The following is a 112,439-nucleotide window of genomic DNA, read 5'->3' as shown; positions in this document are numbered from 1 at the left end:
CGTCGAAGGGCGAGCGTTGCTTCTTTGCCTGGGACTTGCAGGCGCAATTGCCGGAACCGCAACCACCGGCTTGGGACATGAGCGTGTCGGACATGGTGGTTCCTCGTTCAGGCGGCCGCCGGTTGCTGGCCTGCTTGTTGGGCGACGGGTTCGAGACCGAAATCTTCAGGGAAATGGTTGAGTGCGGAGATCACGGGGTAGGGCGTCATGCCGCCCATCGCGCACAGCGAGCCGGACACCATCGTGTCGCACAGGTCGCGCAGCAGCGTAACCTGCTTTTCGGACGTGTCGCCCTTGCGGATCTTCGCGATCACCTCGACGCCGCGCGTCGAGCCGATGCGGCACGGCGTGCACTTGCCGCACGATTCGAGCGTGCAGAACTCCATCGCGTACTGCGCGAGTTCGGCGAGATTCGACGTGTCGTCGTGCACGACCAGGCCGCCGTGGCCCACGACCGCGCCAACGGCCGCATACGCTTCATAGTCCATGGGAATGTCCCACTGGCTTTCGGGCAGATAGGTGCCGAGCGGGCCGCCCACCTGCACCGCGCGTGCCGGACGGCCGCTGGCGGTGCCCCCGCCGTAGTCGACCATCAGTTCGCGCAGCGTCACGCCGAACGCAAGCTCCACGAGCCCGCCGCGCGCGATATTGCCCGCGAGCTGAAACGGCAGCGTGCCGCGCGAGCGGCCCATGCCGAAGTCCTTGTAGAACGCCGCGCCCTTCGCGAAGATGATCGGCACCGTGGCGAGCGTGATGACGTTGTTGATGACCGTGGGCTTGCCGTACCGGCCGGCGAGCGCCGGCAGCGGCGGCTTGGCGCGCACGATGCCGCGCTTGCCCTCGAGCGACTCGAGCAGCGCCGTTTCCTCGCCGCATACGTAGGCGCCCGCACCCTTGGCCACGAACAGTTCGAAGCGCTTGCCGCTGCCGAGCACGTCGTCGCCGAGCCAGCCGGCAGCACGTGCGCGGCGAATGGCTTCTTCGAGCGCTTCGATCGAATGCGGATACTCGCTGCGCACGTAGATATGGCCCACGGTCGCGCCCACCGCGATGCCCGCGATCGTCATGCCCTCGATCAGCACGTACGGATCGCTTTCCATGACGAGGCGGTCCGAGAACGTGCCCGAATCACCTTCGTCTGCGTTGCAGACGATGTACTTCTGGTCGGCATGCGCGTTCGCAACCGTGCGCCACTTGATGCCGGCCGGGAACGCCGCGCCGCCGCGGCCGCGCAGGCCCGACTCGAGCAGCGCTTCGCAGATATCGGCGCCGGTCATCTTCAACGCATTGCGCAATCCTTCGAGGCCGCCGTGGGCGACGTAGTCGTCGGTGGAAAGCGGGTCGGTGATGCCGATGCGCACGAACGTGAGGCGCTGCTGCTTGCGCAGATACGGAATTTGCTCGACGAGGCCGACGCTGCGTGCGTGCTGGCCGCCTTGCAGGAAGCCGGCGTCGAAGAGTGCGCCGACTTCATCGGGTTCGACGTTCGCATAGCCTACGCGGCCATCGGGCGTTTCGATTTCGACGAGCGGTTCGAGATAAAGCAGGCCGCGCGAGCCGTTGCGCACGAGTTCGATGCTCGCGCCGCGCGCGGCGGCTTCGCGTTCGATGGCCTCGGCGATGGCATCCGCGCCGAGCGCAAGCGCCGAGGAGTCACGGGGAACGTAGACGCGAGTCATGCGGCCTCCTCGGTGCGCACGGTCGCGAGCGCGGCTGCGTAGAGCTTGTCGAACTTCTGCGGGGTCACTTTTGCGTGCAGCGTGCCGTTAATCATCATGGTGGGCGAGAGCGCGCATTGCCCGAGGCAATAGACGGATTCGAGCGCGACCGGGCCTTCATGCGCGTGCGCGTGTTCGGCGTCGTGGCCGTGCTGTCGGAACCGGCAGCCGGTATGCGACTCGACGTGCTGCGCGAGCGCCTCGCTGCCCATGCTGCGGCAGGCCTCGGCGCGGCACAGCTGAACCGTGACCGGCGCGGGCGGCGCAGTGCGGAAGTGGTGATAGTAGGTGATCACGCCGTGGACCTCGGCGCGCGAGAGATTCAGCGCCTTCGAGAGCGGCACGACCGTGGACGGCGGCACGAAGCCGACTTCGTCCTGGATCGCATGCAGGATCGCAAGCAGCGTGCGGCCTGGTTGTGCGTGACGCAGGACGAGATCGTCCGGCGCGCTAACAGCTGTCTCTTCCATCATGGGGCTTCTCCTGGGCATATATGCACTTGTTATTCATAAAGTGTGCATCTATGCTGCGGTTGTCTTGTTGTCTGACCGAACAATAGGCCCGTGGAAAGGCAGACGCAATAGGAAGGAAAATTTCATAATGATCAAGGTCGAGTGCCATGCGCAGCTAGTCGTGCGCGACGCGGACGGCCGCGAGGCAAGCCTGACGGACGTTGTACCGTTGCTTGCGCTCGTCGCCGAGGAAGGAAGCATTGCGCAGGCCGCGCAGCGTAAGGGTTTGTCCTATCGCCATGCGTGGGGCGTTTTGCGTGAAGTCGAGGAGCGCCTGGGGGGCGCGTTGATCGCGAAAGCGCGTGGCCGCGGCTCCGTTCTCTCCGAATTGGGCGAGGCTGTGCTGCGCTCCCAGCGCCTGTGCGGGGAGCGGCTGCAGGGCAACCTCGAGGCGCTGGCCAGTGAAGTGGCGAGCGACCTGAACCGCTGGCTCGCGCCCGACGCTCAGGATCTGCGCATCCATGCTTCGCACGGCTACGCGGTGGCGGCGCTCGTGACGGCGCTCGTCGCCGACCAGGTGCCCGTGGAGATCAAGTACCGCGACAGCGTCGATGCGATCACGGCGCTCGCGCGCGGCGAATGCGATCTTGCCGGCTTTCATCTACCGCGCGGCGATTTTCGGGCCGCCTGCGCCAACGCCTACCGGAGCTGGCTCGACCCGCAGCGGCACGTGCTCATCCATCTCACGCAGCGCAAGCAGGGACTCTTCGTCGGGCGCGGCAACCCAAAGCAGATCACAGGTCTCGCCGACCTCGCGCGCGGCGATATCCGTTTCGTGAACCGGCCACCGGGCTCGGGCACGCGCATGCTGATCGATCTGCTGCTCACGCGCATCGGCGTCGATCCTGAGCGCGTGAACGGTTATGCGTCGTCGGAACTCACGCATTCGGCGATCGCGGCATTTGTGGCGAGCGGAATGGCCGACGTGGGCTTCGGGGTTGCGCCGGCGGCGCACCATTTCGGGCTCGATTTCATTGAAATTGCCGACGAAGACTACTATTTCGCGTGTGATCGCGGCCACCTCGCGCACGAGCCGCTGGCGACCGTGCTCGGTTTGCTGCGCGGTGCGGGGTTCCGCGCATCCGTTGCGCAACTGGAGGGATACGATCCGGCGTCGTGCGGCGACGTGTTGGAACTCGAAGCCGCATGGGGCGGGCCGCTCGAGGGCGAGGCGCGGCCGTTGTAACAGAAGGCAATGGAATGGTCGGACTATGCTGCAGACTGAGGCGCTTTTTGTGATACTTTCAGTTTGTATTCGCTCTCACGTTTCAGATGCGCGCCCGTCGCGCCGATCGACCATGAAATTTGTCCTCAAAGTTGGTGCCGCGGCCGCAACGGCGGCAGTGTTGTTTGCTACGTTCAACGTTGCCTTTGCGCAGAATTCGCCGGGCGTGCCTGGCGGTATTCTGAGCGATCAGTTCAAGTTTAACGAGCATCCCCAGATGCAGTTCGCCGCTTCGGCGCCGTCGGCCAAGTATCAGCATGGCAAGCCGACTGCCGCACGCAAGCGTGGCGATCTGGGTGATCAGAACGGCTGTAATCTGCAGTGCCCGCAGGACAATTGATGATCACGGGGCGCACGCGAAAGTTGCGCCGCTTGTGGAGCAAAGAAAAACTCGCGAGGCCTGAACGGGCCGTCGCGAGTTTTTTTCTGTGCGACTGGCTAGAGTGAGGACTGCAGCAAGCAAAAAGCCCCGACAGCCTTGCGGCGCCGGGGCTCGAGTCCGTTCGTCGTGGACGAAAGGAAAAATCTGGTGGAGCCGGCGGGAATCGAACCCGCGTCCAGAAGCAGTCCATAACCAGTTCTACATGCGTAGTTCTGTCGTTTGATTTAACCGGAGCGACGCGGACGAACACGCTGCGCTACGGCGATTCACTGAATTTTCGACCTTGGCGTCGTGACGCCACCAAGGCTTAACTGACGTAAATGACCTCTGGCGGTATTGCTACCGGTCTTGCGACGCTAGCCCGTCAGTGAGCCAGGCAGAGGACGGCGGCCCTTAGGCTGCCAGTGCGAACGTATCGTCGTTTGCAGTTACGTTTTTCCCATTGATTAACGAGGTGACGGGTCCTCGGCATGCCCTGATTACTTCATAACCCCTGTCGAAACCAAGTCGGCCCCAGAGGACGGAACAATTATCCCATAGTTCGCCATATGAGGCGAACCGTGCCCGGTTCAAGGGCGCGCGGGGCTCTTCGCGATCAAAAGCCGCTGTAACACCGCCTCAGGCCGCCTTGCCGATGTGCTGAAGCAGGGCGAACAGTGCCGCCGTGGTGTCCGCGACATATTGCGCGTCCCACTGCGAGGGCGGTACGTCGTTGCCGCAGTAGCCGTAGGCGGCGGCGATCGTCGCCATGCCCGCCGCGGCGCCCGCCTGCACGTCGCGCAGATCGTCGCCGACATAGACCACGCGCTGCGGCGCAATGCCGAGCGCCTCGGCCGCGTGCAGCAATGGCGCCGGATGCGGCTTGGAATAGGGCGTCGTATCGCCGCTCACCACGCAGCTAGCGCGCGTGTCCAGATGCATCAGTTTCACGAGCGGCTCGGTGAGACGGGCGACCTTGTTGGTCACGATGCCCCAGCGCACGCCGCGTGCGTCGAGGTCGTCGAGCACCGCATCGATACCGGCGAAGAGCGCCGTCTCGATGCGCAGATTCGCCTCGTAGTTGGCGAGAAACTCCTCGCGCATGGCGGCGAACTCGCGATCGTCGGGGCCGATCCCGAACGCGCCGCCAATCAGGCCGCGTGCGCCCGCCGAAGCGAGCGGACGCAGCTTCTCGAGCGGCGTGGGCACGAGACCGCGCGCGTGGCGCATCTGGTTGACGGCGGCGGCGAGGTCCGGGGCCGTATCGGCGAGCGTGCCGTCGAAGTCGAACAGCACGGCGTCGCAGGCGGCAAGCGCTGCGGCGCTCTCCGCGGCAGGTTGGGCGTTCGTGGGTGAATTCATGTCTGGAAGCGATGGCGCGGCGCGCCGGTGTGCAGGGAATGCCGCCGGAGCAGGGTGATCCGGCGGCGCCGCTCGCGCAAGAGCCGTCAGGCGCCGCGCCGGCAAGCGATCATGTAATTGACGCTGGAGTCGTTCGACAGCGCGAAGTGCCGCGTGAGCGGGTTATACGTGATGCCCTTGATCTCGGCGACGTGCATGCCGGCGTCACGCACGAACGCGGCAAGCTCCGAGGGGCGGATGAAGCGCGCGTAGTCGTGCGTGCCCTTGGGCAGCATCTGCGCGATGTATTCCGCGCCGATCACGGCGAGAAGATACGACTTCACGTTGCGATTGAGCGTCGAAAAGAACACCCAGCCGCCAGGCTTCACTAGCGTCGCGCAGGCCTTCACGACTTCGGCGGGCTGCGGCACGTGTTCGAGCATTTCCATGCAGGTCACGACGTCGAATGACGCCGGTTCGCGCGCGGCGATCGCTTCGGCTGCGATCAGCTCGTAGTCCACCGTCACGCCGCTCTCGAGGCTATGCAGGTCGGCCACGCCGAGCGCCTCGCGCGACAGGTCGATGCCTTTTACGGTTGCGCCGAGTCCCGCCATCGATTCGGAAAGGATGCCGCCGCCGCAGCCGATGTCGAGCACGCGCCTGGAAGGCAGATGCGCATGGCTGTCTATCCAGGCGAGGCGAATGGGGTTGAGTTCGTGCAGCGGCTTGAATTCGGCGTTCGGGTCCCACCAGCGATGAGCGAGATCGCTGAATTTCTGCAGCTCGTGGGGATCGGCATTCGTCATGTCGTGGCAGCCTGAAGCGCGGTACGGGTCGGAAAGAATAAGCCCAGAGTATACAGGCGGGTGCACAGGGCAGCAAAATGCCGCGCCGTGCCGTCAGGCTTTCCGGAACGATGACGCCGCGCGCAGACAGGCGAAATGAAAGAAGGATAAAGCGCGGGATAAAAAAAGCCCCGCCGAAGCGGGGCTTTTGAGACTTGCGGTCGAGCGCTCGCGATTACTGCTTTTGCGTGCCGACGACTTCGACTTCCACGCGACGGTCCGGTGCGAGGCAGGCGATGAGAGCCTTGCGGTTCTTCTGGTTGCAGCCCGTCGTAACCGGGTTGCGCTTGCCCTTGCCTTCCGTGTAGATACGCTCTGCCGGAACGCCCTTGCTGACGAGGTACGACTTGACGGCTTGCGCACGGCGCAGCGACAGACGGTCGTTGTAGGCGACCGAGCCGATACGGTCGGTGTAGCCCGTCGCGACGACGACTTCGAGGTTCAGAGCCTGGATCTTGCTTGCCAGGTCGTCCAGCTTTTCCTTACCAGCCGGCTTCAGGATGGCCTTGTCGAAGTCGAACAGGGCGTCAGCCTGGTACGTGATCTTCTGGCTGGTGATGGCCGGCGGCGGCGGAGCGACCGGCGGCTGCGGTGCCTGGGCGACCAGGGCGCCATCGCACTTGGCGTTGGCGGTGGCCGGCGTCCAGAATGCATCGCGCCAGCAAAGCTCGTTCGTGCCGTTCATCCACACGTATTCGCCGGTACCATTCACCCAGTTGTCATTGACGGCTTGTCGCGACGCCGGCACCGATTGTGCCTGAGCGGATGCAGCCACAACTGCGGTAGCTGCAATGAACGCGAGCTTTGAAAGTTTATTCATATTTCTCCTCTCGAAATTGAGATTACCGCAGGTTTACTGCGAGCCATATGACGAAGACAAGTCATACATTGCTCGAAGTATAACATTGGCAAGTTGTGGGGAACGCTTTGCGTTGTGTAGACTTCGAGCAGTGTCTAACTTTGTGCGTTGGCATTTTGCCATATCGTTCCCCTCCGACGATAAAAAAAATCCGCCCCTTTCACTGCTGCTGGTCGAACGTGGTACGCCCGCAACAAAAAAGTTCCCTTAATTTTACCTGGTATTGCGCCTGGGTAGCGGGAGCGTCACACATTGTCATCCAAATCAGTGGCGATGCATCTGATTCCGGTTCGCACTGCGGCGTTTGCGCCACGCTCAAGGCGCTTTTGAGCCCTTCGGCTTCACTCCTCTAATAGGTATACGCAGGCGGCGGGCGAGGGTGTCGTGCATGGTAGAATCGCGTGATGCGCTGCGTCCGCGGCGTCCATGCGACAGCTGGGCGTCCCGCGGTGACTGCGGCGACCTCCGCTCTACAAGTTGGGGCGAGGCGCTAGTACACCGCGTGCCCAAATAAGACATCGATAATGGATCAATTCGCCAAAGAGACTCTGCCAATCTCCCTCGAGGAGGAAATGCGCCGCTCGTATCTCGATTACGCGATGAGCGTGATCGTCGGGCGAGCACTTCCGGATGTTCGTGACGGCCTGAAGCCTGTCCACCGGCGCGTGCTCTATGCAATGCACGAGCTGAATAACGACTGGAACCGCGCTTACAAGAAGTCGGCGCGTATCGTCGGCGACGTAATCGGTAAGTACCACCCCCACGGCGACACGGCTGTCTACGACACGATCGTGCGGATGGCGCAGAACTTCTCCCTGCGCTACATGCTGGTCGACGGCCAGGGTAACTTCGGCTCCATCGACGGCGACAACGCCGCCGCCATGCGATACACCGAAATCCGCATGGCGAAGATCGGCCACGAGCTGCTGGCCGACATCGACAAGGAAACGGTCGACTTCGGGCCGAACTACGACGGCAGCGAGAGCGAACCGCAGATCCTGCCGGCGCGCATCCCGAACCTGCTCATCAACGGTTCGTCGGGTATCGCGGTCGGCATGGCCACGAACATTCCGCCGCACAATCTCAACGAAGTCGTCGACGCTTGCCAGCATCTGCTGAAGACCCCGCAGGCAACGATCGACGAGCTGATCGAGATCATTCCCGCACCCGATTTCCCAACCGCCGGCATTATTTATGGCGTCGCCGGCGTGCGCGACGGCTATCGCACCGGCCGCGGCCGCGTCGTGATGCGCGCGGCTACGCACTTCGAGGAAATTGATCGCGGTCAACGCATGGCGATCATCGTCGACGAACTGCCGTATCAGGTGAACAAGCGTTCGCTGCTCGAACGCATTGCCGAGCTCGTCAACGAGAAGAAGCTCGAAGGCATCTCCGATATTCGCGACGAATCGGACAAGAGCGGCATGCGTGTCGTGATCGAGCTCAAGCGCGGCGAAGTGCCCGAGGTCATCCTCAACAATCTGTACAAGGCGACGCAGCTGCAGGACACGTTCGGCATGAACATGGTCGCGCTGGTGGACAACCAGCCGAAGCTGCTGAACCTGAAGGAAATGCTCGAGCATTTCCTCTCGCATCGCCGCGAAGTGCTCACGCGTCGCACGGTGTACGAGCTGCGCAAGGCGCGCGAACGCGGCCACGTGCTCGAAGGTCTCGCCGTTGCGCTCGCGAACATCGATGATTTCATCGAGCTCATCAAGGCCGCGCCCACGCCGCCCATCGCGAAGCAGGAGTTGATGAATCGCTCGTGGGATTCGTCGCTCGTGCGCGAGATGCTCACGCGCGCGGAGCAGGACAATGCGGCGGCAGGCGGGCGCGAAGCCTACCGTCCGGAAGGGCTGAACCCGCAATATGGTATGCAGGCCGACGGCCTCTACCGTCTGTCCGACACGCAGGCGCAGGAAATCCTGCAAATGCGCCTCCAGCGCCTGACCGGCCTGGAGCAGGACAAGATCATCGGCGAGTACCGTGAAGTGATGGCGCAGATCGCCGACCTGCTCGACATCCTTGCGCGCCCTGAGCGCGTAACTGTCATGATCTCCGACGAACTCACCTCGATCAAGAGCGAATTCGGCGACGCCCGCCGCTCGAAGATCGAGATGAACGCCACGGAGCTCAACACCGAAGACCTGATCACGCCGCAGGACATGGTCGTGACCATGTCGCACGCCGGCTATGTGAAATCGCAGCCGTTGTCGGAATATCGCGCCCAGAAGCGCGGAGGTCGCGGCAAGCAGGCGACTTCGATGAAGGACGACGACTGGATCGACACGCTCTTCATCGCCAACACGCACGATCACATCCTGTGCTTCTCGAATCGCGGTCGCGTGTACTGGGTGAAGGTGTATGAAGTGCCGCAGGGTTCGCGCAACTCGCGCGGCCGTCCGATCGTCAACATGTTCCCGCTGCAGGACGGCGAGAAGATCACGGTCGTGCTGCCGGTCAAGGAATTCTCGGCCGACAAGTTCGTTTTCATGGCCACGGCGCTGGGCACGGTAAAGAAGACGCCGCTCGAAGCCTTTAGCCGCCCGTTGCGCAAGGGTATTATTGCGGTCGGTCTCGACGACGGCGACTATCTGATCGGCGCCGCGATCACCGACGGCGAGCACGACGTCATGCTGTTCTCCGACGCCGGCAAAGCGGTGCGCTTCGACGAGAACGACGTGCGCCCGATGGGCCGCGAAGCGCGCGGCGTGCGCGGCATGCAGCTCGAAGACAATCAGCAGGTCATCGCGCTCCTCGTGGCGGGCGACGAGCAGCAGTCGGTGCTCACCGCGACCGAGAACGGTTATGGCAAGCGCACCCCGATCACGGAGTACACGCGCCACGGCCGCGGCACGAAGGGCATGATCGCGATCCAGACGTCGGAGCGCAACGGCAAGGTGGTTGCGGCCACACTCGTCGACTCCGAAGCGCAGATCATGCTGATCACCACCACGGGCGTTTTGATTCGCACCCGCGTGTCGGAAATTCGCGAAATGGGCCGTGCAACGCAAGGTGTTACACTCATCAGCCTTGACGAAGGTACGAAGCTTTCCGGACTGCAGCAGGTCGCCGAAGCGGACGCAGAAGTGGACGCCGAAGGTGAGGGCGAACCGGGCGAAGGCGAAGAGTGATGCGTCATCCTGGCCCGCACAAGCGTGTTCAATCGATGCGCTTACGCGGACTTTAAGGTGGGTTTCAGCGAACCTTGTTAGTGTCAGCGAAATGAATGGTGTGCCGGGCGGACCGGTGAGCGGGCGCAGAACGCAATGCGGCGCCCCGCAGTCCGCGCGGCAGCGCAAATCGATTAATTTCTCAAAGGGAGTAATGATGCAAAAACGATTCAAGCAGGTGATGTTGCTGGCCGCTCTCGTGCCGACGTTTGCCATGGCTCAGGCGCTCCAGAACCAGGCGCCCGCCCCCCAGGCACCGGCAGCGGCTGCAGCACCCGTCGATCCGGCCAAGCAAGCCGCGATCAAGGACCTGCTCGACGCGATCGACGCACAGAAGCTCGTCGGCGCAATCGGCAACAGCGCCCAGATGCAAGCCAAGCAGCTCGTCCCGGCCATCCTGTCGGACGCGCTCTCGGAAAACAAGACGATGACGGACAAGCAGAAGCAAGCTGCCGTGCCGTCGCTGCAAAAGAACGCCGTGCCGAAGCTGGTTGACTCGGCGGGCCAGGTCTTCGCGACCGACTCGTTCAAGACGGACGCCATGCAAGCTCAGTACGACGCCTACGCGAAGTATTACAGCACGCAGGAAATCAAGGACCTGACGACGTTCTACCGCAGCCCGACCGGCCGCAAGTTCATTCAGGTTCAAGACCAGGTTGGCCGCGACGTCGTGAACAGCCTGATGCAGAAGTACATGCCGCAGTCGATCAAGGCAACGCGCGACCAGGCCGACAAGGAAGTCGCTTCGGTCAAGGTCGGCAAGTAAGCCTGGCAAATGAGCCCGGCACTTAAGCCCTTCAGGTCCGCAGCCATGATGCACGGTCGCGGGGCCGGATCGGCCGCATAGACCGGGAAGCCCACTGCCGCGCGGTGCGTGGCGGGTTCCCGGCGACAATGCGATAATGGTCGTTTGCGCGATGAGCGCAAGCGGCCATTTTCTTTTTTCTGGCGTGTTTTCCGGCGGTTTTTGCCACAGCGCCTGCCTCGGGGATCTCTTTACGATGCGCGTCTACAACTTCTCAGCCGGGCCGGCAGCGTTGCCAGAGGAAGTCCTGCGTCAGGCCGCTGACGAAATGCTCGACTGGCACGGCAGCGGCATGGGCGTGATGGAAATGAGCCATCGCGGCCCGGAATTCATGCAGATCCACGCCGAGGCGCTGCTCGATCTGCGTGAGTTGATGCAGGTCCCCGCAAGTCACCAGATTCTGTTCCTGCAGGGCGGCGGCATCGGCGAAAACGCGATCGTGCCGCTCAACCTGTTCGGTTCGAAGCCGCGCGCCGATTTCGTCGTGACCGGCTCCTGGTCGCAGAAGTCGCAGAAGGAAGCGCTCAAGTACGGCGAAGCGCATATCGCCGCCACGGGCCGCACCGAGGCCGGCTTCACGCATTCACCGCCGAAGAGCGAGTGGAAGCTCTCCAGCGACCCGGCCTACGTGCACCTGTGCACGAACGAGACGATCGACGGCGTCGAGACCTTCGAGATTCCCGACCTGGGCGACATTCCGCTCGTGGCCGACGCCTCGTCGCACATCCTCTCGCGCCCGATGGACATCGCCAAATACGGCGTGCTTTACGGCGGCGCGCAGAAGAACATCGGCATGGCGGGCGTGACGGTCGTGATCGTGCGCGAGGACCTGCTCGACCGCTCGATGCCGATCTGTCCTTCGGCGTTCGAATGGAAGACCGTGGCCGCGAACAACTCGATGTTCAACACGCCGCCGACCTACGCGATCTATATCGCCGGGCTCGTGTTCAAGTGGTTGAAGCGTCAGGGCGGTCTCGAAGTCATCGAGGCGCGCAATGTGGAAAAAGCGAAGCTGCTCTACGACACGATCGACGCGAGCAGCTTCTATATCAACAAGGTGGAGCGCCGCGCGCGCTCGCGGATGAACGTGCCGTTCTTCCTCGCCGACGAAACACGTAACGCAGATTTCCTCGCCGGCGCCAAAGAGCGCGGGCTGTTGCAGCTGAAGGGCCACAAGTCCGTCGGCGGCATGCGGGCATCGATTTACAACGCGGTGCCGCTCGAAGCAGTGAATGCGCTGGTCGAGTACATGAAGGAATTCGAGGCGAAGCACGCGTAAGCGCTCCTCGCTCACGGGCGAAGCGGCGCCGCGCGCATCCTTTCAGATTGCCGGTTTCACGCATGGACGACGAACTCAACTCCCAACTCAAGCCGCTGCGCGAACGCATCGATGCGATCGACGCGCAGCTCATCGCGCTCCTGAACCAGCGCGCCTCGGTCGCGCTCGAAGTAGGCGAGGTCAAGAAGCATTTCAACGCGCCGGTGTTTCGCCCGGAGCGCGAGCAACAGGTGATCGAGCGCCTGCAGAACATGAGCGACGGCCCGCTCGGCAACGATCACATCAGCGCGATCTGGCGCGAGATCATGGCCGCGAGCCGTTCGCTCGAAAAGACGATTTCGGCCGCGTTCCTCGGCCCGGTCGGCACCTATAGCGAACAGGCGATGTACCAGTACTTCGGTCAGTCGATCGAAGGCCTGCCGTGCCCGTCGATCGATGAGGTGTTCCGCTCGGTCGAGGCGGGCGCCGCCGAGTTCGGCGTCGTGCCGGTCGAGAACTCGACCGAGGGCGCCGTTTCGCGCACGCTCGACCTGTTCCTCGAAACGCAGCTCGTCATCGGCGGCGAAATCGCGTTGCCGATTCAGCACAATCTGATGACGCAAAGCGGCAACCTGCAAGGCGTTACGCGCGTGTGCGCGCATCCGCAGGCGCTTGCACAGTGTCAGCACTGGCTGACGGCGAACGCGCCGCAGCTCGAGCGTCAGAGCGTGTCGAGCAACGCGGAAGCCGCGCGCCTCGCCGCCGCCGACCCGACGGTCGCCGCGATTGCGGGCGATCGCGCCGCCACGCACTACGGTCTCCTGATCGCAAACGCGCTGATCCAGGACGACCCGCACAACCGCACGCGCTTCGTCATGATCGGCAAGCAGCCGGCGGGCGCGACGGGGCGCGACCAGACCTCGATGATCGTGTCGGTGAAGAACGAGCCGGGCGCGGTGTACAAGCTGCTCGAGCCGCTCGCGCGCCACAGCGTGTCGATGACGCGATTCGAGTCGCGGCCGGCGCGCCTTGGCAGCACGTGGGAGTACTACTTCTACATCGACTTCGAAGGTCATCGTGACGAACCCGCCGTGGCCGCCGCGCTCGACGAACTCAGCAAGAAAGCCGCGTATCTGAAGATCCTTGGTTCGTATCCGCGCGCACGCTAAGGCGTGGAAGGTGCGGGCGGCCCGCCGCCAATCGCCGCCCGCCGCATGAGAATGCCGGGCGGCGCGCCTTTCCGATCCGTCCGGTAGAGACCGTTGTACGCCCGGCGCCTTGAGCCCTGGAGAGACGCATGACCACGCAATTCGGCCCCTCGTATGTGCGCGCCATCGCGCCTTACATCGCTGGCAAACCGATTTCCGAAGTCGCGCGCGAGTTTGGACTCGACGAAGCGCGCATCGTGAAGCTCGCGTCGAACGAGAATCCGCTCGGTATGCCCGAATCGGCGCAGCGCGCGATCGTGCAGGCCGCGAGCGAACTGGGCCGCTATCCCGATTCGAACGCGTTCGAGCTGAAGGCTGCGCTGGCCGCGCGCTACGACGTGCCGCCCGAGTGGATCACGCTCGGCAACGGCAGCAACGACATTCTCGAAATGGCCGCGCATGCGTTCGTCGAGCGCGGTCAGGCGATCGTTTATTCGCAGTACTCGTTCGCGGTCTACGCACTCGCGACGCAGGGCCTCGGCGCGCGCCATATCGTGACGCCGGCCGTGCACTACGGCCACGATCTCGACGCGATGCTGGCGGCGATCGACGAAGACACGCGTCTCGTGTTCGTGGCGAACCCGAACAACCCGACCGGCACGTTCGTCGACGGCGCGACGCTCGAGGCGTTCATCGCGAAGGTGCCCGCGCATGTCGCGGTCGTGCTCGACGAGGCGTACACGGAGTACCTCGCGGCTGAGAAGCGCTATGACTCGATCGCGTGGGTGCGCCGCTATCCGAACCTGCTCGTTTCGCGCACGTTCTCGAAAGCCTACGGACTCGCCGGCCTGCGTATCGGCTTCGCGATCGCCCAGCCGCAACTGACCGATCTGCTCAACCGTCTGCGCCAGCCGTTCAACGTCAACACGCTCGCGCAGGCCGCTGCGATTGCCGCGCTCGGCGACACGCCGTTCCTCGAGCGCAGCGCGGCGCTCAATGCCGAGGGCTATCGCACGCTTACCACGGCGTTCGAGCGCCTCGGCCTCGAATACGTGCCTTCGGACGGCAATTTCGTGCTGGTGCGCGTGGCGAAGGACGCAACGGACGACGGCGCCGGCGAGCGCGTGAATCTCGCGCTGCTCAAGCAAGCCGTGATCGTGCGTCCGGTGGGCAACTATGGCCTGCCGCAATGGCTGCGTGTGACGATCGGCTTGCCCGAGGAGAACGCGGCATTCGTCGCGGCCCTCGAGCGAGCGCTTGGCGCGCAATGAGCGCGCAACCCTTACTTTTTTCGGTGACGTCGTGAGTGCGTTTTCGTTTAACAAACTGGTGATTTTCGGCGTGGGCCTGATCGGCGGGTCGCTCGCGCGCGCGTTGCGCGAGCGAGGCTCGCACGGCGGCGAAGGCGCGCAGGTGATCGGTGTGGGCCGCAGTGCAAAGTCGGTATCGCGCGCGCTCGAACTGGGCGTGATCGATGCCGCCGCGACGCTCGACGACGAAGCGGCGCTCGCCGCCGCGCTCGATGGCGCCGACATCGTGCTGATCGCCGCTCCCGTTGCGCAAACCCAGGCCCTGCTCGAGCGCATGGCGCCGCACCTGGGGCAAGCAACCATCGTCACCGACGCCGGCAGCACCAAGAGCGACGTGATCGCCGCGGCCCGTGCCGCGCTCGGCGCGCGCATCGCCCAGTTCGTGCCGGGGCATCCCATCGCCGGGCGCGAATCGAGCGGCGTCGACGCCGCGTTGCCCGATCTCTACGTCGGCCGCAACGTCGTGCTGTGCCCGCTCGCGGAAAACGCGCCGGCATCGGTCGAGCGCATCGCCGCGATGTGGCGCGCCACGGGCGCATTGATCGGCGAGATGCCGGCCGCGCAGCACGATCGCGTGTTCGCTTCGGTGAGTCACTTGCCGCATGTGTTGTCGTTTGCGCTCGTCGACCAGATTCTCGCTTCGCCCGACGCCCAGTTGAAATTTTCGTTCGCGGCAGGCGGTTTCCGCGACTTCACGCGCATTGCCGCGTCGAGCCCCGAAATGTGGCGCGACGTGTGCCTCGCGAACCGCGCCGCGCTGCTCGCCGAACTCGACGGCTACACTGAAGTGCTGGCGAAGCTGCGCGCGGCCATCGACGCCGGCGACGGCGCAGCGCTCGAAACCGTGTTCGCGCGTTCGCGCGCCGCGCGCGAGGCGTGGCAGGAGCGCGGCGGCAAGGGCGCGGCGGCGGCCATCGATACAGCACCAGGCAAATAAGCAAGCAGGACCCAGCCCGACGGCGCGAGCGCCGCAACCCAGGCAACCTCAGGTAACACCAGGCATTCTCAGGACACGCTCATGGAACACCTCGATCTCGGACCGTTCACCCGTGCGTCCGGCACGATCCGTCTGCCCGGCTCGAAGAGCATCTCGAACCGCGTGCTGCTGCTCGCCGCGCTGGCCGAGGGCGAAACGACCATCACGAACCTGCTCGACTCCGACGACACGCGCGTGATGCTCGACGCACTGGAAAAGCTCGGCGTGAAGCTCAAACGAGAGGACGACACCTGCGTCGTGCAGGGCACGCGCGGCGCGTTCCAGGCGGTGCGCGCGGATCTCTTCCTCGGCAACGCAGGCACGGCGGTGCGTCCGCTCACGGCCGCGCTCGCGGTGAACGGCGGCGACTACCGCATTCACGGCGTACCGCGCATGCACGAGCGACCCATCGGCGACCTCGTGGACGGCCTGCGCCAGATCGGCGCGAAGATCGATTACGAAGAAAACGAAGGCTATCCGCCGCTGCGCATCCGCCCCGCGCCGGTTTCGGTCGAGGCGCCCATCCGCGTGCGCGGCGATGTGTCGAGCCAGTTCCTCACGGCGCTTCTGATGACGCTGCCGCTCGTGCGCGCCAAGGACGGCGTGACGATCGTCGAAGTGGACGGCGAACTGATCTCCAAGCCCTACATCGAAATCACGATCAAGCTGATGGAGCGCTTCGGCGTGAAGGTCGAGCGCCACGGCTGGCACCGCTTCGAGATCCCGGCGGGCGTGCGCTACCAGTCGCCGGGCAAGATCATGGTCGAGGGCGATGCATCGAGCGCGTCGTACTTTCTCGCCGCGGGCGCGATCGGCGGCGGCCCGCTGCGTGTGGAAGGCGTGGGACGATCGAGTATCCAGGGCGACGTTGCGTTCGCCGCGGCGCTCATGCGCATGGGCGCGAACGTCACGGTCGCCGATGACTGGATCGAGGTGCGCGGGATCGGCAACGATCACGGCAAGCTCGACCCCATCGACATGGACTTCAACCTGATTCCCGACGCAGCGATGACGATCGCCGTGGCGGCGCTCTTCGCCGACGGCGCAACTACGCTACGCAACATCGCGAGCTGGCGCGTGAAGGAAACCGACCGCATCGCCGCGATGGCCACGGAACTGCGCAAGGTGGGCGCGAACGTGGAAGAGGGCCCCGATTACCTGATCGTGCGTCCGCCCGAGCAACTCACGCCGAACGCCGCGATCGACACCTACGACGATCACCGCATGGCGATGTGCTTCTCGCTCGTGAGCCTCGGCGGCGTGCCGGTGCGCATCAACGACCCGAAGTGCGTCGGCAAGACGTTCCCCGATTACTTCGAGCGCTTCCTGGCGCTCGCGCAACCTTGATTCAAATGAAGCCGAGTACCTTTGCCGCATGAAATCGACCCGTCCCTTTTATCCGACGCCCGTCATCACGATCGACGGCCCGACTGCTTCCGGCAAGGGCACGGTGGCCGCGCTGGTCGCCGCGCAGCTCGGCTTTCACCTGCTCGACAGTGGCGCGCTGTACCGCCTGGCGGCGCTCGCGAGCATGCGCTACGCGATTGCGGCCGACGACGCCGAGAACCTTGCGAAGCTGATCGACGATCTCCATATCACGTTCCGCGAGGGGCTTGCGCAGCTCGATGGCGTTGACGTTTCGAACGAAATCCGTGCCGAGGAAGTGGGCAACCGCGCCTCGATGATCGCTGCGCATCCGGCCGTGCGCACCGCGCTCGTGGCGCGCCAGCGGGCGTTTCGCAAGCTTCCCGGGCTCGTTGCGGATGGCCGCGACATGGGCACCGTGATCTTCCCGGACGCCGTTCTGAAGGTGTTTTTAACGGCCAGCGTGGAGGCCCGTGCGGCCCGCCGGCATAAGCAATTGATCCAAAAAGGTTTTTCTGCTAATATGGATGACTTGCTTCGGGATTTGCGTGGACGCGACGCGCGCGACAGTAACCGCGCGGCCGCACCGCTCAAGCCTGCAGCAGATGCGCAGCTTCTCGATACTTCGGCGCTCTCCGTCGACCAGGCGGTCGAACAGGTGGTGCAGTGGTATCAGGAGTCTAGCCAACTGCGGCCCGTACGGTAATCCGCGAACGGGGCAAAGCGCAGTAAAGAAAGCAGTAAGCAGTAAGCAGTACGAGTAGGTGCCCTGGAAAGCAACAGGGCGTGTGTTAAACCCTTTAACCCCGTATGGCTTTTGCATCTGCGCCGCGAGCATCGTGTTCCGGCCTCAACGCCCGGCAGTCAAGACCGACTGGCGAGGTAGCGAAAACCATGCAAATCCAGATTTTTATGTCCGACCTGCAAACCTCCACCCCGAATACCGAATCTTTCGCGGCTCTGTTCGAAGAGTCGCTGACCCGCCAGGACATGCGCGCCGGCGAAGTGATTTCCGCCGAAGTCGTGCGCGTCGACCACAACTTCGTGGTCGTCAATGCTGGTCTCAAGTCCGAAGCCTATATTCCGCTCGAAGAATTCCTGAACGACGCGGGTGAAGTGGAAGTGCAGGCGGGTGATTTCGTTTCCGTCGCGATCGACGCGCTGGAAAACGGCTACGGCGACACCATCCTGTCGCGCGACAAGGCGAAGCGTCTCGCTTCGTGGCTGTCGCTGGAAAAGGCTCTCGACAACAACGAACTCGTGACCGGCACGATCACGGGCAAGGTCAAGGGCGGCATGACCGTCATGGTCAACGGCATCCGCGCGTTCCTGCCGGGTTCGCTCGTCGACACGCGTCCGGTCAAGGACACGACGCCGTACGAAGGCAAGACCCTCGAATTCCGCGTCATCAAGCTCGACCGCAAGCGTAACAACGTCGTGCTGTCGCGCCGCGCAGTGATCGAAGCCACGCAAGGCGAAGAGCGCGCAAAGCTGCTCGAAACGCTCAAGGAAGGCGCGATCGTCAACGGCGTGGTCAAGAACATCACCGACTACGGCGCGTTCGTGGACCTCGGCGGCATCGACGGCCTGCTGCACATCACCGACATCGCATGGCGTCGCGTGCGTCACCCGAGCGAAGTTCTCTCGGTTGGCCAGGAAGTCACCGCGAAGATCCTCAAGTTCGACCAGGAAAAGAACCGCGTTTCGCTCGGTATCAAGCAACTGGGCGACGATCCGTGGGAAGGCATCTCGCGCCGTTACCCGTCGGGCACGCGTCTGTTCGGCAAGGTCACGAACATCACCGACTACGGTGCGTTCGTCGAAGTCGAATCGGGCATCGAAGGCCTGGTTCACGTGTCGGAAATGGACTGGACCAACAAGAACGTTGCTCCGTCGAAGGTTGTCCAGCTGGGCGACGAAGTCGAAGTCATGGTCCTCGAGATCGACGAAGACCGCCGCCGCATCTCGCTCGGCATGAAGCAGTGCAAGCCGAATCCGTGGGATGACTTCAGCCGCAACTTCAAGAAGGGCGACAAGCTCCAGGGCGCGATCAAGTCGATCACCGACTTCGGCGTGTTCATCGGTCTGCCTGGCGGCATCGACGGTCTGGTTCACCTTTCGGACCTGTCGTGGTCGGAAGCTGGCGAAGAAGCCGTTCGCAAGTACAAGAAGGGCGACGAAGTCGAAGCCGTGGTTCTGGGCATCGACGTCGAGAAGGAACGCATTTCGCTCGGCATCAAGCAGCTCGAAGGCGACCCGTTCAGCAACTTCGTTGCTGTCAACGACAAGGGTTCGATCGTCGACGGCGTGGTCAAGTCGGTTGACGCCAAGGGCGCAGTCGTGACGCTGAACGCCGACGTCGAAGGCTACCTGCGTGCTTCGGAAATCGCGCAAGACCGCGTGGAAGATGCTCGCAACGTGCTGAAAGAAGGCGACAAGGTCAACGCGATGATCATCAACATCGATCGCAAGTCGCGTGGCATCAACCTGTCGATCAAGGCGAAGGACTCGGCTGAAACGCAGGAAGCCCTGCGCACCATGTCGGCTGATTCGGGTCAGGCTGCCACCGGCACGACCAACCTCGGCGCGCTGCTCAAGGCCAAGCTCGACGGCCAGAACCAGTAAGCCTCAAACGGGGGCAAGCTGAAGTATGACCAAATCTGAATTGGTCGCGCAGCTGGCTACGCGATTTCCGCAACTTGTTCTCAAGGACGCGGATTTCGCGGTCAAGACGATGCTCGATGCGATGTCCGAGGCGCTTGCCAAGGGCCATCGCATCGAAATTCGTGGCTTTGGCAGCTTCGGCCTGAATCGTCGGCCGTCGCGCGTCGGTCGCAATCCGAAGTCGGGTGAAAAGGTGCTGGTGCCTGAGAAGTTCGTGCCGCACTTCAAGCCGGGCAAGGAACTGCGCGAGCGCGTCGACCGTAATTCGGGCGAGCCGCTGAAGGCGGACGAGCCGGACGACGACCTGTAAGCGTTGGATCGTTTTCGATCGGGCGGTTGCGGTCGTCGGCGGTCAATGCCAGATGGCCAGAATGCATGGACCGGTAAAAAGCGCTGGGGTGAACAACCCCGGCGCTTTTTTTTCGTCTGCGCCTTTTCGACGCGGTTAGTTCCGGCAAGCCAGGTTGCCTGGCTCAGTGCTCGCTCACACGTGTCGGCCCGCGAGCCGTTCAATTACAATACGGGACACTTCGGCGCGGCTTGTGCTGCGGCGCAGCATGTCCGCCGTGCCGGCGCCTTTCTCAACTGCCAAGAGAATCCTTCAATGAGATTGATCGCCTGGGTGATCCGTGTGCTGGTGTTCGTACTGCTGCTCGTCCTTGCGCTCGCCAACACGCAAACCGCGACGCTGAACTTTCTGGCCGGATATTCGTGGCAGGCCCCGCTGATCCTGATCGGCCTCGCGTTTTTTGTCGTGGGGCTGCTGGCGGGGCTGCTTTCCGCGCTGCCCGGCGTGTTCCGGCTGCGCATGGAAAACGGCCGCCTCAAGCGCGACTTGCGGGTGGCGCGTGAAACGCCCACGCCGAGCGTCGAGCCGCCGCTGCCGCCGCTTATCTGATTTGTATTGCCGTGCCGCGCGCCTGAGCGCGTGCGGCTGATTTTCCGCTCATACCATCGCTCGCATGGATCTCGATTTTTGGTGGCTCCTCGTCATTCCCGTGGCTTTCGCGCTCGGCTGGATGGCGTCGCGCTACGACCTGAAGGCACTGCTTTCCGAAAGCGCCAACCTGCCGCGCTCGTATTTTCGCGGCCTGAATTTTCTGCTCAACGAGCAGCCGGACAAGGCCATCGACGCGTTCATCGAGGTCGCCAAGCTCGACCCCGAAACCGTCGAGCTGCACTTCGCGCTCGGCAATCTGTTTCGCCGCCGCGGCGAGACCGACCGCGCGATCCGCGTGCATCAGAATCTGCTTTCGCGTTCCGACCTGCCCGTGAACGAGCGCGACCACGCGCTCTATGAACTCGGCCAGGATTTTCTGAAGGCCGGCATGCTCGACCGCGCAGAAGAGACCTTCGGCAAGCTCAAGTCGGGCGACTTCGCGCTCGGCGCTCAGCGTGCACTGCTCGCGATCTACGAGATCGAGAAGGACTGGAACCGCTGCATCGACACGGCACGTCATCTCGAAACGATGGGCGCGGCGTCGCTCGACCTCGAGATCGCCCAGTTCCACTGCGAACTCGCGCAGGAAGCGCTCCAGCAGAAAAAGCCCGACGAAGCGCGCCGTCAACTGGCGCTCGCGCTCAAGGCCAATTCGCAGAACGTGCGCGCGACGATCCTCGCAGGCGACGTCGATGCGGCAAGCGGCGATTGCGAGACTGCGCTTGGCCACTGGCGCGATGTCGAAGCGCAAAACCCCGCTTATCTGCCGCTCGTCGCCGAAAAGGTCATGAAGGCCTACGAGACCCTCGGCCGCGCCGAAGAGGGCGCACAATTGCTCACGACGTGGGTCGACGCGTATCCGTCGAACGATCTGCTCGACGTCGCCTACAAGTATGTCGCCGCGCTGCGCGGCCCCGATGCGGCGCACGCGCTCGCCCGCACGCAGATGCAGAAGTCGCCGAACCTCGCCGGCATGGCGCGCCTGCTCGAAGCGCAGCAGGCCACGGCCGAAGAGCCGCGCCGCAGCGAACTCGAGCTGATGCGCAAGCTGCTCCAGCAGCGCACCAAGAACCTGCCTCGCTACACCTGCCAGAACTGCGGATTCCGGGCGCGCCTGTTCTACTGGCAGTGTCCGGGCTGCAGCGGCTGGGAAACCTATGCGCCGCGCCGTGTCGAGCCGGTTCCCGCGTCGAGCTGAGCCTTAAGGGCGCGCGTGCCCAGCCCGGCACCAGCCGGCCGCGCCCACAATCATTCCAACATCCGCATCTGTCACCGGAGCGCCTATGAAGATCACCATTGTCGGTACCGGCTACGTCGGCCTCGTCACCGGTGCGTGTCTTGCCGAAATCGGCCACGACGTGTTTTGCCTCGATGTCGATCCGCGCAAGATCGATATCCTGAATGGCGGCGGCGTCCCGATTCACGAGCCGGGCCTGCTCGAACTCATCGCGCGCAACCGCGCGGCCGGGCGCATTACCTTTTCCACCGACATCGCGGCGAGCGTCGAGCACGGCGAGGTGCAGTTCATCGCCGTGGGCACGCCGCCCGACGAAGACGGCTCGGCCGATCTCCAGTACGTACTCGAGGCGGCGCGCAGCATCGGCCGTCACATGAACGGCTTCAAGGTGGTCGTCGACAAGTCGACGGTGCCGGTCGGCACGGCGCAGCGCGTGCACGGCGTGCTGGCCGAAGAACTGGCGAAGCGCGGCCTCTCGCATAGCGTGGATCACCGCTTCTCGGTCGTCTCGAACCCCGAGTTTCTGAAAGAGGGCGCGGCGGTGGACGACTTCATGCGTCCGGACCGCATCATCATCGGTCTCGACGAGGACGAGAACGGCACCGTGGCGCGCGAGAAGATGAAGCGCCTCTACGCGCCGTTCAACCGCAATCACGAACGCACGATCTACATGGACGTGCGCTCCGCCGAATTCACGAAGTACGCGGCCAACGCCATGCTCGCGACGCGCATCTCGTTCATGAACGAGATGGCGAATCTCGCCGACCGCGTGGGCGCCGACATCGAGTCGGTGCGCCGCGGCATCGGCTCCGATCCGCGCATCGGCTATCACTTCCTCTATGCCGGCTGCGGCTATGGCGGCTCGTGCTTCCCGAAGGACGTGCAGGCGCTGATCCGCACGGCCGCCGAGTCGGGCCAGAACCTGCGCGTGCTCGAAGCCGTCGAGGAGGTCAATCACGGCCAGAAGGAAGTGCTCGTGAAGAAGATCGCCAGCGTGTGCGGCGACGACCTCACCGGCAAGCACTTCGCCGTGTGGGGCCTCGCGTTCAAGCCGAACACCGACGACATGCGCGAAGCGCCGAGCCGCCGTCTGATCGCCGACCTGCTCTCGCGCGGGGCCACGGTGGCGGCGTGGGACCCGGTCGCAGCCGAAGAGGCGCAGCGCGTGTTCGCGCTCGATCTCGCACACGCGCCTGAGCAGCACGCGCGCCTGACGTTCGCATCGAGCCAGGACGACGCGCTCACGGGTGCCGACGCGCTCGTGATCGTCACCGAATGGACCGCCTTCAAGGCGCCCGATTTCGCGCATTTGAAGAAGGTGCTCAAGGCACCGCGTATCTTCGACGGACGCAACCTCTACGAGCCCGACGCCATGGCCGAGCTCGGCATTGACTATCATTCGATTGGGCGGCCCCATGTCAATCTCGCAAACTCCGCAGCCTGAAGCCGCGCCCGTCGCCGCGCTTGCTGCTGCCATCGCGCCGGAAGTGCGCGTCGTGCCGCGCGAGAAGCTCGCGACCTCGCGCGTGCTGGTGGTGGGCGACGTCATGCTCGACCGCTACTGGTTCGGCGACGTCAACCGCATCTCGCCGGAAGCGCCGGTGCCGGTCGTGCATGTGCAGCGCAAGGAAGACCGTTTGGGTGGCGCCGCGAACGTCGCGCGCAACGCGGCGGCGCTCGGCGCTCACGCGGGCCTCCTGTGCGTGGTGGGCCATGACGAACCCGGCGAGCGTATCGTCGAGCTGCTCGACGAAAGCAACGTGAACGCGTATCTCGAGCGCGATCCCGCGTTGCCGACCACCATCAAGCTGCGCGTGCTGTCGCGCCAGCAACAGTTGTTGCGCGTGGACTTCGAAAACACGCCCGCGCACGAGATCCTGCTCGCCGGCCTCGCGCGTTTCGACGCGCTGCTGCCCACGCACGACGTGATTCTGCTCTCCGACTACGCGAAGGGTGGGCTCACGCATGTCACGCAGATGATCGCGAAGGCGCGCGCCGCGGGCAAGGCGGTGCTCGTCGATCCGAAGGGCGACGACTGGGAGCGCTATCGCGGCGCGAGCCTCATCACGCCGAACCGCGCGGAGCTGCGCGAAGTGGTGGGCACGTGGAAGACCGAGGAGGACCTGCACGCGCGCGTGACGAAGCTGCGCCACGAACTGCAGTTCGATGCGCTCCTGCTCACGCGCTCGGAAGAGGGTATGACGCTCTTTTCCGATGACGGCGCGCTGCACGCGGCGGCCGATGCGCGCGAAGTGTATGATGTCTCGGGCGCCGGCGACACGGTGATCGCGACCGTCGCGGTCATGCTGGGCGCGGGATTGCCGCTCGTCGAAGGCGTCGCGCTCGCGAATCGCGCGGCCGGCATCGTGGTCGGCAAGCTCGGCACGGCCACCGTCGACTACGACGAACTCTTTCAATAATGTTGCGCATGCGAGCGTGCAGCGCTCGCACCCCGGCCGGAATTTCCGCAGCGTTTTTTCGGCGGGCCATCAACCTCGCGTGAACCTCGTCACCGCAGACCTATCATGACCCTCATCGTCACCGGCGCGGCCGGCTTCATCGGCAGCAACATCGTCAAGGCGCTGAACGAACGCGGCGAAGACCGCATCATCGCCGTCGACAATCTCACCCGCGCGGACAAGTTCAGGAATCTCGTCGATTGCGAGATCGACGACTACATCGACAAGACCGAGTTCGTCGAGCGCTTTGCGCGCGGCGATTTCGGCGACGTGCGCGCGGTGTTCCACGAAGGCGCCTGTTCGGACACGATGGAAACCGACGGCCGCTACATGATGGACAACAACTTCCGCTATAGCCGCGCCGTGCTCGACACGTGCCTCGCGCAGCGCGTGCAGTTTCTGTATGCGTCGTCGGCGGCGATTTACGGCGGCTCGACGCGCTTCGTCGAAGAGCGCGAAGTGGAAGCGCCGCTGAACGTGTACGGCTATTCGAAGTTCCTGTTCGACCAGGTGATCCGCCGCGTGCTGCCCACGGCGCAAAGCCAGATTGCGGGCTTTCGCTACTTCAACGTGTACGGTGCGCGCGAAACGCACAAGGCGCGCATGGCGTCGGTTGCGTTCCACAACTTCAACCAGTTCCGCGCCGAAGGCCGCGTGAAGCTGTTCGGCGAATACAACGGCTATGCGCCGGGCGAGCAGACGCGCGACTTCGTCTCGGTCGAGGACGTGGTGAAGGTGAACCTGTTCTTCTTCGATCATCCGGAGAAGACGGGCATCTTCAATCTGGGCAGCGGCCGTGCCCAGCCGTTCAACGACATCGCCACGACCGTGGTGAACACGCTGCGTGCGATGGAAGGCAAGCCCGCGCTCTCGCTCGCGGAGCAGGTCAAGGAAGGGCTGATCGAGTACATCCCGTTCCCGGATGCGCTGCGCGGCAAGTATCAGTGCTTCACGCAGGCGGACCAGTCGAAGCTGCGCGCAGCGGGCTACGACGCGCCGTTCCTGACGGTGCAGGAAGGCGTGGATCGTTACGTACGTTGGCTTTCTGGCCAGGTGTAACGCGAAGCCCTGACTTCATAAACTGGACTCTCCTCGCCGGCGATGGTCGCCGGCGTTTTGTGGGAGATCCAGCATGTTCCGAAAAGTCCTTGCGGCGGCCGCGCTTCTGGCCGTATTCAGCCACGCCTTTGCGGCCGTGGACGTCAACACCGCCAACGAAGACGCGCTTCGCGGCATCAAGGGGGTGGGGCCCGCGCGCGCCAAGGCCATTCTCGACGAGCGCAGCGCGCACGGCCCGTACAAGGATGCCAGTGACCTCGGCAAGCGCGTGAAGGGCATGGGCGGCCATACCGTCGAACGTTTGCAGGCCGAAGGATTGGCGATCGGTCCCGCGAATGCCCATGCAGCACAGGCGAAGGTTGCGCAGGCAACGCCCGCGAAGGCGGGCGCACCTCAGGCTGCCGTGGCGGTCAAGAAGTAGCAGGCCGCTCGCGCTCGTGTGTTACCCCGCGCGTCGTGCTGCGCCGTCGCGGGGCGCAGTTTCCTTCAGGTGTCGCTCAGGTGAAGTCGACCCGCGACGTTGACCCGCGGCCCGGGCCGCGGGCTTTTTGCAGCCCATGATGGTCGAGTCGCCAGCCGGCGTCCATACCGGCGTCATGGGTCCCCTGCGGTCGCTGCCCGCGTGGTTTAGAATCGACGGGTCACGTCATCGCGCCTCACTGCCATCCCCATGCCCTACAAGACCATTGAAGACACGATCGGCAATACCCCGCTCGTGCAGCTCGTCCGCCTGCCGGACGACGAAATCCGCGCCCGCAACAACGTCTTGCTGGCCAAGCTCGAAGGCAACAACCCGGCTGGGTCCGTGAAGGACCGCCCGGCGCTCTCGATGATCCGTAAAGCCGAAGAGCGCGGCCGCATCAAGCCCGGCGACACACTCATCGAAGCGACGAGCGGCAACACGGGCATCGCGCTCGCCATGGCGGCGGCGATCCGCGGCTACAAGATGGTGCTCATCATGCCGGAGGACCTCTCGGTCGAGCGCCGTCAGAGCATGGCGGCTTACGGCGCCGAAATCATGCTCACGCCGGTCAAGGGCGGCATGGAATATGCGCGCGACCTCGCCGAGCAAATGCAGCGCGACGGCAAGGGGATTATCCTCGACCAGTTCGGCAATCCCGACAATCCGCTTGCGCACTACGAGGCCACCGGCCCGGAAATCTGGCGCGATACCGAAGGGCGCATCACGCACTTCGTTTCGTCGATGGGCACGACCGGCACGATCATGGGCACGTCCCAGTTCCTGAAAGAAAAGAATCAGGCGATCGAGATCGTCGGCGCGCAGCCGGAAGAGGGCTCGCGCATTCCGGGCATTCGCAAGTGGCCCGAAGCGTATATGCCGAAGATTTTCGACCGCAGCCGCGTGGATCGCGTGGAGAGCGTGAGCCAGGCCGCCGCCGAGAACATGGCGCGCCGTCTGGCCTCGGTCGAAGGTATCTTCGCGGGGATCTCGTCGGGCGGCGCATGTGAGGTGGCGATGCGTCTTGCGCGCCAGCTCGAGAACGCGACGATCGTGTTCATCGTCTGCGATCGTGGCGACCGCTATCTCTCGACGGGTGTGTTTCCCGCCTGATTGAAGCGTGGACGCAAAAAAAACGGCCTTCGATGTTTCCGAAGGCCGTTTTGCTTTGTATCGCTGAAGTTACTCTTGCTGTTCGGGTGGCGTCGCACCCGTGCCGTTCGGGGCGCTGTTCATCCCGTTGCCATTGCCACCGTTGTTGCCGCCGTTGCCGCCATTTCCACCGTTTCCGTTCGCCGGGCCCACCCCCACGCCTGGCTGCGTCGCCAGCATCTGCGCTTTCACGCGCATGCCCAGCTGATACACCGCGAGCGCATAGAAGAAGCTGCGGTTATAGCGCGTCAGCACATAAAAGTTCTTGAGCCCGAGCTTGTACTCGGTGCCGCGGCCAGGCGAGGGCAGGTCGATCACCGTGACAGGCGTGCCCGCCTCGGCGGCGATATCCACGTCCGGCTGGTCGAGCACGAGGCCCGAGCGCAGCAACTGGCTCAGCGGCCAGCGCGGTTCGGGCTTGCCGTCGGCGGCGGCCTGGGCGATGCCGAGGCTGCCCGCATCGGTGGCGATATTCCACACCACGGGCCGCCCCGATTCCCAGCCGTTCTGCCGCAGATAGTTCGCCACGCTGCCGATCGCGTCGGCCGTGCTCCCGCGCAGATCGATGTGATTGTTGCCCTCGTAGTCCACCGCGTACTGCACGATGCTGCTCGGCAGGAACTGCGGAATGCCGATCGCGCCCGTGTACGAGCCGAGCACCGACGACGGATCGATCTGCGCGTCGCGCGTCCACACGAGGTAGTCCTCGAGATTCTTGCGGAACGTCGCCATGCGCTCGGCGCGGTTCGGCGTGTCCGGATAATCGAAGGCGAGCGTGGTGAGCGCATCGAGCACGCGGAAGTTGCCCATGTAGCGGCCGTAGATCGTCTCCACGCCGATGATGCCGACGATCACCTCGGGCGGCACGCCAAACTCCTCCGACGCGCGCTGCAGCGTGGCCTGGTTCGCGCGCCAGAAGCGTACCCCCGCATTGATGCGTACCGGGTCGAGGAAGCGCGCCTGATATGCGCGCCAGTTCTTCACGCCCGGAACGGGCGAGGGCGTCACGAGCTTCACCGCCGTCGCCGAATAGTTCGCGCTCGCGAACAGCGCATGCAGTGCGGTGGGATCGAAGTCGTAGCGCGCCACCATGTCGTTGATGAAGCCGTCGACGTCCGGATTGTTCGCGTAGCGCTGCGGGACGATTTCCTCTTCGAACGTCTGGCCCTGCGTCGGCGTTTGCGGTTGCGCCTGCGCGAGCGTGAGCGGCGTCTGTCGCGATTTCGGCGCGGCAGTTTGCGCGCGCGCCGCGCCGGTGCACAACGACGCCGCGACGCAAAGCGCGAGTGCGAAGGTCGTGCGACGTGGGCGGCTGGAGGCGGACAGAGCGGTCTTGAGGGTCATGAGAGAGCGGAGGGAGAGCGGTCCAGGAAGAACCCGGGCAGTATAACCGAGCGCCTTCGGGGAATCGGGCCGTTGCGCGCCGGCGTGGCGCGTGAGCACCAGGTCGCTGTGGTAACGTGGTGTCTGTTCGCGCGCCAGCCGGCGTGCCGCCAGACTAAAGACAGAAGGAGACCCGCGGCCGCGCGCATGCGCGAAGCCCGCGGCGAGTGCGACTCATGACGACCGGTTTCTTCTCTCACCCCGATTTTCTGCTGCACGAGATGGGCGAATGGCATCCTGAATGCCCCGCGCGTCTGCAGGCTATCGAAGACCAACTGATCGCGAGCCGCATCGACGCGCTGATCGAGCGCGACGAATCGGCGCCGCTCGCGACCGAGGCGGACCTCCTGCGCGTGCATACCCAGGCGCATATCGACTTCATCCGCAACACGGCGCCTAGCGAAGGCTACGCGAGCATCGACCCGGACACGCTGATGAATCCGCACACGTGGCAGGCGGCGCTGCGTGCGGCGGGCGCGGCGATCGCGGCCACCGACGCGGTCCTCGCCGGGCGCTACGAGAACGCATTCTGCAGCGTGCGCCCGCCCGGCCATCACGCGGAGCCTGCGCGCGCGATGGGCTTTTGCTTCTTCAACAACATCGCGATCGCGGCGCGCCATGCACTCGAAGTCCACGGCCTCCAGCGCGTGGCGATCGTCGATTTCGACGTGCATCACGGCAACGGCACCGAGGCCGCGTTCGCGGGCGACTCGCGCGTGCTGATGTGCAGCTTCTTTCAGCATCCGTTCTATCCGTACTCGGGGGCCGAGAATCCGGCGCCGAACATGGTCAACCTGCCGATCGCGGCGCGCACGAAAGGCATGGAAGTGCGCGAGGCCATCGACATCATGTGGCTGCCGCGGCTGCACGAGTTCAAACCGGAGATGGTGTTCGTCTCGGCGGGCTTCGACGCGCATCGCGAAGACGATCTCGGCAACATGGGCCTCGTGGAGGACGACTTCGCCTGGATCACGGACCAGATTCGCGACATCGCGGGCCGCTATGCGAAGGGGCGCATCGTGAGCAGCCTCGAAGGCGGCTATAACCTCTCGGCGCTCGGCCGCAGCGTGGTGGCGCATCTGCGCGCGCTGGCGGATATCTAGGCGGCCGGCGCGGCCCAGAGCGCGGACCCGCATCGCACACATTCGAACGAAGGAGACACGCATCGTGAGTGCCATTCCCTCTTCATCGCAAGCGCTGGTCGAAATTACACGCGATGCGTATGGCGTGTCGGGCGTCGTGCGCCTCACGCTGAACCGTCCGGATGCGTTCAACGCGCTTTCCGAGGCGCTCATCGATGCGTTGCAGGGCGAACTCGCCGCGCTGGCGCAATCCGACGCGCGCGTGGTCGTCATCGCAGCCGCAGGGCGCGCGTTCTGCGCGGGCCACGATCTCAGGGAAATGCGCGCGGCGCCCTCGCACGAGTACTACACGAAGTTGTTCGAGCGCTGCTCGAAGATGATGCTCGCCATTCAAAAGATGCCGCAGCCCGTCATCGCGCGCGTCCAGGGCGTGGCGACGGCGGCGGGCTGCCAGCTCGTCGCGATGTGCGATCTGGCGGTGGCGGCGGACTCGGCGCGCTTTGCGGTGTCGGGCATCAATCTCGGGCTCTTTTGCTCGACGCCCGCTGTGCCGCTCTCGCGCAATGTCTCGCGCAAGGCGGCCTTCGAGATGCTGATGACGGGCGAATTCATCGATGCGGAGAAGGCGTTGCGCGAAGGCCTCGTGAATCGCGTGGTGCCCGTCGACCAACTCGACGCCGCCGTGACCGCACTGGCCGCGAGCATCTGCGCGAAGCCGCGCGAGGCCGTCGCGGCAGGCAAGGGGCTCTTCTACCGGCAGCTCGAAATGGGCATCGACGCCGCGTATCAGCTGGCCGGGCAGACCATGGCCTGCAACATGATGACCGACCCAGCGCTCGACGGCGTGCAGGCGTTCATCGAGAAACGCAGCGCGAAGTAACGCGCCTGACCGCTCAGGAGTGCTGGTCGATCCAGTCGATCAGCGCGCCGATCACGCGCTCTCGATCGAGGTCGTTGAGCGTTTCATGGTAGCTGCCTTCATATAGCGTGAGCGTGCGATCGGGCGATCCCACGTTCGCGCCGAACGCGCGGCTGCCCTCGGGCTCGGTGAGCTTGTCCTCGGTGCCATGCCAGATCAGCACGGGTAGCCGCAGTTGCGCGCGTCCCGTCTCGATGCGCTTCATCGCTTCCAGCAATTGCGCCCCCGTGCGGGCGGGAATCGCGCCGTGATGCACGAGCGGATCGGCGCGATTGGCTTCGACCACGTCGCGCACGCGCGCGAGCAGCGCCGCGTCGATTTTCATGGCCGGAAAGGTCGGCCAGACTGCGCTGATTACGCGGCTCGCGGCGATTTTCCATGCGGGCACGTCGCGGCCCGGCGCGAGCGCCGCGCTCGAGAGCAGCAGGCCCGCGAGCGGCACGCGAGTTTGCGGCAGGCGCTCGATGGCGTAGAGCGCGGCAATCGCGCCGCCCATGCTGTGTCCCATCAGGAAGAGCGGTGTGCCCTGTGCAGCGCATTGCGCGCTCGCGTGGGCGAGGAGCGCCTCGGCGTCGTTGAGATAGTCGTCGAAGTGCGAGATCCAGGTGCGGCGGCCACGGGCATGCCCGTGGCCGCGCAGATCGATTGCGTAGACATCGATGCCCGCAGCGGTCAGCCGCGTGGCGAGCGCCGCATAGCGGCCCGCGTGTTCCGCGAGACCATGAATCAGCGCGATGGCCGCGCGCGGCGGCGCGCTCGCGCGCCAGACGTAGAGCGGCAACTCGACGCCGTCACGCGTACGCAGCGTCGCTTGCGCGGCGGGTTCGGCGGCTTGCGCCATGGCGATGTTCTGACTGGTCTCCATCTCGCTCCCTGTTTGGGCAATGCGTGGCGGTTCACGGTAGTTCGTTTTCGGCATCAATCTGTCGGCAGCAGTGTAGCGGCCGCGCGGGCGGCCACGCGCTGCCAGAAGCCTCTAATGCAAATGAGTTATGAAATTATCGAAATTGATTATTAAAAGGAATTTTGCGTGCCAGGGTAAAATGCGGGGCTAAATCCAGTCCATCAAACGGCGGCTGTCTGCCGGCGCGACGCGTTTTCCGCTACTGAAAAGGAGCGGCCTGCGCGAGCGGCGCGCGGCACACCCGCCGTTTTGCTTTTTTTCCATGATCGAAATTCGAAACGTGTCCCAGCGCTTCGCCGGCCCACAAGGCTGGATCGAGGCGCTGCACAACGTCAATCTGACGATTCCGCCGGGCGAAGTGTTCGGCATCATCGGGCGCAGCGGCGCAGGCAAGAGCACGCTGGTGCGCACCATCAACCTGCTCACGCGGCCCACCGAAGGCGACATCGTCGTCAACGCTCGCACGCTCACGTCGCTCTCTTCGGCCCAGCTGCGCGAAGCGCGCCGCGAGATCGGCATGATTTTCCAGCACTTCAACCTGCTGTCGTCGCGCACCGTGTTCGACAACGTCGCGCTGCCGCTCGAACTGGCCGGCGTGAAGCGCGCCGAGATCGAAGCGACGGTGCTGCCGCTGCTCGAACTCGTCGGCCTGACCGCGCAGAAAGACCGCTATCCCTCGCAGATCAGCGGCGGCCAGAAGCAGCGCGTGGGCATTGCGCGCGCGCTCGCGAGCAAGCCGAAGGTGCTGCTTTCGGACGAGGCGACCTCGGCGCTCGACCCCGAAACCACGCGCGCGATTCTCGACCTGCTGCGCAAGATCAATCGCGAACTGAACCTGACCATCGTGATGATCACGCACCAGATGGAAGTGATCAAACAGGTCTGCGACCGCGTGGCCGTGCTCGACGCGGGCCGCGTGGTGGAAAGCGGTCCCGTGATCGACGTGTTCCTGCAGCCGCGCCACGAAGTCACGCGCGCGCTGCTCGGCGACGTGATCGCCCAGGAATTGCCGCCCGCGCTCAAGGCGCGCGTGGCCGAGCATCTCGCCAAGGGCAGCGGCCACTTGCTGCGCCTCGCGTTCAAGGGCACGGGCGTCGATCAGCCGGTTCTCTCGGAGACGATTCGCCGCTTCGAACTCGATTTCAACATCCTGCACGGCCAGATCGACGAGATCCAGGGGCAGGCGTTCGGCTCGCTCGCGGTGCTCGCGGGCGGCGATCCGGTGAAGGTGGCGCAGGCCATGGCGTGGCTGCGCGAACAAGGCGTCGTGGTGGAGGAACTGTCCCATGTGGAGTGAAATGTTCGACATGTTCGTCCAGTCGTTCTGGGAGACGCTCGTCATGGTGGGCATCTCGGGACTCGTGGGCGCGGCCATCGGCCTGCCGCTCGGCGTGCTGCTCTATCTCACCGACCGCAACGGCGTGCTGCAGAACATCGCCGCGAATCGCGTGATGGGGGTGATCGTCAATGCCGTGCGTTCCACGCCGTTCATCATCCTGCTCGTTGCCGTGATTCCGTTCACGCGCCTCGTGGTCGGCTCGTCGATCGGCACGGCGGCCGCCGTCGTGCCGCTCACCATCGCCGCTGCGCCGTTTATCGCGCGGCTCGTCGAAACGGCGCTGCGCGAAGTCGATCGCGGCCTGATCGAAGCGGCCCAGGCCATGGGCGCGAGCACGAGCCAGATCGTCTTCAAGGTGCTGCTGCCCGAGTCGCTGCCAGGCGTCGTGGCGGGGCTCACCATCACGTTCATCTCGCTCGTCGGCTATTCGGCGATGGCCGGCGCGATCGGCGGCGGTGGTCTTGGCGACCTCGGCATCCGCTACGGCTATCAGCGCTTCGAACCCGAAGTCATGTTGATCGTGGTCGTGATCCTGATCGTGTTCGTGCAGCTCGTGCAGTCGTTCGGCGACTGGCTCGTGCGGCGCCTGAGCCACAAATAGGCCTTAAAACAAGCGGTTTTTCGATCAACATAACTACACAAGACAAAGGTTGGATATGCAACGTCGTTTCATGATCCGGCTCGCGGCGGCGCTTGGCGCGGCTTCGCTCATCGCACCGCTTGCTGCGCACGCGGACGAAACCATCAAGGTGGGCGTGACGGGCGGCCCGCACGAGCAGGTGATGGAAGTCGTGAAGAGCGTGGCCGCGAAGAGCGGCCTGAACATCAAGATCATCGAGTTCTCCGACTACGTGCAGCCGAACGCGGCGCTCGCGGGCGGCGATCTCGACGCCAACAGCTACCAGCACGCGCCGTATCTCGACGCGCAGGTGAAGGATCGCGGCTACAAGCTGATCAAGATCGCCGACACCGTTACGTTCCCGATGGGCATCTACTCGAAGAAGATCAAATCGCTCTCCGAACTGAAGCCGGGCGCGCGCATCGCGGTGCCGAATGATCCGACGAATGGCGGCCGTGCGTTGCTGCTGCTGCAGAGCCAGGGTCTCATCAAGTTGCGCGCCGACGCAGGTTTGAAGGCGACGCCGCTCGACATCGTGGAAAACCCCAGGAAGCTGAAAATCGTCGAGCTCGACGCCGCACAGATTCCGCGTTCGCTCGACGACGTGGACGCCGCCGCGATCAACACGAACTTCGCCATGCAAGCGGGCCTGAAGCCGAAACAGGACGCGATCGCAATCGAAGACCCGAAGGGGCCGTACGTGAATATCCTCGCGATCCGCGAGGCCGACCGCAACAAGCCCTGGGTGGCGAAGCTGGTCGCCGCGTACCACTCGCCGGAAGTGAAGCGCTACGTCGAAACGACGTTCGGCGGGGCAGTTATCACCTCCTGGTAGGACCCCCTGGGCCGTGAAATTAGAGATATTTTTCGGCGCCCGGGCTTGATGCCCGGGTTTTTTCCACCGTAAAATCGCACGATCGTTCGCTACTGATGACCGGGGTGCGGCAGCGGTGGTTCGGGAAAATTGCTGGTGGCAGATCGGCCCGACAGGGCTATCGCTATAATGTCCGCCAGGTTGACGTATTCGTAACTTCGGAGCATGTGAATGAAAGTCCTTGTGCCAGTCAAACGCGTAGTCGATTACAACGTGAAGGTTCGTGTGAAGTCGGATGGCACGGGCGTCGACATCGCGAACGTGAAGATGTCGATGAACCCGTTCGACGAAATCGCCGTGGAAGAAGCGGTGCGTCTGAAGGAAGCGGGCGTGGCGACCGAAGTCATCGCCGTTTCGGCGGGCGTGACGCAAGCGCAGGAAACGCTGCGCACGGCGCTGGCCATCGGCGCGGATCGCGCGATCCTCATCGAGTCGAACGAAGACCTCCAGCCGCTGGCTGTGGCCAAGCTACTGAAGGCGCTGGTCGACAAGGAACAGCCGCAACTGGTCATCCTCGGCAAGCAGGCCATCGACGACGATTCGAACCAGACCGGCCAGATGCTCGCCGCGCTGGCGAACCTGCCGCAGGCTACGTTTGCCTCGAAGGTGGTCGTGGCCGACGGCAAGGCGACCGTGTCGCGCGAAGTGGACGGTGGCGCGGAAACGCTGTCGCTCAAGCTGCCCGCAGTCGTTACGACGGATCTGCGCCTGAACGAGCCGCGCTACGTCACGCTGCCGAACATCATGAAGGCGAAGAAGAAGCCGCTGGAAACCGTCAAGCCCGAAGACCTCGGCGTCGACGTCACGCCGCGTCTGAAGACGCTGAAGGTTGCCGAGCCGCCCAAGCGCAGCGCAGGCGTGAAGGTGCCGGACGTGAAGACGCTGGTCGAGAAGCTGAAGACGGAAGCCAAGGTGCTGTAAGGAGCGAGACGAAAATGACGAATCTGGTTATTGCTGAACACGACAATCACTCGATCAAGGCCGCGACGCTGAACACGGTCGCCGCAGCGCAGAAAATTGGCGGCGACGTGCACGTGCTGGTCGCGGGCCACAATGCGCAAGCCGCAGCGGATGCCGCCGCGAAGATCGCAGGCGTTGCGAAGGTGCTGCTGGCCGACGCGCCGCAACTCGAACAGGGTCTCGCCGAGAACGTCGAAGCGACGGTCCTCGCGCTTGTGCAAAATGCGGCGAAGAACTACACGCACATCCTGGCGCCGGCAACGGCAGCGGGCAAGAACGTCACGCCGCGTATCGCCGCGAAGCTCGACGTCGCGCAAATCAGCGACATCACCGCTGTGGATGCGCCGGACACGTTCGAGCGCCCGATCTACGCGGGCAATGCCATCGCGACGGTGCAATCGGTCGACCCGATCAAGGTCATCACCGTGCGTACGACGGCATTCGATGCAGTTGCAGCCGTTGGCGGCAGCGCAGCAGTCGAGAAGCTCGACGCGGCAGCGGACAGCGGCCTCACCCAGTTCGTCGGCCGTGAAGTGACGAAGCTCGACCGTCCGGAACTCACGAGCGCAAAGATCATCGTCTCGGGCGGCCGGGGTCTGGGCAGCGGCGAGAACTACACGAAGGTGCTGGAGCCGCTCGCGGACAAGCTCAACGCCGCACTTGGCGCCTCGCGCGCAGCCGTCGACGCGGGCTATGTGCCGAACGACTATCAGGTCGGACAGACCGGCAAGATCGTCGCGCCGCAACTGTACGTGGCGGTCGGCATCTCGGGTGCGATCCAGCACCTTGCCGGCATGAAGGACTCGAAGGTCATCGTCGCGATCAACAAGGACGAAGAAGCACCGATCTTCAGCGTGGCCGATTACGGCCTCGTGGGCGACCTGTTCACGGTCGTGCCGGAACTCGTGAAGGAACTCGGCTGAATCCGGCCGGTGTATCGAGCGACGAGCGCCGCGTATCATGATTGAACGCGTGGCGTGAGACGAAGCAACAAAGGGGCGCTGCGGCGCCCCTTTGTCATTTGAGGAACCGCATACCGACAGGAGGAGACTGAAATGTACCAGGCGCCCACGAGCGACATGCTGTTCGTCATGAAGGAACTGGCCGGCCTCGAAGAAATCGCCAGCTTACCGGGCGGCGAAGACGCCACGCCCGAAACGGTCGAAGCGGTGCTGCACGAAGCCGCGAAGCTGTGCGGCGAAGTGCTCGAGCCGCTGAACGCCGAAGGCGACCGCAATCCGAGCCGCTGGGAAAACGGCAACGTGCACGCCACGCCCGGTTTCAAGGCGGCATTCCGCCAATACGTGGAAGGCGGCTGGCAAGGCGTGCAGCATCCTCAGGAATACGAAGGACAAGGTTTACCGAAGCTCGTCGGCACGCCGTGTGTGGAAATGCTCAACGCGGCGAACCTTTCGTTCGCGTTGTGTCCGCTGCTCACCGACGGCGCCATCGAAGCGCTCCTCACCGCCGGCAGCGAAGCGCAAAAGCAGCGCTTCGTGCCGAAGCTCATCTCCGGCGACTGGACCGGCACGATGAACCTCACTGAGCCGCAGGCGGGCTCCGATCTCGCCGCCGTGCGCACGCGCGCCGAGCCGCAAGGCGACGGCACGTACAAGGTGTTCGGCACGAAGATCTTCATCACGTGGGGCGAGCACGACATGGCGGAGAACATCGTCCATCTCGTGCTCGCGCGCACGCCCACGGCGCCCGAAGGCGTGAAGGGCATTTCGCTCTTCATCGTGCCGAAGTTCCTCGTCAACGAAGATGGCACGCTCGGCGCGCGCAACGATGTGCACTGCGTATCGATCGAACACAAGCTCGGCATCAAGGCGAGCCCGACCGCCGTGCTGCAGTTCGGCGACCATGGCGGCGCGATCGGCCAGTTGATCGGCGAAGAGAATCGCGGCCTCGAATACATGTTCATCATGATGAACGCCGCGCGTTTTGCGGTGGGCATGCAGGGCGTGGCCGTCTCCGATCGCGCGTACCAGAAGGCGCTCGCCTATGCGAAGGAGCGCGTGCAGAGCCGCCCGGTGGACGGTTCCGCGAAAGCCGCGGTGAGCATCATCCATCACCCCGACGTGCGCCGCATGCTCGCCACGATGCGTGCGCTCACCGAAGCCGCGCGTGCGCTCGCTTACGTGGCGGCCGGCGAGAGCGACCGCGCGCATGGCGACCCCGACGAGGCGGCCCGTGCGCGGCATCAGGCGCGCTACGAGTATCTCGTGCCGATCGTGAAGGGCTGGAGCACCGAACTGGCGCTCGAAGTGACGAGCCTCGGCGTGCAGGTGCATGGCGGCATGGGCTTCATCGAGGAGACAGGCGCGGCGCAGTTCTACCGTGACGCACGCATTCTGCCGATCTACGAGGGCACGACGGCGATCCAGGCGAACGATCTCATCGGACGCAAGACGCTGCGCGACGGCGGCGCGGCGGCAAAGGCGCTGCTTGCCGATATCGCGCAGACCGTCGACGCGCTGGCCGCACAACGAGGCGCGGCGTTCGAGTCGATGCGCAAGCATCTCGCGGCGGGTAAGGAGGCGCTGGCATCGGCCGTGGACTTCGTGCTCGCGAAGACGAAAAGCGATCCGAACGCGGTATTCGCGGGCAGCGTGCCGTATCTGAAGCTGGCGGGCATCGTGCTGGGCGGCTGGCAGATGGCGCGCGCCATGCTCGCCTCGCAGCGTCTCATGCAGGAGGACCCGAAGTTTCATGGCGCGAAGATCGCCACGGCGCAGTTCTACGCGCAACACGTCTTGCCGCAGGCGGTGGCGCTCGAAGCGGCGATCGTCAGCGCCAACGGCAGCGAGGGCGTGCTGGCGCTAGCGGAGGATCAGTTCTGACGCAGCCGCGCGCTACTCACAGCGAGAAATGAAACACGGCGCCCTGGCGGCGCCGTGTTCATTCACGCTGCGTGGCTGGCTTCAGGCATACGCCGGACGATGCGAGCCTTGCGTGTCGCCGAGATAGCGGTGCACCGAAAGATCGTCGGCGCGGATGGCGGGTTGCTTGCCCGAGATCAGGTCGGCGAGCAATTGGCCCGAACCGCACGACATCGTCCAGCCGAGCGTGCCGTGACCCGTGTTCAGGAACAGGTTCGAGATCGGCGTGCGGCCGACAACCGGCGTGCCGTCCGGCGTCATCGGGCGCAGGCCGGTCCAGAAGGTGGTCTTCGTCGTGTCGCCGCCGCCCGGGAACAAGTCGTTGACGCACATTTCGAGCGTTTCACGGCGCGCCTGCTTGAGCGTCTTGTCGAAGCCGACGATCTCGGCCATGCCGCCCACACGGATGCGGTCGTCAAAACGCGTGATCGCGATCTTGTAGGTTTCGTCGAGCACGGTCGAAACCGGCGCGGCACTCGCATTCACGATCGGCGCCGTGATCGAATAGCCCTTGAGCGGATAAACCGGAATCTTCACGAGGCCCGCGAGCATCTTCGTCGAGAAGGAGCCGAGCGCGACCACGAACGAATCGGCGCGCACCAGCTCGCTGCCGCATTGCACGCCCGCGATACGGTCGCCCTGCATGGCGAGGCCGTCGATCGGCGTGTTGTAGCGGAATTTCACACCCAGTTGTTCGGCCATGGCGGCGAGGCGCGTGGTGAACATCTGGCAGTCGCCGGTTTCGTCGCCGGGCAGACGCAGGCCGCCGGTGAGCTTGCCCGACACCGCGGCGAGCGCCGGTTCTGCGCGGCCGAGTTCGGCTGCGGTGAGCAGTTCGTACGGAACGTTCGCGTCCTTGAGCACGGCGATGTCCTTCGCTGCGCCTTCGAACTGCTGCTGCGTGCGGAACACCTGGAGCGTGCCGCCCGTGCGGCCTTCATACTCAATGCCCGTGTCGGCGCGCAACGCCTGCAGGCAGTCGCGGCTGTATTCCGCGAGACGCACCATGCGGCCTTTGTTGAGCGCGTAGCGTTCAGCCGTGCAGTTCTGCAGCATCTGCCACATCCACTGCAGCTGGAACTTCGTGCCGTCCAGACGAATGGCGAGCGGCGCGTGCTTCTCGAACATCCACTTGATCGCCTTGAGCGGCACGCCCGGCGCGGCCCACGGTGCGGCGTAGCCCGGCGAGATCTGTCCGGCATTGGCAAAACTGGTTTCGAGCGCGGGACCGGCCTCGCGGTCGATCACCGTGACTTCGTGGCCCGCGCGGGCGAGATACCAGGCGCTGGCCACACCGACCACACCACTGCCCAACACGACGACTCGCATAGCTGCTCCATATAGTTTCGTTGAGCTACGCCGCGTTGCCGGGCCCTTGGAAGCCGTGTTTTGGCACCGATAGGGAAGAAGGCATGAAAATCCGGGTGTAGCCAGTATTTGTAGCTATGCTATTGTTGTATGTCCAGGTTTTGTTATCGTATTTTTCAGATTTTCGGGAAGAAATCATGAGAACGCAGCGCCAACCGGTCCGCGCGCTCGACCGGCTCGATCACCGCATCCTGAAGCTGCTCCAGGAGGACGGCCGCATGGCGATGAAGGACCTCGCGGAGCAGGTCGGGCTCTCGGTCACACCGTGCATCGAGCGCGTCAAGCGCATGGAGCGCGACGGCGTGATCACGGGTTACTTCGCGCGTGTGAATCCCTCGGTGCTGGGTGCGGCGCTGCTCGTGTTCGTGGAGATCACGCTCGATCACAAGAGCGGCAACATGTTCGACCAGTTCCGCCGCGAGGTGCAGAAGATTCCCGAAGTGCTCGAATGCCATCTCGTCTCGGGCGACTTCGACTATCTCATCAAGGCGCGCATCGGCGAGATGGCCGACTACCGCAAGCTGCTCGGCGACATCCTGCTGCAACTGCCGGGCGCCGTGCAGTCGAAGAGCTACGTGGTGATGGAAGAGATCAAGGAGACGCTGACCATCGCCGTGGGGGAATGAACGGGTAACAGCGGGCTGAAGGCGGCCCCTTTTTTAGGACTCGACAACGCGGATCGATACTGTATATTTATACAGTATCGATCCGCGCTTTCATGTCCATTTTCTCTACCCGTGACTGATTCCCATCACCCCGATCCCGACGCCTGGTATCCCGTTGCACCGCCCACGGCGCGCAAGGGGCGCGGGGCGGTCACGAACCTGCAAGGGCGCTACGAAGTCGACCAGCGCGAAGCGTTCGACGACGGCTGGCAGCCCACGGGTGTCGGCGGGGAGCGCGATGGTGATGGCGATGAAACCGGCGAGCCCAGGCTGCGCACCGAAGTCTTCGAAGAGCGCGCGAAGAGCATCCTCACACGCAACCAGTCGCCGGACATTCCATTCAACGTCTCGCTCAATCCGTATCGCGGCTGCGAGCACGGCTGTATCTATTGCTTTGCGCGGCCTACGCACAGTTATCTCGGCCTCTCGCCGGGGCTCGATTTCGAGAGCCGAATCTACGCCAAGGTCAATGCGGCGGAGTTGCTCGCGCGGGAAATCGCCAAGCCGTCGTACGAGCCCGAGCCGATTGCGCTGGGCGTGAATACCGACGCCTGGCAACCGGTAGAGCGCGACCTGCGCATCACACGCCGCGTGGTCGAAGTGCTGGCGGAACGGCAGCATCCGTTCGCGGCCATCACGAAATCCTCGCTGATCGAACGCGATCTCGACCTGCTCGCGCCGATGGCCGCGCGCCAGCAGTTCATGGCGGCAATCACGATCACCACACTCGACGCCGATATCGCCCGCTCGCTCGAACCGCGTGCGGCGACACCCGCGCGGCGGCTGCGTACCATCCGCACGCTCGCCGAAGCCGGTGTGCCGGTCGGCGTGAGCATCGCACCCGTGATTCCGTTCGTGACCGAGCCCGACATGGAGCGCGTGCTCGAAGCCTGCGCCGAGGCCGGTGCGACAAGCGCGAGTTACATCGTGCTGCGTTTGCCGTGGGAGGTCGCGCCGCTGTTCCAGGACTGGCTGGCGGCGCACTTCCCGCAGCGCGCCGAGCGCGTGATGAGCCGCGTGCGCGACATGCGCGGCGGCAAAGACTACGAATCGGCGTTTTCGCAGCGCATGAAGGGAACGGGGCTGTGGGCCGACCTGCTCAAGCAGCGCTTTCATCATGCCGTGCGGCGCCTCGGGCTCAACGAGCGGCGCCACGGCATTCTGGACATGTCGGCGTTCGTGCAGTCGAAGACCGTGCGCGAGAAGCCTCAGCTCGACCTGTTTTGAGCCGTTACTGCGCGATTTACTGCGAGAGCGCCTTCGCGGCCTCGACTTGCGACTCGAAGTACGTTTGAAACGAGAGTGCGAGTCCCGTCATCAGCAGGAACGCGCCAATCAGCAGCGAGAAGATCACGACGAAAATCACCGTCCAGCCCGAGCGGCTCGTGCGGCCTTTCTCCACGAACGCGGCGTTGAACTGCGCGTCCCATTTGGCGTCGGGGCGTAGCCCGTAGACGATTGCCGCCAGAAACGCCGAGAGGACCGACACCGCGCCGATCACGGCGAGCACCCAGCCAGGAATCGAGGCGCGCTCGGTGGCGACGAGCAGCATCACGCCCGGAATGCCGAGGAGCGTGCCCAACAAATGCGCCCAGCCCCACACGTCGCGCGGGCCATACAGGTAGAAGCGGTGGGCGCCGAGACTGCCAAACAGGAAGGCGAGGGCGGCGGTGAGCGTCTTGGAGCGAAAGCGTGCGAGGTTCTTGTCGTTGGGCATGGGCTCGGGCAAAACGTGGGCGTCGGCCGCCATGAGCGCATTACGTCGAACGCGCACGGGCCGCCGGGCATTGTATGCCGCACGACGCGCTTGCAGCACAAGCGCACGCTTATGCCTGGCACCATGGTCTGCCCGCGTCACGGTTTCGTGTAGGTCACGCGATAAATCGCGCCCGCATAGTCGTCGCTGACGAGGAGCGATCCGTCGGGCAGCGGCAGCACGTCGGCGGGGCGGCCCCATTGGGTCTCGTCTGAATTGAGCCAGCCCTGCGCGAACACTTCCTGGCGTGCGTTCGTGCCGTCCGGGTTGGCGATCACGCGCAACACGCGATAGCCGACCTTCTTGCTGCGGTTCCACGAGCCGTGCTCGGCGATGAAAATGCTGTTCTTATAGTCGGCCGGGAACATCGAACCGGTATAGAAGCGCATGCCAAGCGACGCCACGTGCGCGCCGAGCTTGAGGACCGGGGGCGTGAAGCTGCTGCACGGATGGCCTGCGCCGAACTCGGGGTCGGCGACATTGCCGCCGTGGCAATAGGGAAAGCCGAAGTCCTCGCCCACGTGCGCGAGGCGGTTGAGCTTGTCGTCGGGGATGTCGTCGCCGAGCATGTCCCGGCCGTTGTCGGTGAACCAGAGCTCATGCGTCTGCGGATGCCACGCGAAGCCGACCGTGTTGCGCACGCCGCGGGCGATGGTCTCGTAGTGCGAGCCGTCGGGCTCCATGCGCCCGATCATCGCGAAATGCACGCGCTGCGGGTCGCTGGCCGGCAGACAGACGTTGCACGGCGCGCCTTGCGGCACGTAGAGCTTGCCGTCGGGGCCGAAGGCGATGAACTTCCAGCCGTGGTGGCGCTCGGCGGGCAGCGAATCCGTGACGACGACGGCTTTGGGCGGATCGTCGAGATGACGGTCGATGTCGTCGAGCCGCACGATCGACGACACCGCTGAAACGTACAATGCGCCGTTGCGCCAGGCCACGCCCACCGGCATCGTCAGTCCCGAGGCCACGATATGGCGCTTGATGGCTTTGCCGTCCTTGAGTTCGAGCGCGTAGACGTCGCCGTCCGTACTCCCCACATACAGAAGGGTGCCGTTGCCTGACTGCGTCATTTCGCGCGCACCGGGCAAGTCGGCGGACAGCACCTCGATGTGGAAGCCCGGCGGCAGCTTGATGCGCTCGATGGGAAGCGCCGCTTGAGCGAACGGCGCCGCGAGCAGGGCGGCGGCAAAGGCGAGACACGCCGCTGCAAAGCGTCGGGCCGACTCGCGAGACACCGGAAAAAAGGAGCTGCCACCCACGCCGCCGCCACAAATGCGAGGCAGCCCTTGCACGAGTCGTCTGAAAGTCGCCACAATTCGCTCCAGGGCCCGCCCATCGTGGGCATGAGCCGCAGTTTGACCGCTTTGTTGACCGCTTTGTCTCGCCGCTTTCCGCGCGCCGGCGTGCAATTTCCCGTTAAGTGTTTGTTATGCCTCCGGTTTCGGGCTATAATCGCATGTTTCAGTAGTCCCGAACCCCCGGTTTTCAAGGATTTTCGTATGGTCATCATCCGTCTGGCACGCGGCGGCTCGAAGAAGCGCCCGTTCTACAACATCGTCGCAACCGACTCGCGCAACCGTCGCGACGGCCGTTTCATCGAGCGCGTGGGCTTCTACAACCCGGTCGCTACCAAGGGTGAAACGCTGCGTATCGCTCAAGATCGCGTGACGTACTGGAAGGAAAACGGCGCGCAAATGTCGCCGGCCGTCGAGCGCCTCGTGAAGGAAGCGCAAAAGACCGCCGCCGCTGCGCCGGCTGCTTAAGTCTTTAAGCGTCTTTTCAGTCTGTTGTCCGTGTTTCACCTGTGTACGCGCTGCATGATCCGCGTATGCAATATCAAGCTGGTCGCAAGGGGTGCCGATGTCCGCGCATGACGCCAAATCTGCCGTAGAGGCGAACGACGCGTCGGAAAGCGGGGCGCCCGAAGTTGCAGCCAGCGGCGCCGGCAAGGCTGCCGCCCGCGGCGCGCCGTCCTTTGGTGCGTTCGTGCGCAAGCCTGCGCGCGAGAGCGCCGCGAAAGCTGTGCCCGCAACCGGGACAGCCGGTGGCCTGCGCGCCGAAACCGAGGCGAGTTGGCCTGCCGACGCCGTTGAAGTCGGCGCCGTGATCGACGCCTACGGTCTCAAGGGCTGGCTGAAGATCGCGCCGCACGCGCAGGATAGCCAGGCGCTGCTTTCCGCTAAACGCTGGTGGCTCCTCAAGGGCCGCGAGGGTCAGGCGCATCGCGAGCGTCATTGCGCGGTGCGCGTGAGCGCCAAGGTTCATGGTGACAGCGTCGTTGGCCAGCTTTCGGGCGTGGCCGACCGCGATGCCGCGCTGCTGTTGCGCGGCGCGCGCGTGTACGTGAGCCGGGCCGAATTCCCGGCGCCCGCAGCCGATGAATATTACTGGGTCGACCTGATCGGCCTCGATGTCGCCAATGAGGCGGGCGTCGAGCTCGGCAAGGTTGCCGACCTGATCGACAATGGCGCGCAATCGGTGTTGCGTGTCACGTATGCGTCCACGGACAAGGATGGCAAGCCGGCCACCGGCGAGCGCCTGATCCCGTTTGTAGGCGTGTTCGTGAAGACGGTGGACCTGGCGGCGAAGCGTATCGTCGTCGACTGGGAAGCCGACTACTAAGCAGCGGCAACGCTGTGGCAACCCCGCCGCGCGCCTTGATTCAATTTCGCTGAACGGAGAGAGCGATGCAGTTCGATGTCGTCACGCTCTTTCCCGAGATGTTCCGCGCGCTGACCGACTGGGGCATTACCAGCCGGGCGGCGAAGCAGCAGCGTTACACGTTGCGCACGTGGAATCCGCGTGATTTCACGACCGACAACTACCGTACGATCGACGATCGCCCCTACGGCGGCGGGCCCGGCATGGTCATGCTGGCCAGGCCGCTCGAAGCGGCGATCGACGCGGCAAAGGCCGCGCAGGCGCAAGCCGGCGTGAGCGCCCCGCGCGTGCTGCTGATGTCGCCGCAAGGCAAACCGCTCACGCACGAACGCGTCATGCAGTTCGCGCAGGAGCCGGGTCTCGTGATGTTGTGCGGCCGCTATGAAGCGATCGACCAGCGTCTCGTCGACCGCTGCGTGGACGAAGAAGTGAGCCTCGGCGACTTCGTGCTCTCGGGGGGTGAATTGCCCGCGATGGCCTTGATGGACGCCGTGGTGCGCAACCTGCCGGGCGTGCTGGGCGATGCGCTTTCGGCGGTGCAGGACAGCTTCGTCGACGGTTTGCTCGACTGTCCGCATTACACGCGCCCCGAGGAATACGACGGTGTGCGCGTGCCCGATGTGCTGCTTGGCGGCCATCATGCGGAAATCGAGCAATGGCGTCGCCGCGAGGCGTTGCGCAACACGTGGAATAAGCGGCCCGATCTGATCGCGCGGGCCAGAAAGAACAAGATGTTGAGCCGGGCCGACGAGGCGTGGCTCGCTAGTCTCGCGAAGGGCTCGAACGAAGCGTAAGGCTTCGGGCGTGCGCGACAAGGGGCGCAAAAGGCGGTGCCGCTTCATGCGTGAACGGCGCCAGTTGTGAATCCATCCTCTATCGGGGCCGTAGTGCAGCAACCCTGCACAGGTACGAACGCCGACAAGATGGCATACGGAGTCAATCCATGAATCTGATTGAAAAACTCGAGCAGGAAGAAATCCAGCGCGTGCTGGGCGAGAAGACCATCCCCGAATTCGCCCCCGGCGATACGGTGATCGTCAACGTGAACGTGGTTGAAGGTAACCGCAAGCGCGTTCAGGCATACGAAGGCGTCGTGATCGCGAAGCGTAACCGCGGCCTGAACTCGTCGTTCATCGTGCGCAAGATCTCGTCGGGCGAAGGCGTCGAGCGTACGTTCCAGACGTACTCGCCGCTGCTGGCCAGCATCGTGGTGAAACGTCGCGGCGACGTGCGTCGCGCGAAGCTGTACTACCTGCGCAACCTGTCGGGTAAGAAGGCACGTATCAAGGAAAAGCTGGTGTCGAAAGACCGCGCAGCTGCTCCGGCCGAACAGGCGTAAAAGCTGTAAGAAAGAAGCACCCTCCGGGGTGCTTTTTTCTTTTTGGCCGCAAAATAATCTCGTGTACGTGTAATCCGGGACGCCCGTTGATCCGCCCAGTATTTGAACCCGAAAGCCTGCCGATCGAATCGACGGGCGCGAGCCTTCCGCAGGTCGCCGCGGAACGCCTGACCGCCGCCGGCTTGCGCACGCGCTTCGAGCAGCGCCTGCCGTGGGACCCCGAACCCCAGGAAGCCCGTCTGTTCGAGATGCGCGATCCGCGCGAGGCCGCCGTGCTCATGCCCATTGCCATGCGCCCGGGCGGCCTGACCGTGCTGCTCACCCAGCGCGCCGACAACCTCAGCAATCACGCGGGCCAGGTGAGCTTTCCCGGCGGCAGCCGCGAACCTTCCGACCCCACCCCCATCGCCGCCGCGCTGCGCGAGGCGCACGAGGAGGTGAACCTCGACCCCGCGCGCGTCGAGGTGCTCGGCGCATTGCCCGACTACCTCACCGGCACCGGCTTCAGGGTCACGCCCGTGGTCGGTCTCGTGCACGAGCCGTTCAGTCTCGCGGCGGACTCGCTCGAAGTGGCAAGCATCTTCGAAGTGCCGCTCAGCTTTCTCATGAACCCGGTGCATCACCAGGTGCGCGTGCTCCGCTGGGAAGGCGGCGAGCGGCGCTTTTATGCGATGCCGTATCCGGACCGCAATTCGCCGGACCTCGACGTGCCCGAACCCGTCGTCGCTTCCGGTGTCGGCTCCTCGCACTTCATCTGGGGGGCGACGGCCGGTATGCTGCGCAACTTCTACCGCTTCCTGCTCGCGTAACACGTCTGGCGGCGCGTGCAAGCGTCGCTGCGCACTGTTGCGAGTTTGCCGCCCGAATTGCCGGCGATGGTCAGGCACATCTGGCCCTGTGATATCGTTGCAACACTTTCATAAAACCCCTTTCGCAACCCGATCTGCACGGCGCGTCGCATGACCTTCTTTTCCGTATTGCTGGCTCTCGTCATCGAACAGGTGCGGGCGCTGTCGCCCAATAATCCGGTCATGGCGCTCGTGCGCCTCAATGCGGAGTGGGCCGCTCACGGCTTCGACGCCGGCAAGCAGAAGCATGGCCTCATCGCGTGGCTCGTGGTCGTGCTGCCGTGGACGCTCGCCACGGCGCTCGTCTACTACGTGCTGTACCACATCAGCTTCGTGCTGGCGTTCCTGTGGAACGTGGCGGTTGTGTACTTCACGCTCGGTTTTCGCCAGTTCAGCCACTACTTCACCGACATCCATCTCGCGCTGAACAACGACGACGTGCCGCGCGCGCGCGAAATCCTCCGCGAATGGACCGGCATCGACGCCGTGGACATGCCCGTGAGCGAGATCGTGCGCCACACGCTGATTCATGCGGTGATCGCCTCGCATCGGCACGTGTTCGGCGTGTTCTTCTGGTTTCTCGTGCCGATCGGGCCCGCGGGCGCCGTGCTGTACCGCATCGCCGAATACCTCGCGCGCGAGTGGGCACGTCCGGCCGAGGACCGCACCGAGGCGTTCTCGAACTTCGCGCAGCATGTGTTCTTCGTGATCGACTGGGTGCCTGCGCGGCTCACGTCGCTGGGCTTCGCGATCGTCGGCAACTTCGAGGACGCGATCTACGCCTGGCGCAACCACACGAACCAGTGGCCCGACACCAACGAAGGCGTGCTGCTCGCCACCGGCAGCGGCGCGCTGGGCGCGCGCCTGTCAGGCCCGCTCGCCGAGCAGTCCAGCGTCGATGTGCTCGCGCAGCCGGGCGAGGGCGGTCCGTACACGGTGGGCGACGACTGCACGCCGCGTACGCTGCAATCGGCCGTGGGCCTCGTGTGGCGCGCCGTGATCCTGTGGATGATCCTGCTGCTCATGCTGACGATTGCCGTCTGGCTCTGAGCGCCCGACGCTGAATCGCAGAAATGCAAATGGGCCGCTTCCAGCGGCCCATTTTCGTCTGGATCAGCAACTCACGCCGTCACTCGTCGCGCACGTCGCGATCGCGTCCGCAATTCCAGCACACGGTGAACTGCGCCTCGAGCACCTCGCCGCAGCGCGCACAGCGCCACGTGGGCGAGCCCGGCGGCGGCCCGTTCACGGCTTCGTCGATCAGACGCCGGGCGAGCTTCTCGTCGCGCTCGTCCACGAGCCACAGTTCGGGCGCGCACTGCTCGGCCGGAATCTCGCCCATCGCGCCGCTCAGATAGCGGTTGTGCAGCTCGCAGGGCACGCCCGCCGTCGCCAGGATGTTCATCCAGTGCTGGGCGATCAGCAGATTCGGCGCGCGCACGAGCTTGAGCATAGGCGTTGGGGCAGGTGGCGGTCAGCGCACGACCTGGCTGATCTCGTGGATGAGCTGCGCGTAGAGCGCCTGGCGCTCGGGCGCGATGCGGCCGTCGTCCACGGCTTCCAGAATCGCGCAGCCCGGTTCGTGCAGGTGATGGCAGTTATAGAAGCGGCAATGCGCGAGCAGCGGCCGGAACTCGGGGAACGCACGCTCCAGCTTGCCTTCGGTGAGGTGATAGAGGCCGAACTCCTGGAAGCCCGGCGAGTCGATCAACGCGCCGCCCTCGGGCAGCGTGTAGAGCCGTGTGAACGTCGTGGTGTGGCGACCGCTGTTGAGCGCCGTCGAGATCTCGCGCGTGGCGGCTTCGGCGTCGGGGATCAGCAGGTTCACGAGCGTCGACTTTCCCATGCCCGACTGGCCGAGCAGGATCGTCTGATGGCCGTGGAGATGCTCGGCCAGCACCGCGTGTGCTTGCTCGGGGCGGCCCTTCGCCGAAACCTCCAGCACCGTATAGCCCAGCGCGCGATAGCGTTCGAGGCGCTGGCGCGCAACCGGCAGCGCGGCCTCTACGTCGATCTTGTTGAGCACGATGAGCGGCTTGAGGTCGTTGGCCTCGGCGGCCACGAGCGCGCGCCCGAGCAGGTCCTCGCTGAAGTGCGGCTCGGTGGCGAGCACGATCAGCAACTGGTCGAGGTTCGCCGCGAAGAGCTTCGACTTGAACTGGTCGGAGCGATAGAGCAGGTTGCGCCGCTCGCCGATCGCGACGATCACGCCCTGGTCGGCGGAAGTCGACTGATACTCGACGCGGTCGCCCACCGCGACCTCGCTCTTCTTGCCGCGCGGGAAGCATTGCAGGTGCGCGCCGCCGCCGTCGGGCGCGACGAGATAATGGCGCCCATGGGCGGCGATCACCACGCCGTGCAGCGTGGCGCCTGCAGCTTTTGCGTTGCCGGCGGCTTTGGATGCGCGCCGGTTCATGCGTGCGCGAGCAGTCGGTCGATCCGCTGCGAAGCCGGCGGATGCGAGTAGTAGAACGCGGTATAGAGCGGGTCGGGCGTGAGCGTCGACGCGTTGTCCTCGTAGAGTTTCACGAGCGCGTTGACGAGATGCTGCGCGTCCGTTTGCGTGGCGGCGAAGGCGTCGGCCTCGAACTCGTGCTTGCGCGAGGAGAGGCTGCCAAGCGGCGTAACGAAGAACAGGAACACGGGCACGGCGAGGAAGAACAGCACGAGCGCGAGCCCTTCATTGCCGCCGAGCAGCGACGGCCGCACGCCGAGCCCCTCGTAGAACCAGACGCGCTGCGAGAGCCAGCCGAGCAGGGCGAGCAACGCGAGGCTGATCGCAAACGTGACGACCATGCGCTTGATCACGTGACGACGCTTGAAGTGACCGAGTTCGTGCGCAAGCACGGCCTCGATCTCGCTGCCGGACAGGCGCGCGAGCAGCGTGTCGAAGAACACGATGCGCTTGGATGCGCCAAAGCCCGTGAAATAGGCGTTGCCGTGCGCGGAACGGCGGCTGCCGTCCATCACGAACAGGCCCTTGGCCGCAAAGCCGCAGCGCTGCATGAGCGCCTCGATGCGTGAGCGCAGCGCTTCGTCGCGCAGCGGTTCGAACTTGTTGAAGAGCGGCGCGATGAAGGTGGGGTAGAGCACCAGCACGAGCATCTGGAAGGCGACCCAAACGGCCCACGTCCAGAGCCACCAGAGGCTGCCCGCCTGCTTCATGAGCCAGAGCACGACGAAGAGCAATGGAATGCCGAACGCGGCGCCGATCAGGAGCCCCTTGATGCGGTCCATGATGAAGATGCGTTTCGTCATGCGATTGAAGCCGAAGCGCTCCTCGACCACGAACTGGCGGTAGTAGTCGAGCGGCAGCTCGACCAGGCCGGAGATGGCGAGCACGGCCCCGACCAGCGCGATCTGGCCCACATATTCGCGCCCGATCGCATCCGAGATGCCGAGATCGAGCGCCTGCACGCCGCCGAGCAGCGTGAGCGCGATCAGCACCACGGCGCCGAGCACGATCTCGATCATGCCGAGGCGCGTGCGCGCGACCGTGTAGTCGGCGGCGCGCTGGTGCGCGGCGAGCGGAATGGTGGCGGTGAACTGCGCCGGCACCGCGCCGCGGTGGGCGGCCACGAAGCGGATCTGGCGCGACGCGAGCCAGAGCTTGGTCGCGACCATGGCGAGCACGCCGACGACGAACAGCACGCTGAAGTACAGCGCAGGGGAGGGGGACAGATTAGGCATCCAGGAAGTCCGTGGTATCTATGCGACAATTATATGTTCTCGCCGGCCGGGCATCGCATCCTGTCGATGCCGCGCACGCGCCGCGCCACCAACGCTCTCCGGGTTGCCTTTCATGACTGACATTACCGCTGCCGGCGCGCCGCTCATCGAGCGCACCGACATGAACCTGATCTGGCTCGATATGGAGATGACGGGCCTCGATCCCGACAACGACCGCATCATCGAGATCGCCGTGGTGGTGACGAACTCGACGCTCGAGAAGCTCGTGGAAGGCCCCGTGCTGGCCATCCATCAGCCGGAGTCGGTGCTCGACCGCATGGACGAATGGAACCGCAACACACACGGCCGCTCGGGCCTCACCGAGCGCGTGCGCGCTTCGACCGTCACGGAAGAAACCGCGACCGAGCAGATCATGGCGTTCCTTTCGCAATACGTGCCGCCGGGCAAGTCGCCGATGTGCGGCAACTCGATCTGCCAGGACCGCCGCTTCATGGCGCGCTGGATGCCCACGCTCGAGCGCTTCTTTCACTACCGCAACCTCGACGTGAGCACGCTCAAGGAGCTGTGCCGCCGTTGGCAGCCCACCCTCTACAAGGGTTTCCAGAAGCGCGCGATGCACACGGCGCTCGCCGACATCCACGAGTCGATCGACGAACTCAAGTACTACCGCGAGCACTTCCTCGTTCCGGCGCCGGGCATCGTGCCCGACGTGGCGGCAGGCGAGGCCGGCCCGGCACTCTGAGCGCCGTTGAGACACGCAGCAGCAGCGGCGCTGCCGCTGCTGCGCGATCGTTGAAGTTCGAGTGTCAAGCGCGCGGCGCCCGCTGCGCGTTCCTGGGCCGGAACGCCGCCACGACGTTCGGATCGGTTTCGATATACGGTCCGCCGATCAGGTCGATGCAGTACGGCACCGCAGCAAAAATACCGGGCACCTTCACCGCGCCCTGATCGTCGCGCAAGCCTTCCAGCGTTTCCTTGATCGACTTCGGCTGCCCCGGCAGATTGATGATGAGCGCCGCGTGGTCGTCGTTCTCGCGGATCACGGCAACCTGGCGCGACAGAATGGCCGTCGGCACGAAATTCAGGCTGATCTGGCGCATCTGCTCGCCAAAGCCCGACATTTCCTTTGTCGCGACCGCGAGCGTCGCCTCGGGCGTCACGTCGCGGCGCGCGGGGCCGGTGCCGCCCGTCGTCAACACGAGGTCGCAGCCGAGGCCGTCCACGAGCGCCGTGAGCGTCGCGGAGATCGTTCCCGCGTCGTCGTGGATCAGGCGCGTTTCGGCGCGCCACGGCGTTTTCAGCGCGTTGCCGAGCCACTCCATCAGCGAGGGAATGCCCTTGTCCTCGTAGACGCCGCTCGTCGCGCGGTCGCTGACCGACACGAGGCCGATCACGAGTTCGTCAGGATGGCTGCGCTCAGGCTTCGTCATCTTCGCGGTCCTCGTCGGCACGCTCGTCGTCCTGGTCTTCGCTCTCGCCGGCGCCCTGGGCGCTCGCGTCCTTGATCCACTGGAACAGCTCGCGGAAGGACCTGGGCGGCTTGCCTTGCTCCTGCTCGCGGCGCGCGTTGCGGATCAGCGTGCGGCCTTCCTGCGGGTCGGCGGCGGGGTGCTGGCGGATGAATTCGGTGAGCGCGGCGTCGTCCGCGAGCAGCTTGTCGCGCGTGCGCTCGATCCAGTGCAGGCGCGCCGTGGCGGCCCTGTTCACGCCGCGGTGCTCGTCGAGCTTCGTGCGCAGCGCGGCGACTTCGGCCTCCGTGAGCCCGCGCATCATGCGGCCCACGTACTGGAGCTGGCGGCGACGGCCTTCGTGGTCGGTGATGCGGCGGCACTCGTGGACGGCGTCTGCGAGGTCTTCGGTCATCGGCATGCGCTTGAGCGCGTCCTTGGGCAGTTCCACGAGGGCCTGGCCGAGTTCCTGGAGCGCTTCCATGTCGCGCTTGAGCTGCGATTTGCTCGGGCGATCGTAGCCGTTGTCGTCTTGTTCGGCGACAGCGTCGTTCATCGGTTGAATGCGGGTTTTGCGTTTCATGGGGCGTATTGTAGCGTGCGCGCGCGTGCGGCTCGGGCTGGAAGTCGGCGGAAAGCGGCGCCGGCGGCCCGATGCGGGTGCGGGCGTTGGTACGGCGGTTGGTGCGGGGGCCAGGCGGCGAAAGCGCCTGTGATGCGTGTTCACATACCTTGCTATGATCGCGGGATGCGCTTTGCGAACGCTGCGCGTTCCGAGGCACCTGAATCGACACCAGCGAAACACGACATCAGCGGGCCGCACCGGCCCAATACCGGACCGTAACGACAATGGCAGCAGACATCGAAGCCCGGCAACGCTTTTTCCCCCACACCCAGGACGAGCTGAAGGAGATCGCGTCAGACATCCTGCGGCACGCCAGCGCGCTCGGCGCGAGCGACGCCGCGACCGAGATTTCCGAAGGCGACGGTTTGTCCGTCTCGGTGCGGCGCGGCGAGGTCGAGACGATCGAGCACAACCGCGACAAGATGGTCGGCGTGACCGTCTATATCGGCAACAAGCGCGGCAACGCGAGCACCTCGGACTTTTCGCCGCAGGCGCTCAAGGACACGGTGGCGGCCGCGTACAACATCGCGCGCTTCACCGCCGACGACGACTGCGCGGGCCTCGCCGAGCGCGATCTGCTCGAAACAGCGCCGCGCGACCTCGACCTCTATCACCCGTGGAATCTCTCCGCCGACGAGGCCGTGGAAATCGCGCGCCGCGCCGAAGACGCCGCGTTCGCCGTCGACCCGCGCGTGAAGAATTCCGAAGGCGCGAGCGTGTCGGCGCAGCATTCGCAGTTCGTGCTCGCCACCTCGGGCGGCTTCATGCACGGCTATCCGTACTCGCGCCACTACGTTTCGTGTGCGCCTATCGCAGGCGTCGGCCGCAACATGCAGCGCGACGACTGGTACAGCTCGCGGCGCAGCGCGGCCGAACTGGCCTCCCCCGAAGCCGTCGGGCGCTATGCGGCCGAGCGTGCGCTTTCACGCCTGAACGCGCGCAGCCTCGACACGCGCAAGGTGCCGGTGCTGTTCGAGGCGCCGCTCGCGGCGGGCCTGCTCGGCGCGTTCGTGCAGGCTGTGAGCGGCGGCGCGCTGTATCGCAAGACGTCGTTCCTCGTCGACAGCCTCGGCAAGCCGGTGTTCGCGCCGCACATCCAGATCGTCGAGGACCCGCATGTGCCGCGCGCGGCCGGCAGCGCGCCGTTCGACGAAGAGGGCGTGCGCACGCAGCGCCGCGAAGTCGTGAAGGACGGCATCGTGCAGGGCTATTTCCTGTCGTCGTATTCGGCGCGCAAGCTCGGCATGCAGACCACGGGCAACGCCGGCGGGTCGCACAACCTGCAGTTCCAGAGCTCGCTCACGAAGCCCGAGGACGACTTCGAGGAGATGCTGAAAAAGCTCGGCACGGGCCTGTTGCTGACCGAACTGATGGGTCAGGGCGTGAACTTCGTGACGGGCGACTATTCGCGCGGCGCGTCGGGCTTCTGGGTGGAGAACGGCAAGATCCAGTACCCGGTGGAAGAAATCACGGTGGCTTCCACGCTGCAGGAGATGTTCCACCACATCGTCGCCGTGGGCGCGGATACGCTCGCGCGCGGCACGCGTCAGACCGGCTCGGTGCTGATCGAGCGGATGACGGTGGCGGGGCAGTAAGCGCCCTTTAGCGCCTTCTGCACAGGCTCGATGAAAAACGGCACGCCCTGGCGTGCCGTTTTGCTTTTGGGTGCCGCGCTGCGCGCCCCCGTCGATCAATCCCGCCGCACGTACCGCACGAAAGCGAAATCGAAGTCGTTCGGTGCATTCGCATGCAGCGACTCGCGCGACGTTTCCTGCCACACGTCGGGGTCGGGCGCGGGGAAGGTGGCGTCGCCCTCGAAGTCCGCGGAGATTTCCGTCACGACGAGCTCGCGCGCAAGCCCGAGTCCTTCGCCGTAGAGCTGCGCGCCGCCGATCAGGAACGCCGTGGGCGCCTGGTCCTGGGCCGCGAGCGCGAGCGCCTCGTCGAGGCTCGTGGCGGTGTCGCAGCCGGGAAAGCGCTTGCCCGCGTCGCGCGTCACGACGATGTTGCGGCGGCCCGGCAAGGCGCGGCCGATCGATTCGTGCGTTTTGCGGCCCATGATGATGGGCGCGCCCATCGTGGTGCGCTTGAAGAACGCGAGGTCTTCGGGGAGCCGCCAGGGCAGCGCGTTGTCGCGGCCGATCACGCCGTTGCGGGCGCGCGCGACAATGAGAGTGAGCGTCGTCATCGAAAGGGTAGAGGTGCGAGGTTGTAAGCTGTTCGCAGTCATTCTACCCGAGCGCGCCGGGCGCCCCGACGCGCTTCCCCTGCGGTATCGGCTCTTTCAGTCCTGCCCGTCGGGCGGCAATTCCGCCTGGTTTTCCGCATCGCCGCCAAAGAACGTTTTTTCGTCGCGCAGGCCGTGCGTGCCCATCAGCCGGTAAAGCGTCACGCGCGAGATGCCTAGGTCGGCAGCGGCTTCCGTGAGCCGGTGCCGGTGCCGCAGCAGCGCCGCCTCGATCGCGCGCCGCTCCGCGGCCTCGCGCGCCTGCGCGAGCGTGACCGTCTGCTGCGCGGTGAAGTGCGCGAGATCGAGATCCTCCGCCGAGATCAGCTTGCTTTCGGCCATCACGATCGCGCGGCGCACGCGGTTGATGAGCTCGCGTACATTGCCAGGCCAGTTGTAGTTGTACAGGGCCTCGATGGCGTCTGGCGTGAAGCCGCGGATGCGGCGCGCGCTGTCCTGCTTGAACTTGTGCAGCACGTGATGCGCGAGAATTTCGATGTCCTTGCCGCGCGCGCGCAGCGGCGGCTCGTCCACGCGCAGCACGCACAGGCGGTGAAAGAGGTCGGCGCGAAAGCGTCCGTCGCGCATCGCCGCCTCGAGATCGACGTGCGTGGCCGAAATGATGCGCACGTCCACGGGAATCTGCTCGCGGCCGCCCAGCCGCTCGATCTTGCCTTCCTGCAAAAAGCGCAGCAGGCTTGCCTGGCTTTCCAGCGGCAGGTCGCCGATTTCGTCGAGAAAGAGTGTCCCGCCGTTGGCCGATTCGACGCGCCCGATCTTGCGCTGGTTTGCGCCCGTGAACGCACCGCGCTCGTAGCCGAACAATTCGGATTGCAGAAGATGGTGCGGGATCGCGCCGCAGTTGATCGGCACGAAGGTCGCCTTGCGCCGCGCGGAGCGCTCGTGGATCGCGAGCGCCGTGAGTTCCTTGCCGGTGCCCGATTCGCCCGAGATGAATACGGTGGCATCGGTGTTGGCCACCTTGCGGATCGTGCGAAAGAGCTGCTGCATCGCTTCGCAGGTGCCGACCATCTCGTCATCGTCCTGGCTCGCGGCGGCGGCCGGCGTGTCGAGATCGCACAGCGACACCATGCCGAACGCGTGGCCCACGAGGTAGTCGAGCGTCGCATGCGCGACCGGCACGTGCACGTAGTCGAAGCAATAGTGGCGGATCAAGCGCCGCACTTCGGCGTCGGTGAGGCGCGTATCGTCGGTGAGCGCGATCCATCCCACCTGCTGCAGCCGCAGAATCGTCTCGAGGCCCGCGAACTCGCGCGGCGCGAAACCCGTGAGATCGATGATGCCGGCGTAGGCCGCCTCCGGCTTCACGAGGCGCGAGGCCTCGTGCACCGTGCGCGCGGTCGAGATTTCCCAGCCACGGCTCTTGAGGTAGGCACACAGCAGCGGGTCGGGCGTACGCGCGACATACAGCAGGGTGCGCTCGATGCCCGCCTCGGGCTTCGCATCGCGCGCGCGGCCCACGTCGGGGACATCTTCGGCAAGCGGCGGCCCGCCCACGGCGAGACGCTGCCCGGCTCCGGCGAGTGGTGTCACAGTGGCGCCCAGATGTGAGGATTCGCGCACGATCGGCCTCATGTGATCAGAAGGTGTAAGGGAATCGCACGCCGACGACGAAGTTCGGTGCATCGGGCGTGAGCCCGACGGACACCGCGCCGTTGATCGTCAGGTGCTTGTTCACCACGTGATTCAGGCCGAAGTTGAGCACCGAGGCGGTCGTCTGGCTGCCCGGCACGCCGGTCCAGGTGCCGCCCGGCGACTTGGTCTTCGACTGCGGCTCGATGGCCATGGTGTACGAAATGCTTGCCGAGTCCTTGTCCGAGAAGGCGAGCGCTACGCCGCCGCCGAACTGGATGATGTCGCCGAGCTTCACTTCGGCAGGCTCGGTCTGCCCGATCACCGAGGAGATGTCGGCGAACGAGCGTGAGATGTTGTACGTGTATGAGAAGCTGCCGAACAGCACCACGGGGTCGTAGGTCTTCAGCACCGAGATGCCGGCCGTGACGTTCCAGAAGCCCGTGCCTGTAGGCAGCTTGCTGGGAGCGACGAGATTGGTGTTGTCGGGCGTGATCTGCTGAACCTTGATGCCGAACGGCGAGGTGCCGGTCGCCGTTTTCACGCGCAGGCTGCCGACCACGTCGGGAATGCTGTTGGTTTCCTTCAGGAACTGGTAGTAGATCCCGAAGTTCACGTCGCCGATGGCGTTCGAATTGACCGATGCATCCGTGAGCGTGCTGGCCGAGCCGCCCGCGCCACCCACGATGAAGGTGCTGTGCCGGTAGACGTAAGGCACGTCCACATCGATGCTCATGCGGTCCGTGAGGCCGTAGCGCGTGTCGAGGTCGGCCGTGATCGTGTGCGACTTGGTCTGCCCCAGATTGATGTTGCCGAGAAAGATCGCGTCGAGTGCAAGAAAGCCTGAAAGCTGGAGCTGGCGCCGATCGTAGTAACTGTCGCTGATGCCCCAGTCCAACGTCAGCTTGTGGTCGAAGAGCGGCGCGTGCTCGCGCTGCACGACCGCCTCTTCGGCTTGCGTGCGCGACGGCTCGGCGCTCTTTTGCGTCTCACCCACGGTCGGGCTGCCGGTGTTGGGATTGACGCCCGGGTTGATACCAACGGGCGCGCCCTGCTGCGGCCCGCTCGCGGCCGAAGTGCCGGTCGCACCATTGGTCGCGCCCGCGTCGGGCGAGGGCGGGTTCACCGGCACGCCCGTGGCCGTGCCGGTGAGCGAACCCGGCGCCGTCGCGCCCGGCAGCGCCTGGGCGAGCGGCGGCAGGGGCACAGGCAGACCGTCTGCGCCCGGCTGTTCCGCGACCGTCGAGTAGGACGCGGCGTCAGGCGCGCCCGCGCCCGGCATGCCGCGGCCGCGTTGCGCCATTTCGAGGTTCGTCACCTGGCGCTCCAGCGACTGGATTTGCCTCTGCTGCTCGTCGACGACGCGCATGAGCGTATTCAGGCGGTCCTCGATCGACTGGCTTTGTAGCGCCTGCGCGTGGGCGGATTGCGAGAGCGCGAATAGTAAAACGGCTGCTGGAATGGCGGCCAGCGACACGTGTGGCGCGGCCGCCCTGGACATCATCTTCATTGTTCTTCCCCCGGGATCGAATGCGGGCGCCCGGCGGAACCCCCTGGTTCCACGCCCGCGCACGTCGATGCTCCTCATTCAAAGTGCTGCTTCTCGCGCGGGTCCTTGCCCGCGTGGTGGTCTCCTTGACTGGCACGTCTCGTGTAGGCCCTCGGTTAGTGGAGATTTCGCAGAGCCTGTAATACGCCGGTCTGCCGGATCATTTGCGACGTCATCTGCTGCGTCTGCAGACTCAGTTGCAACTGGTTGGCGACCTGCTGGTTGTTGCCTGCGACCTGGAGTAACTGGGCGATCGCGCCGGCTTGCTGCATGTTGCCCGGCACGATGTTCTGCGTGGCGATGCCCGCCGGCGTCTGCAGCGTCACGTTGACGCCGTTACTGCCGAACGAGATGCCCGCTCTTATGCTGCCGGTCGCGTTCGATGCCGACGCGCTCGACTGGTTGGCGGCGCCAGGCAGATTCGCGAGGTGCGGCGCGTTGTTGTCATAGGAGATGGTGGCGGCATTGGCGCCCGTATTGCCGTTGCCGGCCACCTGGGTGATCTGCGAGACGCCGTTGACCGAGACGTTCTGGCCGCCGGTGGCCGTCGCGTTCGGGTTTGCGCCGCTGTTTGCGCCCGTGGCCCCGCCCTGCGTCGGGTCGATCACGGTTGCATAGGTCTTCACCTGCGCGCTCACCTGGTTGGCCGCGTTCTGGGCGACCGCGAGCGCGCCTTGCGCGACTGCGGTCGCGCCGTTTGGCAATTGCCATTGAGAAAGCAGGTTCAGAACGAACCCGGAAATCATGTCGCTGCCGGCATATTTGCCGGTCTGATGCGCGAGCACGTCGTCGCCGACGGCTTCGCAGCGGATGCCTTGCGCCTGTCCGTCGGCGTTCGCGAGAAACGCCGGCACCGGTTGCGGCAAGCCGATGCCTTCAGCCGCTAGCGCACCGCTCGAAAAAGCGCAGGCGAGCGCGCAGACGGCTGCCGCGATGCCACACTGTGAGAGGTTGCGTTTCATGATTCTTCGGACTTCAGAACATGACGGCCTTATCGAGGCCGTACTCGAAGAAGGGAGTCGCCGCGGTGCCATTGAGCAAGGCTTGTTCACGCAGCTTGAGCGCGAGCGACTCGTTGTTCTGCAACAGCGGAGAGTCCTCCAGGAACGGTTTGCCGAGCACCGCGAAGACGAGGCCGTTCCATGTTTTGGCGAAGTCGTCTTCGGCGACGATCCGGTTGCCGAGCGCGGGGTCCGCAATGAAGATGCGGCCGTTCTCGGCGTGCTTGACGATCACGAAGTGCTCATAGCCATCGATGTTCATGAGCACCAGCACGGGAATCTGCAGGTGGTAGAGCGCGTCGGTATTGACGCGAAAACCGCGGCCGCGCAAGCCGATCGTCTCGACGAACTTCTTCATGTCGAGCATGGAGAAGCCGTTCTTGACGACCACCTCGGGCGTGGAGAACACCATCATCTGGCGGATCAGCTCAGGTTCGGGGATGTCGATGCCGTAGCCATACTTGAGCAGTGTGGCGAGTGCGGCGGCGCCGCAGCTGTAGTCGTACTGCTGGCTGACGATGCTGCGATAGCGCAGGTCCCGCATCGAGTGGAGCGGCAGCTTCACCGGCACGCCGACGAGGTGGGTCGCGTCGAGCGTCGACTGCTGCGCATGCACAGGCACAAGGGCTGCGCTGGCCGAGAGCGTCAGCGCGACGACAAACATCCTTGATGCCGGGGTCGATACGGGCCCGGACATGGTGGTCTCCTGCCTTCTGGTATGCGCGCCGGCTGCGGTGGGACAGCCGGCGCGCGTTGCTTGCTGCGTTTTCTGCCTGGGGCGAGCCCAGTTCCTGCAGTGCTGCCAACCGTGCTTAGTGGCCGTTGTTCATCGCGGCGATTGCCATGCCGTTGTGCTGCAGGTTGCCGATGCCGCCGGCAATGTTCACGCCGATGTTGCCTTGCGCGCCGGTGAGCGTATTGGCGCCGAGGCTGGCCGTACCCTGGAACTGGCCGACTGCCGACATGTTGGCGTTCTGCGAGCTGTTATCCGTCGCGACCATCGCAACCGTCGAGTAGGCACCCGGGGTTGCCGTCGTCACCGAGCCCGCAAGACTGTTGTTCTGCGCGTTGCCGATGCCGGATGCGACGTTCACGCCGACGTTGCCCGATACGTTGGCGAGAGAGCCGTCGCCGACAGACGCGTTCAGGTTGAAGTTCTTCACGTGGGCGCTACCGCTGGACGCCTGCGTGTTGAAGATCTGCGCGTTGCCGAACACGTTGCCCATGTCGACGGAAGCGAGCGCGACGTCGTTGCTTTGCGCGTTGTTGATGCCTTCAGCGATGTTCACGCCGAGGTTGCCCGTCACGCCGGTTGCTGCGCCGTTGCCGGTATTGGCGTCGAGCGTGCCCGCCTGTTGTGTGTTGATATGCTGCGTAACGGAGCCGGTGGTGTGCTCGTCGACGGTGTTGAGCGAGTCGCTCACGTTGTAGCCCCAGCTCTTGCTCGAGCTCGAGCTGCGCGACGACGAGTGGCTATGCGAATCCGAGCTGGAGCTCGACGAGCTGTACATGGATGCGTACGTGCTCGACGAGTTCTTCGACTTTTCGCTCGTGCCGTTCACGCTCGTCGAAAGCGCGGCGCTGGCCGTGCCGTCAGCATGAGCCGTATTGGCGGTCGTCGAGCTGTTGCTCGTATTCTTGTTGTTGTTCACGGACCAGGCCGCGCCGACGTTCGTCGTGTCGCTGTTGTTGTGCGAGTTGGTCGTGGTGTGCGACGTGCTTTCCGAGCCAGTGAGGTCGATGCCGGCCGAGCCGTTCCGGTGGTTGCCGGTGTGCGACCACGATGCGTTGGCCTGGAGGCTGCCATTGCCGCTCTGCGACTTCGTCGACGTGTTGTTGCCTACGCTGCTGTAGCTCGTGCCAAGGGCCGCGCTGCCCGTGTCGCTATAGGTGCTGGCAGTCGTGTGGTCATGTGTGCTGCCATTGTCGGTCGCGACGTGATAGTCGGCGCTCGCGCTTGCGTTGAAGGTCTTGCTGAAGCTCGAGTTGCTCGACGAGCTCTTCGAGTTCGACGCATTCACTTGATGCGAATGCGACGAACTGCTCGACGACGACGAGCTGCTCGACTCGCTCGAGCTCGAGGACTTCGAGAAGGAATTGCTGCCCGTGCCCGTCACGCTCCACGTGGTGTTGTTCACTGCCGTGGTGATCTTGCCGCTGTTGTAGCTTTGCGCTTGCGGAAGCAGCGTGCCGCCACCGGTGGTCTGGTTGTTGTTGATGACGGCGCCGGCGGTGCTCGAAACCGAGACGCAGCCGAACAGCGCGACAAAGCCTTCGATGCCTACGTATTGCGTGACGCCTGTGGCGTTGAAGAGATACGCCGAATTTGCCGCGTGAGCGGAGCCTACCGCCGACGCAAGAACTGCCGCTGCTATGAGGGTGCGCTTCATGATTTCGCTCCGATACTGAGTGGTCAGTTAAAAAAGAGTGCCCGCCGGGGGACGGAGCACAAAACTGTTTGCCGTAGCGTTACCGGCGCCGGCCGTCTGGTTCACCTGCACGAGGCCCGTCGCATTCCTGAATGCCGCATTGTCGATGCGTACCTCACGAATACCCCCTGCCTGGGCCATTTGCCCCTGACCGCCGTTTTGAGCAGCCGCCGCGGACAGTTCCCCGTCCGAGACCGCCACTACACCAATCGCACCACTGCTGATGAGAGCAGTGTTGCGCTGGACATTGCCCACGCCCGCCGACTGATTCACCATCATTGCGCCGTTCGCGTTTGCAAAAGCTCCTGCACCTATCGTCGCGCTCGCGCCCTTGAGTCGCGCCGTGACGCTGGCGAGCTGCTCGTCGCCGTTGACGTTGATCGACACGTTGCCGGTCGTGATCGTCAGCTGGTTGGCCTGCGCGTTGTCGACACCCGCGGTCTCGTTCACCGTGAGCGCGCCGGTCGTCGAGGTGGCGGCGCCCGGGGCGATGCTCGCCGTCGCGCCGACGCTCACCTGGGCCTGCGCGGCGCTCGCGAAGGCGAGCGCGGCGACGCCGGCGAGCGCGCCGGAAAGCGCCGTGCGCCACGCGCGTGACGTCTGGATCGAACGGCTCATTTCATGCCTCCCATGGCGCCCGAGAGTGGGGCGAGCGCGCCTGTGATCGTCGAGGAAATCGTGCCGCCGAGACCGGCGCCGACGCCGCCGGTCGCGCCGGCTCCGGCCGCCACATTCGAGCCGGTTGCGCTGCCCGTGAGAATGCGCGTGAGCGCCTGGACGCCGGCGGTCTGCGCACTCAATGCGCCGTTCGCGTTGACGCCGCTCGAGCCGTGCGCGTTGGTGAGATCGGTGTCGGTGACGAGCGTCGCCATCGCCGGGTCGAAGCTGTTCTTGGGGAAGGTTGTGGCGCGCACGAGCACCGGGTCCTGATTCTTCGGCACGTTGTCGAAAGCGCTGCGCGGCGTGATGTCTCGTTCGACGATGACGTCGCCGGGATTCGTGACCTGCTGGGCGGCCACGCCCGCCGTGACGCTCGCGGCCAGTAAGCCGCACAGGGCGGCGGCGAACTGGGCCGACCGGCGGCGGGTGCCGCGCGTCGCATTGCGTGCTCTCATGCTGGTCTCCTCCTGGCCGGAGTCGGCACATCGGCGCCTTGTCCGGTCATTTCGTCCTGGCCGCGCGTGTTCGCAGCGAACCAGGACACCGCGCAGCAAGCGGCGCGGGTGCTATCTCATCGTTACTTTCTCGTGTAGCTCGCGAGGTTGCCCTGCGTGTTCTGGGTCGCGTCGACAGGGATTGGCAGCGGTGCGGGCGGCGCGATTTCGTCCCAGAGCGTCACGTTGTTGTTGCCGCGCATCAGTTGCGGGGTGGCAGCCATCATCACCATGCCGACGGCGCCGCCGCGCTGGCGCGAAAGCGTCTGGTCGTCGAGAGAGCCGATGCCCGCGAAGACGCCGTCATTGCCAAAGGCGACGGGGTCGGCCGGGGCGGGGGCGCTGGCGGACGTGGTGCTGGCCGGGGCCGCGGCTGTCGAAGTCGTGTCGCTGGCCGGCGTGCCCACTGCTAGCGTGGCGGGAACGAGTGCCGCAGGTGTTGCAGGAACGACATCCGGGGTGGCGCTGGCGACGCTGGCAACCGCAGTTGGCGCGGCAGGTGCATCGTCCACTGCCTGTGCGCGAGCACCGGGCGAGAGTAGGAGGAGGGCGGCGGGAACGAGCATGGCGGCACATGCACTGCCGTAGCCAATGACACTGCGCCGGACCTGCTGGATGTTGAGTCGCATGGCGTATCTCCTGATGCGAGACATTTAGCGAAACGTGTGCCATCGCCCGCAATCCATTGATACGCTTCGAACCGCACTATTCTCTGCAAATTTTGAATGGCGGATATTCGCCAAAATGTTTCAGCGCTGAAACGTGGGGCTGTTTAAACCCGTTTGGAATGCGATACGGGTTTCAAAGGAGAACGTTTGCGCGCCAGACACTTAACTATTGAGAGAAAGGAAACATCCGTAATTCTTTCTGCACTGACAAAATGCCGGAAAACTAGTGGAAACATTTCCATCGGTCCCTTATCCATTCCCATTGCATAAATTCTATCCAAGTGCCACGAGGCTATAGTAAGCTTCAGAAAAAGCCGTAATGCCTAAAAGAAAACGCCCGCAACTGGGCAAGTTGACACACACGCCACAACTCGGGGATTCACTGTCAGCAAAAGCATGCGCGTTCACTGTTTTTCAGGTACGCGAAAGCCGCTTTTTGCTGCGTGTCTGTACATTCAGGTGCGTGCCGTCATTCCCAAACGATGGTGTTGGCAAGAGGATCTGAATAATGGAACCTGCAACGCGGCAATTGGTGTACGTGACGCGAAAACCGGTCGAAGCGTTGAACGAGCGGTTCCACGAGCGTGGCTGGCAGGTGGAGATCGTCGGCAACGCACGGGACGCGCGGCGCGCTCTGCGCGCAGGGATGCCTGCGGGCGGGCTGCTCGATCTTTCCAGCGAATTCCATCTGCATGAAATCGGCTCGTTCGAGCCGTGCCTCACGCTGCCCAATGTCGGCTGGGTGGCTGCGACCACGACGGGCCAGCTGCAGGACGCAACGCTGCGCCGTCTGGTGCGCGATTACTGTTTCGATTACGTAACGGTCCCCTGGAACGGCGATCGGATCGTCGATTCCGTCGGCCACGCGTATGGCATGGTCTCGCTCTGCGAAGTCGCCTCGAACGACACCACGGGCGGCACCGAAGGCGAAATGGTCGGCTCGTGCGAGGCGATGCTGGCGCTGTTCCGCTCGATCCGCAAGGTCGCGCTGACCGATGCGCCGGTGTTCATCTCCGGCGAGTCGGGCACGGGCAAGGAACTCACGGCGGTGGCGATCCACGAGCGCTCGGCGCGCCGCAGCGCGCCGTTCGTGCCGATCAACTGCGGCGCCATTCCCCCGCACCTGCTGCAGTCCGAGCTGTTCGGCTACGAGCGCGGCGCGTTCACGGGCGCGAGCCAGCGCAAGATCGGCCGGGTCGAATCGGCCAACGGCGGCACGCTTTTTCTCGACGAAATCGGCGACCTGCCGATGGAAAGCCAGGCGAGCCTGCTGCGTTTCCTGCAGGAAGGCAAGATCGAGCGCCTGGGCGGTCATCAGTCGATTCCCGTGGACGTGCGCATCATCTCGGCCACGCACGTCGATATGCGCGCGGCGATGGTGGAAGGGCGCTTCCGCCAGGATTTGTATCACCGTCTGTGCGTGCTGCAGATCGACGAGCCGCCGCTGCGCGCGCGCGGCAAGGACATCGAGCTGCTCGCGCGGCACATGCTCGAGCGCTTCAAGAAGGACGGCAGCCGGCGCCTGCGCGGCTTTTCGCCCGACGCCATCGCCGCCCTGCACAACTACAGCTGGCCCGGCAACGTGCGCGAGTTGATCAACCGCGTGCGGCGCGCCATCGTGATGTCGGAGGGCCGCGCGATCACGGCGCGCGATCTCGAACTCGGCGACTACGTCGAGGTGGTGCCGGTCTCGCTCGCCCAGGCGCGCGAAGCCGCCGAGCGCCAGGCCATCGAACTCGCGCTGCTACGCCACCGCGGCCGCCTCGGCGACGCCGCCCAGGAACTCGGCATCTCCCGCGTGACGCTGTACCGGCTCTTGTGCGCGCATGGCATGCGCCATATGGAAAGCGAGCCGCTCGCGCCGCATCCGGGCGGCCTGGCTTCGGGCGGTTGAGGCGGAGTGGGGTTGCCTGAGGGCGCTTGACGTCGATTGAGGCGACCGGCACTTTCGTGCTCTACGCGTGGATCGCGCGCCGTCGCTTTGCGCAGCCTTTGCCATGCGTTTCGTTTCGCTGCGTCTTATAGCGTCGCGAGACTTTCTCCGGGCTCGTCGTAGTCCGTCCTGTGGGCGTTCCGCCCTTGTCACCGTTGCGTGATGCACTTGCGCTTTCGGCGCGGCCGACCCGGGACGCGCGCGCCGGGTAAAATCCTCCTTTTCCATCCTGAATCCGAACCGGGCGCCACGTGCCCGACGAGGGAACCGCGCATGAAACAGTATCTCGAGCTCGTCCGCTCGATTCTCGACACCGGCACCTGGCAGGAAAACCGCACCGGCATCCGCACGATCAGCCAGCCGGGCGCCATGCTGCGCTTCGACCTGCAGGAAGGCTTCCCCGCGGTGACGACGAAGAAGCTGGCATTCAAGTCGGCCGTGGGTGAGCTGATCGGATTTTTGCGCGCCTCGCGCAGCGCAGCCGACTTCCGGGCGCTGGGCTGCAAGGTCTGGGACGCCAACGCGAACGAGAACGCCCAGTGGCTCGCCAACCCGTACCGCCAGGGCACGGACGACCTGGGCGACGTGTACGGCGTGCAATGGCGGCGCTGGCCTGCTTACAAGGTGCTCGACGGCGACGCCGCCGCACAGCTCGCCGACGCGCAGTCGCGCGGCTATGCGCGCGTGGCAGAATTTACCGAGGATGGCCGCTCCAAGGTGCTGCTCTACAAGGCGGTGGACCAGCTGCGTCAGTGCCTCGATACGATCATGAGCAACCCCACCGACCGGCGAATTTTGTTTCATGGCTGGAATCCGGCCGTGCTCGAAGAGATCGCGCTGCCGGCTTGCCATCTGCTGTACCAGTTCCTGCCGAACCCGACGAAGCGCGAAATCTCGCTGTGCCTCTACATCCGCAGCAACGATGTGGGCCTCGGCACGCCGTTCAACCTCACCGAAGGCGCGGTGCTGCTGCACCTGGTGGGCCGGCTCACGGGCTATACGCCGCGCTGGTTCACGTACTTCATCGGCGACGCGCACATCTACGAGAACCAGCTCGATATGCTCAACGAGCAGCTGCGCCGGGAGCCGTACGCGAGCCCGCGTCTGGTCATCTCCGAGCGCGTGCCCGAGTACGCGAAGACGGGCGTCTACGAGCCTCAGTGGCTCGAAAAGGTCGAGCCGTCGGACTTCTCGCTCGTCGACTACCGGCATCACGAGCCGCTGACCGCGCCGATGGCAGTGTGAGGCGCTTGCATTTGCGTGAGTGGCCGGTATGACCGCGCCATGAATAAAGCCCGCGAACGGCGACGTTCGCGGGCTTTTTCGTTGGCGGCGCGTCGATCAGCCGTGGTGGCGATCGTCGTGATTGCCACCGCTTGCACGCTCTTGCGGATGAGGCGCGGGCTGCGGCTGCGGACGCGGTTGGGGCTGCGGCTGCGGGCGGGCCTCCGCGTGCTGCTGCGGCTGGGGCTGGGGCTGCGGATGGAATTCCGGGCGCGGCTGCGGTTGCGGCTGCGGACGGGCTTCGGCGCGCTGCTGCGGTTGAGGCTGCGGATGGAATTCCTGACGCGGCTGGGGCTGCGGCTGCGGCCGGACCTCGGCGCGCTGCTGCGGTTGCGGCTGGGGTTGCGGACGGACCTCGGCGCGCTGCTGCGGTTGCGGCTGGGGTTGCGGACGGACCTCGGCACGCTGTTGCGGCTGCGCTTGCGCCTGCGGATGAAACTCGGGGCGCGCCGCGGGCTGCTGCGCCGGCCGCGCCTCGGCTTGCTGCGGCATCTGCTGGCCGTGCTGCGCCGCGGCTGGCTCGGGCATCCGTTGCTGCGCTTGCGGCTGCGGCTGGCCACGCGCCGCGTCACGCTGCTCCTGCATCGCGACGGCGGGCGGTCGGCCTGCCTCGTTGCTGCCCGGCTGGCCTCGTGTGGCCATCGGCGCGTGCGGCTGTGTCCAGGCCGGTTGATGCACTTCGCCGCGCGCCGCGTTGGCCGCGTTCATCGCACCCGGGCCGGGCTGACCGGCTGCAGGCGCGCCGCCTTCGGGCCGGCCCGCAAACTGCGGCGGACGCGGCACGCCATGTTCCTGCGCGACAGCGGGCGGCATGCCCGCCTGGCCATGTTCGGGGCCACGCGGCATGGCGTTGGCGGCTGCGGCGCCCGGTTGGGGGGCGCCGCCAGGCATGCCCGGACGGCCGGCTTGCGCCTGCGGGGCCGCCGGCCTGCCCGTCGCGCCAAGCACCGGTGAGTGCGGCGGTACGACACGCACGTTCTGTGCGGGCCACGCGCCGTGAGCTGCGGGAGAGAACGGCGAGGACGGCGCATGCGCCGGCGCCGAGACGCGCACCACGGGCGCGCCTGCCCCCGGCACCGTGCCGCCGGCGTGGGCGAAGCGCTGCGCGAGGTTGTCGTGGAATGCGGGCGGTGCGACGGGCGCGCGCGTGGCGACGACCTGACGCTGATTGAGCGCCGCGGGCGGCCGGTAGTCGGCGCGGCGCATGTTGGGCCCGAAGCTGCCCTTCACAGGCGCGATGCCAGGCGTGCCCGGGTCGATGCGCGCATTGCGCCATTGCTGCGGATCGACACGCTGTGCGAACCGCGAGACCGGCTGACCGTGGACGAACGCCGTGGCCGGTACCGCCGTCACCGCACCCGGCGCGCGATAGTTCACGTAGGTGTTGTGAACGTTGATATTCGTGATGTTGACGTCGCGCCGGTAGTTGTTGACGACGACGGTCTGGTTCACGCGCTCGTAGTAGTGCGGGCTCCAGCCGCCCCAGTGCGGATGCCATGGCTCACCCGGCCCGAGCGCGAACCACGCGACGCCCGCGGCCGCGACGCCGCCTACCGCGAGGTTGACGCCCCAGTCCGTGCCGCCGTCGCCGCCGCCCACGAACGCGACCAGCGCCGGCGCATAGACGGGCGGCGCGCTTTCGACGACCGGCCCGGGCACCCACGCCCACGAATCGTCGACGTAAGCCCAGCGTCCGTAGTGATACGGCGCGAAGCCCCAGGGCGCGTCATCGACCCACGTCCAGCCCCACGGCGCCTGCCACACCCAGTGGCCGTCGTGATACGGCGCCCAGCCGGTGGGTACCGAGTTCGGCGTCCAGACTTCGCCGTATTGCGGATCGTTGCGCCACGTGCCGTTGTTGTCGAGGTCCTGGTAGCCCGGGACGTCGCGCGAGACATAGCGCGCCGAGACCGAGCGGTCCTCGGCGGCGTCGCGCGCGAGCCCCCACTGGTCGAAGGCGTCCGGCGGCGGCGTCTGGTCGCTCGCCACCTGCTGCAGGTCGGTGCCGGCGAAGCGGATCTGCTGGCCGGCCGTCATCGGCGTCTGACCGTTTTCGCCGTACACGGTCACGCTCCCGCTGCGCACGGTGACGGTCGTGCTGCTGCCGTCGGGTGCCACATCCACGCGATAGTCGCCGGGGCTCGTCACGCCGAGTGCGAGGTTCGGCGTGTCGATTTCATAAGAGCTGCCGGGCGGCACTTCGCGCACACGCGTCGAGAGCGTGCCCTGCGCGATCTTGAGCTGCGCGGTTTGATCGTCGAGATTGAGGACGTCGAGGCTCGTTTGCGCGCCGAGGCGCACCGCCGTCGAGCCGATGTGCATTTCCGAGCGCCCATTGGCGTCGTTCCAGAGCTGGTCGCCGGTCGTGAGCGGGCGGTTGAGCTGCGCGTACGACCAGTCGCTCGCGCCGGCCGGCTCGGTGGTCACGGCGCCGGCCATGTAGTCCAGACGCGCGACGCGGCTTGGCGGATCGCCGCCCGTGGCAGCGGGGGCGGTCGCGGCATCGGGCGGCGCTGCCTGCGCGAAGACCGCGGGCGCGGCTGCGAGGTTCAGCGCCGCGAGCGCGGCGAGCGCAAACAGCGTGCGGCGCGAAGTGCGCCGAAACTGGGTGATCGTAGGTGTGCGCGTCATCATTGTTCTCCTGTCGATGGGATTTGGCGCTTTGCTGCCGCAGCGTTTAGCGCTATCCCATGCAGGGCACTGTATCCGGCGGGCTTGTTTCCATGCTCACGGATTTGTTAAGGCTTATGCACCAGATGTAACAGAACGTGTGACCGCGCGCGAAATGCGCATTTTTGCGCGCGAAATCGGCGATGTTGTACGGTAATTGTCAGCTAATTCCGCGCGTGCAGCCGGTGTCTCAGGCACCGGCGATTGCGTCGAACTCGCGCTGTCCCTTGGGTGTGATGCGCAACACGCGCGGGCGGCTCGTGCGCTCGATCCAGCCGCCCTGCGTCCACGAATCGAGCAGCGCCGCGCCGAGTGCGCCGCCCAGGTGCGGCCTGCGCTCGCTCCAGTCGAGGCAGGTGCAGGCGAAGCGCCGCCGCCGCGCGCGCAGCGCCGCCACGTCCACGCCCCAGGCCGCGAGACGCGTTGCGCCCTCGGGGGTGGCTTCGAGGGTGTCGCCGTCGCGCACCAGCAGGCCGCCGTCCACGAGACGTTCGAACACCCGCACGGCCACTTCGCCGGCCATGTGGTCATAGCAGGTGCGCGCATGGCGCATCTCGAGGGGCACCGTACGCGCGGGGCGCGGCGCCGGGCGTTGCGAGGCGACGGTGTTGGACACCTGCGCGACGTTCATGAGCGCCTCGATCGCCGCAGCGATCTCGGGGTTGGCGATGCGGTAGTAGCGGTGGCGGCCGCGCACGTCGAGCGCGAGGAGCCCGCCGTCGGTCAGGCGCGCGAGGTGGCCGCTCGCCGCCGAAGGCGACAGCCCCGCGATCATCGTGAGTTCGCCCGCGGGCCGCGCGCTGCCGTCCATCAACGCCCACAGCATGGCGGCGCGGCCCGAATCGGCGAGGAGTGCGGCAACGCGTGCGAGGCCCGGGAAGTGGCTCGACTCGTCGGTGGCGGGAAGGTTCATGGCGGCTCCTTCATGGTTGCGATGGCGGCTGACGCCGCCCACACCGTGACTTTAGCGAATTGTCGCATTCGACGTTTCAGTCTATGGTGAAGTGTCGATTGCAACCACTCGAGATCCCCGCGGTGAGGTCGAGGCATTGCCTGCGGCGGTACATACTGCGGTGCGCCAGAGCCCCGCGCTAAAATCGTTCATTCACGCAATCGGCCCGGCCTTTCATGAAACGCTTCCTCGCTCTTTTTGCCGTCGCCGCGCTCGCCGCCTTGTGCACCGCCTGCGCAGGCGGTTCCGCGCCGTCGTCGAGCGGTGCCAGCGGCATCACGATGTACGGCACGATCGACGAGGGCATCACGTTCCACAAGTGAGCGGCCTGGCATCATCTGGCAGTTTTTGATGTTACCTCGGCCTGACTGCCAAAGGCGCGCGTGCGATGATGCGGACACATCGTCAACATCGAGTCCGCCATGCCGTCTCAACCGCCGTCCCAAACGCACGCACGCCATGTCGTGTTCGCCGTCGCGCCGGAGCTCGTGCTGCTCGACGCCTGCGGTCCCGTCGAGGCGTTCTGGCGCGCCGAGCTGACGATGCGTGTCGCGAGCGGTATCCGCGGCGGCGATCCCTGCGCCTACCGCACGACGCTCGCCTCGGTCGCCGGCGGCGTGCTGCCCACCTTCGCGGGCATGCCCATCGTCACCGAGCGGCTCGACACGCTCGACCCTGCCACGATCGACACGCTGATCGTCCCCGGCGTCCCCATCGACGACACCACCGCGCTGCAACCCGAACTCGTCGCCTGGATCGCAGCGGCCGCGCCGCACGCGCGCCGCGTCGCGTCGGTCTGCACGGGGGCGTTCTATCTCGCGGCAGCGGGGCTGCTCGACGGCCGCCGCGCGGCCACGCACTGGCGCAACGCGGCGCAGCTCGCGCGCCGTTTTCCCCGTATCGAAGTCGATCCCGAGCCGATCTTTATCCGCGACGAGCGCGACGGCCGCGTGGTGTGGACGTCGGCGGGCGTGACGGCGGGCATCGATCTCGCGCTCGCGCTGATCGAGGAGGACTGCGGCCATGCGGTCGCGATGCAGGCGGCGCGCCGCCTCGTCGTGTTCATGAAGCGGCCCGGCGGCCAGTCGCAGTTCAGCGAGGCACTCGCGGCCCAGGTCAGCGCGGGCGCGGAGTTCGACGCGCTGCACGGCTGGATGGCCGCCAACCTGCACGGCGAGCTGAGCGTCGAGCGTCTGGCCGAAGAAGCGCGCATGAGCCCGCGCACGTTCGCGCGCCGATATGTCGACGCAGTGGGGCGCACGCCTGCGCGCATGGTCGCGGCGATGCGCGTGGAGGCCGCCGCCCACGCGCTCGTGCAGTCGCGCCGCCCGCTCAAGCGCATTGCGGCCGACTGCGGTTTCGGCACCGAGCAGAATCTGCGGCGCGCGTTCGAAAGGTCCTACGGCGTGCTGCCCCTCGACTATCGGGCGCGATTCGCGGCGAGCTAGAAACACCGCCGATGGCGTTTGGCAGGCGGCTGCGACTCTCTGTCTTATTGCACTCGTATAATCAACGCCTCCTTACCCCACCATACGAGCCGCCGTACGCGGCTTTTCGCCATGAGCCAAGCCGAGATGAAGACGCCTACCCAGCCGCTGGACCGTTCGGAAACGACGTTCCGGTTCCTCGCCGAGCCGACTTCGGTGAACTTCGGCGGCAAAGTGCACGGCGGTGCGCTGATGAAGTGGATCGACGAGACGGCTTATGCGTGCGCCGCGGTCTGGTCCGGCCGCTATTGCGTCACGGTGAGCGTGGGCAATATCCGCTTTCGACGGCCGATTCTCGTCGGCAACATGGTCGAGCTGCGCGCGCGCGTGGTCGCCACGGGCCGCACGTCGATGCATATTCACATCACCGTGCATGCCGGCGATCCGAAGAGCGGCCAGCTACGGCTCACCACGGACTGCCTGATCGTGTTCGTGGCCGTCGACGAAAACGGCAATCCGATTCCCGTGCCCACGTACGTGCCGGAAACGGACGAGCAGAAGCGCCTCGCGAAGTACGCGCTCGACGTGAAGGAAGCGCTCGACGCGATCGTCGAACTCAAGCCCGAGGAAGTGGCGAAAGGGCAGGTTTAAGCAGGGTCGACACGCAGGCACGCTGTTGCGCCAGCATGAAAAAACGGGCGGCGAGGGTTTGAACCACGCCGCCCGTTTTGCATTTCAGCCCTGCAAATAGACCTTATTTCTTCGCGTTGCCGACCATCTCGCCGGGCTTCACCCATTCGTCGAACTGCTGCTCGGTCACGTGTCCCAGCGCGAGCGCGGCGGCCTTGAGCGTGGTGCCTTCCTTGTGCGCCTTCTTGGCGATCTGCGCGGCCTTGTCGTAGCCGATGTGCGGATTGAGCGCCGTCACGAGCATGAGCGATTCGTTGAGCAGCGTGTCGATGCGCGAGCGGTTCGGCTCGATCCCCACCGCGCAGTGATCGTTGAAGCTGAGCGCACCGTCGGCGAGCATGCGGATGGACTGCAGCACGTTGTGCGCGATCATCGGGCGGAACACGTTCAGCTCGAAGTTGCCGCTCGCGCCTCCCATGTTCACGGCAACGTCGTTGCCGAACACCTGGCAGCAGAGCATTGTCACGGCTTCCGACTGCGTAGGGTTCACCTTGCCCGGCATGATCGAGCTGCCCGGCTCGTTTTCGGGAATCGACAGCTCGCCCAGGCCGCAGCGCGGACCGCTCGCGAGCCAGCGAATGTCGTTGGCGATCTTCATGAGGCTCGCCGCCACGGTCTTGAGCGCGCCGTGCGCGAACACGAGCGCGTCTGCGGCGGCCATCACCTCGAACTTGTTGGGCGCGGTGACGAAGGGCACGCCCGTCAGCTTCGCAATGCTTTCCGCCACCTTGTGCGCGAACTGCGGATGCGCGTTCAGGCCCGTGCCTACGGCCGTGCCGCCCTGCGCGAGTTCATACAGATGGGGCAACGAAGATTCCACGTGCTTGATGCCGTGATCGAGCTGCGCAACATAGCCCGAGAACTCCTGGCCGAGCGTGAGCGGCGTGGCGTCCTGCAGGTGCGTGCGGCCGATCTTCACGATGTCGGCAAAGGCCTTCGCCTTCGCATCGAGCGTATTGCGCAGCGTCTTGAGCGCCGGCAGCAGATGCTTGACGATGCCGTAGGCGGCGGCCACGTGCATCGCGGTCGGGAACACGTCGTTGGACGACTGGCCGCGGTTGACGTCGTCGTTCGGATGCACCTTGCGCGCCTCGCCGCGCTCGCCGCCCAGAATCTCGCTCGCGCGGTTCGCGATCACCTCGTTGAGATTCATGTTGGTTTGCGTGCCGGAGCCTGTTTGCCAGACCGCAAGCGGGAATTCGCCCGGATGCTTTCCCGCGATGATCTCGTCGGCGGCCTGCATGATCGCGTGCGCCCTGGTCTCGTCGAGCACGCCTAGCGAGAGATTCACTTCGGCTGCAGCGCGCTTGATCGTCGCTAGCGCGGTGATGAGTTCCGGCGACTGCTTTTCGGTGGAGATGCGGAAGTTCTGCAGCGATCGCTGCGTCTGCGCGCCCCAAAGCTGCTGGGCGGGCACGGCGATCTCGCCGAACGTGTCGCGCTCCATGCGGACGCTTTCGTTGCTTGCGGTCATTTGATCCTCCGGTGATTGAGGCGGCGCCTTCGCTCGCGCGGCTTGCGAGTCAAGCGTTCTACGTTTTGCTCGCCCGATAGCGACGTGCGCTCAAAGCCGCTTCAAAGCTGGCTATCGACCGGCAACAGCAAGAATAGCCCGGTTAGGACATTTCTGTAGAAACCCGCACCAGGGTCGAGGTTGTAGGTGCGGATCATGCCGTTCTCCTCGTCGGTCCAGACGAGCGCCGAGTTGACCGTCGTGCCTTTGAGCAGCGCCAGTTGTTCGGGCGTCGCGAGCGTCACGCGGTAGCTCACCTGCGGCGAGGTCGCACGCTTGAACAGGTCGGCGACTTCATGCGCGATCGGCGGACTCTCGATGGTGAGCGCAAGCTCGGTGTTCAGGCGTGCCGAGCGCGGATCGAGATTGAGCGAGCCGATCACGAGCGTGCTGTCGTCAATCACGTAAGCCTTGGCGTGCAGGCTCGCGCGCGAGCGCGAACCGACCACGCCGAAGCGCTGCTCGTCGTCGTGCTCCTCCTGCTGCGGCTTGAACTCGTAGAGCTCGACGCCGGCCTCGAGCAGCGGCACGCGGTAGGGGCTGTAGCCGGCCTGCACCGCCACGGCGTCGGTGGCGGCGAGCGAATTGGTGAGGATCGCCACACGCACACCATGCGAGGTGAGCGCGCGGATAGTTTGCACGCCCGTGTCGTGCGGCACGAAGTACGGCGAGAACACCAGCACGCTGCTGTGCGCCTGATGGATACGATCGAGCAGCGCGCGCATGGCGTCGCCCAGCTCGCCTTTGTCGGCACCCGCGATCTTGCCGGGCGAGTCGGCCACGAACGCCCATTTCGCCCAGACGAGCCCGAGCGTGTTGCCCGCGATCTGCTGCGCGAGCGGCGTGGCGTTGAGCGGCTTGGCGTTGTAGGGTTCGGCGCTCTCGTGCCAGTGGCGGCGCAGGTCGTCGCGTGCGGCGTCGAGATCGTGTGCGTCGAACTGCTGATGATTGAGCACGCGCAGGGGGTAGGAGATCGAGCTGTTCCAGTACTCGTCGAAGCTTGCCGAGACGCTTTGCGCGACCGGGCCCGCCGTGAGCACGTCGAGGTCGCGGAAGTCGATCGTCGGGCTCGCGTTGAAGTACTCGTCGCCGAGATTGCGGCCGCCGACGATCGCCATTTCGTTGTCGACGATCGTCGCCTTGTTGTGCATGCGGCGCGTGAACTGGTCGACGTTCGTGAAGAAGTTGCGCGTGCGCAGGTACATCGATTCGCTCGTGCTGCCGTACGGATTGAACACGCGGATCTGGATGTTCGGATGGCTGTTGAGCGCGGCCATCAGGCGGTCGATGTCGTGAAAATTCAGGTCGTCGACCAGCATGCGCACGCGTACGCCGCGATCGGCCGCATAGAGCGCCGACCCGAGCAGCAGCTTGCCGGTGGTGTCCTCGTTGGCGATGTAGTACTGCATGTCGAGCGTTTTCGTCGCCGCGCGCGCAAGCGCGACGCGCATCTGCAGCGAGTCGGTGCCGGTGGCGAGCAGGCGAAAGCCCGATTCGTCGGGGTGAGCGGCAAGGGGGGCGGCGAGCGCGGCGCCGAGCGGCGTGGCGCTGGCTTGCTGTGCCGGCAGCGCCGCGCTCGTCTCGCGCGGGTAGTCGGTGGCGGGCGGGCGCGTCGCGCAACCGGCGATCAGCGCGAGGCAAACGAGCGCGAAGCAGGCTCGCCGTGGGGCTCCAGGCAGGGCTTGCAGCGAGGCGTGCCGCAAGGTCATGCGCTGCGTAACGGTTTCGGATCGGGCGGGATGCGCGGGCAAACGGATTCTCCATGGCGGCGCGCCGCATGATGGTTCGTTTTCATTGCACGGCTTCGCGAAGATTCTACGGGAAGCGGCCCGCCGGGCTTGCGGCGGCGGACACGCTGCGTATGCAATTTCCGGGCCGCAAGCAACTGACGATTGCGCGCGGCCGGAAAGGTCTGCGGTTGATCAAACGCGCGCGGTCGACGCGTTCTCAGCGCCTTGCGCATCGCGCGTGCTGCCGCGCGCCGGCTTGCCGGCCCAGTAGCCGGCGAGCACCGAGCCCGAGAGGTTGTGCCATACCGAGAAAAGCGCGCCGGGCAGGGCGGCGAGCGGCGAGAAGTAGAGCTTGCCGAGCGTCGCGGCGAGACCCGAGTTCTGCATGCCCACTTCGATGGCCAGCGTGCGGCACACCGATTCGTCGAAGCCGAGCAGGCGGCCGCCCCAGTAGCCGCCGAGCAGGCCGATGCCGTTGTGCAGCACCACGCCGAGCGCGACGAGCGGACCGACCGTGGCGATGCTCGCATGCGTGCCGCCTACTACGGCGGCGATGATCGCGAGGATCGACACCATGGAGACGAGCGGCAGGACCGGCTCGACGCGGCGCACGAGCGAGCCCGCAAGGCGGTTCACGATGAGGCCGATGGCGATCGGCAGGCCGACGATCTGCAGGATGCTCATGAGCATGCCGTGCACGTCGACGACGATCGAGGCATCGACGTAAAGACGGGTCAGCAGCGGCGTCGCGAATACGCCGACCAGGGTGGAGAGCGCGCTGATCGTCACCGAAAGCGCGACGTCGCCGCGCGCGAGATAGATCATCACGTTCGACGCCGTGCCGCTCGCCACGCTGCCCACGAGCACCATGCCCGCCGTGAGGTCGGGCGGCATGTGCAGCACTTTGGCGATCGCCCATGCGGCGAGCGGCATGACGAGGTAGTGCAGGAAGATGCCCGCGGCGACCGGCGCGGGCCGCGTGAAGACGCGCTGGAAGTCGGCGAACGAGAGCGTGACGCCCATCGCCAGCATGATGATCATCAGGAGCGTCGTGACGTGCGGCGCGATCGGCGCGACGAGGCCCGGATCGAAGTAGGCCAGCAGGGAAACGAGGACGGCCCAGAGCGGGAAGAGTCGGGTAATCGGGGCGAGCATGAAGGGGCGGTCCGTGAATGCGTTCGTTGTGCGTTGGCGCACGGCAAGCGGTGCCGGGGTGGCCGGCGGCGCTCGCGGGGCGCGGCTGTCTCCTGTGTCGACTGGCGTTGGCGCTTTAGCGCCCGGTCCAGTCCCATGCAGCGTACTGTTCTTGCCCTCGTGGGACGGACGCCGCTTGCGGCGCCTGGCGCGTATTTTAACCGGTCGAGCCGGTGCGGCCCGGTCGGTTAAGTAAACGCTTCAACCCGCGCTTCAACCCGCGCGGCCCGCCGCGGCGGCGTGAGCCTGCGAGCGCAGGCTCATCCGGTGAAAGCGCCATGTCATGAGCACGGCGACGGTGGTGAGCCCGGCCGCCAGCCCCCACCAGAGCCCGAGCGCGCCGAGGCCGAAGTAAAACGCCAGCGCGTAGCCCAGCGGAAAGCCGATCCCCCAGTAACCAAGCGTGGCCGCGAGCATCGGCACGCGCGTGTCCTTCAGGCCGCGCAGGCAGCCCGAACCCACGGTCTGCGCGCCGTCGACGATCTGGAAGATGGCCGCGACGCCGAGAAGCGTGGCGGCGAGCGAAACCGTGTGCGCGTTGGCCGGGTCGTCGAGATGCAGGTAGAGCCCGACGATCCAGTGCGGCGCCAGCACCATCACGAGCGCCGAGAGCGACATGAAGCCGACGCCGAGCCCGAGCGCGACGAAGCCCGCATGGCGTGCCGCGCTCGGCACACCCGCGCCAGACCAGTAACCCACGCGCACGTTGGCCGCCTGGCCGATCGCGAGCGGCACCATGAACGTGACAGAGGCCACGTTCAGGGCGATCTGGTGCGCCGCCAGCGGCGTCTCGCCGAGCAGGCCGGCGAGCAGGCCGGTGGCGAGAAAGAGCGTCGCTTCGACCGCATAGGTGATCGCGACCGGCCAGCCGATCGTGAAGAGTTCGCCCATCAGCGGCGCCGTCGGTCGGCGCGCGACGACGAAACGCTGGTGCGAAGGCCGCAGGTGCAGCAGCGCCATCAGCACGAACGCGGTGAGCCACACGGTGATGGTCGTCGCTACCGCCGAGCCGAGAAAGCCGAGGCGCGGCAGGCCCCAGGCACCGTGGATCAGGCCGAAGTTGAGAAAGCCGTTGATGAACACGCACGCAACCGACACCCACAGGAGGCGCCGCGCCGCGCCGATGGCGGGCAGGAACGAGCGCATGAGCCCCACGCCGATGAGGCTGGCGGGCGCGCCCCAGCGCAGCACGGCCGTGTATTCGCCGATGTGATGCGCGAGCAGCGTCGGCTCTCCGAGGGCGCGCAGGATCGGCTCGGCGAACGAGAGCAACGCGAACGCCGGCACGGAAAGCAGCAGGGACAGCGCGAAACCGGTCCAGTAGATGTGCGGTACGTGGCTTTCGTTGTCGGCGCCGCGCGCCTGCGCGACGCTCACGCTCACCGAGGTCAGCACGCCCTGCAGCACGGTGACCACCACGAAGAACAGGTTGGCGCCGAGGCCGCCCGCGGCGAGCGCGTCGGCGCCGAGCGAGCCGAGCAGCACCGTGTCGGTCACGCTCATCGCCATCTGCGAGAGTTGGGCGATTGCGAGCGGCCCGGCGAGGCGGGCGGTGTCGGCGGCATGGCGGCGCAGCGTGGGCGGCGCGGCAACGGCGCGGCGGGAAAGCGTAGTTCGAGTCATGAAAAACAAGCGGCGCGAGATAAGCGCGCCGCGCGGCAGGGTTCGTCTGTCAAAACTGAAAGCTTATTGCGAGACAGCGACCTTGTCGATCCAGATGCTCAAATCTGGTGCATAGCCGGCGCCTGCGGGCAAGTTCCGGCGGGGTTCACTCGCTCGCCTTGATGGCAATGCGGGTGTCGCCGAGCAGCACGGCCTGGCCCGCGCGGATCTTGCACGTCTTGCGCAGCTCGACTTCGCCGTCCACCTTCACCGCGCCCGAGGCGACGATCTGCTTGGCCGAGCCGCCGCTGTCGGCGAGTCCGGTGATCTTCAGGAGGTTGTGCAGTTCGACGTAGTCGCCGGTCAGCGTGAAATCGAGATTGGGCATGGCGGATTCAAATTCGAAAGGCGTGCGGCTAGCGCGCGAAGGGTGAGCATCATAAGCGATGGCGGGCTCGCGGCAGCGCCTGCCAGCGCATCGTTACATCCAGGGGCCAGATGTTATGAATTCGTCAGTAAATGAAACGTTGAGTAACGTCGCGGGACCCCACGGCGATCTTCATACCAAAATGGTTTCACCCGGATCGACAGCGCCGCTCGAGTTTTTCTGGTGCGGTTCCGTCGAGCCGGGGCGCGATTGTGGCGGGCTTGCCCACCGCATAAGCGCCTTCGGAACCACTGCAAAGAGGATACGCCATGACCCAGATCGCCAAGCTGCTCACTGCTACCGCCGCTTTTGCCACCGTGACCACTGCCGCCGTATTTGCGCAGGGCGCGTATGCCCAAAACGCGACCCAGGGCGCGACACAGGCCGGCGAAGCCCCAACGATGGCGCCTTCCGGCGCGCCGGCCATGGCGCCGGGCGCTGCCCCTGGCCAGATGACCGGGCAGGCGCCGAGCCAGGCGCCGGCGGCCGCAGGGATCGCGCAGCCCGCGCCCGCGCCGCAGGCCCTGACCGCACCGCAGTCCGCCGACCCGCTGGTGCAAAAGCGCAACGCGAACGCGGCGGCGAACGCCGAATACCGCAGCGCGAAGAAGTCGGCGAACGCCGAGTACGGCGACGCGAAGAAGCAGGCGAAGTCGCAGTACAAGGCGCAGGTGAAGGACGCGAAGATCAACCACAAGGCCGACCGTCAGGCCAACGACTCGGAAATGAAGGACCAGATGAACGGCATGTCGGCCCAGCAGCAGGGCGGCCAGTCGCAGTAACGATCGGCTGATGCCGAAGGCGCCCGCGCCTTTGGGGGCGCCGGCCTTGTGCCTGGCCTTGTGAGCGGCGGTGTCCGGCAACGGGCGCCGCCGTTTTGTCTGGCGGCTCCCGGGTGTCGGCGGCGGCGAAACGCGCCGTGGCGTTGTCGTTAAATCCCGCCAGATCGCCGTGGAATCAGGCGCTTGCGGACGCATGGTGTATGGATATACAGTATGCGTCGCTCCTTCCCGATTCGCCACGTTCATCGTCCCAGCGCCCGCCGTGTCCACCGTTTCCGTTGCCGATTCCTCCGTCTCCGATGCCAGCCAGGCGCGCGCCGAAGCAGCCAATGCCGTTGGCGCGTGGCTCGCGAAACTCAACGATGCGCAGCGCGAGGCCGTCGAACACGGCGGCGAAGCGGGCTACGCGCCCGGTTCCGCGCTGCCGGGCCCGCTGCTCGTGATCGCGGGCGCCGGGTCGGGCAAGACGAATACGCTCGCGCACCGCGTCGCGCATCTGATCGCGGGTGGCGCCGACCCGCACCGCATCCTGCTGCTCACGTTCTCGCGGCGCGCCGCGCAGGAAATGACGCGGCGCGTGGCGCGTATCGCTGCCAGCGCCCCAGGCGCGGCCGCCGTGCTCGCGCAAGGGCTCAGTTGGGCGGGCACCTTTCACGGCGTGGGCGCGCGGTTGTTGCGCGAGTACGCGGATCACATCGGCCTGTCGCCGGCGTTCACGATCAACGACCGCGAGGATTCCGCGGATCTTATGAATCTGGTGCGCCACGAACTGGGTTTCTCGGCCAAGGAAAAGCGCTTCCCCTCGAAATCGACTTGCCTCGCGATCTATTCGCGCGCGGTCAATACGGGCGACTCGCTCGCCAATGTACTCAACCGTTCGTTCTCGTGGTGCCTCGAGTGGGAGCCGCAGCTACGTGCGCTGTTCGCCTCGTACGTGGACGCCAAGCAGAAGCAGAATGTGCTCGACTACGACGACCTGCTGCTCTACTGGGCCCACATGGCCGCGGAGCCGGCCATCGCCGCCGATCTCGCGGGCCGCTTCGATCACATCCTCGTCGACGAATACCAGGACACCAACCGCCTGCAGGCCTCGATCCTGCTCGCGCTCAAGCCCGATGGCCGCGGCCTCACCGTGGTCGGCGACGACGCCCAGGCGATCTATTCGTTTCGCGGCGCGACCGTGCGCAACATTCTCGACTTCCCGGCGCAGTTCGACCCGCCCGCGCGTCAGGTGACGCTCGAACGCAATTACCGTTCGACGGCGCCGATCCTCGCCGCCTCGAACGCCGTGATCGACGCCGCCGCCGAGCGCTTCACCAAGAACCTGTGGACTGAGCGCCCCTCGCAGCAGCGCCCGCGCCTCGTCACCGTGGCCGACGAGGCCACCCAGGCGCGCTACGTCGTCGAGCAGATTCTCGAGGCGCGTGAAGCGGGCATGAAGCTCAAGCAACAGGCCGTGCTGTTTCGAGCGGCGCACCACAGCGCGACGCTCGAAATCGAACTGGCGCGACGCAATATCCCGTTCGTGAAGTTCGGCGGACTGCGTTTTCTCGACGCCGCGCACGTGAAAGACGTGCTGGCGGTGCTGCGCTGGGCCGAGAATCCGCTCGACCGTGTAGCGGGGTTTCGCGTGACGCAGTTGCTGCCGGGCGTCGGGCCCGCCAACGCCGCGCGCCTGCTCGACCAGGTGTCAGCGTGCACGGGCGCGTATCGCGCCGCCGAGGCGCTCGCGGCTTTCGCGCCGCCGCCGCGCGCGGCCGAGGACTGGCCGGCGTTTGCGTCGCTCATCGACGGCCTCTCGATGCGCTCGACACCGTGGCCGGCCGAGTTCGAGCGCGTGCGGCGCTGGTACGAGCCGCATCTCGAGCGCAATCACGAAGACGCCCAGGTGCGTCTCGCCGACTTGCTGCAGATGGAGAGCATTGCGAGCACCTACGCCTCGCGCGAGCGCTTTCTCACCGAACTCACGCTCGATCCGCCCGACGCGACGAGCGCCGAATCCGCCGATCCGCTGCTCGACGAAGACTACCTGATCCTTTCGACGATCCATTCGGCGAAAGGTCAGGAGTGGCGCAACGTGTTCGTGCTCAACGGCGTGGACGGCTGCATTCCGTCCGATCTCGGCGCGGGCAGCGACGAGGAGCTGGAAGAGGAGCGGCGGCTGCTCTATGTGGCGATGACGCGCGCGAAGGAGGATCTGCACATCGTCGTGCCGCAGCGCTTTTATGTGCACAACCAGGTGGCGTCGGGCGACCGGCACGTGTGGGCCTCGCGCACGCGCTTCATCGCGACGCCCATGCTGCCGCTGTTCGAATCCCGCGCATGGCCGCCCGCGCCCGTGGCGAGCGCGCCGAGCGCGGCCGGACTCGCCGCCGCCGCGCAGGCGAAGGTCGAGATCGCCGCGAAGCTCAGGAAGATGTGGGATTGAGGGGGAAAGCGGGGCGCGCGCCGTTTTCAGGCGCGCGCGCCAGCGCTTAGCGCCGCTGCTCGCGTGCCGTGCTGCGCTGCGGCGGCATGAAGAAGTTGCGCATCCACGCGGCGAGGCGCGTGAACACATCGTCGGGCTCCTCGACGAAAATCTCGGGCTTGAGCAGGCGCAGATACTCCATGATCTGTTGCGCTTCCTGCTTCTGGAACACGCCATGCGTCACGCCGAGCCTCAGCAGCCCGCGCAGCTCGCCCAGACGCTCGCGAACCGCGCTGCCGCTCGCCTGTTCACAGCCGATCTTCGCTTCGTACACGCGCTGACGCAGCGACTCGGTGAGGCGCCACGCGGGCGTCTGCATCGACTCTTCGAGGGCCTGGATGTCCTGCACGCCCGACTTGATCTGCGCCGCCAGCGGGTCGACCAGCGTGTCGTCGCCCTGGGCTTCGCTCACGATGGCCGCCGCCCAGTCGCGGCACTGCTTCGAGAGTTCGTCGGGCGTCCACTCGGGCCGCGACGCGAAGCCGAAACCGAATTCGCCTGCCTGACGCATCAGGATCGAGACGACCTCGGGGAATTCCTTGTCGAGCGTGCGCTTGGCCCACGCGTACTGGCCGCCTTGCAGGAGCCGCTGGACGGCGTGCTCCGTGAGCGGCGTCATGTTGTCGAGCAGCTTCGCGCGCAGGTAGTCCTCGAATTCCGGCGTGGCGAATTGCGGGTCGAGTTTGAGCGAGACGCGCAGGAACGCGTCGAAATCCTTGCGCAGCGACGCAAGCGTTTCGTCCTTCAGGTTAAGGGTGATATGCCCCATTGTGGTTGCCCCGGTGTAATCCTTGTCGCTTCTCGCGTGCTTTCGCCGTTCGAGCAGTGGCCTGCCAGAGCAGGCCCTGACGGGTTTAACGGCGCTCCGGGGTGAAACTTGAGCGTAAGGGGCGACGCTTGCCTCTAGCGCAGGACAACGCCTTGCCAGAGGAAGAACACGCCGAGCCCGATCGCGATGGTGAGGAGCGGGCGCTTCGTGAGCGCGCTGACGACGATCGCCGCGAGCGCGCCGACGAGCTGCGGGTTGCGCCAGGTCAGCTCGGCGCCCTGACCGTGGGGCGAGACCGCCATCGGCACGATGATCGCCGTGAGCACGGTGACGGGCACGAAGCCGAGCGCGGTGCGCACGAGCGGCGGGAATACCAGCCGGTCGCCGAGCACGAACACCGCAGTGCGAATGACCAGGGTGATCAGGGCCATGCCGAGAATCAGGACGACGTAGTTCATTGCCCGGCTCCTGCGGTGCGTTGGACGTTGGGGGACTTGCGGGAGGACTCGCTGCCGGCGCGGGCGCCGCGCGACGAACCTGGCCGTGAGAGCACGACACCCACGACCACGCCCGCGAGCACGGCGCCGAGCAGCCCGAGCTTGTACGGCCAGCCCTGCCAGAAAAAGGCGAGCGCGCCCGCAGTCGCGGCGGCGGCGAGGTAGCGCAAGGCAACCAGCTGTGGCACGACGATGGCGATGAAGGTCGCGACCATCGCGAAGTCGAGGCCGAGCGACTGCAGACCCGGGAACGCCGCGCCGAACAGCAGGCCGGCCGCGGTCCAGAGTTGCCAGTTCAGGTACATCGAGAGGCCCGAGCCGAGGAAATGCCATGGCGAGACGTCGTCGCCGGGCGGATGGCGGCGCAAATGCGCCCACGCGACGGCGAAGACCTCATCGGTGAGCAGGCTGCCGAGCACGAGCCGCCAGCGCAGCGGCAGGTGCGAGATATAGGGCGCGAGCGTCGCGCTATAGAGCACGTGGCGCAGGTTCACGATGAACGTGGTGGCCCAAATCACCGCGAAGCTCGCGTGCGAAGCGATCAGCCCGAGCGCGATGAACTGCGCGGAGCCGGCGAACACGGCGAGCGACATGAACTGGCCGTGCCAGAGCGAAAGCGGGCCCGAGGTGACGAGCGTGCCGAAGATCACGCCGAAGGGTGCGGCGCCGATCATCATGGGGATCGTGTCGCGCGCGCCGGCGATGAATTCGGCAAGGCGGTTGGGATGCGTGGTCAAACTGTCCTCCTGATACATGGGGACAGCATAGCGGGCCGCCTTACGCGTGGCTTGTACGTTCTTGCGGCCGGGTGCGGGTTGGCGCGTTCAGGACGACTGCCAGCGCCCCGGCGGCACGCCGAACATGCGCCGAAAGTGTCGCGTGAAATGGCTCTGGTCGGTGAAACCGCTCGCGGCGGCGACCTCGGCAACCGTAGCGCCTTCGCGCAGCGGGGCGAGGGCGCGCTGCAGGCGCAACTGGGTGCGCCAGGCGTGCGGCGGCAGCCCGGTTGCCTGCGTGAAGAGCCGCGTGGCGTGAAACGGCGAGAGGCCGACCGCCTGGGCGAGATCGGCCACGCGCAGCGGCGTGGCGAGATCGGCGGCAAGGAGCGCCTTCATCGTTTCCACGCGGGGATCGTTCGGGCCGTGTTTGAGCGCCGCCTCGCGCGTGCGGCCGTAGCGCGTGAGCAGCGTCGAGAGTGCGTCGAGCAGCGAGCCTTCCACGGCGAGCAGATCGGCACAAGGCGCCGAAGGCGATGCCGGGCTGGCGCTCGCGCCGGGTTCGGGCACGGCTGCGGCGCGCCGCCAGTCCGCGTCGGCTTCCAGCAGCCGGTGGGCGCGCGAGAGCCGGTGCGCGAGATCGAGATCGTGGATCACCTCGGCGTCGAACCACGGCAGCGGCTGCGTGCGCCCGGCGATTTCGCCGGCGAGCTCGTGCAGGAAGTCGATCGGCACATACATCACCCGATAGCTCCAGCCTTCTTCGACGGCGCGTGAACCCGTATGCAGCTCCCCCGGATTGATCACCGGCACGCTGCCCGTTGCGGCGACATGCTGCGTGCCGCGATAGCGAAAGCATTCCGCGCCGCCCTCGATCACGGGGATCGTGTAGGCCTCGTGCCAGTGCGGCGCGAACGTATGTTGGTTGTATTCGGCCGTGACGAGATCCGCGCCGGGCAGAAGCGGCGTGCGCCAGTAGCGGGCGGAATCTCGAAAACGGGAACCGGTCATGGTGAAGGATCCTGCACGGATCCCCAGTTTAGCGCAGCGGAATCGTCGTGCCCGTGGGCACCGGCACGGCCGTGACGCTGTTCTTGGCGCTGCCGCTCACCACGCGGTCGCTGTAGGTCAGATACACGAGCGCGTTGCGCTTCGCGTCGACCACGCGCACGACGTGCAGCGTCTTGAAGAGGAACGACATGCGCTCGTTGAAGACGTCGTCTTGCTGTTTGAGCGGACCTGCGAACGAGATCGGCCCGACCTGCCGGCACGCGATCGACGCCTCGGTCGGATCTTCCGCAATGCCGAGCGTGCCCTTCACGCCGCCCGTGCGTGCGCGGGAGACGTAGCAGGTCACGCCTGGCACCTGCGGATCGTCGTAGGCCTCGACGACGACTTTGTCCGAGCCGGTCACGCGGAAGTTGGTGTTCACGCTGCCGATCTGCTCGGCGTGGGCGGTGACGCAGGCGACGAGACTCGCGCAGGCGAGCAGCGGGCGCGCGAGGCAAGCGCAGAGGCGGGTGGATTTCATGCGGATTCCCGAAGATGACGAAGCGACATTATCGGGGAGGGTAGCGTGCGCCACGCGCGCAGCAAAAGAAAAAGGGGTTGCGTGCAACCACGCAACCCCTCGATATTTTGGCTCCCCGACCTGGGCTCGAACCAGGGACCTACGGATTAACAGTCCGGCGCTCTACCGACTGAGCTATCGGGGACCAGCAGTACAGCGACAACACTTTACGTCATAAAAAAGCCCGTTTTGCGTTGTGAACGCCAACGGGCTTTTGCGAATCTTGGCTCCCCGACCTGGGCTCGAACCAGGGACCTACGGATTAACAGTCCGGCGCTCTACCGACTGAGCTATCGGGGATCAACAAAAGCAGAGAACGAGATTCTATGGGGTCTGGCTGGGCCTGTCAATACCCTGTCGCGATCTGTTTAGGGCAATCCGCTGCGCGAGGGACTGTCCGTGTAAGCGACGGCGGCGGGAGGACACCCCGAACAAGCGATCAGCGTGCGAGCAGCGCGAGCTTGTCCTTCACGTCCTTGAATTCGTCGGCTTCCGGCAGCGGGGCCTTGGTCTTCGTGATGCTCGGCCAGCCCTTCGCGAGGTCGGCGTTCAGCTCGATGAATGATTGCTGGTCGCCAGGCACGTCTTCCTCGGCGTAGATGGCGTTCACCGGGCACTCGGCAACGCACACGGCGCAGTCGATGCACTCGTCCGGGTCGATCGCGAGGAAGTTGGGACCTTCGCGAAAGCAGTCCACCGGGCACACATCGACGCAGTCGGTATAGCGGCACTTGATGCAGCTCTCGGTCACAACGTGAGTCATTCAGGCAGCTCCTGCAAGCTTTTTGTATCGGGGGATGGCGGTTCGCCAAAAGCGCTATTGTAACTGATGAGGAATTACCCCAACCACAGGCCCGCGACCGTCCTTAGATCGTTTCGTGATTAGTTTATAAGGCCGGGCGATCCGCAGCGTTTTATCCCTTGCGCGCGAGGGGCCGTGCCGGCGGGCACGCGGCGCGCGCGGGCATTCGGGTAACATGGACGCACCGCTGGCGTCTGCCGCCCGGAACCGCTGCGGGACATCTGCCCGGCAGCATGTCCGGTTCCCGCTTCGCGGGCGCTATCCGATTGCAGTCCGGCCGGCCCATCATGATCATTACTTCGCTGCTCGATACCGATCTTTACAAATTCACCATGATGCAGGTGGTGCTGCATCATTTCCCCGCGGCCAATGTGGAATACCGCTTCCGCTGCCGCACGCCGAACGTCGATCTCGTGCCCTACGTCGACGAGATCCGCAGCGAAATTCAGAAGCTGTGCAGGCTGCGCTTCGCCGAGACCGAGCTCGACTACCTGCGCAAGATGCGCTTCATCAAGAGCGACTTCATCGACTTTCTCGCGCTCTTTCACCTCAACGAAAAGTACATCTCGGTCACGCCGTCGCCCAAGGCCAATGGCGAGATCGACATCGCGATCCAGGGGCCGTGGCTGCACACGATCCTCTTCGAGATCCCGGTGCTCGCCATCGTCAACGAGGTGTACTTCCGCAACACGCAGCATCATCCGCAGTACGGGGAGGGGCGCGAGCGCCTGCGCCACAAGATCGAGCTACTTGGCGCGAAGCCCGAATTCGCCGACTGCAAGATCGCCGACTACGGTACGCGCCGCCGCTTCTCGAAGCGCTGGCACGAGGAGGTGATCCTCACGCTCAAGGCCGATCTCGGCGAGCAGTTCACGGGCACGAGCAACGTCTACTACGCGATGAAGCACAACCTCACGCCGCTCGGCACGATGGCGCATGAGTACCTGCAGGCGTGCCAGGCGCTCGGGCCGCGTCTGCGCGACTCGCAGATCTTCGGCTTCGAGATGTGGGCGAAGGAATACCGCGGCGACCTGGGCATTGCGCTCTCGGACGTCTACGGCATGCAGGCGTTCCTGCGCGACTTCGACATGTACTTCTGCAAGCTCTTCGACGGCGCGCGGCACGACTCGGGGGATCCGTTCGAGTGGGGCGAGCGCCTGCTCAAGCACTACGAGGACAATCGCTGCGATCCGCGCACGAAGACGATGATCTTCTCGGACGCGCTCGACATTCCCAAGGTGCTGCGCCTGTACGAGCGTTTCGGCGATCGCTGCCGCCTCGCGTTCGGCGTGGGCACGAACCTCACCAACGACCTGGGTTACCAGCCGCTGCAGATCGTCATCAAGATGGTCCGCTGCAACGGTCAGCCCGTCGCCAAGCTTTCCGATTCGCCGGGCAAGAACATGTGCGACGACAAGGCATATCTCGCCTATCTGCGCCAGGTGTTCGGCATCGAGCAGCCCGTAGAGGAAGAGTGCGGGGGGCAACCAGGCGTGTGAAAAACGCCGCACGCTTGACCCGCAGATCGCAGGCGACGCCCCGGTATAATCGGCGCGTCGCCTTTCTTCATCTGACGAGGACGTTCATGGACACGACGGCCGCCCGCCGCAGCATACTCGCGCGCATTCGCGCGGCGCAGGGACGCGAGGCCACGCCCGCGGCGGATGAGCGGGAAGCCGTGGCCGACTACCTCGCGCTACATCCCGAGGGTCCGCGCCCGCCGCTGGAAGGCGATCTCGTTGCGCGCTTCGTCGGCGAGGCGCGCAAGATGTCGAGCACCGTCGACGAAATCCAGCAACTCGCCGACGTGCCCGCCGCCGCGCAACGCTATCTCGCTGAGCGCAGCCTGCCGATGCAGGCCGTCGCGTGGCAGACGCTCGACACGTTCGACTGGGCCGGCGCCGGTCTCGCCGTGCAATTCCGCAAGCCCGAAGATCGCGATCTCGTCGGCCTCACGGGCTGCTTTTGCGCCACCGCAGAAACCGGCACGCTGGTCCTGCTCTCCAGCCCCCAGACGTGGGCCTCGGGCGCGCTGCTGCCCGAAACCCACATCGCCGTCGTGCCCGCTTCGCGCATCGTCGCGGGCCACGAGGACGCCTTCGCGCTCATGCGCGCCGAACGCGGTGAGCTGCCGCGCGCGGTCAACTTCGTTTCGGGGCCTTCGCGCACCGGCGACATCGAGCAGACCATCATTCTTGGCGCACACGGGCCTTATCGCGTGCATGTGATCGTCGTGCATGGCGCGTAAGCGCAACACGGCAAGCGCTTGCGCGGGGACGCTCTGCACGGCGCTGACGCTCTACAGCACGAGCGCACACGCGGCGGCCTTCGACGGCGCATCGCTCGGCGCCGCGTGGGCGCTGCCGTTCGCCGGCATGCTGCTGTCGATCGCGTTCTTCCCGATGTTCGCGGCCACGTTCTGGCATCACCACTTCGGCAAGGTTTCGGCGGCCTGGGCGCTCGCGTTCCTGCTGCCGTTCGCGGCCACGCATGGTGTCGGCGTGACGTATCCGCTGTTCGTGCACGCCGTCGTCGACGAATATCTGCCCTTCATCGTGTTGCTCGGCGCGCTCTATACGATCGCGGGCGGCATCTGCGTGTACGGGAATCTGCGCGGCTCGCCGCGCATGAACACGGCGATCCTCGCGCTCGGCACCGTGCTCGCGAGCGTGATGGGCACGACCGGCGCGGCGATGCTGCTGATCCGCCCGCTCCTGCGCGCGAACGACAACCGCCGGCACAACGTGCACGTGGTCGTGTTCTTCATCTTTCTCGTCGCGAATGCGGGCGGCCTGCTCACGCCGCTCGGCGATCCGCCGCTGTTCCTCGGTTTTCTCAACGGCGTGGGATTCTTCTGGACTGCGCAGCATCTCGCGCTGCCGATGCTGTTCGTGTGCGGTGTGCTGCTCGCCGTGTTCTACGCGCTCGATAGCTGGTACTTTCGCCGCGCCGGGGAAGTGCACGCCGCTGCGCTCGACGCGACGCCGGACACAGACGCGCTCTCCATCGGCGGCAAGGCGAATTTCGTGTTGCTCGCGCTACTCGTCGTGCTCGTGCTGATGAGTGGCGTGTGGCGTCCCGGTATCGTTTTCGAGGTCGCGGGCGCGCACCTGCAGTTGCAGAATCTCGTGCGCGATGCGGGACTCGTTGCGCTCGCACTCATTTCGCTCGTGTTCACGTCGAAAGCAGCGCGCGCCGACAACGGTTTCGAATGGGCGCCGATCGTCGAGGTGGCCAAACTCTTCGCGGGCATTTTCGTGACGATCACGCCGGTCATCGCGATGCTGCGCGCAGGCGAGGCGGGCGCGTTCGCGTCGCTGATCCGGTTCGTGAACGACGCGCCGGGCCGCCCCAACGAAGCGATGTACTTCTGGGCGACGGGGCTCCTCTCGTCGTTTCTCGACAACGCGCCCACCTACCTCGTGTTCTTCAATCTCGCGGGCGGCGACGCCAACGCGCTCATGTCCGGCGGCGCGAAAACGCTCGCCGCGATCTCGGCAGGCGCAGTGTGGATGGGCGCGCTCACCTATATCGGCAACGCGCCGAACTTCATGGTGAAGGCGATCGCGCAGTCGCGCGGCGTGCGCATGCCGGGCTTCTTCGGCTATCTTGGCTGGTCGGGCGTGCTGCTCGCGCCGGTGTTTCTCGCGGCCACCTGGCTCTTTTTCGTCTAGCGGCAAGGCGCTAGCGAGCCGGACTGCGAAAAGCGCGCGAGACTTCCCTGAGCGCCCCGTCACGCGCAACAATGACGGACATCGACTGAAGTGTGGAGAGCAACGATGCAAAAGATTCTCGTGGCGCGCCCGATCTTTCCCGACGTGATCGATCGGCTCAAGCAGTATTTCGACGTGGACTGGAACAACGGCGAAGCGCTTTCGCCCGAGGCGCTGCACCAGCGTCTCGCCGACAAGGACGGCGCGCTCACCGCGGGCGACCCGATCGGCGCCGCAACGCTCGCCGCGGCGCCGCGCCTGCGCGTGGTGTCGAACATGGCCGTGGGCTACAACAACTTCGACATGGCCGCCTTCAACGCGGCCAACGTGCTCGGCACCAACACGCCGGACGTGCTCAACGAAACCACGGCCGACTTCGGCTGGGCGCTGATGATGGCGGCCGCGCGCCGCGTGACGGAATCGGAGCACTTCCTGCGCGCGGGCAAGTGGGACAAGTGGTCGTTCGACGCGTTCCTCGGTTCGGACATTTTCGGCGCCACGCTCGGCGTGATCGGCATGGGCCGTATCGGCCAGGCGCTCGCGCGTCGTGCGCGCGGCTTCGACATGCGCGTGGTGTATCACAACCGTTCGCGCGTCGCGGCTGAGATCGAGCGCGAGCTGAATGCCGAATATCTGTCGAAGGAAGACCTGCTCAGGCAGGCCGACCACGTCGTGCTCGTGCTGCCCTATACGGCGCAAAACCATCACACGATCGGCGCAGCCGAACTCGCGCTGATGAAACCCACGGCGACGCTCACCAACATCGCGCGCGGCGGCATCGTCGACGACGCGGCGCTCGCACACGCGCTGCGCACGCGCCAGATCGCGGCGGCGGGCCTCGACGTGTTCGAGGGCGAGCCGCGCGTGCATCCGGCGTTGCTCGAAGTGGAGAACGTCGTGCTCACGCCGCACATCGCGAGTGCGAGCGAAGCCACGCGCCGCGCGATGGCGAACCTCGCCGCCGACAACCTTATCGCGGCGCTCGGCGAGGGACCGCGCGCCGGCCAGCCGCCCAATCCGATCAACCCCGCTGTGCTGGGGCAAGCCCGTAAATGAGTCCGCTCGCAGTCATGTCGCTGGCGATCGTCGCGCTGGCGTTCGCATTCGTCGTGACGCTCGTGGCGTTGCTGCGCGCGCGTCAAGGCCATGGCGATGGCGACGCCGAGGTCACGCTCGACGCACTCGATCAACTGAGCGACCGCCTCGCCGCGTCGACCGACACGCAGGCGCGCGCGGCCGAGCGCATCGAGCGCGAGCTGCGCAATGAGATCGCGCGCACGGCGCAGAGCTCGCGCAGCGAGTTCGGCGGCGGCTTCGCGCAGGTGCAGCAGGCGCTGGCGGCGCAGCTCGGCAGCATCGCGACCGTGCAGAACAGCCAGATCGACGGTTTCGCCCAGCAGCTCGCCAAACTCACCGCCGCCAATACGCAGCAGCTCGATGCCGTGCGCCAGAGTCTGCATCAGCAAGCCCAGCAGGCGCGAGACGAGCAGGGCGCCGCGCTGCGCCACTTCGGCGCGCTGCTCACGCAGCAGCTCGGGCAACTCACCGAAGTCAACGACCGCCGCTTCGCCGAAGTGCGCGCGACGCTCGAACAGCGCCTCAAGGACATCGAAGCGAACAACGCGGCGAAGCTCGAGGAAATGCGCCGCACGGTCGACGAGAAGCTGCACGCCACGCTCGAACAGCGCCTTGGCGAATCGTTCAAGCTCGTTTCCGATCGGCTGGAGCAGGTGCATCGCGGGCTTGGCGAGATGCAGACGCTGGCCGCGGGCGTGGGCGACCTGAAGAAGGTGCTCACCAATGTGAAGACGCGCGGCACCTGGGGCGAAGTGCAGCTCGAAGCGCTGCTCGAACAGATGCTCACGCCCGACCAGTACGCGAAGAACGTCGCGACGGTGCCGAAGAGCACGGAGCGCGTGGAATTCGCGATTCGCCTGCCCGGACGCGGCGCGGGCGGCGCGGAACAAGGCGAGCCGGTCTGGCTGCCGATCGACGCCAAATTCCCGCGCGAAGACTACGAGCGTCTCATCGATGCGCAGGAGCGCGCGGACGTGCTCGCGATCGAGGAGGCCGGGCGCGCGCTCGAACTGCGCATCCGCGCGGAGGCGCGCACCATCGCCGAGAAGTACGTCGCGCCCCCGCACACGACCGATTTCGCGCTGCTGTTCCTGCCGACCGAAGGCCTTTACGCCGAAATCCTGCGCCGCCCGGGCTTGACCGATGTCCTGCAGCGCGACTACCGCGTGAGCGTGGCGGGTCCGACCACGCTCACGGCACTTCTCAACAGCCTGCAGATGGGCTTTCGCACGCTCGCGATCGAGCGCCGCTCGAGCGAGGTGTGGCAGGTGCTGGGCGCGGTGAAGACGGAGTTCGGCAAGTTCGGCGACGTGCTCGCACGCACCAAGACGCAGCTCGAAACGGTCACGCGTTCCATCGAGGCGGCGGAGGTGCGCACGCGGGCGATGAACCGCAAGCTGCGCGACGTCGAGGCGCTGCCGGGCGAGGCCGCCGCGAATCTTCTCGGCGACGCGCTCCGTAATGGCAACGGCAACGGCGACGCAGAAAGCGAAACGGGCTTCGGCGACGAGTGACCGCAACCCGCGCGCCAAAAGACAACGGGCCGCCTGATCAGACGGCCCGTTTGCATTCGAGCGTATGCGGTGCGTTCGCTTACCCGCTGACCGTTTCACCAGCTGCGGCGAGCTTTTCGAGCGCATCGCCGGTCATGCGCACGACGCGCCAGTCGGGCAGCACGGTCGCGCCGAGCTTTTCATAGACGCCGATGGCCGGCGTGTTCCAGTCGAGCACGGTCCACTCGAAGCGGGCGCAGCCGCGTTCGACGGCGATCGCCGCGAGCGCGCGCAACATCGCGGTGCCGAGGCCGGTGCCGCGCTGCGACGGCTGCACGTAGAGGTCTTCGAGATAAAGGCCGCGGCGGCTCAGGAACGTCGAGTAGTTGTGGAAGAAGAGCGCGTAGCCGACGATGCGGCCGGCGTCTTCCGCCACCAGCGCTTCAGCGGCCGGGCGCGTGCCGAACAGGGCGTCGGCGAGGCCATCGGCCGTGCCCGTGAACAGATGCGTGAGCTTTTCGAACTCCGCGAGCTCGTACATCAGCGCGTGCATCGCGCCGACGTCGGCGGGCGTGGCGGCGCGGATCGTCGCGGTCATCACGCTTCCTCGGGCACGTCGGAAAGATGGATCTCGATGCCGCCGAAGCGCGAGGCCACCCAGTTGTAGGCGTGACAGGCGATCCACAGCAGGATGAAGCCGACGATCGCGTTGAGCAGCAGCGCGCTGAAGATGGTCGAGAGTTCGACCGCGCCATAGCGCACGAACGCCACGAGCACGCCAAGCAGCACGATCGGCACGCTGAAGGTCAGGTACACGAGGATGAGCGCCTTGGCGGTCTGGCCCGCAGCGATGAACGAGATCTGTTTTTTCATAGTAGTCGGTCCGTTATGCAGGTGTGGACGTGTGGTTGGTTTTGATGACCTCTCGGGCGCCGCCGCGCTAGACGAGTCCATCGAACAGCATGATGTCGACCGCGTCGCCGGCATCGAGATCGCCGGCTTCATGGGCGAGCACGATGAAGCAGTTCGCCTCGCTCATCGTGCTGAGCGCGCCCGAGCTTTGCGAGCCGGTCGGCGCGACGCGCCACTGGCCGCTGGCGTCGCGGCGCGCGAGGCCGCGCTGGAATTCGGTGCGGCCCGCGCGCTTTTTGATCGGCTGATCGCTCAATGCCGGCACGAGCGGGACGGGCTGCGCTTGCGCGCCCGCCATCGCCAAGAGAGCGGGGCGCACGATCTGGTAGAACGAGACCATCGTCGCGACCGGGTTACCGGGCAGCCCGAACAGGAGCGCCGCGCGGCCCGCGCCCGGGCGTCCGCCCGACCAGATGCGGCCGAACGCAAGCGGGCGGCCGGGACGCATGGCGAGGCCCCAGAACGAGACGTCGCCGAGCGTTTGCAACTGGGTGCGCGTGAAATCGGCTTCGCCGACCGAGACGCCGCCGGAGGTTAGCACGACATCGGCGGATTCGGCAGCGAGTTTCAGCGTGGCGGCCAGCGCCGCGGGGTCGTCGCGCACGACGCCCAGATCGATCGCCTCGACGTTCAGGCGCTGCAGCATCGCGCCGAGCGCGTAGCGGTTGCTGTCGTAGATGCAGCCCGCTTCGAGCGGCTCGCCTGGCGAGCGCAGTTCGTCGCCGGTCGAGAAGTAGGCCACGCGCAGGCGCTGCTTCACGTGCGCCTCGATGAGGCCAAGCGACGCCAGCAAGCCAATGTCGGACGCGCGCAGCACGCGGCCGGCCGCGAGCGCCGCGCCGCCGCGCGCGAGGTCCTCGCCCTTACGGCGCGCGTTCGCGCCGCGTTTGACGGCGTTTGCTTCGAAAGTGACGACGTCGCCCTGCACAGACACATGCTCTTGCGGCACGACGGTGTCGCAGTTCGCGGGCATCGGCGCGCCGGTCATGATGCGCACGCACGCACCCGCGGCAACGTCGCCCGGGTAAGCGTGACCGGCGAAGGCCTTGCCGCATACGGCGAGCGAGAGGGCGCCGGAGATGTCGGCCAGGGCCGCGCCATCGAACGCGTAGCCGTCCATCGCGGCGTTGTCGTGCGCGGGAACGTCGATGGGCGAAATCACGTCTTCGGCCAGCACACGCGCGAGCGCTTCACGCAGCGGCACGCGTTCGCTCGCCGCAAGCGGCGTCGCCCACTGCAGCACGATGGCCTGCGCGGCGCTGACGGGCAAAGCTTGCGGATCGTACTGGCTGATGCAGCCGGCGCTGCCGGAGGGATGGTTAAGCGTGGTCATCGAGTGAGGAAGCGTCGCATCCGCACGGCGTGTGCGGCGATCGTCCAGGCGGGCGTGCCGGCCGTGTGCCGGGGACGGCGGCCGACCGGGCGGCGCCCGATTGCAATTCAGGCGCGTTCGAGTTCGGCCAGTTCCTGTAAGGAATTGATATTGTAAAACGCACGTTCGTCGGCAAAGGCGACTTCGGTGGCCGTGTGGCGCGCGTACCACGCACGCACCTTGCGCTCGCCGGCGGCGAGGAAGGCGGCGAGGTCGTCGGCGAGCGAGGTGCGTACGAGCGCGAATACCGGGTGCAGCGAGACCACGCCTTCGGCATTCGTCGTGGTCGAAGTCACGATGTCGGCGCGCGCCGAGAGCGCGGCGTGGCCCAGGCGCTCGGCGAGATCGGCCGGCAGCCAGGGCGAGTCGCAGGGCGCCGTGAGGAGCCATTCGGTTTGCGCCGCGCGCAGTCCCGCGAGGAGCCCCGCGAGCGGGCCGGGGAAGTCGGGCAGCGTATCGGCGAGCACGCTCGCTCGCCATGGTGCGCCGAGCGCCGCATAAGCATCGCCGTTGCGGTTCGCGCTGATCGAGAGGGCGCCGACCTGCGGCGCGAGGCGCGTGAGCACGTGCGCGGCAAGCGGTTTGCCGTGCAGCATCTGCAAGCCCTTGTCCGCGCCGCCCATACGCTGGCCGCGGCCGCCCGCGAGCACGAGGCCCGTGATCGATGCAGTGGGAATGGGGTTGGCGCTCGTCGGCGTCATGGCTCCTCAGCCGCCGATATAGGACATTTCGATGCGACGCTCGTCGGAGGCCGCCGGCGCCTGCGCGCTGCCCCGCAGCTGCGAATAGCGGTCGGCGCGGCCTTCCCATACCTGCGCGATGGCGCCGGAGATTGCCGTGTCGGTGGCGCCGTTGCGCAACAGCGCGCGCAGGTCGTAACCCATCGAGGCGAAGAGGCACAGGTACAGCTTGCCCTCGGTCGAAAGGCGCGCGCGCGTGCAGTCGCCGCAGAACGCGCGCGTCACGCTGGAGATCGCGCCGATTTCGCCCGCGCCATCTGCGTAGCCCCAGCGCTGCGCCGTTTCGGCGGCGTTGTGGGGCTCCAGCGGCACGAGCGGCCAGTGCTCGGAAATGCGCGCGACGACTTCCGCCGACGGCAGCACTTCGGCCATGTTCCAGCCATTCGAGGTGCCCACGTCCATGTACTCGATGAAGCGCAGCGTCACATCCGTGCCGCGGAAATGCCGTGCAAGCGGCACGATCTCGCCGTCGTTCGTGCCGCGCTTGACGACCGTGTTGACCTTGATCGGCGCGAGACCCACGGCTTGTGCCGCCGCAATGCCGTCGAGCACGTCGGCCACCGCGAAGTCGGCGTCGTTCATGCGGCGAAAGAGGGCGTCGTCGAGGGCGTCCAGGCTCACCGTCACGCGTGTGAGGCCCGCGTCACGCAGCGCGCGCGCCTTGCGGGCAAGCAGCGAGCCATTGGTGGTGAGCGTGATATCGAGCGGTTCGCCTGCGGGCGTACGCAGCGCGGCGAGCCGCTCGATCAGGAATTCGATGTTCTTGCGCAGCAGCGGCTCACCACCCGTGAGGCGGATCTTGGTGACGCCATGCGCGACGAAAAGCCGTGCGAGCCGCTCGATTTCTTCGAGCGAAAGCAGTGCGGAATGGGGCAAAAACGGGTAATCCTTGTCGAACACGGCTCGCGGCATGCAGTACACGCAGCGGAAATTACAGCGGTCCGTGACCGAGATGCGAAGGTCGCGCAGGGGTCTGGCGAGCGCGTCGAAGACCGCGCCAGAAGGCGCGCGCACGGCTTCTGCGGCCGTCCGGGGCAATTCGGGCGGCAGCGATCGAACGTCGGCAACAGGGATGATGCGTCGTGTCATGGCCTCTTCGTTCTCGCGTTAGTTCGATTTTAGCCGAACCAGGACCTGCCTTCAGACAAGGGAGAACGCTGATATATCAAAAAAAGCCCGCCGGGAGGGGCGGGCTTTTCGGGGTGCGCCGGAATCGGGGCCCGGCGGCCAGTTGCCTTGCAGCGCTTACGGCAGGCGGGTGGTCTCGACCTGCTGCATCGGCGTGCTGTCGACCGGCGGCAGCGGCTTGCGCTCGCGCGGCGTGCGTGCGGGCTTGACCAGCTGCGCGGCGGCTTGCTGCGCAGCGCGCAGCTTGTCGGCGTCAGTATTGACCCAGACGAGACCCGCCGATTCCAGCATCGGGCGCAGCGTGTCTGCGGTGGGGGCAGCCGCGGACGCCGCCGTTGCCACCGGGGCCGGATGCGAGGCAACCGGCTCGGTGATCGCGACGACCGCCGGAGCGGCGGCTACCGCTTCTTGTGCCGGCTCCGGTTGAGCGACGGGCGCTGCTGCCGCTGCCACGGGCTCTTCGGTCCGCGGTGCTTCGACGCGATCTTCGCGCACGACAGGCGGCGTTTCGGCCTGAACCGGCTCCACCGGGGCTGCCGGCGCGACCGGTTCGTCCGCTGCGGCAGGGGCCACAGGAGCGACAGGTGCCACAGCTTCTTCGGCCTTCGGCTCGACCGCGTGTGCGGTTTCGACGCTCACCGGTGCGGCTTCGGCGGGTGCCGGAGCCGGCTCGGCAGGAGCCGGAGCTTGCTCTGCAGCGGGCGCGACGGTTTCGACGGGCGCCGTCGTCACTGCAGCGGGAGGCACGTGCCCGGCTTCAGCGACGGCGGCTGCGGCCGGCAGTGCGGTCACGACAGGCTCGGCAGCCGCCTCGGTGCGCGCTTCTACGGCCGGTGCTTCATGCACTTGTGCGGCAATGGCAGGCTGCTCGAGCGCCGGTTGGGCGGGGGCGGCTTGCTCTTCGCCTTCCGGTGCATCTGCGCCCGGCGTCAGGCCGGCTGCATCCGTCTCGCGCTCGCGGCGACCACCACGGCGGCCGCGGCGGCGGCGGCGGCGTTCTTCGCCTTCACGCGGTGCGCCATCTTCGTCGGCACCGGCGCTCACGCCTTCGAGCAGGTCTTCCGTCTGCGGCGCTTCGACGCCTTCGGCGCCTGCCGATGCGGCGTCAAGACGCGCTTCCTGGGCTTCAGCGGCCTCGGCTTGCTGACGGCGACGCGACTCACCGCGCTCGCCACGTTCACCACGCTCGCGGCGCTCGCCACGTGCGGCGCCGGCTTCTGCCGTTACATCGCTACGTTCCTGACCGCGCTCGACGCGTTCGATGCGCTGTTCGCGCTCGGTGCGCGCTTCGCGGGTTTCACGCGGTTCACGTTGCTCGCGCGGTTCGCGTTGTTCACGCGGCTCACGCGGCTCGCGGACACCACGGCCTTCGCGTGCTTCACGCGGCTCACGCTGTTCGCGCGGCTCGCGTTCCTCACGGCGGCCAGCCGGCTGGCCGGCACGTGCGCCGCCTGCGCTTTCGCCGCGGGCTGCCGCGTCGCGGCCGCCGGAGCGGCGATTGCGGTTGCGATCGCCGCCGGTCTTCTCACCGCGCTCGGTACGCGCTTCGCGGGTCGGACGGGCAGTCTTTTCGGGTTGAGCGACCGGTGCCGGCGCGGGCGCCGCAGCCGGTGCACCGCCAAAGAGACGCTTGACCCAGCCAAAGAAGCCGCCGCCCGCGGGCGTGACAGCCAGTTGTGCCGCGACGGGCGCGGTTTCGGCCGGCTTGACCGGCGCGCTCGGCGCCGGACGCTCCGGCGTGATGCCCTTCACCGCCGCTTCCTGTTTCGGCTTGGCTTCGGCGGTACGCTTGCTGTAGCCGGTTTCCGACTCGAGTTCACGAGCCGCTTCCTCGGCCATCTTCCACGAGGCGCGCGGGTCGTCGAGGCGCGCATCGTCGTGACGCAGGCGCTCGAGCTTGTAGTGCGGCGTTTCGAGGTGCTTGTTCGGGATCAGAACGACCGCAACCTTGAAGCGCGACTCGATCTTGTTGATCTCCGAGCGCTTTTCGTTGAGCAGGAAGGCGGTCACTTCGACCGGCACCTGGCAATGAATTGCCGCGGTGTTTTCCTTCATCGCCTCTTCCTGGATGATGCGCAGCACCTGCAGCGCCGACGATTCCGTATCGCGGATATGACCCGTGCCGTTACAGCGCGGGCAGGTCACGTGGCTGCCTTCCGAGAGGGCGGGGCGCAGGCGCTGGCGCGACAGCTCCATCAGGCCGAAGCGCGAGATCTTGCCCATCTGCACGCGGGCGCGGTCGTGGCGCAGCGCGTCTTTCAGGCGCTGCTCGACTTCGCGCTGGCTCTTGGCCGACTCCATGTCGATGAAGTCGATCACGATCAGGCCGCCCAGGTCGCGCAGACGCAACTGGCGCGCCACTTCGTCGGCGGCTTCGAGGTTGGTGCGCGCGGCGGTTTCCTCGATGTCGGCGCCCTTGGTGGCGCGCGCCGAGTTCACGTCGATGGCGACCAGGGCTTCGGTGTGGTCGATCACGATCGCGCCGCCCGAGGGCAGCGGCACCGTGCGCGAATACGCCGTCTCGATCTGGTGCTCGATCTGGAAACGCGAGAAAAGCGGCACGTCGTCGTGATACCGCTTCACCTTATTGACATTGTCCGGCATCACGATATCCATGAAGGCGCGCGCCTGGTCATGGATCTCGGTGGTGTCGATGAGGATTTCGCCGATGTCGGGCTGGAAGTAGTCGCGGATCGCGCGAATGACGAGGCTCGATTCCAGGTAGATCAGCATGGGCTGACCGGACTGGCCGGCCTGCGACGCGGCTTCGATGGCGCGCCACAGTTGCAGCAGGTAGTTCAGGTCCCACTGGAGCTCTTCGGCGGAGCGGCCGATACCGGCGGTACGCGCGATGATGCTCATGCCGTCCGGCAGTTGCAGCTGCGCCATGGTTTCGCGCAGTTCCTGACGGTCGTCGCCCTCGATGCGGCGCGAGACGCCGCCGCCGCGCGGGTTGTTCGGCATGAGCACGAGGTAGCGGCCGGCGAGCGAGATGAACGTGGTGAGGGCGGCGCCCTTGTTGCCGCGCTCTTCCTTCTCGACCTGGACGATCAGCTCCTGGCCTTCCTTGAGGGCGTCCTGAATGCGCGCGCCGCGCATGTCGATGCCTTCGCGGAAGTACTGGCGGGCGACTTCCTTGAACGGCAGGAAGCCGTGGCGGTCTTCGCCGTAGTTGACGAAACACGCCTCGAGCGAAGGCTCGATCCGGGTGACGATCCCCTTGTAGATGTTGCCTTTGCGCTGTTCGCGCCCGGCGGTTTCGATGTCGATGTCGATGAGCTTCTGTCCATCGACGATGGCGACACGCAGTTCTTCCTGCTGTGTCGCGTTGAACAGCATTCGTTTCATTGAACGACTCCAGTGCGTTCGCGCGCGAGCCGCACGGTGCGCGGCGGTGACGCCAGGCAGCACGGTGCGGGCAGCGGCGAGCCGCGCCTTATTGTGTTGTCACAAGCACGCTGGAGCGGGAACGATGGCGGGGAGAATTGCCTTTCCTGGGCGCCGGTCCGGCGTTGCGTTGCCGTGGACGGGGCCGCGTGGGCACATGCGAAATACGTCTTCAAGAAGAGAAGAGACATGCCGCGGGTTCGCGACGGCAACGTTTTCCTGCGCTTCCAATCCACCTGGCTGCCGTGACCATGAACGTGCCGATGGGTGTGCCCATCGCACTGGCCGTGACAGACGCCGGCCGCAGCGGCGAACCGCGCGCGCTTGCGACTGGATCAGGTTCGCGGCCTCAAGATTCAATCAGGGCCGCGCACGGGAAGCTATTCAGGAACGCCCGTCTTCCCCCTCGGGGTGTCTCGCCACTTTTGACGTCGCCGTGTCCCGCACATTGCCGGGACGCTTCGGGCGCTCGCCGTATTTTCGCCACCAGCGCCTCCTGCAGCGGTCACTTCGACCGCGCGGCGGGACGCGCCGGATAAATTCTTTATACCAATGTTCCGTTACCGTCGGAGCCGCTCCTGACCGAACGTGCCTGTGGGCGCCGTCCCTGCCGGAGTGGTGATCCGTGCGTGCAACTCGTTGCTTCTCATCAAACGGGGTGAGCAACCAGCCCCGGGCGCAAGTAAAATAACCGTTTATCGCTTGCAGCCTGCGCTCGCCGCGTGGTCCAAGTCCAGGATAACCCCCTTGGGGTGTCCATTGGGTGGTTCGCAGAACATTTGGCCATTTGGCCTGGGCCATTTGGCCTGGGCCATTTGGCCTACCGTTGCGTCGGCGCTGGGCAAATTATATTCAGAATGAAAGGGTTAGGCAAAACATCCCAGAATCAGGTCGCAAGCGACCAGGTTTCGTTCGTCGAAATCGACGAGGGCGCGGCCGGTCAGCGCATCGACAATTTTCTCGTGCGCGTCTGCAAAGGCGTGCCGAAAAGCCACATCTATCGCATTTTGCGCAGCGGGGAAGTGCGCGTAAATAAGGGCCGGGTCGACGCGCAGTATCGGCTCGCGGAAGGAGACATCGTGCGCGTGCCGCCCATCCGCACGTCGCAGTCGAATGCGCCGGCCGGCGCCACGCCCGTGCCGGCGGCTCAGTTTCCCATCATCTACGAGGACGACGCGCTGCTCGTCATCGACAAGCCTGCCGGCGTGGCCGTGCACGGCGGCAGCGGGGTGGCGTTCGGCGTGATCGAGCAGTTGCGCGCGGCGCGAACGCAGGGCAAGTTCCTCGAACTGGTCCACCGGCTCGACCGCGAAACGTCGGGCGTGCTGATGCTCGCCAAGAAGCGCGCCGCACTCGTGGGCCTGCATGCGCAGATGCGCGATAACCAGACCGACAAGCGCTATTACGCCTGCGTCCACGGCGAATGGGCGAGCGACTGGGGCCGTCGGCGCGCTGTGAAGGAGCCGCTTCACAAGTATCTGACCCCGGAAGGCGAGCGTCGTGTGCGCGTGCAGCCGGACGGCTTGCCCTCGCATACGGTGTTCAATCTCGTCGAGCGCTGGCCGGGCTACGCGCTGCTCGAAGCCGAACTGAAGACGGGCCGCACGCACCAGATCCGCGTGCACCTCGCTCACCTCGGCCTGCCGATCGTCGGCGACGCCAAGTACGGCGACTTCGCGCTCAACAAGGATCTCGCGCGCACGGGCGCGCGGCCGGGCATCAAGCGGATGTTCCTGCATGCGCACCGGTTGAAGCTCGCTCACCCGATCACGGGCGTCCCGTTGCAGTTCGAGGCACCGCTGCCGGCGGATTGCCGCGGCTTCGTCGACGCGCTGCGCGCGCAGCGCGAGCAAGGCGCGGCAACCGACGCGGCCCGACCTGACGCGGCCCAACCTGACGCGGCCCGTCCCGAATGACACCGAATCTGACAGCGTTTGGAGAAGTCCTGCATGGCTCGAGAGTTATTTGACCTGATTGTGTTCGACTGGGACGGCACCCTGATGGACTCGACCGCCCATATCACGCGCAGCATCCAGGCGGCGTGCCGCGACCTCGGCCTGCCCGTGCCCGGCGACGAGGCGGCGAGCTACGTGATCGGCCTCGGCCTGCGCGAGGCGCTGCAGATCGCCGCGCCCACGCTCGATCCGGCCGACTACCCGCGGCTCGTCGAGCGCTATCGCATCCATTATTTGCTGAAGGACCAGCAGACCGAGCTGTTCGCAGGCGTGCGCGAGATGCTCGCGGAACTGCGCGACACCGGCTACCTGCTCGCCGTGGCGACGGGCAAGAGTCGCGTGGGGCTGAACCGCGCGCTGGCGGATTCGCGGCTCACGAGCCTCTTCGACGGCACCCGCTGCGCCGATGAAACCTTCTCGAAGCCGCATCCGGCCATGCTTCAGGAGCTCACGCGCGAACTGGGGCAGGATCTGGGGCGCACGGTGATGATCGGCGACACGACCCACGATCTGCAGATGGCGATCAACGCGGGCGCGGCTGCCATTGGCGTGGCGTATGGCGCGCACGCATCCGGCGCACTCGAAAAGCTCGAGCCGCGCTTTGTCGCGCCCGACGTTGCTGCGCTCGCGGGCTGGCTGCGGGAGAACGCATGAGCGCGGCGCCCGAGACAGCGGCGCTCGAGCCGGTACGCGTCTGCGCGTCCGACGAACTCACCGAGGGCGGCGAGGGTCGGCGCATGAATGCGACCTACGCGGGCGGCGACGCGGTGGTGTTCTTCGTGCGCTATGGCGGAGAGGCGTACGGCTACCTGAACCGCTGCGCGCACGTGCCGATGGAACTCGACTGGGTCGAGGGCCAGTTCTTCGAGTCGTCGGGGCTCTATCTGATGTGCGCCACGCACGGCGCGATCTACCAGCCCGACACGGGCAAGTGCGTGGGCGGACCATGCCGCGGCGGGCGTTTGCGCCCCGTGCAAGTCGAGGAACGCGACACGCCCGAGGGGCGTGCGGTATTCTGGCTGCCGGACGACGCTTTGCGTCCGACCCCAACCTGATTCCTGACTTTCGACCCTTTCGAACGTAACCCGCTCGCATGTCCGACAATCCGACCCCTGATTCGAACGAAGCGCCACGCGCGGCTTCGTCAGACCGCGGCGCGTCCGCGCCTGGCTGGGAGCGCGAGGCGCTCGAACGTATCGCGCTTGCGGCCATAACCGAGCAGCGTGCGGCGCGGCGCTGGCGTATTTTCTTTCGCTTCGCGTTTCTCGCCGTGTTCGTGGTGATCGCGTGGGCGATCCTCGATCTGTCGGGCGCGCGCGTGGAGAGTGAAGGGCGCCACACGGCGCTCGTTTCGCTCGACGGCGAAATCGGCTCCGACACCCCGGCGAACGCGGAGGACATCATCAGCGCGCTCGACAGCGCCTTCGACGACGACGGCACCGCGGGCGTCATCCTGCATATCGACAGCCCCGGCGGCAGCCCGGTGCAGGCCGGCATCATCAACGACGAGATCCACCGTCTGCGCATCAAGTATCCGGCCATCCCGCTGTATGTGGTGGTGGGCGACATGTGCGCTTCGGGCGGATATTACGTTGCGGCCGCCGCCGACAAGATTTACGTCAACAAGGCGAGCATCGTGGGCTCGATCGGCGTGCTGATGGACGGATTCGGCTTTACCGGCCTCATGGACAAGCTCGGCGTCCAGCGGCGCCTGCGTACCTCGGGAGAAAACAAGGGCTTCTTCGATCCGTTCTCGCCCGACACGCCGAAAATGGACGCGCATGCCCAGGAGATGCTCGACCAGATCCACCAGCAGTTCATCGACGCCGTGAAGGCCGGCCGCGGCAAGCGTCTGAAGGACTCGCCGGATATCTTCTCGGGCCTGTTCTGGACCGGGCAGAAGAGCGTGGATCTCGGTCTGGCTGACGGCTACGGCGACACCGATTACGTGGCGCGCGAGGTCATCAAGGCGCCGGACGTCGTCGATTACACGGTCAAGCAGAGCCTTACCGATCGCGTGGCGAAGCGCGTGGGCGCGAACATCGGCTCGGCGGCTGTGCATTCGCTGCTGATGGGCGGCAAGCTGTCGGTGCACTGAGCACTGGCGGGGCGTTAGCCACCGGTCGTCCTCGAGAAAAATCGGCCGCTGCGCGAGGGTTGCGCAGCGGCCGATTCGTTTTTGCGCGCCGAAGGGTTCAGTGCGCGAGCAGCAGGAAGATCGCCGGCCGCTTGTGCAATTCGGGCGCGGGCTTCTTTTTCCAGTCGGACACGGCGCGGCTTACGATCGTCTCCGTGGGCAGCGTGAGATCGGCGGCGACGCACACGAGCGTGGAGGGCGCACAGGTCGCGAGCAGCGCGTCGAGCAGCGTGCGGTTGCGGTAGGGCGTCTCGATGAAGATCTGCGTCTGCTTGCCCTTGCGCGAGATCTGCTCGAGATCGCGCAGCTTTTTCACGCGCTCGTTCGCGTCGACGGGCAGGTATCCGTGAAACGCGAAGCTCTGGCCGTTCAGGCCCGACGCCATCAACGCGAGCAGAATCGAACTCGGACCCACGAGCGGCACGACCTTGATGCCGCGCTCGTGCGCGCGCCGCACGAGCAGCGCGCCCGGATCGGCGACTGCGGGCACGCCCGCCTCGGAAACGAGCCCCGTGTCGATGCCCGCGAGCAGCGGGGCGAGCAGCTTTTCGACCTCGCCGGCGGGCGTGTTGACATTGAGTTCGCGGATCTCGATTTCCTGGATCGGCCGCGTCGTGCCCACGCGCTTGAGGAAGGCGCGCGTGGTCTTCGCGTTTTCGCCGATGTAGCTGGCGAGTGCACCCGCGCGTTCGCGCACGGGCGTCGGCAGGACGGCATTGAGCGCGTCGTCGTCGCCTTCGCCGAGCGTGTTGGGAATCAGATAGAGGGTGCCGAGGCTCATGCTTGCGTCTCCAGCAACGGGTATCCCGCGGCAAGCAGCATGCGCGTGAGCGCGATGAGCGGCAGGCCAATCAGGGCGGTGGGGTCGTCAGATTCGATCGCTTCGAGCAGCGTGATGCCAAGCCCTTCCGCTTTCGCGCTGCCCGCGCAGTCGTAAGGCGTTTCGGCGCGCAGGTAGGCGTCGAGCGCGGCGTCGGGCAGGTCGCGAAAGCGCACCTTCGTGACGACATCGACGGTATCCGTTTGGCCAGTCGCGGTGTCGAGCACGCTCAGGGCACTATGGAACAACACTTCGCGGCCGCGCATGGCCAGCAACTGCTCGAGCGCGCGCTCGTGCGTGCCGGGCTTGCCGATCTGGCGGCCATCGAAGGTGGCGACCTGGTCGGAGCCGATCACCAGCGTTCGCGCCGCGCCGGCGGGCAGCGCGGCGGCCACGGCGCGGGCCTTCGCGGTAGCCAGGCGCAGCGCCGTCGCTTCGGGCGTTTCGCCGGGCTGCGGCGTTTCGTCGACGGCGGGCACGGCCGTGTCGAAGGGAATGCGCAGGCGCTCGAGCAACTCGCGCCGGTAGCGCGAGCTGGAGGCGAGGATGAGGGCGGGGCGGCCCGTGCGCGGGGCCTGCGAGGGAGAATCCTGCATGTTCGATCTGAGTATCGGAGTATGGAAGAGCGGCTGCGAATGTGGCTGTGTATGCGGCTGGAAAAAAGGCGGCTGTGGTTTGGCGATTTTCGGGCGGATTTCGCCGTGAAAACGGGGGCGGATATCCCGCAAAACGTCGTCAGAGGCTCCCGAAGACCGCGCTTGCACAGACACTTGCGTACGCGAGCTTAAGTGTTTGACTCACAAAGATAAAGGCGATATGATTTTGGGCTTTTCATCGGTACGCTCTCGTCGCACGTCTTGTGCGGGCGCCTGAATTTCGCGGCGTCACGGCTCGAATGACCTTGCCGGCAGTAGCGTGTCGATGGCGAATGTTGGCAAGCGCAGGTCGATAGCGACCCGTGCGGGCCGGCCAGGCTGGATTGCTGCGGGCCGCTGGCGGCTTTCGCGCATCGCTCGCCGCGCCCTAAGCCTTGAAGCAGGAGAGCGCACATGACCGAACACACTGGCAAGCCTGCTGGCGCCGAATTGAATCCGCGCGACTTCGATATCTTCGAATTCGCGCGCAGCGAGCGCGAAGCGGCAGGCGTCGTGCGCGTCTCGCAACTGCCGCGCATGTTAAACGAAGTCCCGGCCGAGGCGCCAGATCGCGACACCGCGTTCACCTGGCAGGCTGCGGGCTTTACCCAGCAGGAATTGCAGGACGACGGCACCGAAGGGCCGCAGCCATACCTGCGGCTGGCTGTTCACGGTGGCGCGTGGCTCACGTGCCAGCGGTGCCTCGCTCCCTACGAGCAGGCATTCAATGCGGATGCGACCTTCCGTATCGTCCAGACGGAAGAAGAGGCGGACGAGTTTCCGCTCGACGACGATGAAGTCGAAGTGATCGTGGGCTCGCGCCATTTCGATCTCGTCGACTTGATCGAAGAGGAGCTGTTGCTCGCGCTGCCGCTGGTGCCGAAGCACGAAGTCTGTCCGGAAATTCACGAAAGCCTCGCCTCGGGTCCCGACGGCGCGGAAGGCGTGGATTCCGTAGACGACGTGCCGGAGCAGGAAATCGAGCCGGAAGAGCGCGTCAACCCGTTTGCGGCGCTCGAATCGCTCAAGAAGGACGGTCCTGGCAGCAAGCACTAAGGGAAGCCTTGGGCGGCTGTGCGGGGCAGGCAGTACCAGACGCGTGGGCCTGAGCCCGGAGTCCGGCCATCCCCCAAGGGTGGCGGCGGCCGGATCGGGCTGTGTTAGAATTCGGAAAATTTTCAGGAGTTATCATGGCAGTTCAACAAAACAAGAAGTCGCCGTCGAAGCGCGGTATGCACCGCTCGCACGATTTCCTCACGGGCGCGCCCCTGGCCGTCGAGCCGAGCACGGGTGAAGTGCATCTGCGTCACCACATCAGCCCGAACGGCTACTACCGCGGCAAGAAAGTCGTCAAGACCAAGAACGACTAATCGTTTCAGCGTGCGGCGCAGTGTTTGACATCTGGCGCCGCATCTGACGATTCCGTTCGCTTGACCATATTTCGGCTCGGCAAAAAGGCGGCATTCAACTGCCGCTTTTTTATGCCTGAAATCCGTCGCATTCCATGACTGTTACGCTCACGATAGATTGCATGGGAGGCGACCACGGCCCGTCTGTGACGGTGCCTGCCGCAGTCCATTTCGTCCGCTCGCACCCCGACGCGCATCTCATGCTCGTGGGCGTCGAGTCGGCGGTTCGCGCCCAGTTGAAGAAGCTGAAGGCGTCGGACCATCCCGCGCTTACCGTCGTGCCCGCCACCGAGGTCGTCGAAATGGACGATCCGGTTGAAGTCGCCCTGCGCAAGAAAAAAGATTCGTCGATGCGCGTCGCGCTCAATCGCGTGAAAGAGGGCGAGGCGCAAGCCTGCATCTCGGCCGGCAATACCGGTGCGCTAATGGCGGTCTCGCGCTACGTGCTCAAGACGTTGCCCGGCATCGAACGCCCGGCCATCGCCTTCGCGCTGCCGAACCCGCGCGGCTATACGACGATGCTCGACCTCGGCGCGAACGTCGACTGCGAACCGCAGCACCTGCTGCAGTTCGCGGAGATGGGCCACGCGCTCGTCGCGGCGCTCGAGGGCAAGGATCGCCCAACCATCGGGCTCCTGAATATCGGCGAAGAAGTCATCAAGGGCAACGACACCATCAAGCGCGCGGGCGAGCTCCTGCGCGCGAGCACGCTGAACTTCCGCGGCAACGTCGAAGGCAACGACATTTACAAGGGCACCGTCGACGTCATCGTCTGTGACGGTTTCGTTGGGAATGTCGCGCTCAAGACGTCGGAGGGCCTCGCGCAGATGCTCAACGACATGATCAAGGAAGAGTTCGGCCGCTCGTGGCTCACGAAGCTCATGGCGATTGCCGCACTGCCCGTGCTCATGCGCTTCAAGAAGCGTGTCGACCATCGCCAGTACAACGGCGCTGCGCTGCTCGGCCTGAAGAGCCTCGTCATCAAGAGCCACGGCTCGGCCGATGCCTACGCGTTTGAGTGTGCGATCAATCGCGGGTATGATGCCGTCAAAAATGGCGTGCTGGAGCGCCTCGCGCACGCCATGGAAGAAAACGCCGGTTCGCTCGAACAGGCGGCAGACGAGCCCGGCGGCGCCCAGAACGTGCAAGCCGCGCAGGCGGGGCAGGCTACCAGTGCGCCCAGCCAGGCAGCGGGCGAGGTACCGCCCGGCGCCGCATCATCCTCGAAGGCATAATGGCTCAATCGACTCTCTATTCCCGCGTGATCGGCACGGGCAGCTACCTTCCGCCTGATCGCGTCACCAACCAGGAACTGGCCGAACGGCTCGCCGCAAAAGGCGTCGAAACGAGCGACGAGTGGATCGTGGCCCGCACGGGCATTCACGCGCGCCACTTCGCCGCGCCCGACGTCACGACGAGCGATCTCGCGCTTGCGGCATCGCAGCGCGCGATCGCGGCAGCCGACGTCGATCCGCAGTCGATCGACCTCATCATCGTCGCCACTTCCACGCCCGATTTCGTCTTTCCGAGCACGGCCTGCCTCTTGCAGAACAAGCTCGGCATCCGCAATCACGGCGCGGCGTTCGACGTGCAGGCCGTGTGCTCGGGCTTCGCGTACGCCGTTTCGGTAGCCGACAGCCTGATCCGCAGCGGCCAGCATCGCACGGCGCTCGTGGTCGGCGCGGAGACCTTCTCGCGAATTCTCGATTTCAACGATCGCACCACCTGTGTGCTGTTCGGCGACGGCGCAGGCGCGATCATCCTGCAGGCGTCGAGCGAACCGGGCGTGCTTTCGAGCGCGCTGCACGCCGACGGCAGCTACGCGCACATCCTGTGCACGCCGGGCAACGTGCACGGCGGCGTGATCGCGGGCAACGCGTTCCTGCACATGGACGGCCAGGCCGTGTTCAAGCTGGCCGTGAACGTGCTCGAAAAGGTCGCGATCGAGGCGCTCGACAAGGCGCAGCTCACCGCCGACCAGGTCGACTGGCTGATTCCGCACCAGGCCAACATCCGCATCATGCAGGGCACCTGCCGCAAGCTCGGCCTGCCCGCCGAGCGCATGGTGGTGACGGTGGGCGAACATGGCAACACCTCGGCGGCCTCCATTCCGCTCGCTTTCGACGTCGCGGTGCGCGACGGCCGCATCAAGCGCGGCCACAACGTGCTGATCGAAGGCGTCGGCGGCGGCTTCACCTGGGGCGCCTCCGTCATCCGCTTCTAAGCATCCTGAGCGGGCTTTCGCGCTCCCGCAGCTGGTCCTGGCGCACGACGCGCATGTCGCGCGCAGCCGGCGGCGGTTCATCCGAGCGCATTGCCCACCCGTATTGATCGAATTTGGGGACGTTATGAAATTCGCGTTCGTTTTTCCCGGACAAGGCTCGCAGGCCGTCGGCATGCTCGACGCCTTCGCCGATAACGCCATCGTGCGCGAGACGCTGCAAGAAGCGTCCGACGCGCTGGGCCAGGACCTCGGCAAGCTGATCGCCGAAGGCCCCGCCGAAGAACTCAATCTCACCACCAACACGCAGCCGGTCATGCTCACCGCCGCCTACGCCGTCTATCGCGCGTGGCAGCAGGCGGGCGGCCCTCTGCCTGCCATCGTCGCGGGCCACAGCCTCGGCGAATACACGGCGCTCGTCGCCGCCGGCGTCCTCGCATTCCGCGACGCCGTGCCGCTCGTGCGCTTTCGCGCGCAGGCGATGCAAAGCGCGGTGCCGGTGGGCGAGGGCGGCATGGCCGCCGTGCTCGGTCTCGACGACGACACCGTGCGCGCAGTCTGCACGGAAGCCGCCGCTGCGAGCGGCGGCGTGGTCGAAGCCGTGAACTTCAACGCGCCGGCGCAAGTCGTGATCGCGGGCCACAAGGGCGCGGTCGAGAAGGCCTGCGAGATCGCCAAGGCGAAGGGCGCCAAGCGCGCGCTGCCGCTGCCGGTTTCGGCGCCGTTCCACTCGTCGCTGCTCAAGCCTGCCTCGGATCAGCTGCGCGACTATCTCGCGAACGTGACGCTGAATGCGCCGCAGATCCCCGTGGTGAACAACGTCGACGTGGCATTCGAAACCGACCCCGCGAAAATCCGCGACGCGCTCGTGCGCCAGGCCGCGGGCGCCGTGCGCTGGGTCGAATGTGTGCAGGCCATTGCGGCGCAAGGCGCGACGCACGTGGTCGAATGCGGTCCGGGCAAGGTGCTTGCGGGCCTCACCAGGCGTATCGACGGCAACCTGGTCGGCGCCTCGGTGCTCGATCCGAAGTCGCTCGACGAAGCGCTCGCGCTTCTGAAGGCCTGAGCGCCTACGCCACCACCGCTAACGGATTCAAACGATGGAAAAGACTCTCGACAATCAAGCCGCGATCGTGACCGGCGCCACCCGCGGCATCGGCCGCGCGATCGCGCTGGAACTGGCGCGCCAGGGCGCGACGGTGATCGGTACGGCAACGAGCGAAGCCGGCGCGCAGGCCATCTCGGCCGCTTTCGAAGCAGCGGGCCTGAAGGGCCGCGGCGCGGTGCTCGACGTGAACGACGCCGCTGCGGCGGAGGCGCTGATCGACGCAACGGTCAAGGAATTCGGCGGTCTTGCGATCCTCGTCAATAATGCGGGCATCACGCAGGACAACCTGGCGATGCGCATGAAGGACGACGAGTGGGACTCGGTCATCGACACCAACCTGAAGTCGGTGTTCCGCCTCTCGCGCGCCGTGCTGCGCCCGATGATGAAGGCGAAGGGCGGCCGCATCATCAATATCACCTCGGTGGTGGGCTCGTCGGGCAACCCGGGTCAGGCTAACTACGCCGCCGCCAAGGCCGGCGTGGCGGGCATGACGCGCGCGCTCGCACGCGAGATCGGCAGCCGCGGCATCACCGTGAACTGCGTCGCGCCCGGTTTCATCGACACCGACATGACGAAGGACTTGCCGGCGGAGCAGCAAGCCGTGCTCAAGCAGCAGATTCCGTTGGGCCGTCTCGGCAGCCCGGACGACATCGCGCATGCGGTCGCGTTCCTCGCGTCGCCGCAGGCAGCCTACATCACGGGCACGACGTTGCACGTGAACGGCGGCATGTATATGTCTTAACCGGATTCAGGTACTATCCGCGCCTTGATGCGCTTGATGCAAAACATTGCGCAAGCGCCGTCGCGGATAGCCTTCCGGAACCTTGAGCGCCGCTTTTCAGCCAGGTCAAACCTGATAAAATGCGCGCACTCGCATTCATGAGCTAACTTTTTTCCCTTGGAGGGGTAATGGACAACATCGAACAGCGCGTCAAGAAGATCGTCGCCGAGCAACTGGGCGTCGCCGAAGCTGAAATCAAGAACGAAGCTTCGTTCGTGAACGACCTGGGCGCCGACTCGCTCGACACCGTCGAACTGGTCATGGCTCTCGAAGACGAGTTCGGCATGGAAATCCCGGACGAGGAAGCCGAGAAGATCACGACGGTTCAGCAAGCGATCGACTACGCTCGCGCGAACGTCAAGGCTTAAGCGCCAGATTCCCGCCTGGGCCGCGCAACGCAGTGCGCTGGCGGCCCGCGAGGACGCTCGCCCGTGAAACCGCATACGCCCGCCGCACTCGCTGCGGGGCATCTGCCGGTCAACTAGCCACAGGGCTCACAGGAGCATTTCCTGTGGCCTCTGTGGCTTTTGTTTTTGTCATCTATGGATAAGGGGTTACCGTGAGCCGTCGTCGAGTTGTTGTTACAGGCCTGGGGCTGATTTCGCCTGTTGGCAATAATGTTGCCGACGGCTGGGCCAATCTGGTCGCCGGGAAGTCCGGCATCGCCAACATCACGAAGTTCGACGCTACGAACTTCTCGACCCGCTTTGCCGGCGAAGTGAAGGGCTTCAACGTCGAAGACTACATGCCGGCGAAAGAAGCGCGCCATATGGACACGTTCATCCATTACGGCATCGCGGCGGGCATGCAGGCGATCCAGGACAGCGGTCTCGAAGTCACCGAAGCGAACGCGGAACGGATCGGCGTGAACGTCGGCTCGGGCATCGGCGGTCTGCCGATGATCGAAGTCACGCAAACCGAACTGCTCAACCGCGGCCCGCGCCGCATCTCGCCGTTCTTCGTGCCCGCCTCGATCATCAACATGATCTCGGGCCATCTGTCGATCAAGTACGGCCTCAAGGGTCCGAATCTGGCGATGGTCACGGCCTGTACGACCGGCCTGCACTGCATCGGCGAAGCGTCGCGTCTGATCGAATACGGCGACTGCGACGTGATGATCGCGGGCGGTGCGGAAGCGACGGTCTCTCCGCTCGGCATCGGCGGCTTCGCGGCGGCGCGCGCGCTCTCGCAGCGCAACGACGATCCGGCGACGGCCAGCCGTCCGTGGGACAAGGACCGTGACGGCTTCGTGCTCGGCGAAGGCGCGGGCGTGATGGTGCTCGAAGAGTACGAACACGCGAAGGCGCGCGGCGCGAAGATCTACGCGGAAATCAGCGGCTACGGCATGAGCGGTGATGCGTATCACATGACCGCTCCGCCGGAAGATGGCGACGGCGCACGCCGCTGCATGATCGCCGCGCTGAAGAACGCGGGCGTCAACGCCAACGAAGTGAACTGGCTCAGCGCACACGGCACGTCGACGCCGCTCGGCGACCTCGCGGAAACCCTCGCGATCAAGCGCGCGTTCGGTGACCACGCGAAGGACATCGTCGTGAACTCTACCAAGTCGATGACGGGCCACCTGCTGGGTGGCTCGGGCGGCCTGGAATCGGTGTTTACGGTGCTCGCGGTGCATAACCAGGTGTCGCCGCCGACGATCAACATCTTCAACCAGG

At 65.8% G+C, this 112,439-nt stretch carries 107 protein-coding genes, 2 tRNA genes and 1 other RNA gene (2 of these 110 cut by a window edge); 61 read left to right on the top strand and 49 right to left on the bottom strand.

The features are described 5' to 3' along the window. The 3 genes in view from fdhF to BFD71_RS07550 are tightly spaced (at most 13 nt apart) and all read right to left on the bottom strand, a layout consistent with a single transcriptional unit that may run on beyond the window. A protein-coding gene (fdhF, locus tag BFD71_RS07560) for a formate dehydrogenase subunit alpha (RefSeq protein ID WP_069262650.1) crosses the window boundary here: on the bottom strand, positions 1–94 show its 5' end (the start). Its footprint begins 2,843 nt before the window's first position; only the first 94 of its 2,937 coding nucleotides appear in the window; it begins with the start codon at positions 92–94; the stop codon falls past the left edge of the window. Between the two features lie 13 nt (positions 95–107). Further along, positions 108–1,679, bottom strand: coding sequence for a formate dehydrogenase beta subunit (locus BFD71_RS07555; protein ID WP_069262649.1), 1,572 nt, complete (start codon positions 1,677–1,679; stop codon positions 108–110). Then, entirely contained in the window at positions 1,676–2,188 is a 513-nt protein-coding gene (locus BFD71_RS07550; RefSeq protein WP_069262945.1) for an NAD(P)H-dependent oxidoreductase subunit E, read from the bottom strand. Before BFD71_RS07550 ends, BFD71_RS07555 begins: the two co-directional genes overlap by 4 nt. 130 nt (positions 2,189–2,318) lie before the next feature. Here BFD71_RS07550 and BFD71_RS07545 point away from each other — a divergent pair, with 130 nt between their 5' ends. Both BFD71_RS07545 and BFD71_RS07540 read left to right on the top strand, forming a co-directional pair. Next, the gene (locus BFD71_RS07545) at positions 2,319–3,416 is read left to right on the top strand and encodes a substrate-binding domain-containing protein (protein WP_069262648.1); all 1,098 of its coding nucleotides are present in this window, start codon (positions 2,319–2,321) and stop codon (positions 3,414–3,416) included. Between the two features lie 112 nt (positions 3,417–3,528). Beyond that, positions 3,529–3,795 carry a hypothetical protein gene (locus BFD71_RS07540; RefSeq protein WP_069262647.1) on the top strand — a complete coding sequence of 89 codons (267 nt, stop codon included), beginning with the start codon at positions 3,529–3,531 and terminating at the stop codon, positions 3,793–3,795. Positions 3,796–3,982: 187 nt separating this feature from the next. On the opposite strand, the gene ssrA is transcribed toward BFD71_RS07540, so the two are convergent. The 4 genes from ssrA to ompA form a co-directional block, all read right to left on the bottom strand. Beyond that, positions 3,983–4,352, bottom strand: a transfer-messenger RNA (tmRNA) gene (gene ssrA, locus BFD71_RS07535). A gap of 103 nt (positions 4,353–4,455) precedes the next feature. Next, positions 4,456–5,178: an HAD-IA family hydrolase gene (locus BFD71_RS07530; protein ID WP_069262646.1), complete on the bottom strand. Its 723-nt coding sequence runs from the start codon at positions 5,176–5,178 to the stop codon at positions 4,456–4,458. Positions 5,179–5,264: 86 nt separating this feature from the next. Continuing rightward, the gene (gene ubiG / locus BFD71_RS07525) at positions 5,265–5,963 is read right to left on the bottom strand and encodes a bifunctional 2-polyprenyl-6-hydroxyphenol methylase/3-demethylubiquinol 3-O-methyltransferase UbiG (protein WP_069262645.1); all 699 of its coding nucleotides are present in this window, start codon (positions 5,961–5,963) and stop codon (positions 5,265–5,267) included. Between the two features lie 214 nt (positions 5,964–6,177). Then, positions 6,178–6,822: an outer membrane protein OmpA gene (gene ompA / locus BFD71_RS07520; protein ID WP_042260999.1), complete on the bottom strand. Its 645-nt coding sequence runs from the start codon at positions 6,820–6,822 to the stop codon at positions 6,178–6,180. 563 nt (positions 6,823–7,385) lie between these two features. Between ompA and gyrA the strand changes: the two genes are divergently transcribed. From gyrA to cysM, 17 genes are all read left to right on the top strand, one after another. Further along, positions 7,386–9,995 (top strand): DNA gyrase subunit A, encoded by a 2,610-nt coding sequence (gene gyrA / locus BFD71_RS07515; protein ID WP_083245119.1) that lies wholly within the window; start codon positions 7,386–7,388, stop codon positions 9,993–9,995. 196 nt (positions 9,996–10,191) lie between these two features. Continuing rightward, positions 10,192–10,800 (top strand): DUF2059 domain-containing protein, encoded by a 609-nt coding sequence (locus tag BFD71_RS07510; RefSeq protein WP_069262944.1) that lies wholly within the window; start codon positions 10,192–10,194, stop codon positions 10,798–10,800. A 235-nt stretch (positions 10,801–11,035) separates the two neighbouring features. After that, positions 11,036–12,118: a 3-phosphoserine/phosphohydroxythreonine transaminase gene (gene serC / locus BFD71_RS07505; protein WP_069262943.1), complete on the top strand. Its 1,083-nt coding sequence runs from the start codon at positions 11,036–11,038 to the stop codon at positions 12,116–12,118. A 62-nt stretch (positions 12,119–12,180) separates the two neighbouring features. Further along, positions 12,181–13,266 (top strand): prephenate dehydratase, encoded by a 1,086-nt coding sequence (gene pheA, locus BFD71_RS07500; RefSeq protein ID WP_069262643.1) that lies wholly within the window; start codon positions 12,181–12,183, stop codon positions 13,264–13,266. 128 nt (positions 13,267–13,394) lie between these two features. Further along, positions 13,395–14,516, top strand: coding sequence for a histidinol-phosphate transaminase (hisC, locus tag BFD71_RS07495; protein WP_069262642.1), 1,122 nt, complete (start codon positions 13,395–13,397; stop codon positions 14,514–14,516). Between the two features lie 31 nt (positions 14,517–14,547). Then, positions 14,548–15,492 carry a prephenate dehydrogenase gene (locus BFD71_RS42070; protein ID WP_256094521.1) on the top strand — a complete coding sequence of 315 codons (945 nt, stop codon included), beginning with the start codon at positions 14,548–14,550 and terminating at the stop codon, positions 15,490–15,492. Positions 15,493–15,573: 81 nt separating this feature from the next. Further along, the gene (aroA, locus tag BFD71_RS42065; RefSeq protein WP_069262640.1) at positions 15,574–16,878 is read left to right on the top strand and encodes a 3-phosphoshikimate 1-carboxyvinyltransferase; all 1,305 of its coding nucleotides are present in this window, start codon (positions 15,574–15,576) and stop codon (positions 16,876–16,878) included. Positions 16,879–16,906: 28 nt separating this feature from the next. Beyond that, the gene (gene cmk, locus BFD71_RS07480; protein WP_028208177.1) at positions 16,907–17,602 is read left to right on the top strand and encodes a (d)CMP kinase; all 696 of its coding nucleotides are present in this window, start codon (positions 16,907–16,909) and stop codon (positions 17,600–17,602) included. Between the two features lie 188 nt (positions 17,603–17,790). Continuing rightward, positions 17,791–19,521, top strand: a complete 1,731-nt coding sequence (gene rpsA / locus BFD71_RS07475; RefSeq protein ID WP_069262639.1) for a 30S ribosomal protein S1 — start codon at positions 17,791–17,793, stop codon at positions 19,519–19,521. 25 nt (positions 19,522–19,546) lie between these two features. Further along, complete coding sequence (locus tag BFD71_RS07470; protein WP_027817382.1) at positions 19,547–19,870, top strand: integration host factor subunit beta; 324 nt, start codon at positions 19,547–19,549, stop codon at positions 19,868–19,870. Positions 19,871–20,164: 294 nt separating this feature from the next. Further along, entirely contained in the window at positions 20,165–20,458 is a 294-nt protein-coding gene (locus BFD71_RS07465) for a lipopolysaccharide assembly protein LapA domain-containing protein (RefSeq protein ID WP_028208175.1), read from the top strand. Positions 20,459–20,522: 64 nt separating this feature from the next. Beyond that, positions 20,523–21,698 carry a lipopolysaccharide assembly protein LapB gene (gene lapB / locus BFD71_RS07460; RefSeq protein WP_069262638.1) on the top strand — a complete coding sequence of 392 codons (1,176 nt, stop codon included), beginning with the start codon at positions 20,523–20,525 and terminating at the stop codon, positions 21,696–21,698. An 85-nt stretch (positions 21,699–21,783) separates the two neighbouring features. Beyond that, the gene (locus BFD71_RS07455; protein ID WP_069262637.1) at positions 21,784–23,181 is read left to right on the top strand and encodes a UDP-glucose dehydrogenase family protein; all 1,398 of its coding nucleotides are present in this window, start codon (positions 21,784–21,786) and stop codon (positions 23,179–23,181) included. Next, positions 23,153–24,157 (top strand): D-glycero-beta-D-manno-heptose-7-phosphate kinase, encoded by a 1,005-nt coding sequence (gene rfaE1, locus BFD71_RS07450; RefSeq protein ID WP_069262636.1) that lies wholly within the window; start codon positions 23,153–23,155, stop codon positions 24,155–24,157. Before BFD71_RS07455 ends, rfaE1 begins: the two co-directional genes overlap by 29 nt. Positions 24,158–24,262: 105 nt before the next feature. Next, positions 24,263–25,255, top strand: a complete 993-nt coding sequence (rfaD, locus tag BFD71_RS07445) for an ADP-glyceromanno-heptose 6-epimerase (RefSeq protein WP_069262635.1) — start codon at positions 24,263–24,265, stop codon at positions 25,253–25,255. Between the two features lie 73 nt (positions 25,256–25,328). After that, a complete protein-coding gene (locus BFD71_RS07440; protein ID WP_069262634.1) occupies positions 25,329–25,676 on the top strand; it encodes a ComEA family DNA-binding protein in 348 nt (115 codons plus the stop codon). Between the two features lie 249 nt (positions 25,677–25,925). Beyond that, a complete protein-coding gene (gene cysM / locus BFD71_RS07435; RefSeq protein ID WP_069262633.1) occupies positions 25,926–26,828 on the top strand; it encodes a cysteine synthase CysM in 903 nt (300 codons plus the stop codon). 69 nt (positions 26,829–26,897) lie between these two features. Here the strand turns inward: cysM and mltB are convergent, their stop codons facing one another. Continuing rightward, on the bottom strand, positions 26,898–28,211 hold the full coding sequence (gene mltB / locus BFD71_RS07430; protein WP_083245118.1) for a lytic murein transglycosylase B: 1,314 nt from the start codon (positions 28,209–28,211) through the stop codon (positions 26,898–26,900). A 215-nt stretch (positions 28,212–28,426) separates the two neighbouring features. Here mltB and BFD71_RS07425 point away from each other — a divergent pair, with 215 nt between their 5' ends. Next, positions 28,427–29,353 (top strand): histone deacetylase family protein, encoded by a 927-nt coding sequence (locus BFD71_RS07425; RefSeq protein WP_069262632.1) that lies wholly within the window; start codon positions 28,427–28,429, stop codon positions 29,351–29,353. 73 nt (positions 29,354–29,426) lie between these two features. After that, positions 29,427–30,212, top strand: coding sequence for an enoyl-CoA hydratase (locus BFD71_RS07420; RefSeq protein ID WP_370684259.1), 786 nt, complete (start codon positions 29,427–29,429; stop codon positions 30,210–30,212). A gap of 13 nt (positions 30,213–30,225) precedes the next feature. On the opposite strand, the gene BFD71_RS07415 is transcribed toward BFD71_RS07420, so the two are convergent. Then, positions 30,226–31,116 carry an alpha/beta hydrolase gene (locus tag BFD71_RS07415; RefSeq protein ID WP_069262630.1) on the bottom strand — a complete coding sequence of 297 codons (891 nt, stop codon included), beginning with the start codon at positions 31,114–31,116 and terminating at the stop codon, positions 30,226–30,228. Between the two features lie 301 nt (positions 31,117–31,417). Between BFD71_RS07415 and BFD71_RS07410 the strand changes: the two genes are divergently transcribed. The 6 genes from BFD71_RS07410 (at position 31,418) to BFD71_RS07385 (ending at position 37,790) form a co-directional block, all read left to right on the top strand. After that, a complete protein-coding gene (locus BFD71_RS07410) occupies positions 31,418–32,452 on the top strand; it encodes a methionine ABC transporter ATP-binding protein (RefSeq protein WP_069262629.1) in 1,035 nt (344 codons plus the stop codon). Further along, positions 32,442–33,095 carry a methionine ABC transporter permease gene (locus tag BFD71_RS07405; RefSeq protein WP_069262628.1) on the top strand — a complete coding sequence of 218 codons (654 nt, stop codon included), beginning with the start codon at positions 32,442–32,444 and terminating at the stop codon, positions 33,093–33,095. The genes BFD71_RS07410 and BFD71_RS07405 overlap by 11 nt, the downstream gene beginning before the upstream one ends. Positions 33,096–33,150: 55 nt before the next feature. Next, positions 33,151–33,948, top strand: coding sequence for a MetQ/NlpA family ABC transporter substrate-binding protein (locus BFD71_RS07400; protein WP_069262627.1), 798 nt, complete (start codon positions 33,151–33,153; stop codon positions 33,946–33,948). Positions 33,949–34,158: 210 nt separating this feature from the next. Beyond that, a complete protein-coding gene (locus BFD71_RS07395; RefSeq protein WP_069262626.1) occupies positions 34,159–34,908 on the top strand; it encodes an electron transfer flavoprotein subunit beta/FixA family protein in 750 nt (249 codons plus the stop codon). A 14-nt stretch (positions 34,909–34,922) separates the two neighbouring features. After that, positions 34,923–35,870: an electron transfer flavoprotein subunit alpha/FixB family protein gene (locus BFD71_RS07390; RefSeq protein ID WP_069262625.1), complete on the top strand. Its 948-nt coding sequence runs from the start codon at positions 34,923–34,925 to the stop codon at positions 35,868–35,870. Between the two features lie 132 nt (positions 35,871–36,002). Next, complete coding sequence (locus BFD71_RS07385; RefSeq protein WP_069262624.1) at positions 36,003–37,790, top strand: acyl-CoA dehydrogenase; 1,788 nt, start codon at positions 36,003–36,005, stop codon at positions 37,788–37,790. Positions 37,791–37,871: 81 nt separating this feature from the next. Here BFD71_RS07385 and BFD71_RS07380 read toward each other — a convergent pair whose 3' ends face one another. Continuing rightward, positions 37,872–39,158, bottom strand: a complete 1,287-nt coding sequence (locus tag BFD71_RS07380) for a D-amino acid dehydrogenase (protein ID WP_069262623.1) — start codon at positions 39,156–39,158, stop codon at positions 37,872–37,874. Between the two features lie 176 nt (positions 39,159–39,334). Here BFD71_RS07380 and BFD71_RS07375 point away from each other — a divergent pair, with 176 nt between their 5' ends. Then, the gene (locus BFD71_RS07375; RefSeq protein ID WP_042261052.1) at positions 39,335–39,823 is read left to right on the top strand and encodes an Lrp/AsnC ligand binding domain-containing protein; all 489 of its coding nucleotides are present in this window, start codon (positions 39,335–39,337) and stop codon (positions 39,821–39,823) included. A 111-nt stretch (positions 39,824–39,934) separates the two neighbouring features. Continuing rightward, complete coding sequence (locus tag BFD71_RS07370; RefSeq protein ID WP_069262622.1) at positions 39,935–41,089, top strand: PA0069 family radical SAM protein; 1,155 nt, start codon at positions 39,935–39,937, stop codon at positions 41,087–41,089. Positions 41,090–41,105: 16 nt separating this feature from the next. On the opposite strand, the gene BFD71_RS07365 is transcribed toward BFD71_RS07370, so the two are convergent. Continuing rightward, positions 41,106–41,612 carry an NINE protein gene (locus tag BFD71_RS07365; protein WP_069262621.1) on the bottom strand — a complete coding sequence of 169 codons (507 nt, stop codon included), beginning with the start codon at positions 41,610–41,612 and terminating at the stop codon, positions 41,106–41,108. Between the two features lie 104 nt (positions 41,613–41,716). Beyond that, complete coding sequence (locus BFD71_RS07360; RefSeq protein WP_370684258.1) at positions 41,717–42,943, bottom strand: PQQ-dependent sugar dehydrogenase; 1,227 nt, start codon at positions 42,941–42,943, stop codon at positions 41,717–41,719. Positions 42,944–43,117: 174 nt separating this feature from the next. On the opposite strand from BFD71_RS07360, the gene rpsP reads away from it, so the two are divergent. The 6 genes from rpsP to BFD71_RS07330 all read left to right on the top strand — a co-directional run bounded on the left by rpsP (position 43,118) and on the right by BFD71_RS07330 (position 47,516). Beyond that, complete coding sequence (gene rpsP, locus BFD71_RS07355; RefSeq protein WP_028206744.1) at positions 43,118–43,381, top strand: 30S ribosomal protein S16; 264 nt, start codon at positions 43,118–43,120, stop codon at positions 43,379–43,381. A 97-nt stretch (positions 43,382–43,478) separates the two neighbouring features. Then, complete coding sequence (gene rimM, locus BFD71_RS07350) at positions 43,479–44,240, top strand: ribosome maturation factor RimM (protein WP_069262620.1); 762 nt, start codon at positions 43,479–43,481, stop codon at positions 44,238–44,240. A gap of 65 nt (positions 44,241–44,305) precedes the next feature. After that, positions 44,306–45,073, top strand: a complete 768-nt coding sequence (gene trmD, locus BFD71_RS07345; protein ID WP_069262619.1) for a tRNA (guanosine(37)-N1)-methyltransferase TrmD — start codon at positions 44,306–44,308, stop codon at positions 45,071–45,073. A gap of 149 nt (positions 45,074–45,222) precedes the next feature. Beyond that, entirely contained in the window at positions 45,223–45,618 is a 396-nt protein-coding gene (gene rplS / locus BFD71_RS07340) for a 50S ribosomal protein L19 (RefSeq protein ID WP_035522529.1), read from the top strand. A gap of 86 nt (positions 45,619–45,704) precedes the next feature. Next, on the top strand, positions 45,705–46,427 hold the full coding sequence (locus BFD71_RS07335; protein WP_069262618.1) for a CoA pyrophosphatase: 723 nt from the start codon (positions 45,705–45,707) through the stop codon (positions 46,425–46,427). Between the two features lie 150 nt (positions 46,428–46,577). Beyond that, the gene (locus BFD71_RS07330; protein WP_069262617.1) at positions 46,578–47,516 is read left to right on the top strand and encodes a CobD/CbiB family protein; all 939 of its coding nucleotides are present in this window, start codon (positions 46,578–46,580) and stop codon (positions 47,514–47,516) included. A 79-nt stretch (positions 47,517–47,595) separates the two neighbouring features. Here BFD71_RS07330 and BFD71_RS07325 read toward each other — a convergent pair whose 3' ends face one another. From BFD71_RS07325 to BFD71_RS07315, 3 genes are read right to left on the bottom strand one after another with little or no spacing between them, the layout of a single operon-like run. Next, the gene (locus tag BFD71_RS07325) at positions 47,596–47,919 is read right to left on the bottom strand and encodes a putative signal transducing protein (RefSeq protein WP_028206738.1); all 324 of its coding nucleotides are present in this window, start codon (positions 47,917–47,919) and stop codon (positions 47,596–47,598) included. Between the two features lie 21 nt (positions 47,920–47,940). Then, a complete protein-coding gene (rsgA, locus tag BFD71_RS07320) occupies positions 47,941–48,882 on the bottom strand; it encodes a ribosome small subunit-dependent GTPase A (RefSeq protein ID WP_069262616.1) in 942 nt (313 codons plus the stop codon). Then, positions 48,879–50,156: a M48 family metallopeptidase gene (locus BFD71_RS07315; protein WP_069262615.1), complete on the bottom strand. Its 1,278-nt coding sequence runs from the start codon at positions 50,154–50,156 to the stop codon at positions 48,879–48,881. Before BFD71_RS07315 ends, rsgA begins: the two co-directional genes overlap by 4 nt. Before the next feature lie 112 nt (positions 50,157–50,268). Between BFD71_RS07315 and orn the strand changes: the two genes are divergently transcribed. Continuing rightward, entirely contained in the window at positions 50,269–50,898 is a 630-nt protein-coding gene (orn, locus tag BFD71_RS07310) for an oligoribonuclease (RefSeq protein WP_069262614.1), read from the top strand. A 64-nt stretch (positions 50,899–50,962) separates the two neighbouring features. Here orn and mog read toward each other — a convergent pair whose 3' ends face one another. After that, on the bottom strand, positions 50,963–51,586 hold the full coding sequence (mog, locus tag BFD71_RS07305; RefSeq protein ID WP_069262613.1) for a molybdopterin adenylyltransferase: 624 nt from the start codon (positions 51,584–51,586) through the stop codon (positions 50,963–50,965). Further along, positions 51,573–52,187, bottom strand: a complete 615-nt coding sequence (gene yjgA, locus BFD71_RS07300; protein ID WP_069262612.1) for a ribosome biogenesis factor YjgA — start codon at positions 52,185–52,187, stop codon at positions 51,573–51,575. The genes mog and yjgA overlap by 14 nt, the downstream gene beginning before the upstream one ends. Before the next feature lie 266 nt (positions 52,188–52,453). Here yjgA and pmbA point away from each other — a divergent pair, with 266 nt between their 5' ends. After that, positions 52,454–53,824 carry a metalloprotease PmbA gene (pmbA, locus tag BFD71_RS07295; protein WP_069262611.1) on the top strand — a complete coding sequence of 457 codons (1,371 nt, stop codon included), beginning with the start codon at positions 52,454–52,456 and terminating at the stop codon, positions 53,822–53,824. 95 nt (positions 53,825–53,919) lie between these two features. Here the strand turns inward: pmbA and BFD71_RS07290 are convergent, their stop codons facing one another. From BFD71_RS07290 to BFD71_RS07250, 9 genes are all read right to left on the bottom strand, one after another. Next, the gene (locus tag BFD71_RS07290; protein ID WP_069262610.1) at positions 53,920–54,417 is read right to left on the bottom strand and encodes a dihydrofolate reductase; all 498 of its coding nucleotides are present in this window, start codon (positions 54,415–54,417) and stop codon (positions 53,920–53,922) included. Between the two features lie 96 nt (positions 54,418–54,513). Further along, entirely contained in the window at positions 54,514–56,040 is a 1,527-nt protein-coding gene (locus tag BFD71_RS07285; protein ID WP_069262941.1) for a sigma 54-interacting transcriptional regulator, read from the bottom strand. A gap of 16 nt (positions 56,041–56,056) precedes the next feature. Beyond that, a complete protein-coding gene (locus BFD71_RS07280) occupies positions 56,057–57,550 on the bottom strand; it encodes a hypothetical protein (RefSeq protein ID WP_141710612.1) in 1,494 nt (497 codons plus the stop codon). A 164-nt stretch (positions 57,551–57,714) separates the two neighbouring features. Next, entirely contained in the window at positions 57,715–58,560 is an 846-nt protein-coding gene (locus BFD71_RS07275; protein ID WP_069262608.1) for a peptidase C39, read from the bottom strand. Positions 58,561–58,573: 13 nt separating this feature from the next. Then, positions 58,574–59,296: a C39 family peptidase gene (locus tag BFD71_RS07270; protein ID WP_069262607.1), complete on the bottom strand. Its 723-nt coding sequence runs from the start codon at positions 59,294–59,296 to the stop codon at positions 58,574–58,576. Positions 59,297–59,411: 115 nt separating this feature from the next. Further along, complete coding sequence (locus BFD71_RS07265) at positions 59,412–60,989, bottom strand: beta strand repeat-containing protein (protein WP_069262606.1); 1,578 nt, start codon at positions 60,987–60,989, stop codon at positions 59,412–59,414. Between the two features lie 27 nt (positions 60,990–61,016). Then, entirely contained in the window at positions 61,017–61,646 is a 630-nt protein-coding gene (locus BFD71_RS07260) for a hypothetical protein (RefSeq protein ID WP_176732841.1), read from the bottom strand. Beyond that, complete coding sequence (locus tag BFD71_RS07255; RefSeq protein ID WP_069262605.1) at positions 61,643–62,143, bottom strand: hypothetical protein; 501 nt, start codon at positions 62,141–62,143, stop codon at positions 61,643–61,645. Before BFD71_RS07255 ends, BFD71_RS07260 begins: the two co-directional genes overlap by 4 nt. Positions 62,144–62,265: 122 nt before the next feature. Beyond that, positions 62,266–62,811 carry a hypothetical protein gene (locus BFD71_RS07250; RefSeq protein WP_069262604.1) on the bottom strand — a complete coding sequence of 182 codons (546 nt, stop codon included), beginning with the start codon at positions 62,809–62,811 and terminating at the stop codon, positions 62,266–62,268. 547 nt (positions 62,812–63,358) lie between these two features. On the opposite strand from BFD71_RS07250, the gene BFD71_RS07245 reads away from it, so the two are divergent. Both BFD71_RS07245 and BFD71_RS07240 read left to right on the top strand, forming a co-directional pair. Next, entirely contained in the window at positions 63,359–64,744 is a 1,386-nt protein-coding gene (locus BFD71_RS07245; RefSeq protein WP_069262603.1) for a sigma-54 dependent transcriptional regulator, read from the top strand. A gap of 312 nt (positions 64,745–65,056) precedes the next feature. Continuing rightward, positions 65,057–66,028 carry a thymidylate synthase gene (locus BFD71_RS07240; RefSeq protein WP_069262602.1) on the top strand — a complete coding sequence of 324 codons (972 nt, stop codon included), beginning with the start codon at positions 65,057–65,059 and terminating at the stop codon, positions 66,026–66,028. A 96-nt stretch (positions 66,029–66,124) separates the two neighbouring features. On the opposite strand, the gene BFD71_RS07235 is transcribed toward BFD71_RS07240, so the two are convergent. Together BFD71_RS07235 and BFD71_RS07230 are read right to left on the bottom strand one after the other, a co-directional pair. Next, positions 66,125–68,701, bottom strand: coding sequence for a DUF6600 domain-containing protein (locus BFD71_RS07235; RefSeq protein WP_069262601.1), 2,577 nt, complete (start codon positions 68,699–68,701; stop codon positions 66,125–66,127). 226 nt (positions 68,702–68,927) lie between these two features. Then, entirely contained in the window at positions 68,928–69,650 is a 723-nt protein-coding gene (locus tag BFD71_RS07230) for an ArsR/SmtB family transcription factor (protein ID WP_069262600.1), read from the bottom strand. A 215-nt stretch (positions 69,651–69,865) separates the two neighbouring features. On the opposite strand from BFD71_RS07230, the gene BFD71_RS41350 reads away from it, so the two are divergent. The 3 genes from BFD71_RS41350 to BFD71_RS07220 all read left to right on the top strand — a co-directional run bounded on the left by BFD71_RS41350 (position 69,866) and on the right by BFD71_RS07220 (position 71,767). Further along, positions 69,866–70,012, top strand: a complete 147-nt coding sequence (locus tag BFD71_RS41350; protein ID WP_176732839.1) for a hypothetical protein — start codon at positions 69,866–69,868, stop codon at positions 70,010–70,012. A 99-nt stretch (positions 70,013–70,111) separates the two neighbouring features. Further along, complete coding sequence (locus BFD71_RS07225; RefSeq protein WP_069262599.1) at positions 70,112–71,137, top strand: GlxA family transcriptional regulator; 1,026 nt, start codon at positions 70,112–70,114, stop codon at positions 71,135–71,137. A gap of 126 nt (positions 71,138–71,263) precedes the next feature. Next, positions 71,264–71,767: an acyl-CoA thioesterase gene (locus BFD71_RS07220; protein ID WP_069262939.1), complete on the top strand. Its 504-nt coding sequence runs from the start codon at positions 71,264–71,266 to the stop codon at positions 71,765–71,767. A 103-nt stretch (positions 71,768–71,870) separates the two neighbouring features. On the opposite strand, the gene fumC is transcribed toward BFD71_RS07220, so the two are convergent. The 5 genes from fumC to BFD71_RS07195 all read right to left on the bottom strand — a co-directional run bounded on the left by fumC (position 71,871) and on the right by BFD71_RS07195 (position 78,233). Continuing rightward, entirely contained in the window at positions 71,871–73,280 is a 1,410-nt protein-coding gene (gene fumC / locus BFD71_RS07215; RefSeq protein WP_069262598.1) for a class II fumarate hydratase, read from the bottom strand. Positions 73,281–73,381: 101 nt separating this feature from the next. Further along, positions 73,382–75,070, bottom strand: coding sequence for a phospholipase D family protein (locus tag BFD71_RS07210; RefSeq protein ID WP_370684253.1), 1,689 nt, complete (start codon positions 75,068–75,070; stop codon positions 73,382–73,384). Between the two features lie 171 nt (positions 75,071–75,241). Next, a complete protein-coding gene (panS, locus tag BFD71_RS07205) occupies positions 75,242–76,204 on the bottom strand; it encodes a ketopantoate/pantoate/pantothenate transporter PanS (RefSeq protein ID WP_069262597.1) in 963 nt (320 codons plus the stop codon). 252 nt (positions 76,205–76,456) lie between these two features. Beyond that, positions 76,457–77,866, bottom strand: a complete 1,410-nt coding sequence (locus BFD71_RS07200; RefSeq protein WP_069262937.1) for an MATE family efflux transporter — start codon at positions 77,864–77,866, stop codon at positions 76,457–76,459. Positions 77,867–78,011: 145 nt separating this feature from the next. After that, entirely contained in the window at positions 78,012–78,233 is a 222-nt protein-coding gene (locus BFD71_RS07195; protein WP_028206712.1) for an RNA-binding S4 domain-containing protein, read from the bottom strand. Positions 78,234–78,541: 308 nt separating this feature from the next. On the opposite strand from BFD71_RS07195, the gene BFD71_RS07190 reads away from it, so the two are divergent. After that, on the top strand, positions 78,542–79,054 hold the full coding sequence (locus BFD71_RS07190) for a hypothetical protein (protein ID WP_069262596.1): 513 nt from the start codon (positions 78,542–78,544) through the stop codon (positions 79,052–79,054). Between the two features lie 193 nt (positions 79,055–79,247). Beyond that, complete coding sequence (locus BFD71_RS07185; protein WP_083245116.1) at positions 79,248–81,482, top strand: ATP-dependent helicase; 2,235 nt, start codon at positions 79,248–79,250, stop codon at positions 81,480–81,482. A gap of 46 nt (positions 81,483–81,528) precedes the next feature. On the opposite strand, the gene BFD71_RS07180 is transcribed toward BFD71_RS07185, so the two are convergent. The 8 genes from BFD71_RS07180 to fdxA all read right to left on the bottom strand — a co-directional run bounded on the left by BFD71_RS07180 (position 81,529) and on the right by fdxA (position 85,836). Further along, positions 81,529–82,290 carry a DUF4088 family protein gene (locus tag BFD71_RS07180; protein ID WP_069262595.1) on the bottom strand — a complete coding sequence of 254 codons (762 nt, stop codon included), beginning with the start codon at positions 82,288–82,290 and terminating at the stop codon, positions 81,529–81,531. 134 nt (positions 82,291–82,424) lie between these two features. Then, a complete protein-coding gene (locus BFD71_RS07175; RefSeq protein ID WP_069262594.1) occupies positions 82,425–82,748 on the bottom strand; it encodes an AzlD domain-containing protein in 324 nt (107 codons plus the stop codon). Then, positions 82,745–83,542, bottom strand: a complete 798-nt coding sequence (locus tag BFD71_RS07170) for an AzlC family ABC transporter permease (protein WP_069262593.1) — start codon at positions 83,540–83,542, stop codon at positions 82,745–82,747. Before BFD71_RS07170 ends, BFD71_RS07175 begins: the two co-directional genes overlap by 4 nt. Before the next feature lie 69 nt (positions 83,543–83,611). Beyond that, positions 83,612–84,514 (bottom strand): helix-turn-helix transcriptional regulator, encoded by a 903-nt coding sequence (locus BFD71_RS07165; RefSeq protein ID WP_069262592.1) that lies wholly within the window; start codon positions 84,512–84,514, stop codon positions 83,612–83,614. Between the two features lie 28 nt (positions 84,515–84,542). Beyond that, entirely contained in the window at positions 84,543–85,034 is a 492-nt protein-coding gene (locus BFD71_RS07160) for a CreA family protein (RefSeq protein ID WP_069262591.1), read from the bottom strand. A 108-nt stretch (positions 85,035–85,142) separates the two neighbouring features. Continuing rightward, positions 85,143–85,218, bottom strand: a tRNA-Asn gene (locus BFD71_RS07155). 79 nt (positions 85,219–85,297) lie between these two features. After that, positions 85,298–85,373, bottom strand: a tRNA-Asn gene (locus tag BFD71_RS07150). Between the two features lie 139 nt (positions 85,374–85,512). Then, positions 85,513–85,836 carry a ferredoxin FdxA gene (gene fdxA, locus BFD71_RS07145; RefSeq protein ID WP_028206706.1) on the bottom strand — a complete coding sequence of 108 codons (324 nt, stop codon included), beginning with the start codon at positions 85,834–85,836 and terminating at the stop codon, positions 85,513–85,515. 326 nt (positions 85,837–86,162) lie between these two features. Here fdxA and pncB point away from each other — a divergent pair, with 326 nt between their 5' ends. The 5 genes from pncB to BFD71_RS07120 all read left to right on the top strand — a co-directional run bounded on the left by pncB (position 86,163) and on the right by BFD71_RS07120 (position 92,179). Then, positions 86,163–87,374, top strand: coding sequence for a nicotinate phosphoribosyltransferase (pncB, locus tag BFD71_RS07140; RefSeq protein ID WP_069262590.1), 1,212 nt, complete (start codon positions 86,163–86,165; stop codon positions 87,372–87,374). An 86-nt stretch (positions 87,375–87,460) separates the two neighbouring features. Further along, a complete protein-coding gene (locus BFD71_RS07135) occupies positions 87,461–88,123 on the top strand; it encodes a LutC/YkgG family protein (RefSeq protein WP_069262589.1) in 663 nt (220 codons plus the stop codon). Then, positions 88,113–89,549: a sodium:proton antiporter gene (locus BFD71_RS07130; RefSeq protein ID WP_083245115.1), complete on the top strand. Its 1,437-nt coding sequence runs from the start codon at positions 88,113–88,115 to the stop codon at positions 89,547–89,549. Before BFD71_RS07135 ends, BFD71_RS07130 begins: the two co-directional genes overlap by 11 nt. Positions 89,550–89,654: 105 nt before the next feature. Continuing rightward, positions 89,655–90,644 (top strand): 2-hydroxyacid dehydrogenase, encoded by a 990-nt coding sequence (locus BFD71_RS07125; RefSeq protein WP_069262588.1) that lies wholly within the window; start codon positions 89,655–89,657, stop codon positions 90,642–90,644. Between the two features lie 14 nt (positions 90,645–90,658). Next, a complete protein-coding gene (locus BFD71_RS07120) occupies positions 90,659–92,179 on the top strand; it encodes a DNA recombination protein RmuC (RefSeq protein ID WP_370684257.1) in 1,521 nt (506 codons plus the stop codon). 79 nt (positions 92,180–92,258) lie between these two features. Here the strand turns inward: BFD71_RS07120 and BFD71_RS07115 are convergent, their stop codons facing one another. The 6 genes from BFD71_RS07115 to BFD71_RS07090 all read right to left on the bottom strand — a co-directional run bounded on the left by BFD71_RS07115 (position 92,259) and on the right by BFD71_RS07090 (position 99,658). Continuing rightward, a complete protein-coding gene (locus BFD71_RS07115) occupies positions 92,259–92,756 on the bottom strand; it encodes a GNAT family N-acetyltransferase (RefSeq protein WP_069262586.1) in 498 nt (165 codons plus the stop codon). Continuing rightward, a complete protein-coding gene (locus tag BFD71_RS07110; protein WP_028206699.1) occupies positions 92,756–93,031 on the bottom strand; it encodes a hypothetical protein in 276 nt (91 codons plus the stop codon). Before BFD71_RS07110 ends, BFD71_RS07115 begins: the two co-directional genes overlap by 1 nt. 67 nt (positions 93,032–93,098) lie before the next feature. Further along, positions 93,099–94,403, bottom strand: a complete 1,305-nt coding sequence (gene moeA / locus BFD71_RS07105; RefSeq protein WP_069262585.1) for a molybdopterin molybdotransferase MoeA — start codon at positions 94,401–94,403, stop codon at positions 93,099–93,101. 107 nt (positions 94,404–94,510) lie between these two features. Continuing rightward, on the bottom strand, positions 94,511–95,143 hold the full coding sequence (mobA, locus tag BFD71_RS07100) for a molybdenum cofactor guanylyltransferase MobA (protein ID WP_069262584.1): 633 nt from the start codon (positions 95,141–95,143) through the stop codon (positions 94,511–94,513). Between the two features lie 6 nt (positions 95,144–95,149). Further along, positions 95,150–96,271, bottom strand: a complete 1,122-nt coding sequence (moaA, locus tag BFD71_RS07095; protein ID WP_069262583.1) for a GTP 3',8-cyclase MoaA — start codon at positions 96,269–96,271, stop codon at positions 95,150–95,152. Positions 96,272–96,427: 156 nt separating this feature from the next. After that, complete coding sequence (locus BFD71_RS07090) at positions 96,428–99,658, bottom strand: Rne/Rng family ribonuclease (RefSeq protein ID WP_069262582.1); 3,231 nt, start codon at positions 99,656–99,658, stop codon at positions 96,428–96,430. Between the two features lie 896 nt (positions 99,659–100,554). Here BFD71_RS07090 and BFD71_RS07085 point away from each other — a divergent pair. From BFD71_RS07085 to BFD71_RS07070, 4 genes are read left to right on the top strand one after another with little or no spacing between them, the layout of a single operon-like run. Further along, positions 100,555–101,613, top strand: coding sequence for an RluA family pseudouridine synthase (locus BFD71_RS07085; RefSeq protein ID WP_069262581.1), 1,059 nt, complete (start codon positions 100,555–100,557; stop codon positions 101,611–101,613). A gap of 33 nt (positions 101,614–101,646) precedes the next feature. Continuing rightward, complete coding sequence (locus BFD71_RS07080) at positions 101,647–102,306, top strand: HAD-IIIA family hydrolase (protein WP_069262580.1); 660 nt, start codon at positions 101,647–101,649, stop codon at positions 102,304–102,306. After that, complete coding sequence (locus tag BFD71_RS07075) at positions 102,303–102,707, top strand: Rieske (2Fe-2S) protein (protein ID WP_069262579.1); 405 nt, start codon at positions 102,303–102,305, stop codon at positions 102,705–102,707. The genes BFD71_RS07080 and BFD71_RS07075 overlap by 4 nt, the downstream gene beginning before the upstream one ends. Positions 102,708–102,745: 38 nt before the next feature. Then, complete coding sequence (locus BFD71_RS07070) at positions 102,746–103,750, top strand: S49 family peptidase (RefSeq protein ID WP_069262578.1); 1,005 nt, start codon at positions 102,746–102,748, stop codon at positions 103,748–103,750. 97 nt (positions 103,751–103,847) lie between these two features. On the opposite strand, the gene BFD71_RS07065 is transcribed toward BFD71_RS07070, so the two are convergent. Both BFD71_RS07065 and BFD71_RS07060 read right to left on the bottom strand, forming a co-directional pair. Next, entirely contained in the window at positions 103,848–104,570 is a 723-nt protein-coding gene (locus tag BFD71_RS07065; RefSeq protein WP_069262577.1) for an SAM-dependent methyltransferase, read from the bottom strand. Next, positions 104,567–105,205: a Maf-like protein gene (locus tag BFD71_RS07060; protein ID WP_069262576.1), complete on the bottom strand. Its 639-nt coding sequence runs from the start codon at positions 105,203–105,205 to the stop codon at positions 104,567–104,569. Before BFD71_RS07060 ends, BFD71_RS07065 begins: the two co-directional genes overlap by 4 nt. 453 nt (positions 105,206–105,658) lie before the next feature. On the opposite strand from BFD71_RS07060, the gene BFD71_RS07055 reads away from it, so the two are divergent. The 8 genes from BFD71_RS07055 to fabF form a co-directional block, all read left to right on the top strand. Further along, positions 105,659–106,300 carry a DUF177 domain-containing protein gene (locus BFD71_RS07055; RefSeq protein ID WP_069262575.1) on the top strand — a complete coding sequence of 214 codons (642 nt, stop codon included), beginning with the start codon at positions 105,659–105,661 and terminating at the stop codon, positions 106,298–106,300. A gap of 134 nt (positions 106,301–106,434) precedes the next feature. After that, positions 106,435–106,614, top strand: a complete 180-nt coding sequence (gene rpmF / locus BFD71_RS07050; protein WP_018441573.1) for a 50S ribosomal protein L32 — start codon at positions 106,435–106,437, stop codon at positions 106,612–106,614. 134 nt (positions 106,615–106,748) lie between these two features. Then, complete coding sequence (plsX, locus tag BFD71_RS07045) at positions 106,749–107,888, top strand: phosphate acyltransferase PlsX (protein ID WP_069262574.1); 1,140 nt, start codon at positions 106,749–106,751, stop codon at positions 107,886–107,888. After that, a complete protein-coding gene (locus BFD71_RS07040; protein WP_069262573.1) occupies positions 107,888–108,877 on the top strand; it encodes a beta-ketoacyl-ACP synthase III in 990 nt (329 codons plus the stop codon). The genes plsX and BFD71_RS07040 overlap by 1 nt, the downstream gene beginning before the upstream one ends. A 124-nt stretch (positions 108,878–109,001) precedes the next feature. Beyond that, the gene (gene fabD / locus BFD71_RS07035; protein ID WP_069262572.1) at positions 109,002–109,940 is read left to right on the top strand and encodes an ACP S-malonyltransferase; all 939 of its coding nucleotides are present in this window, start codon (positions 109,002–109,004) and stop codon (positions 109,938–109,940) included. A 34-nt stretch (positions 109,941–109,974) separates the two neighbouring features. After that, on the top strand, positions 109,975–110,724 hold the full coding sequence (gene fabG / locus BFD71_RS07030; RefSeq protein WP_069262571.1) for a 3-oxoacyl-ACP reductase FabG: 750 nt from the start codon (positions 109,975–109,977) through the stop codon (positions 110,722–110,724). A 167-nt stretch (positions 110,725–110,891) separates the two neighbouring features. Next, positions 110,892–111,131, top strand: coding sequence for an acyl carrier protein (gene acpP / locus BFD71_RS07025; RefSeq protein ID WP_004197638.1), 240 nt, complete (start codon positions 110,892–110,894; stop codon positions 111,129–111,131). A 191-nt stretch (positions 111,132–111,322) separates the two neighbouring features. After that, positions 111,323–112,439: the 5' portion of a beta-ketoacyl-ACP synthase II gene (fabF, locus tag BFD71_RS07020; protein ID WP_069262570.1), read on the top strand. The gene runs 125 nt beyond the window's last position; 1,117 of the gene's 1,242 nt are visible here — the first part of the coding sequence; it begins with the start codon at positions 111,323–111,325; its stop codon lies off the right edge, out of view.

The sequence above is a fragment of the Paraburkholderia nodosa genome (genome assembly GCF_001718195.1).
GTDB lineage: Bacteria > Pseudomonadota > Gammaproteobacteria > Burkholderiales > Burkholderiaceae > Paraburkholderia > Paraburkholderia nodosa_A.
Note: the sequence above shows the minus strand (reverse complement) of the source record. Positions and strands in the feature narration are given on the sequence as shown.

Bases quoted from the DNA above. Each gene is read 5' to 3' on its own strand.
- BFD71_RS07555 (WP_069262649.1), bottom strand. From the start codon at position 1,679: ATGACTCGCGTCTACGTTCCCCGTGACTCCTCGGCGCTTGCGCTCGGC.
- BFD71_RS07550 (WP_069262945.1), bottom strand. From the start codon at position 2,188: ATGGAAGAGACAGCTGTTAGCGCGCCGGACGATCTCGTCCTGCGTCAC.
- BFD71_RS07545 (WP_069262648.1), top strand. From the start codon at position 2,319: ATGATCAAGGTCGAGTGCCATGCGCAGCTAGTCGTGCGCGACGCGGAC.
- BFD71_RS07540 (WP_069262647.1), top strand. From the start codon at position 3,529: ATGAAATTTGTCCTCAAAGTTGGTGCCGCGGCCGCAACGGCGGCAGTG.
- BFD71_RS07530 (WP_069262646.1), bottom strand. From the start codon at position 5,178: ATGAATTCACCCACGAACGCCCAACCTGCCGCGGAGAGCGCCGCAGCG.
- ubiG (WP_069262645.1), bottom strand. From the start codon at position 5,963: ATGACGAATGCCGATCCCCACGAGCTGCAGAAATTCAGCGATCTCGCT.
- ompA (WP_042260999.1), bottom strand. From the start codon at position 6,822: ATGAATAAACTTTCAAAGCTCGCGTTCATTGCAGCTACCGCAGTTGTG.
- gyrA (WP_083245119.1), top strand. From the start codon at position 7,386: ATGGATCAATTCGCCAAAGAGACTCTGCCAATCTCCCTCGAGGAGGAA.
- BFD71_RS07510 (WP_069262944.1), top strand. From the start codon at position 10,192: ATGCAAAAACGATTCAAGCAGGTGATGTTGCTGGCCGCTCTCGTGCCG.
- serC (WP_069262943.1), top strand. From the start codon at position 11,036: ATGCGCGTCTACAACTTCTCAGCCGGGCCGGCAGCGTTGCCAGAGGAA.
- pheA (WP_069262643.1), top strand. From the start codon at position 12,181: ATGGACGACGAACTCAACTCCCAACTCAAGCCGCTGCGCGAACGCATC.
- hisC (WP_069262642.1), top strand. From the start codon at position 13,395: ATGACCACGCAATTCGGCCCCTCGTATGTGCGCGCCATCGCGCCTTAC.
- aroA (WP_069262640.1), top strand. From the start codon at position 15,574: ATGGAACACCTCGATCTCGGACCGTTCACCCGTGCGTCCGGCACGATC.
- cmk (WP_028208177.1), top strand. From the start codon at position 16,907: ATGAAATCGACCCGTCCCTTTTATCCGACGCCCGTCATCACGATCGAC.
- rpsA (WP_069262639.1), top strand. From the start codon at position 17,791: ATGCAAATCCAGATTTTTATGTCCGACCTGCAAACCTCCACCCCGAAT.
- BFD71_RS07470 (WP_027817382.1), top strand. From the start codon at position 19,547: ATGACCAAATCTGAATTGGTCGCGCAGCTGGCTACGCGATTTCCGCAA.
- BFD71_RS07465 (WP_028208175.1), top strand. From the start codon at position 20,165: ATGAGATTGATCGCCTGGGTGATCCGTGTGCTGGTGTTCGTACTGCTG.
- lapB (WP_069262638.1), top strand. From the start codon at position 20,523: ATGGATCTCGATTTTTGGTGGCTCCTCGTCATTCCCGTGGCTTTCGCG.
- BFD71_RS07455 (WP_069262637.1), top strand. From the start codon at position 21,784: ATGAAGATCACCATTGTCGGTACCGGCTACGTCGGCCTCGTCACCGGT.
- rfaE1 (WP_069262636.1), top strand. From the start codon at position 23,153: ATGTCAATCTCGCAAACTCCGCAGCCTGAAGCCGCGCCCGTCGCCGCG.
- rfaD (WP_069262635.1), top strand. From the start codon at position 24,263: ATGACCCTCATCGTCACCGGCGCGGCCGGCTTCATCGGCAGCAACATC.
- BFD71_RS07440 (WP_069262634.1), top strand. From the start codon at position 25,329: ATGTTCCGAAAAGTCCTTGCGGCGGCCGCGCTTCTGGCCGTATTCAGC.
- cysM (WP_069262633.1), top strand. From the start codon at position 25,926: ATGCCCTACAAGACCATTGAAGACACGATCGGCAATACCCCGCTCGTG.
- mltB (WP_083245118.1), bottom strand. From the start codon at position 28,211: ATGACCCTCAAGACCGCTCTGTCCGCCTCCAGCCGCCCACGTCGCACG.
- BFD71_RS07425 (WP_069262632.1), top strand. From the start codon at position 28,427: ATGACGACCGGTTTCTTCTCTCACCCCGATTTTCTGCTGCACGAGATG.
- BFD71_RS07415 (WP_069262630.1), bottom strand. From the start codon at position 31,116: ATGGAGACCAGTCAGAACATCGCCATGGCGCAAGCCGCCGAACCCGCC.
- BFD71_RS07410 (WP_069262629.1), top strand. From the start codon at position 31,418: ATGATCGAAATTCGAAACGTGTCCCAGCGCTTCGCCGGCCCACAAGGC.
- BFD71_RS07405 (WP_069262628.1), top strand. From the start codon at position 32,442: ATGTGGAGTGAAATGTTCGACATGTTCGTCCAGTCGTTCTGGGAGACG.
- BFD71_RS07400 (WP_069262627.1), top strand. From the start codon at position 33,151: ATGCAACGTCGTTTCATGATCCGGCTCGCGGCGGCGCTTGGCGCGGCT.
- BFD71_RS07395 (WP_069262626.1), top strand. From the start codon at position 34,159: ATGAAAGTCCTTGTGCCAGTCAAACGCGTAGTCGATTACAACGTGAAG.
- BFD71_RS07390 (WP_069262625.1), top strand. From the start codon at position 34,923: ATGACGAATCTGGTTATTGCTGAACACGACAATCACTCGATCAAGGCC.
- BFD71_RS07385 (WP_069262624.1), top strand. From the start codon at position 36,003: ATGTACCAGGCGCCCACGAGCGACATGCTGTTCGTCATGAAGGAACTG.
- BFD71_RS07380 (WP_069262623.1), bottom strand. From the start codon at position 39,158: ATGCGAGTCGTCGTGTTGGGCAGTGGTGTGGTCGGTGTGGCCAGCGCC.
- BFD71_RS07375 (WP_042261052.1), top strand. From the start codon at position 39,335: ATGAGAACGCAGCGCCAACCGGTCCGCGCGCTCGACCGGCTCGATCAC.
- BFD71_RS07365 (WP_069262621.1), bottom strand. From the start codon at position 41,612: ATGGCGGCCGACGCCCACGTTTTGCCCGAGCCCATGCCCAACGACAAG.
- rpsP (WP_028206744.1), top strand. From the start codon at position 43,118: ATGGTCATCATCCGTCTGGCACGCGGCGGCTCGAAGAAGCGCCCGTTC.
- rimM (WP_069262620.1), top strand. From the start codon at position 43,479: ATGTCCGCGCATGACGCCAAATCTGCCGTAGAGGCGAACGACGCGTCG.
- trmD (WP_069262619.1), top strand. From the start codon at position 44,306: ATGCAGTTCGATGTCGTCACGCTCTTTCCCGAGATGTTCCGCGCGCTG.
- rplS (WP_035522529.1), top strand. From the start codon at position 45,223: ATGAATCTGATTGAAAAACTCGAGCAGGAAGAAATCCAGCGCGTGCTG.
- BFD71_RS07330 (WP_069262617.1), top strand. From the start codon at position 46,578: ATGACCTTCTTTTCCGTATTGCTGGCTCTCGTCATCGAACAGGTGCGG.
- BFD71_RS07325 (WP_028206738.1), bottom strand. From the start codon at position 47,919: ATGCTCAAGCTCGTGCGCGCGCCGAATCTGCTGATCGCCCAGCACTGG.
- rsgA (WP_069262616.1), bottom strand. From the start codon at position 48,882: ATGAACCGGCGCGCATCCAAAGCCGCCGGCAACGCAAAAGCTGCAGGC.
- BFD71_RS07315 (WP_069262615.1), bottom strand. From the start codon at position 50,156: ATGCCTAATCTGTCCCCCTCCCCTGCGCTGTACTTCAGCGTGCTGTTC.
- orn (WP_069262614.1), top strand. From the start codon at position 50,269: ATGACTGACATTACCGCTGCCGGCGCGCCGCTCATCGAGCGCACCGAC.
- mog (WP_069262613.1), bottom strand. From the start codon at position 51,586: ATGACGAAGCCTGAGCGCAGCCATCCTGACGAACTCGTGATCGGCCTC.
- yjgA (WP_069262612.1), bottom strand. From the start codon at position 52,187: ATGAAACGCAAAACCCGCATTCAACCGATGAACGACGCTGTCGCCGAA.
- pmbA (WP_069262611.1), top strand. From the start codon at position 52,454: ATGGCAGCAGACATCGAAGCCCGGCAACGCTTTTTCCCCCACACCCAG.
- BFD71_RS07290 (WP_069262610.1), bottom strand. From the start codon at position 54,417: ATGACGACGCTCACTCTCATTGTCGCGCGCGCCCGCAACGGCGTGATC.
- BFD71_RS07280 (WP_141710612.1), bottom strand. From the start codon at position 57,550: ATGTCCAGGGCGGCCGCGCCACACGTGTCGCTGGCCGCCATTCCAGCA.
- BFD71_RS07275 (WP_069262608.1), bottom strand. From the start codon at position 58,560: ATGAAACGCAACCTCTCACAGTGTGGCATCGCGGCAGCCGTCTGCGCG.
- BFD71_RS07270 (WP_069262607.1), bottom strand. From the start codon at position 59,296: ATGTCCGGGCCCGTATCGACCCCGGCATCAAGGATGTTTGTCGTCGCG.
- BFD71_RS07265 (WP_069262606.1), bottom strand. From the start codon at position 60,989: ATGAAGCGCACCCTCATAGCAGCGGCAGTTCTTGCGTCGGCGGTAGGC.
- BFD71_RS07260 (WP_176732841.1), bottom strand. From the start codon at position 61,646: ATGAGCCGTTCGATCCAGACGTCACGCGCGTGGCGCACGGCGCTTTCC.
- BFD71_RS07255 (WP_069262605.1), bottom strand. From the start codon at position 62,143: ATGAGAGCACGCAATGCGACGCGCGGCACCCGCCGCCGGTCGGCCCAG.
- BFD71_RS07250 (WP_069262604.1), bottom strand. From the start codon at position 62,811: ATGCGACTCAACATCCAGCAGGTCCGGCGCAGTGTCATTGGCTACGGC.
- BFD71_RS07245 (WP_069262603.1), top strand. From the start codon at position 63,359: ATGGAACCTGCAACGCGGCAATTGGTGTACGTGACGCGAAAACCGGTC.
- BFD71_RS07240 (WP_069262602.1), top strand. From the start codon at position 65,057: ATGAAACAGTATCTCGAGCTCGTCCGCTCGATTCTCGACACCGGCACC.
- BFD71_RS07235 (WP_069262601.1), bottom strand. From the start codon at position 68,701: ATGATGACGCGCACACCTACGATCACCCAGTTTCGGCGCACTTCGCGC.
- BFD71_RS07230 (WP_069262600.1), bottom strand. From the start codon at position 69,650: ATGAACCTTCCCGCCACCGACGAGTCGAGCCACTTCCCGGGCCTCGCA.
- BFD71_RS41350 (WP_176732839.1), top strand. From the start codon at position 69,866: ATGAAACGCTTCCTCGCTCTTTTTGCCGTCGCCGCGCTCGCCGCCTTG.
- BFD71_RS07225 (WP_069262599.1), top strand. From the start codon at position 70,112: ATGCCGTCTCAACCGCCGTCCCAAACGCACGCACGCCATGTCGTGTTC.
- BFD71_RS07220 (WP_069262939.1), top strand. From the start codon at position 71,264: ATGAAGACGCCTACCCAGCCGCTGGACCGTTCGGAAACGACGTTCCGG.
- fumC (WP_069262598.1), bottom strand. From the start codon at position 73,280: ATGACCGCAAGCAACGAAAGCGTCCGCATGGAGCGCGACACGTTCGGC.
- panS (WP_069262597.1), bottom strand. From the start codon at position 76,204: ATGCTCGCCCCGATTACCCGACTCTTCCCGCTCTGGGCCGTCCTCGTT.
- BFD71_RS07200 (WP_069262937.1), bottom strand. From the start codon at position 77,866: ATGACTCGAACTACGCTTTCCCGCCGCGCCGTTGCCGCGCCGCCCACG.
- BFD71_RS07195 (WP_028206712.1), bottom strand. From the start codon at position 78,233: ATGCCCAATCTCGATTTCACGCTGACCGGCGACTACGTCGAACTGCAC.
- BFD71_RS07190 (WP_069262596.1), top strand. From the start codon at position 78,542: ATGACCCAGATCGCCAAGCTGCTCACTGCTACCGCCGCTTTTGCCACC.
- BFD71_RS07185 (WP_083245116.1), top strand. From the start codon at position 79,248: ATGGTGTATGGATATACAGTATGCGTCGCTCCTTCCCGATTCGCCACG.
- BFD71_RS07180 (WP_069262595.1), bottom strand. From the start codon at position 82,290: ATGGGGCATATCACCCTTAACCTGAAGGACGAAACGCTTGCGTCGCTG.
- BFD71_RS07175 (WP_069262594.1), bottom strand. From the start codon at position 82,748: ATGAACTACGTCGTCCTGATTCTCGGCATGGCCCTGATCACCCTGGTC.
- BFD71_RS07170 (WP_069262593.1), bottom strand. From the start codon at position 83,542: ATGTATCAGGAGGACAGTTTGACCACGCATCCCAACCGCCTTGCCGAA.
- BFD71_RS07165 (WP_069262592.1), bottom strand. From the start codon at position 84,514: ATGACCGGTTCCCGTTTTCGAGATTCCGCCCGCTACTGGCGCACGCCG.
- BFD71_RS07160 (WP_069262591.1), bottom strand. From the start codon at position 85,034: ATGAAATCCACCCGCCTCTGCGCTTGCCTCGCGCGCCCGCTGCTCGCC.
- fdxA (WP_028206706.1), bottom strand. From the start codon at position 85,836: ATGACTCACGTTGTGACCGAGAGCTGCATCAAGTGCCGCTATACCGAC.
- pncB (WP_069262590.1), top strand. From the start codon at position 86,163: ATGATCATTACTTCGCTGCTCGATACCGATCTTTACAAATTCACCATG.
- BFD71_RS07135 (WP_069262589.1), top strand. From the start codon at position 87,461: ATGGACACGACGGCCGCCCGCCGCAGCATACTCGCGCGCATTCGCGCG.
- BFD71_RS07130 (WP_083245115.1), top strand. From the start codon at position 88,113: ATGGCGCGTAAGCGCAACACGGCAAGCGCTTGCGCGGGGACGCTCTGC.
- BFD71_RS07125 (WP_069262588.1), top strand. From the start codon at position 89,655: ATGCAAAAGATTCTCGTGGCGCGCCCGATCTTTCCCGACGTGATCGAT.
- BFD71_RS07120 (WP_370684257.1), top strand. From the start codon at position 90,659: ATGTCGCTGGCGATCGTCGCGCTGGCGTTCGCATTCGTCGTGACGCTC.
- BFD71_RS07115 (WP_069262586.1), bottom strand. From the start codon at position 92,756: ATGACCGCGACGATCCGCGCCGCCACGCCCGCCGACGTCGGCGCGATG.
- BFD71_RS07110 (WP_028206699.1), bottom strand. From the start codon at position 93,031: ATGAAAAAACAGATCTCGTTCATCGCTGCGGGCCAGACCGCCAAGGCG.
- moeA (WP_069262585.1), bottom strand. From the start codon at position 94,403: ATGACCACGCTTAACCATCCCTCCGGCAGCGCCGGCTGCATCAGCCAG.
- mobA (WP_069262584.1), bottom strand. From the start codon at position 95,143: ATGACGCCGACGAGCGCCAACCCCATTCCCACTGCATCGATCACGGGC.
- moaA (WP_069262583.1), bottom strand. From the start codon at position 96,271: ATGACACGACGCATCATCCCTGTTGCCGACGTTCGATCGCTGCCGCCC.
- BFD71_RS07090 (WP_069262582.1), bottom strand. From the start codon at position 99,658: ATGAAACGAATGCTGTTCAACGCGACACAGCAGGAAGAACTGCGTGTC.
- BFD71_RS07085 (WP_069262581.1), top strand. From the start codon at position 100,555: ATGAAAGGGTTAGGCAAAACATCCCAGAATCAGGTCGCAAGCGACCAG.
- BFD71_RS07080 (WP_069262580.1), top strand. From the start codon at position 101,647: ATGGCTCGAGAGTTATTTGACCTGATTGTGTTCGACTGGGACGGCACC.
- BFD71_RS07075 (WP_069262579.1), top strand. From the start codon at position 102,303: ATGAGCGCGGCGCCCGAGACAGCGGCGCTCGAGCCGGTACGCGTCTGC.
- BFD71_RS07070 (WP_069262578.1), top strand. From the start codon at position 102,746: ATGTCCGACAATCCGACCCCTGATTCGAACGAAGCGCCACGCGCGGCT.
- BFD71_RS07065 (WP_069262577.1), bottom strand. From the start codon at position 104,570: ATGAGCCTCGGCACCCTCTATCTGATTCCCAACACGCTCGGCGAAGGC.
- BFD71_RS07060 (WP_069262576.1), bottom strand. From the start codon at position 105,205: ATGCAGGATTCTCCCTCGCAGGCCCCGCGCACGGGCCGCCCCGCCCTC.
- BFD71_RS07055 (WP_069262575.1), top strand. From the start codon at position 105,659: ATGACCGAACACACTGGCAAGCCTGCTGGCGCCGAATTGAATCCGCGC.
- rpmF (WP_018441573.1), top strand. From the start codon at position 106,435: ATGGCAGTTCAACAAAACAAGAAGTCGCCGTCGAAGCGCGGTATGCAC.
- plsX (WP_069262574.1), top strand. From the start codon at position 106,749: ATGACTGTTACGCTCACGATAGATTGCATGGGAGGCGACCACGGCCCG.
- BFD71_RS07040 (WP_069262573.1), top strand. From the start codon at position 107,888: ATGGCTCAATCGACTCTCTATTCCCGCGTGATCGGCACGGGCAGCTAC.
- fabD (WP_069262572.1), top strand. From the start codon at position 109,002: ATGAAATTCGCGTTCGTTTTTCCCGGACAAGGCTCGCAGGCCGTCGGC.
- fabG (WP_069262571.1), top strand. From the start codon at position 109,975: ATGGAAAAGACTCTCGACAATCAAGCCGCGATCGTGACCGGCGCCACC.
- acpP (WP_004197638.1), top strand. From the start codon at position 110,892: ATGGACAACATCGAACAGCGCGTCAAGAAGATCGTCGCCGAGCAACTG.